The following is a 115343-nucleotide window of genomic DNA, read 5'->3' as shown; positions in this document are numbered from 1 at the left end:
CGGGACAGGACGTTTCGGAGATGGATTTCGAGGGCATCGCCGACTTACCCGGCGGCAGTGGCCATTCCTCGCGCTCGCTATCCGTCGGTCCCGATGGCAGGCTTTATGTCGCGCTCGGCCTTCAAGGCAACTGCTCGGCGCAACGCGTCAGCAAAGATCTCGCCTTCGAGGATCGGCGAGGCGGGGTAATGGCGCTCGATCCCTCGCGCGAGGCACCCGAATGGACGCCCTACGTCAGCGGGCTGCGCAACCCCATCGGCATGGCCTGGAGTCCACAGGGGGTTCTCTACCTCAACAACAACGGCCCCGATCATTGGGGTTACGAAGCACCGCCCGAACTGCTGGTGCGCGCCGAGGCCGAGCGCTTTTACGGCATGCCCTGGTATCAATGGAATGAAGGCGAATGGCAGCGCGATGAGTGCATCGACTCGGCACCGCCTGCCAAGCGTGACACGCTCGCACCGCCGGTGGCGACCTTTGCCGCGCGTAGCGCCCCCATCGGCCTGACCTTCCTGCCTGATGACAACCCCTGGCAAGTGGATATGGTCACCGCCATCCATGGCAGTTGGGCCACACAAGCATCCGGGGGCCGTGCTACACGCCGTCCTCCCAAGATCGTCGGCATTCGACTCGAAGATGATGGTCATCAGGGCCAGGTGGTCGATCTGGTCAGCGGCTTCCAGGCGGAAAATGGGGAGCGCTGGGCACGCCCCGCCGATATCGCCTACCGCGACGGCGCGCTTTATTTCACCGCCGACGATGGCGATACCGGATTGTATCGACTAATACCCTAGCGCTTGTCCAGATGCGCCTGGCGCGCGGCCACCTCGGCGAGCCCCGACCAGTCCTTTTCGCCATCGCCGTTGGCCAGGGCGTCGAGCAGACGATCGCGCACCGCGCTGCCCAAAGGCAAGGCAACGTTTTGCTCGTCCCCCGCACTCAGGGCTAGTCCGACATCCTTGTGGCCCAAGCGCATCGTGAATCCTGCGGGCTCGAAACGTGCCTCGGCGATCATCTTGCCGTAGCCCTTATAGGCCGGGGAGGCAAACAGCGTATTGGTGACAATATCGAGAAAATCGCTGGCCTCGATGCCGTACGCACGGGTCAGTGTCGAGGCCTCGGCCATCGACTCGATGGCACTGGCGAGCATGAAATTGGCGGCGATTTTCGCCACGCTGGCGCGTTCAGGCGATTCTCCCAAGGGCCAGACAGCCTGGCCCATGGCGTCGAGTACAGGCCTGACCCGTTCGATATGCGTCGGATCACCGGCGGCGATGATATTGAGCTTACCCGCCGCCGCCACATCCGGCCGCCCCAGCACCGGTGCGGCGATATAGCCCACGCCCAGGCGCTCGTGGAGTGCTGCCATGCCACGCGCGAAAGCCACCGACACCGTGGCCATGTTGACGTGAACACTGCCCTTCTTCATCGCCTCGATGGCCTTGCCCTCGACCAGCACCTGATGCGCTGCCTGGTCGTCCGCCAGCATGCTCACCAGTACTTCACACCGCGCCGCGTCGGCCGATGTCTTGGCGATCCTCGCACCCTGCTCGGCGAGTGTCTCGGCAGCTTCCGGGGAGCGATTCCATACCGTTACCTCATGCCCCGCCTCGAGCAACTGCTGCGCCATGCCATGTCCCATGGCCCCCAGGCCAATAAATCCAACCTTCATATTCAACTCTCCTTTGCTGGCTTCTCTCTGGACATTAGCACGCAAACGAGGATTTGACGTGCCCTGCCCCATGCATCGCACAGGGGATTTCATTCGGACGATATCTTGCTAGACTCTAGACGACAGCTTGACGGGGTGCCGGTGGAACCGGCTGAGATCGTCCTGCGCTCGCCAACAAGGCGTGTGCCACGGCGGATCCCGACGAACCTGACCCGGCTAGTACCGGCGTAGGGATCAAGCGGAGTCCGCAGCGTCGGGACATCATCCGTCGTTGCTTATTTCTCCCGCCTACGCTGTGCGCCGGCCTGACTTGCGTCATGACCTGGAGCACATATGACATCACCGCAATTCCTTTCCGACACCGCCCGCGTCGACGAAGCCGCCATTCAGGCGCTACCCGGCTCGCGCAAGATATATGTAGAAGGCGCACGCGCGGATATCCGCGTGCCTTTCCGCGAGATATCGCTATCACCGACCCGCACTTCCGGCCAGGATGAGGAGAACCCTCCGCTACTGGTCTACGACACCTCGGGCCCCTATACCGATCCCGGCGCGAAGATCGATCTGCGCAGGGGTCTGACAGAACTGAGACGCCAATGGATCGAGGCGCGCGACGACACTGAATTCCTCGACGGCCCCACGTCCGAATACGGCCAACGCCGTGCCAACGATCCCATGCTCGCTCAGTTGCGCTTCGAGCTGACCCGCACGCCCCGGCGCGGCAAGAAAGGCCATAGCGTCACCCAGTTGCATTACGCCCGCCAGGGCATCGTGACACCTGAAATGGAATTCATCGCAATCCGCGAAAATCAGCGCCGTCAGGCTCGTTCTGCCAAGTACTCGGGCACCGACGAGGTCGAGCGTATCCTCGATCAACAGCATCCAGGCCAAGGGTTAGGCGCACGTCTGCCGGAGGAGATCACGCCGGAGTTCGTGCGTTACGAGGTCGCCGCCGGCCGCGCCATCATCCCCTGCAACATCAACCATCCCGAAACCGAACCGATGATCATCGGCCGCAACTTCCTGGTGAAGATCAACGGCAATCTGGGCAACTCGGCAGTGAGTTCGGCCATCGAGGACGAGGTCGACAAGATGACCTGGGGCATCCGCTGGGGCGCGGACACCATCATGGATCTATCCACCGGCACCAACATCCACGAAACGCGTGAGTGGATCATCCGCAACGCGCCAGTACCCATCGGCACCGTGCCCATCTACCAGGCCCTGGAGAAGGTCGGGGGCGTCGCCGAGGATCTGACTTGGGATATTTTCCGCGACACCCTGATCGAGCAAGCCGAGCAAGGTGTGGATTACTTCACCATTCATGCTGGTGTCTTGCTGCGCTACGTGCCGCTCACCGTCGAGCGCGTCACCGGCATCGTCTCGCGCGGCGGCTCGATCATGGCCAAGTGGTGTCTCTATCACCATGAAGAGAGCTTCCTCTACACCCACTTCGAAGATATCTGCGAGATCTGCAAGCGCTACGACGTGGCATTCTCGCTGGGCGATGGCCTACGCCCCGGTTCAGTGGCCGACGCCAACGATGCCGCGCAGTTCGCCGAACTGGAAACCCTCGGCGAGCTGACCAAGATCGCCTGGCAGCATGACGTTCAAGTGATGATCGAAGGGCCCGGCCACGTGCCGATGCAATTGATCAAGGAGAACATGGACAAGCAGCTCGAATGCTGCGATGAAGCGCCCTTCTACACCCTGGGCCCGCTGACCACCGACATTGCGCCGGGCTATGACCACATCACCTCCGGTATCGGCGCAGCGATGATTGGCTGGTATGGCTGCGCCATGCTCTGCTACGTCACGCCCAAGGAGCATCTGGGCCTTCCCAACAAGGACGACGTCAAGACCGGCATCATTACCTACAAGATCGCCGCGCATGCCGCGGATCTCGCCAAGGGCCACCCGGCCGCGCAGCGCCGCGACAACGCGCTCTCGAAAGCGCGTTTCGAGTTCCGCTGGGAGGATCAGTTCAATCTAGGGCTCGACCCAGACACTGCGCGGACATATCACGACGAGACGCTGCCCAAGGACTCGGCCAAGGTGGCACACTTCTGCTCCATGTGCGGGCCCAAGTTCTGCTCGATGAAGATCAGCCATGAAGTGCGCGATCATGTATTCAAGGATCGGTGGCCCACAGGCAGGAGCAGCGAAGAAGATTCGCGCGAGACCGAAAGAACACGCCTCGACGGCATGCGCGATCAGGCCGGGAAATTCCGCGCGCAGGGGGGCAATTTATATAGCGAGGTGTAAACACGCGCTCGAGACGAAAAAAGCCACGCTGCATGGCGTGGCTTTTCATTTCGGGCAAGGGGCGTGAGATCAGCGTAGCGAAGTCATCAGTACTTCGGTATCCGTCACCTGAAAGTCGATCGACATCATGATGCTGAGCGCCGTGATGATGAAAATCGAGAAGATGAAGACCTTCTTGGCCCACACGCGGTCATCGCCGGTGCGGTAACCACGAAGCGCCATGAAAAGCCAATAGAGCCCCATTGCTGCTGCCACAGCGAAATACCCATACCCGGCATAGCCAGACAGCGTGAGCATCAAGGTCGCGCCCACGAACGCCAGGATATACCAGAAGATATGATGCTTCGCCGCCCTCACGCCACGCGTAACCGGCAGAACCGGGATCGACGCCGCGCGATAGTCCTGATAGCGAAAGATGGCAATAGCATACGAGTGCGGCATCTGCCATAGGCAGAAGATCAAAAGCAGCGTCAGCGCGCCAAGATCGAACTGGCCGCTGACCGCACAATAGCCCACCACCGGCGGCGCCGCCCCCGACAAGCTGCCCACCAGGGTGCCATAGACCGAGTGTCGTTTGAGATACAGGCTATAAAGCCCGACATAGACGAAGAACCCGAGCAAGGCGAACAGCGTCGCCAAAGCATTGGTGCCCAGTGCCAGGATCAAGAAACCTGCAATGCCCAACACACTGCCGTATGCCAGCGTGATACCGGGTGAAATCAGCCCCTGGACCGTGACACGCTCTTGGGTGCGCTCCATCAGACGATCGATATCGCGATCGATATAATTATTGAACACGCACCCGGACGCGATCACCAACGCAATCCCGATGACTGTGGCCAAAAAGAGCGCTCCATCCACGCTTCCCTGGGAAGCGAGGAAGAAGCCTCCAGCCACGGAGATCAGGTTGCCGAAGATGATGCCCGGCTTGGTAATGGAAACGTAGGGTTTGAGCATCACGCCGAGCGACTCACCCACCTAGCATCATGTTGACGTGCAGGTTCTGCATGATCCACAGCGACCCGCCCACCAGGATGACCAGGATCAACGCCGTGAAGATGAAGGACCCTGCGTTCCATCCCTCTTCGGTCTTGAAGTCCAAGTGCATGAACATGACCAACTGTATCAATACCTGAGCAATCGCCGTGATCGAGATCGTCACGGCAATAGCCAAGTTGCTGAAACCACCCGTCATGACCACCCCAAACGGGATGATCGTCAGCACGATAGACAAAATCAGACCAGTCACATAGGACTTGACGCTGCCGTGGTTGCCACCGTCGTGGGAAGCATGTGCATCGCTCATTACAAAACTCCCATCAAATAGACGAAGGTAAAGACACAAATCCACACGATATCCAGGAAGTGCCAGAACAGGCTCAGGCACATCACGCGCGGCCGCGTCTTGTCGTTAAGGCCCTTCGTGGACAGCTGGACGATCATTACCAGCATCCAGATCAGACCAAAGGTCACGTGGAGGCCATGCGTTCCGACCAGCGTAAAGAACGCTGACAAGAAAGCACTACGATCAGGCCCGAAACCTTCGACGATCAGATGATGAAACTCGTAGACCTCCATCCCTACGAAGCTCGCCCCGAGAATGAAGGTAACAATCAGCCAAGCACGGACCTGTGCAAGCTTGTCCTTGTGCATGGCCAGTACGGCCATGCCATAGGTGAAACTACTGAACAGCAGCAAGAAGGTTTCGACAAGAACAAAAGGGAGCTCGAAGATATCGGCCCCAGAGGGGCCACCCGCCGTGCCCTTCATGAGCACGGCATAAGCCGCGAAAAGACTCCCGAAGATGACCAGGTCACTCATCAGGTAGACCCAGAAGCCGAATACCTTCATGGCACCCGCATCGTGGTGCTCATGCTCGTCATGAGCATGAGCGTCATGTTGATTCAAGGTTTGCGTCGTCATAATTACGCCTGCATCTCCAGCCGTTTATGGTGCTCGCGTTCAATACGCTCGACTTCCGCCGCCGGGACGTAGTAGTCGATATCGTCATTGAAGACACGGAGCATGAAGGCAACGAACATGCCGATCGCGCCGATACCAGCCAGCCACCAGATATGCCAGACCAACGCGAACCCGAACACGGTGCTGATCAATCCCATGATCGGCCCCGCCGCGGTGTTCTTCGGCATGTGAATATCTTCGTACTGGGTCGGCTTGTCCGCTGCCATGCCCTTCTCTTTCTTCGCTTCCCAGAAGGCATCAACAGAGCCGACGCTGGGTAGATGCGCGAAGTTATAGAACGGTGCAGGAGAAGACGTCGACCACTCCAATGTACGCGCATCCCACGGATCGCCCGTGATGTCGGCGTTCTTCTCACGATCGCGAATACTCACGACGAACTGGATCACGGTGCAGGCGATACCACACAGGATGAGAACGGCACCCACCCACGCCACGATCATCAGCGGCTGCCAATCGGCGTTGGCGTAAGACTGCATGCGGCGTACCGCACCGTAGAAGCTCAGGATATAGAGCGGCATGAAGGCCAGATAGAAACCGGTAATCCAGAACCAGAAAGAACGCTTGCCCCACTTCTCGTCGAGCGTAAAGCCGAAAGCCTTCGGGAACCAGTAGGTCAGGCCTGCGAGCATGCCGAACACTACGCCGCCGATGATGACGTTGTGGAAGTGAGCGATGACGAACAGGCTGTTATGCAGTATGAAGTTCGCGCCGGGCACTGCCAGCATCACCCCGGTCATGCCACCGATGGTAAAGGTGATAATGAAGCCCAATGTCCAGAGTACCGGTGTGGTGAACTGCAGCCGACCGCGATACATGGTGAACAGCCAGTTGAAGATTTTCACCCCGGTCGGAATGGCGATGATCATCGTCGCGATACCGAAGAAGGCATTGACGTTCGCGCCTGCCCCCATGGTGAAGAAATGGTGCAGCCACACCACGAACGACAGAACGGTTATACAGGCCGTCGCCCAGACCATGGTGTTGTAACCGAACAAGCGTTTCTTGGCGAAGGTCGCGATGACTTCGGAGAACACCCCGAACGCCGGCAGGATGAGGATATATACCTCAGGATGGCCCCAGGCCCAGATGAGGTTGACATACATCATCATGTTGCCACCCATGTCGTTCGTGAAGAAGTGCATCCCCAGGTAACGATCGAGTGTCAGCAGCGCAATGGTCGCGGTCAGAATCGGGAAAGAGGCAATGATCAGGATGTTCGTGCACAGCGACGTCCAGGTGAAGATCGGCATGCGAAAAAGCGTCATGCCCTTGGTGCGCATCTTCAGAATGGTGACGAAGAAGTTGATACCGGTCAGGGTGGTGCCGATCCCCGATATCTGCAGTCCCCAGATCCAATAATCGACCCCTACGCCGGGACTGTACTGTATTCCCGATAATGGCGCGTAGGCCAACCAGCCGGTCTTGCCGTACTCACCAATGAGCAGCGATATCATGGTCAGGATGACACCCGCCATGAACAGCCAGAAGCTCAGGTTGTTCATGAATGGGAAGGCCACGTCACGCGCACCGATCTGCAACGGCACCACCAGGTTCATCAAACCGATGACCATGGGCATGGCGACGAAGAAGATCATGATCACACCATGCGCGGTGAATATCTGATCGTAATGCTCGGGCGGTAGATACCCTTCAGCGCCCCCGGCAGCCATGGCTTGCTGAGTGCGCATCATGATCGCGTCGGAGAAACCGCGCAGCAGCATGACCAACGCCACGAGGAAATACATGATCCCCAGCTTCTTGTGATCGATGGAGGTCAACCACTCCGTCCACAACCACTTCCACTTCTTGAAATACGTCAGCGCGCCGACGATGGCTAAGCCACCCAGCATCATGACAATAGCCGTCACGACCAGAATTGGCTCATGATAGGGAATATCGTCAAGTCCAAGTTTTCCGAACATAATGTTACTCCGCTGCCTCTGCGCTCATGGGCGTCTCGCCATGACCGCCATCGTGTCCACCTTCACCGTTACCGCCATGAAAGTTCTGGACGATGTCGCGGTACAGGTCTGACGTTACGTCGGAGAAATACTCCACAGGATGGTCCGTGGACGGCTCCGTCAGCTCTTGGTAAGTCGTCCCGTCGTACGAAAGCGTTTCGGACGACTGACCCACCTTGTCGACCCAGGAATCGAAATCATCCTGCGACATGGCATGCGCATCGAAGGTCATCTCCGAGAAACCCTTGCCACTATAATGGGAGGACTTGCCAACGTAGTCGCCTGCCTCATTGGCGACGAGATAGACATCATTATCCATACCCGCCATGGCGTAGATCTGGCTGCCCAGGGTTGGAATGAAGAACGAGTTCATCACCGACGCCGACGTCACGCTAAAGTGCACCGGCACATCAACGGGCATTGCCACTTCGTTGACCGTTGCGATGCCTTGCTCGGGATAGATGAACAGCCACTTCCAATCCAAGGCGACGACCTGTACTTCCATGGTTTCGGCGTCGGATTCGATCGGCTTGTGGGGATCCAGTGAGTGCGACGTTTTCCAGGTAATGATCCCCAGAAACAGGATGATTACGCAGGGAATGAGCCACACGACGGCTTCAATCTTGTTGGAGTGCGCCCAGTCCGGCATGTACTTGGCAGCATGATTGCTATGCCGATATTTCCAAGCAAAAACTACCGTCATGACGAGGACAGGGATCACCACGATCATCATCAGCCAGAACGCCGTGATAATCAGTGATTTCAGCTCTACCCCGATCTGACCCTTGGGATCCACGAGCGCCCCGTCGCAGCCACTAAGCAGCACTGCGATCAGGGGCAGGATACCGAGCCATCCCAGGTTCTTCTTCATTCTCATTGCATGGCCTCACTCAAGCATGGGAAGACGTTGCAGCGCTTGCTCATTGAATGCTTTCCTCCGCTAGCGACCCGTTAGGCACGGCCGTCAAAATACAATGGCACACTCGCCAACGGAACGTCAGCGACTTGGAGAGTGTCCAAATGGTCGGCTCATGTATTGCTGACCACTTGGAAACGCCCCATGGCATGCATACCGACCGGCCACCGGTTTTTCGGCTGCCAATGACACGAGTGTGTTGCGCTCTGAAGGTTGGGCGTACCGCGCATGTTGGATAATGGTGAATATGTCCGCCATAAACGAGCACGCATCGCTTACGCCATCTCGCCCCTAGCCTGCTTGCTAAAGGATCGCCATGCGGCCGAACGCGAGCAACAAGCAGGGAGCCGACGGGACGGCATTCTGAAGCAAAATCAGGCGGAATAGAAGCGACTAATTGCCGCAGCCATGTCGCACCCTAAGCCTCTTGGCTGAGCAGACGCTCATACGATTGTAGGAAGTGAGGCAAGACTCGGCAACGACATGCCCTCGGTGGGAATGATGCCCCAGACATAAGCCGCGACCGCCGCCGCGACACCCGCAGCCAGCATCAACCCAAGGCTCCAGCGCAGGATACACCGCACACGCTGCCAGTTATCATCGACACGTACGGCACGCTCCACTTTGGCCTTCAGTTCCGCATAGCGGGCGTACTCGCCATCAGCGCTGATCGAGAAGTCGTTGGCTACGTTGCCGTTCCAATACGGTGCATGACTCAACCCCATGCGCGCGCGCAACAGACCGATGCCTGTCAAGGTGCCATAGAGCTGATCGTATTCACGCTTGCGCGATGCGGTGCGCAAGACATCCTCGGCGTCCGTCTTGACGGCTTGATTTTCGCAGCGCGCAATGGCCCGTGCGATGTCCGCGTCGCTTGCCGACACGCGGATGTCCAGTCGTCGATAAAGATCACGCATGTTGGCGCATCAAATAATCATAGGCGTTCTTGATTCGCTGAAAGCGCAGCGAGGCTGTGACCATCGCCTCCTGACTCTGCGCATGATAGCGATCAGGGTGATATTTTTGAGCCAGACGCCGATAAGCGCGCTTGATGTCGCTCTTCTGGGCGTTTTCCATCAATCCCAGCACGGCCAATGCCCGCTGTGTCTTTTCATTGCCTGTGGCATGCCCCTTGGCGTGCGCACCTTCGCGGGAAAATCCCTCATGGGAAAACCCCTCGCGGCGCCGCTTGTCCTCGTGCGAATACTGACCACCATGCGCCTGCTCACGCTGCCCGGTATTCTCTCGCCGCCAACGCCAGCGACGCCGCCGGGTTTCTTCACGCTCGTCCTTGGCATACTCGCGCTGGCGATAGCGACGCTCATGCCGATGACGATTTCGCGAGCCTTGTGCGTTGCCCTCCTCCCCGTCCGTGCGCTCCCGAGAACTTTCGCCATACGCGCCGTCATGGCCTTGTCGGGAATAATGCCGATGTTCGGCACTCTCGTGTGACCGCCAATAATGTGCGGCACTCGGATCCTCGGGCACCGCCAGCGGATAGCCAGCGACATCCCGGAACAAGACCTCGAACGTCTGGGGCGCTACGCTTAGCAGATCAGCCAGAAAACGCAGCACATGGTGCTGGCCAGCCGCCAATGCCCCTTCATGGGTGGCTACATGAATCGCCTGGCGAAGGAAGGTTTCCCGGCGCGGCCCACGATAATAGCGCTGCAACACTTCTGCCGCGAGCTGCAAGGCTACAAAATCCGGCGCACTCGCCAGCTCGACGACCAACTGATAGCCATGGTCGTGGCGAAAGTCTCCGGTGAGCTCGTCGAGCAAGGCACGTTTGCGGTCGCTCAAGGTATCCTGGCCATCGCTCATCGCCAGCCACGCCAATAACAACAACGCAGCCGTATCGGCCTCGTTACGGCTGCTGAGCAATAAGCGCTCGAAAGGCGTAAAACGCGATGCTGCCATGCCAGCTCCTGGCTTTTGGATTGTTCGTTATCGGTAATCGCCGCGTGACGTGCGAGCATCCTATGGGCATCGGCCGCTTGCTGCATACCTTTAACGGCGACGCCATGACATTAGTCACCCCTTTTTCTAAATCGCCACCTCCGCAGTCGCGCTCAGCCCGTGTCAGATGGCGCATCGCTGACATGACCACTGGCTGTCGTAGCATGCTCGGTCGTCGTCGGCAGAGTCGCGGCCTCGCCAGAAGACGGCTCGAGACTCACACTCATGCGCGGCATGGCGAGCTCCATGCCCAGCTCATCGAAACGCCGCTTGAGTCGCAGGTTGAAAGCCCGCGCGACGTCCCACTGCATGACCGGCGCCGTGCGCATGCGCATACGTAGAATCGCCGCGCCGGCATCGAAACTTTCCACCCCCTGGAGTTCCAGCGACGACCAGATGTAATGCCGCATCATCGAATCGCGACGCAGTTCCTCGGCGACTTCACGCACGATGGCGATCGCCTCGTCGATCTTCATATGATGCGCCACACGGACCCGCATCAGGGCGATACCGAATTCCCGTGAAAAATTCTGGATTCCTTTGATCTGGCTGAAGGGAATCGTATGCACGATGCCATCCAGATCACGCAAGCGCACGGTGCGCAGACTCAATCCCTCGACTGTCCCCATGTGTCCGCTCAGGTCGACGAAATCGTCGATGGCCAGCGAATCCTCGATCAGGATGAAAAGCCCCGTGATCAAGTCCTGAACCAGTGTCTGAGCGCCGAAGCCCACCGCTAGACCGATCACCCCGGCACCGGCCAGCAGCGGCGTGACGTTGACCCCCAAGTTTGCCAGCGCCACGATGATCGCGATAATCACGATGGTGGCGAAGACCACATTGCGAATCAACGGTGTAATGGTTTGCGCCCGCGTGCTCTGCGCGCGTCCGCTGCGAGCGCGCTTGGAGGAGAGCAACGCCCGCTCGATCGCGGTATCGGCAAGAATCCAGACCAGCCACGCCAGCAGCAATGTCATGCCGATACTGATCAGCGATTGCCCGATGCGCTGGCTGATGCCCTCATCCCCACTAAAGGTCAGCAACGACAAACCCCAGACACGCATCGCCAACTCGGCGAAGATCAACCAACTGATCAAGTGCGCCAAGGTATAGCCGAAGCGCATCAAACGCCGACGATACTGTGACTGACGGCGCAGTTTGGAAGGCTGCTCGGCGTGGCGATGAATCAAGCCGTTGACGATCAGGGTCATCACCAATAACCCGGCCGTCACGATGGCCTTGGCGAAAGCACTGCGCGAGTCTCCCTCCGATGTCAGTATCGCCACCAGCGAGACCACCACCATGAGCAGAACCGGCACATGCCACAATGATCCGATCACCTGGATCAACTCACTGCTGGCACGCTTGTCGCGCCGGTAACGATAAGGACGATTGCGAATCAAGTGCTTGACCGGACGCTTGAAACGGATCGTAAATGCCCCCGTCAACAAGGCGGCCGTGACATTGGCCAGCATCGAGACCATTTCCGCCAGCGACGTCCCCAGAGCCAAGCGTAGTTCCGAGGCATTCGAGGCATCGCCCAAGGCGACCAGCACGCCGATGATGAACAGCCAGCGAGCAGCCCGGCGATGCAGAATACGCAAGGCGACGCGACGATGGCCGTTAGCAAACAGCGAGAAGACGACTTCACACACGGCGGTAAAAAGAATCCCGCACAGGGTGATGTAAGCGATTACCATCGCCAGCGTCATCCCCAGCGTGGATATCATGCCATGCACGACGCCCAAGGTAAGGCCAAAGGCGATCCCCCAGGGTAGCAAGCGCCGCAGCATATGGCGTATCAGCATCCAGGTGCTCGGCTCGGCGCTGAGCGTGAGTTGAATGTCCATGCGTTTGGCCAAGCTGCGCCCGCCGAACACCATCAGCGCTGCGCTCCCGCCCCATAATCCCAGCACCCAGACGAAATCGCCAACGAGATGCAGCAGCGACTCCAGCGACGCGACGCGCCGCGTCAGCGTGTCCCCCGCCCGCTCGCCCAGGCGCTGCCAATACTCAAACGGTGTCACGACCTCGCCGGAGTCGCTCAGCGAGGTCAACGAGTCCGCGATGGCCCCCAATAATCCGCGCGGCGACTCTGGCTCGGCGTCGGCATCGACGCCCTCCAGCGAGGCTCGCAACTCACGCAACTGCGTGAGCAATTCATCGCGGCGCTGCTGATCCTCAAGCATCGAGATGACGCTATCCAACGAGGCACGCGCCTGCTCGTTCGATGGCGCCTCATCTTGTGATGCCTGGCTGTTACTACTCCCGGAGAGTGCCGCCAGCGGGGATGCGCTCTGGCCCCACGCACTGCACGAAAACACTAGTAGCACACACAAGAGGACGATTCCTCGGTACCAATGCGTCGCTCCCTTGATCATGCTCACCTCACCTCGTCTTGCCATCATGACAGAGTGCCCTAGCCGGACGCCGCAACCAACCAGTATCCCTGCATAAGCGGCCGCGCACAAAAAAGCCAGGGCGCGAGGCCCTGGCCATAGTCGGTTCAATCAAAGATCAGTGGCTGTTTGCCGGCGGCCCGGACGTTTCCGACGCCTCGTCGTCCTCCTCGTGATGAGAGGATACGCCCCGTTTCTTCTGCAGCCATATCTGCACGTTGGCGATCATGGCGTAGAAGGCCGGCACGAAGAGGCTGGCCAAAACGGCCACCGAGGCCATACCCATCGCTACCGTGGTACCGATATGATGACTATTGGTGTCGTTGGCGCCAGTCGCGATGGCCAGCGGCAAGGTCCCGAAGATGAACGCCAGCGAGGTCATCACGATCGGCCGGAAACGCAGCTCAGAGGCAGTCAATGCGGCATCGCGGATCGACTTGCCGAATTCGCGTCGCTGCAACTCGGCGAACTCGACGATCAGGATGGCGTTCTTGGCCGCCAGCCCGACCACCACCAGCATGCCCACCTGGACATAGACACTGGTGTCCAACCCACGCAACACGATCCCGCCAATGGAGCCAATAAAGGCGAATGGCACCGCTGTGATAACCGCCAGCGGCAATGCCCAGCTCTCGTACTGCGCCGCCAGGATCAAGAAGACCATCAAGATACCGAAGGTAATGGCAATGATCGCAGCATTGCCGGCATTGGCCTCCTGAAAGGATGTGCCTGTCCAGCCCATGCCCCAATCATTGCCGAGCTGTTGCTGAACCACTTCTTGCATCGCGGCGATCGCCTGGCCCGAGCTATAGCCCGGCGCAGGGCCACCCTGGAACTGCGCCGACGGATAGACCCCGAAGCGCGATACCACCGATGCCGCCGACTGACGTTCTAGCGTCACGAACTCGGAAATCGGAATACGCTCACCATCGCCGCCACGCACGAATATCTTGTTCAGATCGTCGGGCGTCTTCCGGAACGTGTCCTCGTTCTGCATGTAAACCTGGAAATTGCGGTTCTGATATGTGAAATAGTTCACGAAACCGCTACCCAGCGTATTCGATAGCGTCGTATTGAGGTCATCGATGGAAACGCCATAACTCAGCGCTTTTTCCTGGTCGATATGCGCTCGATAGGTCGGTACCGAGGCGTCGAAGGTGGTAAATACCTGGGCAAGCTCCGGACGCTTGTTGGCGGCTTGCATGATTTTGCCGGAGGCTTTCATCAACTCCTGGGAGTCGGCCCCGCTATAGGACTGCAGATATCCGGTAAAGCCCCCCGTGGTGGAAAGACCAATGATCGGCGGCATGTTGAAGGCCCTCGCTGTACCACCTTCCAGGCCGGCCGCCGTCTGGTTGATTTCGGCAATAAGGTCCTCGACGGACTTATCGCGTTTCCCCCACGGCTTGAGGGTGACGAACATCACGCCCTTGGCCGTGTTGACCGCGCTGGATAACATGTCATAGCCGGCCACCGTGGTGGAGTACTCCACCGCCGGGTCCTGCTCGATCTTGTTGCTCAGCTTATCCATGTACTCGGTAGTTCGCGCCACGGACGCACCCTGCGGCAAGGTGACACTCGCGATCGCGATCCCCTGATCGGTCTCGGGAATTAGTGTCGACGGATTGGTCTGATACAACCAGTAGGAGAAGCCGATGATCAATGCCGCGAGCACCAGCGTCAGCACCCAGGCCTTGACCAGCAAGCGCACTATCGCCATGTAACCACGCGTCACCCAGTCGAAGAAGCGATCGAACAACCGGAATGGCGTCGAGGCGGCACGCGCGATCTTGGAATCGCCCAACTCTGACTTATGTTTGACGAAAAGCGCACTCATCGCGGGTGTGAAAGTCAACGCCACGATCGCCGAAATGGCCACGGAAATCGCGATGGTCAACGCGAACTGCTGGTAGATTTGGCCCGTGAAGCCCCCCAGGAAGGCCACCGGTATAAACACGGCCGCCATGATGAACGAGGTCGCGATAACAGGGCCGCTGACTTCCTTCATGGCGGTGATGGCCGCCTTGCGTATGGGTATTTCGGGATCTTCCTCCAGTAATCGCTCGACGTTTTCCACCACCAGTATCGCGTCATCGACCACGATGCCGATCGCCAGCACCATGGCAAACAGCGACAACAAGTTGATCGAGAAGCCGAACATGTACAGCCCGGCAAAGGTACCGACCACCGACACCGGCACCACCGACATGGCAATGATGGTAGTACGCCAGTTCTGCAGAAAGATGAACACGATAACCGCGACGATCAGCAGCGCCTCGATGAACGTATGGAACACCGATTCCACCGAGGCATCGATGAATAACGTGGTGTCGTAAGGCACTTCGTACTTGAGCCCCGGCGGGAAACGCTCGGAGAGCTCGTCCATCTTGCTCTTGACGGCCTCGGCGGTTTCCAGAGCATTGGCGCCCGGCTGCTGATTGATCATGATCGGCGTCATGGTGGCGCCGTTCATGTTGGCGTTGACCGAATAGGACGACGCCCCCAGCTCGACACGCGCCACATCACTCAAGCGCAACGCCGATCCATCGTTATTGGTGCGCAGGATGATATCGCGGAATTGGTCCGCATCGGCCAAACGCCCCGGCGCCGTAATGGTATACGTATACGCGCGCGCATCGTCTTGCGGCGCCTGGGCCAAGGCCCCCGCCGGAATTTCGGTGTTCTGCGAGCGAATGGCACTGGCCACCTCGGCCGACGTCATATCGTACTGCGCCAGCTTGTCCGGATTGAGCCAGATACGCATGGCGAACTCGCCGCCCCCCAGCACCTCGGCTGTCCCCACGCCGGGCACCTGACGAAGCTCATTGAGGATATTGAGCGTGGCGTAGTTCTGCATGTAGATGTTGTTGTATTCATCCGTCGGCGACGTCAACGCCACCAACATCAAGATACTGCTAGAACTCAGCTCGACCGTCACGCCTTGCGACTGCACCGACTCGGGCAACTGGGAAAGCGCCTGCTGGACACGGTTATTGACGTTGATCGTGTTGATATCCCCGTCAGTCCCGATGTCGAACGAGACGTTCATCCGCATCGATCCGTTGTCGGCGCTGGTCGAGGTCATGTAGATCATGTCCTCGACCCCGTTGATCGCCTCGGCGATCGGGGCCGCCACGGTCTTCGAGACCGTCTCGGCGTCGGCACCGGGATAGGTCGCTTCCACGGAAACCGTGGGCGGTACCACGCTGGGATATTGCTCGATGGGCAAGACACGCATCGCCATTATCCCGACCACCGTCACGATGATCGAAATAACGGTGGCGAAGACCGGCCGTTTTATGAAGAAGTTGGAAATATTCATCCGTCAGGCTCCACCTTCCTCGTTAGCTTGGCTATCGGCATCGGAGGAGCCTTTCTGCTGGGTCTGGTTTCCAGGTGCAGCCTCGCCTTCTTCGGCACTCGAGAGCGCTTCGACATCACCATCGAACGGCTGAGGATCGATGCTCGCACCGGCGCTGATGTTACCGGGATCGCTGACCACGACGCGGTCTCCCGCCTTGATTCCATCCGTAATGATCATCCACGGACCAGCAGTGTCGCCCAACTGAACGGTTTGTGTAGTCACTTTATTCTCGTCATTGAGCACATAGACCTGTGGGCCCATCAGCCCTTGTGTCACGGCGATTTCGGGCACGGCAAACACATCAAAACGCTTCACGCCATCCAGCTCGACACGCACGAACTGTCCCGGCATGAACATGCCATCGGGATTATCGAAGAAGGCATTCGCCTGCACGGTGCTGGTGCTTTCACTGACACGCGAGCCCAGGAATTCCACACGCCCTTTCAGGGTCTGCCCCGGCAACGCCGGGATCTTCAGCTCGGCGGTGATCGACTCATTGCCCTGTTGCTGGCGCTGACGCCGCAGTTCGAAGGCTTCTTCCTGAGGCAGTTGGAAACGCACTTCGAGAGGATTGAGCGGAGTAATCGTCGCCAGCTCAGTACCGTCGTTGACAAGATTGCCGAGGTTCACCTCGCTCAGGCTGATCATGCCCGATACCGGCGCCTCGACATCGGTGTATTCGAGATCGATACGAGCGCTATCCAATGCCGCCTGCGCCTGGGCGACGCTGGCACGCGCAACCTTGAGATCGGCCTGCGCCTGATCACGTTGCTGCACGCTGACAGAATTCTGCTTGAGCAGACGCTGATAGCGGTCGGCGTTGGTCTGGGCCAGTTCCGCATCGGCCTGCGCGCTTTGCAGATCCGCCTCGCGTTGACGTACTGTCGCTTGATAGGTTTCAGGCTCGATCGTATAGAGACTCTCGCCCTTCTCGACCTGCTGGCCGGGATCGAAATGTCGCTCTTCGAGGTTACCGCTGACGCGGGCCACGACAGTGACTTCATTATCGCTACGCAGCATGGCAGGATAAGATTTGTCGAGCGAAATGTCGCGCTTGGCCATTTCCATGACCTGAGCCTTTTTGGGCGGCGGAGAAGAAGCGTCACTTGACTGCTGCTGGGCATCATCATCGCCGCCGCAGCCCATCAGCAGTACGCCCGCCAGCGCCACGGCCCAAAGGCCCCGGCGCTCGTTCCCTGTCGTGGATACCATCGGTGTTTTACCTTGTTTGATCGAGATCAATGATGGCTAAGACTACACGCATACATACATGAATGTAAATGCCATTCACTTGGGGTATGATGGCTAAAAAGTCTCGCCTCTCGGTGCTCATTCCCCACCGTCTGGCCGGATTCATCAACGAGATCACGCCATGCCCCGCAGAACCAAAGCCGAAGCCGAGGCCACGCGAGAAGCCTTGCTCGATGCTGCCGAAGACGTCTTTCTCGAAAAGGGCGTCTCACGTACCTCGCTCGAACATATCGCGCGTCATGCCGGCATGACGCGAGGCGCCGTGTATTGGCACTTCAAGAACAAAGCCGACCTTTTCCATGCCATGCTCGACCGGGTCAAGATGCCGCTCCAGCAGATCATCGACGACATTACCGCCGAGCGCCAGGCCAAAGGCCCGCTGGATACGCTGCGCCTTGCCACGTTACACGCCTTCGAGATGCTCGAACGCCCACGTTCATGTCGCGTCCACACCATCTTGATGCATCGCTGCGAATTCATCAGCGACATCAACCCAGTGGAGCTGCAGAACCGCCTGGCCTCGGATTGTCGCGAGGTCGTGCGGCGCTGTTTTCAGCAAGCCCACGACGAGGGCCTGCTCATCGACGCAATCGCACCGGACGTCGCCACCCTGATGCTGCACTCAATGATCGGCGGCCTGGTACACGACTGGCTCCGAGCTCCCGATAGTTTCTCGCTGCGCGAAAGCGGCGGCGAGGCAATAGACGGTCTGTTCTACCTCATTACGCGTAGCACCCAACCCTAAGTTATCTGCAAGCGCGCGATGGCCCGCTCGACGCCCGTTCGGTAAGCACCACCGAACAGTAGCAGGTGATTAAGCAGCGGATATAATTGGAACAAGGTCTCGCGACGCTCCCAGTCATCAGGTCGAGCGCCGTCCCAGTAAGCCTCGGAAAACGCCTCGCCCGGGGCGCCGAACAGCGTCAGCATCGCCAGATCGACCTCGGGATAATGATAGTAGACAGCAGGGTCGATGATGGCCGGCCCCTCGGGCGTGGTGAGCACATTGCCGGACCACAGATCGCCATGCACGAGGCTTGGCGGCACGTCCGGCAACCACGTCTCGAGTCGGCCGGCGACATCACCCAGAGCATCCAGCGTCGTGGCGGACAGCAAACCGCGCTCATTACAGGCCTTGCCCAGCGGCATCAGCCGCTGCTCGCGTTGAAACACGCGACCATCATCACAGGGCGTGTTGCGCTGCGCTGTGGGTCCGCAGCGGTTGTCATTCAGCCATCCATGATGCTCGCCGTGAACGGCATGCAACTCGCGCAGACCTGCGCCTAACCCCGCTGCGTCACGCTTGCCACCCGCTGCCAACGCCTCCATGACCAGCCACTCTCCTTCCTGGGCGATCACCGCCGGCACTTTCAACTCCGTGTTCGCCCGGTGCAAGGCGCGCAGACCTTCGGCTTCGGCGGCCAGGGCCTCAGGGTCGTCGCGCTTGACCACCACCGCGCCCTGATCGGTTTCCAGCCAGGCGACCTCGGCGATATCGCCCCCCGCCAAGGCTCGGGGCTCGCCCCGAGCGACAAGATGTTGCGACGCCAGCACGGCCCGCAGCGCTTCCTGCATATCAACCTCCGTCAATCAATACCTCTGGTCTGAACCGAAGCCCTCTTGAACCCGCGGCAAGGCATACTCAACGTTCGTCCGACATGGATGTAGTTGCCGTGTCCGATGCCGTATCGGCTCCCGTTTCCTTGCCTCGGCGCTGCTTCAATTCCTGCTGAAAAAGCGCTTGGAATTCAACAATGGCTTCATGCTCGGTCTTCCTCAAAGTCTCCACATCATGGCGATGAGTATAGGAAGCTGCCAGCAACTGGTTATCGAAGTCGCGGAAGGTGCGCACGGCCTCCAGCGCATTGGAACCGGGATAGCCCAAGCCCTTGAGTACTTCCACGCTCATTTCCATGCTTGAAGCGAATGTCTCGCGCATGACGGTATCAACCCCGATCTCCATCAACTTCCAGGCATGATGACGATTGCGCGCGCGGGCGAAGATTTTGAGCTGCGGGTAGTGGTTGCGCACCATACGCGCGATGGTCAGTGCCGCCTCCTCATCGTCGACAGCGATCACCAGCACCTTGGCTTGCGCGAGACCCGCCGAGCGCAAGACATCGAGGCGCGCAGCATCGGCATAATAGATACGCGACCCGAAGCGGCGAATGAATTCCACTTGGGTAATGTTGGGGTCGAGTGCGGTGAAGTTGATGCCCTGCAACTTGAGCACACGCGCCACCATCTGCCCGAAGCGCCCCAGCCCCGCGATCAGGACCGGCGGCGTCTCATCGCCGAAGTCCTTGTCGTAAGGGCGATTTACTCCGATCCGGCCAGCGAGCCAGTTGCCGCCACGATAGAGGAACGGCGTCAATGCCATGCTCAGCGTTACCGCCGCAATACACAGGCTGGCGATGCGTTGATCGAAAACTCCCGCACTGACCGCTGCACTGAGCAATACGAAATCGAATTCACCGCCTTGAGCGATCACCGTCGCCAAACGCGGGATCTCCTGACGCGGCAATCGCGCCGCCATGCCCACCAGCATTATGACGACTAGCTTGGCCACCAGTAGCCCCAGGGTGATGCCCAGCACCCACCATACGTTGTCGAAGACGAGCGTCAGATTGACCGACATGCCCACGGCGATGAAAAACAGCCCCAGCAGGATGCCCTTGAAGGGCTCGATGTTGGCTTCCAGCTCGTGCCGATAAACCGTATCCGCCAGCATGACGCCCCCCAGGAAGGCCCCCAGCGCCATGGACAGGCCCGCCCATTCCATGACCAGGGCCATGGCCAGGACCAGAAACAGCGCCGCGGCGGTGAACACCTCATGTACACCGCTGCGCGCGATGAGTGCCAGTACGCGCGGAAAGACCAGGCGCCCAAAGACGATCGCGCCGAGCACCATGCCCACGGCCTTGCCGATATCGAGCCACAGCGTCGCTCCGGCGTTGGCGCCCAGATCACCCGCGAATAACGGGAGCAAGGCCAGCAACGGGATGACCGCCAAATCCTGGAAGAGCAGGATGGCAAACGCCGTCTGGCCATGGGGCGTCGCCAAGCGGTGCTGCTCGTTGAGAATCTGCAGAGCGAAGGCCGTGGAAGACAGCGCCAGAATCAACCCCAGCAGCACTGCGAGATCCCATGTCAGGCCCAATGCCAGACCGATGGGAGTCAGCAACACGCCACACCCCAGGAATTGCAAAAGCCCCAGCCCGAACAGCTGCTTGCGCATGCGCCATAGACGCGAGGGTTCCATCTCGAGACCAATGAGGAACAACAACATCACAACGCCAAACTCGGAGAAATGCAGCACCTCTTCAGGATCGGCGATGAAGCCGAGCACGGATGGCCCCAGCAGCAGCCCCACCGCGAGATAGCCCAGTATCGAGCCCAATCCCAAGCGTTGAAACAACGGCACGGCGATGATGGCAGCGCCTAGCAGTACCGCTGCCTCATAGAAAAAATTCATGCGCTAGTCTTCCTCATATGATCCCTCCATGACCACGCCACGGTACGCTCCCGGTGATGGATCCTGTTCATGGCACATGGCGAAACGGTAAGCGCTCGTGACATGCCATTCGATACGCCCCCATGGCCTGACGTTCCTCGACGCAGAACCGTGCGGCCGCCTCCCGAAATCCGGCATGCGGCAAGTAATGCAACGAAGTGCTCAGCTCGGGCGAGAAGCCGCGCAACAACTTGTGCTCACCCTGGGTACCGGGATCGAAGCATTGCAGCCCCTGTTCCAGGCAGTATTCGATGCCTTGGTAATAACATGCTTCGAAGTGTAGACAGTCGGCAACGACTTCACTCCCCCAGTAGCGCCCATACAACGTATCACCGCCTCGCAGATAGAGCGCCGCAGCGACCGGTGTATCACCCTGGCGTACCTGCACCAGCATGAGCGCCTCGCCCATCGTCACGCGCAGCCGGGTAAAGAACGCTTCGCTGAGATAGGGCATCTGCCCACGCTCGAGATAGGTGATGCGATAGCAGCGATAGAAGTGAGCCAACGCCGCAGTATCGATGTCGCTCCCGCTCAGTCGGTGCAGACTCAACCCCTGTTCGGCGACCTTGCGGCGTTCGCGGCGAATCTCCTTGCGCCGTTTCCCCAGCATCGACGCCAGGAAGCCCTCGAAATCGCCGTAACCGGCATCGCGCCATTCGAAACGCACTGCCTCACGTCTCAGCAAGACTGGCCACTGCGCTTGCCACTGCTCAATCTCTTGCTCATCGGCAAACAGCAAATGCCAACCCGACAAGTCGTCGCCCCACTCCTCGAAAAAAGCCGCCACCGTTTGTATGGCCTGGGCGGACGAGATGTCGGGTGCCACGGTCAGGCGCGGCCCGACGGCAGGCGTGAAGGGAATGGCACTCAATCGCTTGGGATAATACCGGCCACCGGCACGCTCCCAGGCGTCGGCCCAGCTCCAGTCGAAGACGTACTCGCCAAAGGAATGCATCTTGAGATAGTGCGGCAGCACGCCCACCAAGCGTTCATCCTGCCACAGCGAGAGGTGACGCGGCACCCAGCCACTCTCGGTATCCACACAGCCGGTGCTTTCCAGGGCATCCAGGAACTCGTGCCGCAAGAAAGGGTAGCGCTTACCCACCAACGCATTCCATGTTTCGAGCGGAACATCGGCAACGCGCGTCAGTTCCCGTACCGTCAAGCCCATCGCTACGCCTCCCGAAGCGGATTCCCGAATATCACGGCTCATGCTAGGGTGAAATCAACTCATTTCTGGAGCAAGCGATGCCCCGCGACACGTCCGTGCCATCCACGCCACCACAAACGCCACAGTTCAACACCATGGCTATCGTCGCCTTTGCGCTCAGTGTGCTGGGTATTTTCGTGCTGCCTAGCGTACTGGGTGGCGTCGTCTGCGGCCATCTGGCACGCCGACAGATCCGTCGAACGAATGAACAAGGCGACGCCTGGGCACTAGCGGCACTCATCCTCGGCTATCTGCTGATCCTGCTGTCGATCGCGGGCTTGTTATTGTTCGGCGGCTTCATGATCACCATGTTCGGTGTCATGGCCTTCATGTAAGGACTTCACCAGCCGACGCACAGCCCGGCGGCAGTGGTGCCCATCGTATAGCTGCGCTAAGCTGGCACCCCCGTTTCGGAACCTCGCCGTATAGGATGCACGATGCTGGATTCGCTCCTCGACAACGACTTTTACAAGTTCACCATGCAAAGCGCGGTCATCAAGCGCTTTCCTTATGCGCGAGCTCGCTATGCGTTCATCAACCGGGGAGACCACACCTTCCCTCCCGGCTTTGCCGAGCGACTACGCGAGGCAGTGGACGCCATGGCGAATCTGTCGCTGACCCTCGAGGAAAAGCGCTACCTGGAACGCACTTGCCCCTATCTCGACCCGACTTATCTCGACTTCCTCTCGGGGTTTCATTACAACCCCGAGGAAGTCGAAATCGTACAGCAGGGCGGACACTTCACGTTGCGCATCGAGGGACTCTGGTATCGCACCATTCTCTGGGAAGTCCCGCTGATGGCGCTGATCAGCGAGATCTGGTATCAAATGGGCGACGGTCAGCGCGACTCGGATGCGCTCATCGATACCCGCACCCGCGACAAGATCGAACACTACAAGCGTCTAGGTCTCAAGATCGCCGAATTCGGCACCCGTCGGCGCTATTCCTATAGCGTCCACGACCGTGTCGTGGCGTCACTATGCCACCACGGTGGCGATACCTTTTCCGGCTCGAGCAACGTGCACCTGGCCATGCGGCATGGCGTCAAACCAATCGGCACGCATGCCCACGAGTGGTTCATGTTTCACGGTGCGCGCTTCGGCTTCAAGATGGCCAACAGCCTGGCCCTGGAGCATTGGGTAGATGTCTATCGCGGCGATCTGGGCATCGCGCTGACCGACACTTTCACCTCGGCTACCTTCTTCGACAGCTTCGACAAGAAATTCGCCAAACTCTTCGATGGCGTGCGTCACGATAGCGGCGACCCACTCGAGTTCGCGGCCGCCACCATCGCGCATTACGAACGCATGGGCATCGACCCGCGCACCAAGACCATCATCTTTTCCGATGCCCTGACCCCCGAGCGCGTGGAGCGTATCGACAACTTCTGTCGTGGACGCATCACCACCGCGTTCGGCATCGGCACCAACTTCACCAATGATGTCGGTGTCACGCCAATGAACATGGTCATCAAGATGACCGAGGCACGCCCAGAGGGGCAACACTGGATCCCGGTGATCAAGCTCTCCGACGTTCCCGACAAAAATACCGGCGACGCCGACATGATCGAACTCGCCAAGCGCGTTCTGGCCCTCTCCCGGCGCGCCTGATTCGGCGGCAATCTGGAGGCGCGACAAGGCGCCGCCAGATTGCATGTCAGTCCTTGTTGAGAGCGCGGTCCAGCGCCACCAGGGCCGATTGCCAAGAGGCCGCATCGGCGGCGGCATCATAACCCAACGGTAGATCGAACTCGTCGGCCTGAGCATCGGACCCCGGATTGCTGAAACCATGCTTGGCGCCTGGGTACTGCACCACGCGCACCTCGGCGCCCTGATCGCTTAGGGTCTGTGCCATCGACTCCAGCGCATCCGCCTCGACCAGGCCGTCGGCCTCGCCATTGTGAATCTGCACGATGCCATCGAAGGGCTGCGGATCGGAGACCGCTTGAGTGGGACTGCCATGGAAACTGATCGCCGCCTCGATGGGCATGCCCGCCAGTGCCATGTTCATCACCACGCCACCACCAAAGCAATACCCCATCGCCGCCATGCGATCGCCACGCACATAGGACTGTTCCCGCAGCTTGGTCATGGCTGCCTCGAGGCTCGCACGCGCCGTGGGCCAATCGCTCATCACTCGCTGGGAAAATGCCTTGGCGTCCTGCGGATGCGCCGCTGTCTTGCCCTTGCCATACATATCAACCGCCAGGGCGACGAAGCCCAAGGCCGCCAACTGATCGGCGCGTGACTTGGCGTAATCGTTGAGGCCCCACCATTCGTGCACCAACAACACCGCTGGGCGCGGCTCCTCGTCATTGACGTTGCGTGCCAGATACCCTTGATACGTTTCTCCACCAGTGGAGTATTCGAACGTCTCGCCGACGACCTTCGGGCCTTCCACAGTCTCCGCCCAGGCACCGAGACTCAGCATGCTCAGCAAACAAGCCAGCAGAATTCGCATCATGTTCTTCTCCTTGATTCTTACGCCGTGTCCGGCTAACGCGCGGCGATGCGGCATACGAGGTAGGGTAATGGCATAACGTGTCATATGGGTTGCGGTGGCGCCTGATGCACGCGGTTACGGCCGTTGTGCTTGGCGGCATAGAGCCCCATGTCGGCACGGTGTAGCAGCGACTCCCCCCCCTCGCGGGATTGGCGCTCCGCCACGCCGAAACTTACCGAGAAGCTCAGCCATTCGCCATGAAATTCGACCCGCACGCTTTCGAATTTCTTGCGCAGTCGTTCAGCCAGCAACGCCGCGTCGTTCAGCGACTGACCGGCCAGCATCAACGAGAATTCTTCCCCGCCGATACGTCCGAACACATCGTGATCGCGCAACGCAGTGCGGCATATCTCGCCCACGCAGGCCAACACCAGATCGCCGGCCGCATGCCCCCAAGTGTCGTTGATCGTCTTGAAATGGTCGATATCGAAAATCACCAGGGACACACGCTGGGAAACATGATCGGCGGCTTCCAGGCCGCTACGCAAGCAATTCAAGTAGGCGTCACGATTGAGCGCCCCGGTGAGGCTATCTGTTGTCGAAAGCTCATGCAGACGATGTTCGCGATGCTTGCGATCGGTAATATCCCGAGCCACCGCGAGGATCCATTCGTAGCATTCACTGGCAGGATTCAAATAGGGCGAGCAGCAGGTCTCCAGCCACACATAATGGCCTAGCCGGTGACGCATGCGGAGCTCCATGCGCAACGGCTTACCATGACGCGAGGCATCGTGAATCAGACGCTGCACGCGCGGCGCATCGTCCGGCGGCAACAACTCCAGCAGTCCGCAATCGTGCAGGGATTCAGGGCGATGCCCGAGCAGACCGCGTACCGACGGCGACGCAAAGCGGCATTCCCCATCAGCATCCATCAACAAGATGGCATCGCTGACATGCTCGACGATAAAGCGATAACGGCGCTCGCTATCGGCCAGTTCCTCAAGACGGGTCAGCGCCACCTGCGTCTCGCTGATATCGGCCAAGGAACCGATCAACTCGATGACATCGCCCATGGCGTCACGCTGTACCGCGATATCGTCTTGCATGTAACGAACATGCCCCTCGGCACACGCAATGCGGTAATACAGCCGAATACGCGACTTACCCGCCGCCAGCCCCGCGAACAGACGTGCCTCGACTTCCTGGGCATCGCGCACATGCTCCAACCACAAAGCGGGGGTAGACTGGAGTTGAGCCCGCGTGGCGCCGATCAGCGTCGCGAGATTATAGCTGACGTAGTGCAGATCGTTGCGCCACCAGCCGGGGCCGGTCGCATATAGGATGGCGGGAGAGTCCTCCAGCAATGCATCGCAATCGCTGGGTAGCGTGGAGAAACCCTTCGCGGCCGATATATCCATAATGAGTCATCGCCCCACTTCACAGGCTTCGTGACGAATTCACACGACCGCTGACTCGGCGAAGACACAAGCGGACTACTGCACCCCGGTGCGCCGCTGTGGCGGCGAGACCGGTGAGGCCTCCGGTTCGGCTTGCTCAACGGGTCGGCGATCATGTGTCTCGAGATAGGCCGACACCAGGGTGCGCAGCTCTTCAATGCTCAGCGCCACACGCTCGCAACGGGGCTGTCCCGACCAAGCGACGTAGACGGCAGGCGTGTCGCGCGATTGATCGACACCGGTGATCTTTCCTTGGCGATTGCGGTGTCCATCGCGCAGCATGACACCGACCAGCCGATGAGCCTGTTGCACAAAATCGCGCATGATGCCCGTTCCGTTGATGAGAAATGATGCATGCCTTTCACAGTATATCACAGGAAGGGTATAAACCCGACCATAAGGTCATGATGGACCCATTATGGCACTTCGTCATTCTCTACAGGACAGGAGCTTAGGCATCGTCACGAAAGTTGCAATATGCCAATGGCAATGCGGTGCCGCCTTAGCTTGAATATCGGCCGAGGGGTGTCAAATCTTGAGCGTCCCGGCAGAAAAAAGGCGCCCTGAGGCGCCTGATTTCCCGAGTACCTGACGTACCCGATGAGAAGCGAGAGCGAACGGACAACGATCGAGCGGAGCCGTGAGTGCGCGAGACGTGTATCCGGACGCTCCCACACGGGGTGGTTACGTCACCGACGACAGCCTTACTTGGCCGCGTGCATTGCCAGTGCCGTATCCAGCATACGGTTGGAGAAACCCCATTCGTTGTCGTACCACGCCATTACCTTGACCAGGCGGCCGTTGACGCGGGTGTGGTTGGCGTCGAAGGTGGACGAGTTCGCATCGTGGTTGAAATCGATCGACACTAGCGGCTGGGCATTGGAGGCCAATACCGGAGAATCCTCGGCCGCCTTCTCGACGATGGCGTTGATTTCTTCCTGGGTGGTTTCACGGCCAGCAGTAAAGGTCAGATCGACCAGCGATACGTTGATGACCGGCACGCGTACTGCCAAGCCATCGAATTTTCCTTCAAGCTCGGGCAATACCCGACCCACAGCCGCTGCAGCGCCCGTCTTGGTAGGGATCATCGACTGGGTCGCGCTACGCGCCCGGTAGGGATCCTTATGATAAACGTCAGACAGATTCTGGTCGTTGGTATAGGCATGCACCGTCGTCATCAGGCCGCTTTCGATGCCCACCGCATCGTTGAGCGCCTTGGCGACCGGCGCCAGGCAGTTGGTGGTGCAAGAAGCGTTGGAGACCACACGATGCTCGCTGGTCAGCATGTGCTCGTTGACGCCGAACACCACCATGGCATCGGCATCGCCACTGGGCGCGGAGATCAGCACACGCTCAGCGCCGGCCTCGAGATGCTTGGCGGCGGCGTCACGCTTGGTAAAGAGCCCCGTGCACTCCATGACCAGATCGACATTCAGCGATGTCCAGGGCAAGGCGGCCGGATCACGCTCGGAAAGTATGCGGATGCGGTCGCCATCGACGTGCAGTGACTCTTCGTCGTGCCCCACCTCGAACGTGAAGTGCCCATGCACGCTATCATGCTTGAGTAGATGGGCGTTGAGCGACGGATCGCCCAGATCATTGATGGCGACGACCTCAACGCGGTCGCGATAACCATTTTCGTAGAGAGCCCGCAGTGCGTTACGCCCGATACGCCCAAACCCGTTGATTGCAATACGCAGCGTCATAATGGCTTCCTCTCTTTGATTGGCGTGGACCCAAGGATACGATAAGACCCTTTTGGAAGAATACTACAACTATCCCCATAATTTGGGCAAAAGACGCACGACCATCAAGGTATTTTTTGCTAAATTTACTTACATGATCATCCACCGCACTTGATGAGGTCCTGACATGCCACTGAATCAGACCGTTGCCGACGTTACTCGCCGCATCGAAGAACGCTCCAAGGAACGCCGGGCGCTCTACGAAAAGCGCATGCACGATCAGTACAAGCGCGGGGTCCACCGTAGCGATCTCAGCTGCGGCAACCTTGCTCATGGCGTCGCCTCCTGCGGTAGCCAGGACAAGAATCAGCTCAAGCTGATGAACTCCGCCAATCTGGGCATCATATCGGCCTACAACGACATGCTGTCGGCGCACCAGCCCCTCGAGACCTTCCCTGCTACCATCAAGGATGCCGCTCGCCAGATGGGCTCGACCGCCCAATTCGCCGGTGGCGTCCCCGCCATGTGCGACGGCGTTACCCAGGGCCAGCCCGGCATGGAGCTGTCTCTGTTCTCACGCGATGCCATCGCCATGGCCACGGCAGTGGGTCTGTCGCACAACATGTTCGACGGCGCCCTCTACCTCGGGGTGTGTGACAAGATCGTCCCGGGGCTGTTCATTGCAGCGGCGCGTTTCGGCCACCTGCCGGCCACTTTCGTGCCCGCCGGCCCGATGCCCAGTGGCCTGCCCAACAAGGAAAAGGCCCGGGTCCGCCAGCTGTTTGCCGAAGGCAAGGCCACACGTGAAGATCTGCTGGAAGCAGAGTCGCAGTCCTATCACAGCCCCGGCACCTGCACCTTTTACGGCACCGCCAACTCCAACCAGTTGATGATGGAGATGATGGGCTTGCATCTGCCCGGGACATCGTTCGTCAATCCTGGCACCGAAATGCGCGAGGCCCTGACTCAGTTCGCCACCCAGCAAACGATTCGCAACACCGAGCCGGGTGGCGATTACCGACCCTTCTACAAGCAGATCGACGCCCGTGCCATCGTCAACGCCATCGTCGGCCTGCTCGCCTCGGGCGGCTCCACCAACCATACCCTGCACCTGGTGGCCATGGCCGCTGCTGCGGGGCTGACCCTGACCTGGGATGACTTCACCGATCTTTCCGCGGTGACGCCGAGCCTGATGCACGTCTACCCCAACGGTCAGGCGGACATCAACCACTTCCAAGCCGCGGGTGGCATGAGCCTTCTGTTCCGTGAACTGATCAAGGCCGGGCTCATCCATAGCGACATCCCGACCGCGTTCGGTACCGACATGACGGCATACACCAAAGAGCCCTTCCTCGAAGACGGCGAACTGATCTGGCGCGAAGGTCCCGAGCAAAGCCTCGACGAAGACGTCCTGCGACCAGTATCGAACCCCTTCTCCCCGACCGGTGGGCTGACGGTACTCGACGGCAACCTGGGGCGCGGCGTGATCAAGATCTCCGCCGTGAAGCAAGAAAATCGCCTGGTTGAGGCACCCATTCGGATCTTCGAGGATCAGAACGACTTGCAGAGCGCCTTCGAAGCCGGCGAGCTGGACCGCGACGTCATCACCGTCGTCCGCTTTCAGGGACCCCAGGCTAACGGCATGCCCGAGCTGCACAAGCTCACGCCCTACCTCGGGGTCCTGCAGGATCGCGGCTACAAGGTCGCGCTGGTGACCGACGGCCGCATGTCCGGCGCCTCCGGCAAGGTCCCCGCGGCGATCCACATGACACCCGAGGCCCTCGACGGCGGTCCGTTGGGTAAGCTTCGCGATGGCGATGTCGTGTGCCTCGACGCCGACAACGGCCGCCTGGAAGTAAAACTCGACGCACACACCTGGGCGCAACGCGAGCAGGCTATCGGCGATCTCGACCACTACCATGTGGGTCTGGGGCGCGAACTCTTCGGCGGCTTCCGCCAGCTGGCCATGCGCGGCGAGGAAGGCTGCAGCGTGCTGGGCGGCTTCGAGGCCGACGACCTCGCTCGCCAAGGAGCGCACATTCAAGGCGAGGAGGCTTGAATGAGCCGACCTGCCTTGATTGGCGACATCGGCGGTACCAATGCTCGCTTCGCCTTGGTGACGCCGGGGGCTTTCGATCTTCATGCCATTCGAACGCTTCCTTGTGCGCATTACCCGACACTCTCCGAGGCGATTCGCGCCTACCTCGACGAGGTGGGCGCGGAAATCCCTAGCGAGGCCTGCCTCGCCTTCGCCTGCCCCGTACACAACGATGAAGTCCGCATGACCAACAACGCCTGGTGCTTCTCCAAGCACCAGGTCACCGAGGAGTTCGGTTTTGAGCTGTTCAAGGTCATCAACGACTTCACCGCACAAGCCCTCGGCGTCCCCCACGTGGATGCCAAGGACCTGGTACCGCTGGGGGAAGGCGAGGCCGCACCGGGCAGCGCAAGACTGATCTTCGGCCCCGGCACTGGCCTGGGTATGGCGGGCCTCTTTCCCGGTCAGCACGACTGGATACCACTGCCTACCGAGGGCGGGCACATCTCCTTCGCGCCCACCGACGCACATGAGCGCGAGCTGCTGGCATACTTTCACCAGCACTACGGGCGGGTCTCGGTGGAGCGTATTCTCTGTGGTCAAGGCTTGCTGGATCTTTATCGCGCGAATGCACATCTGGCTAAGCGGATTGCCCACTACAACACGCCCTCCGAGGTCACCGGCGCGGCACGCGCCGGTGACCCGCTCGCGCGTCAGTCTCTAGAGCGCTTCCTCAAGATTCTCGGCGATGTCAGCGGCGATGCAGCCCTGATGCTCGGTGCACGCGGCGGCGTCTATCTGTGTGGCGGCATCCTGCCACGCCTTCTCGACTGGCTACCCCACAGCCACTTCCGTGACGCTTTCGCCGACAAAGGGCGCATGCACGCGTACACTGCTCACATTCCCGTATGGGTAGTCACGGCACCCTGGAATGGGCTGCTAGGTGCCTGCGAAGCGTTACATAACGAGGAGGTAGCATGATTCCCGATTCCCTGCGTAAGTTGCTCGACGCGACTCAGGGGCAGCGCGAAGCCGAATGGCAGGAACGCCGCGTGCTGTTGTTCAATACCGACTGGGGCGAATTGGCAGTCTCTCTGCAAGGCGCCCAGGTGCTGCATTTCCAGCCCTCCGCCGAGCGCAGCGATGGCTGGTTGTGGTTAACCCCGACCCCGCAGGCCTTGCCAGGCACGATACGCGGCGGCATCCCTGTCTGCTGGCCATGGTTCGCCGACGAGGCGCCGGACGGTCGTGGCCCCATGCATGGCACTGCGCGTCAGGCCGAGTGGCGACTGGACGGTATCGACGAAGAAGACGAAGGCGTCGAAGTGCACCTGTCGCCGACAACGCGCCTCGACGAACAACTCACGCCCCGCGTGATGATCCACGCCAGCGCCCGGCGTCTGCATGTCGAGCTGATTACCGAACACCGCGGTGAAACGCCAGTGAAATTGACCGCTGCATTGCATAGCTACCTGAGTGTTGCGCATACGTACCAATGCCGTATCGAGGGTCTGGCCGGCGCGCGTTACCTGGACAAGCGCCGGGACTTTTCCGAGGCGCACCAACAAGGCGAGCTCGGCGTGCGCGGCCCATTGGATCGCATCTACGAATCCAATCGCCCACTCGTACTCGACGACGGCGCACGTCGCCTCCAGATCACCAAGCAAGGCAGCGATTCCACAGTGGTCTGGCATCCCGACACTGAATTGCCCGGCGATACACCCGCCGACATCGGCTCCCGTTTTCTGTGCGTCGAGGCCGCCTGTACCCGCGTCGACCCCGTATGGCTGGTGCCTGGCGCCCAGCACCTCCTGGCCACCACCCTGACCCGTGAGGACATGTTGCAATGAGCGATGAGCTGACGTTCGACGTTCCCTTCGTACTGGGTATGATGCGCCTCCACGAGCGTCCCGAGCTAGCCGACGCCACGCGCTTGGCCGACTGGATCGAAGCACGTCTCGATGAAGGGCTAGATTGGTTCGATCACGCCGATATCTACGGCAATCGCGAGTGTGAACGACTGTTCGGCGAGGCCCTGGCACGGCGTCCATCGCTCAAGGCCCGCGTCAAGGTGATCACCAAGACCGATATCGTGCTGCCCGCACGCGACACGTCGCGTTTCGGCGTCAAGCATTACGATACCTCCCCCGATTACCTGAATACGCGGATCGACGCGTCGCTGGAACAACTGGGCATCGAGCGTCTCGAGCATTTCCTGTTGCACCGCCCTGACCCGCTACTCGATGCCCATGCCACCGGCGCCGCACTGGATGCCGCGATCGACGCCGGCAAGATCGGCGCAGTAGGGGTTTCCAACTTCTTGCCCGAACAGTGGCGACGCCTGCAGGCCGCCATGCGCCACCCACTCGGCGCGCATCAGTTCGAGTTGTCACTGGCACGTCCGGAAGTACTTTTCGATGGGTTCTACGATGCCGTGATCGCCGACGACCTGGCGCCCATGGCCTGGTCGCCACTAGGCGGTGGGCTGGTCTTCGAGGATGTCCTGGGCAGCACGCTGGAGCACTTCGCCGAAGAGTTCGAGTCGAGCACTGCCGGATTGGCATTGGCCTGGCTACGACGTCTGCCGGGGCATCCCGCGCCAGTCATCGGTACCCTCAAGGACAGCCGTATTCAAGCACTGCACCGCGACAGTAACCTGATGTTAGACCGTGCCGCCTGGTTCGCATTGCTCGAAGAGGCACGCAGTCACCGTGTGGCCTAAACGGTGACTCGCATGCAGCTTTCGTCGAAGGCCCATTGTGGAACCAGTGACAGGCTGACACGATTCATCGATCAGGCCCGCGTGGTCATGTTGCTCGATTCATGAAGAAGGATGACGCCATGTTCCAACTCACGCGCAGCGTCACCTGGCGCGCTCTCGAACGTCTCAATCGCGAGACCGCCAATGATCGCATCAGCGATTACTTCGCCACCGATCCCAAGCGCTTCGATAAGATGAGCCTGCGTGTCGGCGGCCTGTTCCTGGATTACTCCAAGCATCACATCTCCGATGCCGTACTCGCCAAGTTGATCGAGCTCGCCGACCACTCGGCACTGGTGCAGCGACGCGCGCAGATGTTCTCCGGCGACATCATCAATGTCACCGAAGACCGCCCGGTCCTGCACACCGCCTTGCGTCACCTCGGCGACGAGCCGGTCTATGCCGACGGCAAGGACGTGATGCCCGAGATCCAAAGCACGCGCGAACAGATCAAGCGCTTCTCGGAAGAGATACGTAGCGGCGAATGGAAGGGCTACAGCGGTCAACGCATCAAGGACGTGGTCAACATCGGCATTGGCGGCTCGGACCTGGGGCCCAACATGGCCTGCCGTGCATTGCTCAAGTACCGCCACGACGGGCTCAATTTCCACTTCGTTTCCAACGTCGACGGCGCTCATATTCAGAAAGTGCTGAGAACGCTCGACCCGGCAACCACACTGTTCATCGTCTCGACCAAGACCTTTTCGACTCAGGAAACGCTGCTCAACGCCAAGACCGCGCGACGCTGGTTCCTCGACCATGCTGGCGAAGATGCCGATGTCGGCGCGCATTTCATCGCGGCCTCGACCAATCGCAAGGCCGCTATGGAATTCGGCATCCGCGAGGAAAATGTCTTCGAATTCTGGGCTTGGGTCGGCGGTCGATACTCGATGTGGTCATCGATCGGGCTGCCCATCGCGCTATCCATCGGCTTCGATGGATTCATGGAACTCCTCGAAGGTGCCCACGAGATGGACCAGCACTTCATCAAGGCGCCGTTCGAGCAGAACATGCCGGTGCTCATGGCGTTGATCGGCATCTGGAACATCAACTTCATCGGCGCCGAGACGCATGCCATCGTGCCCTACGATCAGGCCCTGCATCAGCTACCGGCGTTTCTCCAACAGCTCGACATGGAGTCCAATGGCAAGTCGGTGGATATCTTCGGCCAGCCGGTGAATTACAAGACTGGCCCCATTGTATGGGGACAAACCGGATCCAACGGCCAGCACGCGTTCTTCCAATTGCTGCACCAGGGCACCCGCTACGTGCCCATCGACTTCATCGCCTCGCTCAAACCCGAGCCGGGCTTCGAGGATCATCACTTCGCCCTGCTCACCAACATGCTGGCGCAGGCCAATGCCTTCATGGAGGGCAGCCAGGACGGTAGCCAGCTCGACCCCTACAGCTGCCCCGGCAACCGCCCATCAAGCACCCTGCTTCTCGACGATCTGACGCCCCGTAATCTGGGTGCGTTAATCGCCCTGTACGAACACAAGGTGTTCGTACAGGGGGTGATCTGGAACATCAACTCCTTCGACCAATGGGGAGTGCAGCTCGGCAAACGCATCGCCGGGGAAATCAGCGAGCGCATCGACACCAATGTCGGGGACTTCGATGCCTCGACCCAGGGCCTACTGTCGCTGGTCCGCGAGTCCTTTCCTGCCTCGGCGCCAAATGACAAGGCATCAGGCAACGACAAGAAAACACGAGGAAAGACGTCATGACACCGCTCATTGCCTTCGGCGAGGCGCTCGTCGACATGCTGTCCAATTGCCTGGATGGCGCGGCCGACGACCTCCCAGAGACCTTCACGCCTTATGCGGGTGGCGCGCCGGCCAATGTCGCTGTGGCCTGCGCGCGTCTGGGGCTGGCGAGTCGCTTCTTGGGCATGGTCGGCGACGACCGCTTCGGCGACTTTCTCGTCGAGGAACTTGCGCGTCATGGTGTGTCGGTCGAGGATATTCGCCGCACGCGTGAGGCGCGCACGGCTCTGGCATTCGTCTCGCGCGATGCCCAGGGCGAGCGGCGTTTCGACTTCTACCGTCCACCTGCGGCGGATCTGCTTTACCGTCTCGAACATCTTCCCGCGGGCATCTTCGCCGAGCCGGCGATCCTGCATCTATGCAGCAACGGCCTCACCGATGAAACGATCGCCGAGACCACGTTGAGCATCGCCGACATCGCGCGGCGCGGCGAAGCCTTGATCAGCGTCGATGCCAACCTGCGCCACAACCTGTGGCCCGATAATCGCGTCGATATCGGCCGTGTCACCGCTCTGCTCGACCACGCGCACCTGCTCAAGTTGTCCCGCGAGGAGCTTGACCTACTGCGCGGCGATCACGACGCCGATACCTGGCTGCAATGGCGCCTGGCCGCTGGCGTGCGCCTGATCGTGATCACCGACGGGCCAGCCCCGGTCGCCGTGCATCGGCTTGGCAAGGTCATTCACGTCACGCCGCCCGACGTGACGGCCGTGGACACCACCGCCGGCGGCGACGCCTTCGTAGGCGGCCTGCTGGCGCAACTGGCCGAGGCCGATGTCACCGCCGCCACACTCGGCGAATGGTGCCAGGACGAAACCCGCTTGCGAGACGCCACCCAGCGTGCCTGTCGCTGCGGGGCCTTCGCCGTGACACGCCCCGGCGCCTACACGGCCCTACCCACCCGCGACGACCTCGACGCCATGCGATGATCCTCCGAGCGCTGGGCTCGGACACTCACAACAAGGCGTCGAACTGCTTCAGCCATTCGGGATGCGCGGGCCAGGCAGGGGCCGAGACCAACCGACCACAAGTCACCGCTTGATCTGCCGCGAGATCGACGAATTCGCCGCCCGCCAAGCGCACCTCCGGCGCACAGGCGGGGTAGGCCGAGACACGCCGCCCGGCCAACGAAGTCGCTGCAACAAGCAGTTGTGCCCCATGGCAGATCGAGGCGACGGGCTTGTCGGCCTCCAGAAAGTGACGCACGATGGCCAGAACGCGCTCATCGAGGCGCAGATACTCCGGGGCGCGTCCTCCCGGTATCACCAGCGCATCGTAGCTTGATGCCTCGATCTCGGCGAAGCTGGCATTCACGATGAAGTGGTGGCCAGGCTTTTCGGAATAGGTCTGATCGCCCTCGAAATCGTGAATGGCCGTCTTGACGCTATCGCCCTTTTTCTTGTCCGGACAGACTGCGTCAACGCCATGCCCCATCGCCTGCAGTGCCTGGAAGGGCACCATGATCTCGTAGTCCTCAACGAAATCACCGACAATCACGAGTATTCTGGCCATGCGTCGGACTCCTGCGGGAAGGTGGAAAACGGATTGGCTTTTACTCTTTTAGCGTAGTGCCTGGTACGCCACGCTGCACATGGAAACGGCGCCCCGCGCCGGCACTTTATGGAGCCCAAGATGCACGGATTGCACCGCTTCGCCGCCCTGGCACTCGTCGCCTGCTGGACCAGTCTCGGCGTGATTTCCTGTGCGCATGCCGCCCCCCAGCCCTTCGCCGCGACCTACCACCTTCGCCTCGACGGCTGGCCGGATGCCGACGTCCATCATCGTCTCAGCCATCTTTCGGGGAACGACTGGCAAAGCGAGATGCGCGCCAGCATCCTCACCGCCGAGGGCTACGAGCGCGGCAAGTTCCGCCTCGACGGCGGCGACCTGACTGCCTGGCATTACGCCAGTGGCTATTCGCTGTTCGGCCTCGGGGAGCGTTACCATCTATCGGCACGCGACCTCGCCGCTCTGCCCGACCGCCAGAGCGCCTTGTTCCAGTTATCCCGCAAGCTGGACGACGCCCCCTGTCAGGGTGACGAATCCACGCCATGCGAACTGGCGTATGCCGACCACAAGGGACGTACCGAGCATTTCGCTTATCGCGTCGCGGCACCGAAAACGCTCGAGGTTCCGGCCGGCGAGTTCGAAGCACGCTGGGTGGAGGGATGGAATCCGGAAAAGCCAGATCGCCGCCTTCGCCTGGCCTTTTCCTCGACCACACCCGGGCTGCTGATCAGCGTGGAATACTACCGGGACGACGAATTGACGAGCCACATGGCGTTGACCGAACTGAAGTAATGAAAGCTGCTAACCGCCCATAAGCAAAAGCTTTTGCGTGCTCCGCCCAGCTCACATAGAGTGACCGCTTCCGAGACGACGTACACTACCAGGAGCGGGCATGCTGGCCGGACTTTTATTGATACTGCTTCCCTTGATCGTGGGCTATCTGGTGCCGGTACGTCATCGCGGCGTGCTTGCCACGATCAACCGCGGCGTCAATGGTTCGGTCTACGTCATCCTGTTCCTGATGGGCATCAGCCTGGCGGGGCTCGAGGACTTGCTCGGCCAGCTCTCGCGGATGAGCGGCCAGGCCGCAACGTTATTCGCGATCATCACCCCGCTCAACCTGCTGGCGCTGATCTGGCTGTCACGTCGAAGCCGCCTGAGCACCGGACAGTCACCCCGCCTTCCCGATGCGCCAACCAGCACCGGCGCGGCTCTGCTCGGGTCGCTGTCGCTTGCCGGCGTAGTGGTCCTGGGGACGCTATTCGGCGTGGCGGCCGGCCATTGGGGCGTCGGGATCGTGCATGCCTGGGCAGAGCCACTCGCCGAATGGGCGCTCTATCTGCTACTGACATTGATCGGCTGTCAATTGCGCAACTCGGGCATGCCGCTCAAGCAGATCCTGCTCAATCGCCATGGCCTGGTCATCGCGATCAGCGTGGCACTCAGCTCACTGCTAGGAGGCCTGCTGGCCGCCCCACTGCTCGATCTACGCTGGAACGAAGGCCTCGCCATGGCCGCCGGTTTCGGCTGGTATTCACTCTCCGGGATTCTCATCGGCGACCAGCTCGGGCCCGTGCTCGGCGGCGTGGCCTTCTTCAACGACCTGGCACGCGAATTGTTCGCCTTCCTGCTCATCCCCTTGGTCATCCATCGCGCCACGCCACTAGCCATCGGCTATGGCGGCGCCACGTCCATGGACTTCACCCTACCCGTCATTCAGCAGCACGGTGGCGTGGCCTGCGTGCCCATCGCCATCGTCAACGGCTTCTTGCTATCGCTACTCTCGCCACCGCTGATCCTGCTCTTGCTATCGTTCTGACGCCGCTTGCGACCATGGCCCAACAGTCATGTCCAGACGAGGATGCTAATCTCCGAAAACGTTACCGCTAACATTGCGGCATAATATAACAAGGAGATGGGGACACACATGCCGCGTCGTTCATCGGGTCGCGTCACGCTTCAGGATATCGCCGAACGCGTCGGCGTCAGCAAAGTCACGGTCTCGCGTTGCCTGCGCGAGCCACAGCGCGTCTCCGAAACGGTGAGACTACGCATCGACGAGGCCGTCGAAGCTCTGGATTACATCCCCAATCGCCAAGCCGGGGCGCTTTCCAGCGGACGCAGCCTGAGCGTGGCGTTGCTGGTGCCGTCGATTTCCAATTCGGTGTTCTCCGAGGTCCAGCGAGGCGTCGATGAAGGGCTGCGCGAGGCCGGCTATCAGGTGCTCATGGGCCACACCGGGTATTCGGTTCTCGAGGAAGAACGGCTGATCGATACTTTCCTCGCCTACGGGGTCGACGGCTTCGTGCTCTCCAGCACCCGACACACCGACTACGCTCAGCGCCTTCTGAATCGTGCACGCCTGCCGGTAGTGGAAACCATGGAGCTTACCGATAACCCACTCGATATCAACGTCGGCCTCGATCAACGCGTGGCCGGACGTGCCATCGGAGAGGCCTTGATCGCTGCCGGCTATCGGCGCATCGGATTCTGCGGCGCACGGCTCGATTACCGAGTGCAGCAGCGTCTGGCCGGATGGGAAGATGCATTGAAAGCAGCGGGGCTGTCGACGCAGCGCTGCCAAACGACGCCGCGCCCCTCATCCTATCGCCTTGGCGGGGAACTGCTTTCAGCCATGCTCGAACGCTGGCCGGATATGGATGCCGTGTTCTGCTGTAACGATGACCTGGCGGCGGGTGCCTTGTTCGAATGCCAGCGACGGCGTCTCGATGTGCCCGGGCAGTTGGCCCTGGCGGGCTTCAACGGCCTCGACATCACCGATGCGACCTGGCCAACGCTCACTACCGTGATCACACCGCGTCGCGCCATTGGTGAACAGGCTTCGCGCCTGATCGTCGAACGCTTGCAGGGGACGCCGCGCGACCCCTCTCGCCATGACATGGGCTTCGAGATCGACCTACGTCAAAGCACCTGACGATACGCCCCGCTCACGCGATATATTCAGCACCGCGACGCGATATACCCTGCACGCTGAGCGCGACGACATCGTCCAGCGAAGCATCGATGTCAACGGTAACCGCCTCGTTTTCTCCCGGCGCCTCGAGTGTGGCCAACTGACTATCGAGCATGGCCTCACCCTTGAAGAAGTGATCCTGCCGCGCCTTCAAGCGCTCAAGCAGCACCTCTCGCGTGCCATCCAAGTGCACGAAACACAGCGCGTCATCACCGCCGCGCAGCACGTCGCGATACTCGCGCTTGAGTGCCGAACAGCCGATCACCACGGTCTCTCGATTATCGCGCCCTTCCCGCACCAGTTCGGATAAACGCGTCAACCAGCCGGCACGATCATCGTCATTGAGCGGTTCCCCACGCGACATCTTGGCCACGCTGGTCGCCGAATGATAAGCGTCACCATCGATGAAACGCCCGTCGATTGCCTCGGCCAAGCGTTCACCGACCGACGTTTTACCACAGCCCGACACGCCCATGACGATGATCCGCTGCGGATTGCTCGTCGACTCGTTCATATCCACTTTTCCTCGTTTCTCTATTCGCCTTTCGGAGCATTGTTGTCCATGGAATGTTACCGGTAACATTCATTTTCCTAAATTCGACGCCAAGGCACAACGCGACCATCGCCGCATCCCCGTTGCCGGTCGCGCCTCCAATAGAGGTTTCGCACACATGGATCACGCCACCACCCTGCTCCTTTCCGCACTGGGCGGCATCATATTGCTGTTGTACCTGGTCATGCGCCTTCGCCTGCATGCCTTCGTCGCCTTGCTGACAGTCAGCCTGATCGTAGGCCTCACTACGGGCATGGACCTCGAGGCCATTCTGCAGTCCGTGGAAGACGGCATGGGCGGCACACTCGGTTTCGTTGCTACCGTCGTCGGCCTGGGCGCGATGTTCGGCAAGATGCTGGAAGTCTCCGGCGGGGTCGATCGCCTGGCCAGCACGTTGCTCAATCGTTTCGGAGAAAACCGCTCGCAATGGGCCATGGGCGTCACCGGTTTTCTGGTGGCGATCCCTGTTTTCCTGGATGTCGCCTTCATCATTCTGGTGCCGCTGATCTACGCCCTGACCCGCCGGACCGGGCATTCGCTACTCTACTATGGTGTCCCGCTCCTTGCCGGGCTTGCAGTCACTCATTCGTTTATTCCCCCGACGCCGGGACCGATCGCCGTCGCGGATCTGATCGGTGCTGATCTAGGCTATGTCATCCTTTTCGGGGCCATGGCGGGGCTGCCGGCCATGATCATCGCAGGCCCCCTCTTCGGGCGCTATATTGCCAAGCATATCGACGTGGGCATTCCAGACTACATGGAGCTGCCTAAAGACGAGATCGACAGCACCGGGCTGCCGAGCTTCAAGCTGATCCTCGCCATCATTCTGCTGCCGCTGGTCCTGATCGTGCTCAACACCGTCTCCGGTGCGGTGCTGGCAGACGATAATCCAATCGTTACCACCCTGGCGTTCGTGGGTCATCCCTTCGTGGCGCTGACGCTGGCGACACTACTGTCGTTCGTGTTCTTGGGGACGCGGCGTGGCATGAGCCGTGAGAATGTCATGGAAGTCGCCACCAAGGCACTCGAACCAGCCGGTATCATCATCCTCGTCACCGGTGCCGGCGGCGTATTCAAGCAGATGCTTATAGACTCCGGTGTCGGCGATGTCATGGGGCAGATGATGGCCGATAGCGCCCTGCCGCCGATTCTGCTCGCCTTCTTGATCTCCACCGCTGTGCGCGTGGTACAGGGCTCCGCCACCGTGGCGATGATTACTGCCGCCGGCCTGATGGCGCCCTTGATCTCGACCCTGGGCCTGGAAGGACCGGTGCTTGGCTTGATCGTGATCGCCATCGCTTCCGGCGCCACGGTGCTCAGTCACGTCAACGATTCCGGGTTCTGGCTGGTCAACCGTTACTTCGGCCTGACCGAGACGCAGACCCTGAAAAGCTGGACGGTGATGGAGACATTGATCGGGCTGGTGGGGCTGGTGGTCGCACTGATTATCGGTCTATTCGTGTAATGCCACGCCACACACGCAACGCATAAAAACGCAGAGGGGGCCATCACGGCCCCCTCTGCGTCTTGATACTACTGTTTTTTATATCTTCCCGTCGCGTTCATCTCGATCACGGCCACGCCTTATAGCTTATACAGCTTGACCGCATCCTCGATGGCTTCCAGTCGACGCTGAGCCAGTGCATTCCCCAACTCCTTGCCGCAATAGCCTTCGTCGAGCAACATGCGCGGTTCGATCTCGATCGCTTTTTGCCAGGCAAGCGCAACATACTCGGCCAGCGTCGGTGCCTCCAGTGCCAGATAACGCTGCAACGGCTCGACACGTTCGGACCGCCGCCAGGCATCGATAGCATCGAACCAGGCCAGCACGTCGGCGCCCTCCAGTCCACGGGCTTCATCGGTATGCCGCAGTGCTCGGGTACGCGCTACCTGGCGAGACAGATCGCGCCACGCATTGGGCACGCGCAGACGCTCGCACAACGCCTCGCGCGCCTCGTCAGTCAGTGCTTCGAGCAAGCGCGCCCAACGCCACCGTGCCGGTTCGGCATCGGCGGGCAGTCTCGCCATGGCCGCTTCGCCACGCGCGAGCATGCTTGGGGCATTCAGTTCCGGCATCCACACGGCCAGGGCCCCGCACTCTTGCAGCGCCGTGAAATAGGCAATGGGGCATGGCTCAGCCAGCGCCTTGACGGTCTCCTGCCAGACGCGCTCGGCGACCAAGTGACCGATTTCACCACTGTCGCATAGCCGACGCATCAGGCGCTTCGTGTCGTCGGCGATGACGAAGCCCAGGCCCCGGTAACGCGCCCAGAAGCGTGCCGTGCGCAGCACCCGCAAGGGGTCTTCGACGAACGCCTCGGAGACATGACGCAGCACGCGCGCGTCGAGATCCTCCGCCCCCTGAAAAGGATCGACCAGATGCCCCTCAGTGTCTTCCGCCATGGCATTGATGGTCAGGTCCCGGCGTGCCAGGTCTTCCTCGAGGGTCACCTCAGGGCTGGCGTGAATCACGAACCCGGTATAGCCGTGGCCCTGCTTGCGTTCGGTACGCGCCAAGGCGTATTCCTCGTGAGTCACCGGGTGCAGGAAGACCGGAAAATCGCGCCCCACCGGAATGAATCCCCGCGCAGTGAGCGCTTCCGGCATAGCGCCAACCACCACCCAGTCTTCATCGGTGACTGGCCAGCCAAGACGCGCATCGCGCACCGCTCCGCCGACCCGGTAGACGGCGAAACCTTCGAGCACATCGCGAGGCGCGTTCATGAGCTCAGCTCTCAACCCGCTCGGGATGACGCGCGGCCCAATCGGTGAAGCCACCATCCAGGCTATAGACATCGCTAAAGCCCTGAGCCGCTAGCCAGGTGGCCGCCTGCTGGCTGGAATGGCCGTGATAGCAGACAACCACCATGGGGCGTTCACGCGGCGCCCGCTCGAACAATTCCGCCACGCTGGCGTTGTCGAGGTGGTGGCTGCCGGGAATATGTCCCTGTGAATAACTCAACGGGTCGCGGATATCGACCAGCGTCAGCTCACGGGCGCTTTCGAGCCACTCGGCCAACGTAGTCGGGGCAAGGTGGGTAAAACTCGTCTCGTGGGACATGAGAATGCTCCTTGGCAGATCAGTATCAATGCCGCAGATGGGCCGGTTCGACGTAGCGTTCACCGCTTTCCAGATCGACCGCGGTCAGCTCACTGCCCCACACACAGCCGGTATCCAGCGCCAGGGCACGCACACAGGCGTCGGGAGTCTTGCCCTGAAGCGCCGCCCAGTGGCCGAAGACGATACGCGGATCATCCTTGCGCGGGTAAGTGAACCAGGGTGCGAAGTCGGCGGGCGCGCTGTCCAACCCTTCCTTGGCATCGAAGTCGAGCGTCCCGTCGGCGGCGATGAAACGCATGCGCGTGAAGGTATTGACGATAACCCGCAAACGCTCGATGCCACGCAGGTCCTCCGACCAACGCGCCGGCGAATTGCCGTACATCGACGCCAGGAAATCGCCCACCGCATCGCCACGCAGCACCGCCTCGACCTCGGCAGCGTAGTCGCTCGCCTGTTTCAGCGACCAATGCGGCGGCAGTCCCGCATGCACCATGACAGCATCGAGCGCAGCGTCATGCACCAGCAGCGGCTGGCGACGCAGCCAATCTAGCAGCTCGTCGCGGTCATCGGCTTCGAGAATCGGTTGCAGCGTGTCAAAACGCTTGAGCGGCGCGTCGGCCCAGGCCGCCGCCAGCAAATGAAAATCGTGGTTGCCCAGTACCACCCGGGCACTGTCGCCCAGCGCCTTTACGGCGCGTAGACAGTCAAGTGACCCCGGGCCGCGGTTGACCAGGTCGCCCACCAGCCACAGGCGGTCGCGCTGCGGATCGAAAGCGATCCGCTCGAGCAGCGCCGCGAACTCTGCATGGCAGCCCTGCAAGTCGCCGATGGCATATGTCGACATATTCTCTCCCGGCCGGTGACGATAGTCAGTGTATCTGGTTAGGCCCCGCAAGACGGAAGGCCGCGATGGGGACCTCGAAGGCGCGCTGCTCGTTCGTGTCGAGGCAGGTGTAGCTACCTTCTATGACGCCCACCGGGCCATCGAGCACCGCGCGGCTGGTATAACGAAAGCGCTGACCGGGGCCGATCAACGGCTGCTGCCCTACGACCCCCTTGCCACGCACTTCCTGCACCTTGCCGCTGCTCTGGGTGATCTGCCAGTGGCGCGCCAGCAGCTGGATCGTACGCATCGAACGGTTATGCACGGTAATCGTATAGCTGAAGACATAACGCTGTTCGGCAGGCGCGGATTCACCTGCCTGGTAGGCGGGCTCGACCTCTACCTGGACATCGGCAGTCACTTCACTCATGGCGTCGCTCCCACGACATGATTGGCAATACGCACCAACTCTGCGACGCTCAGCGTCTGCGGACGGCGTCCCGCATCGATTTCCAATGTATCCCAGGCTGCGTCATCGAGACGCCCCTTGAAGTTGTTGCGCAGCGTCTTGCGGCGCTGGCCGAAGGCCTCGCGCACGATCTCGCCAAACAGCGCTTCGTCATGCGCGACATGCGGTGGCTCAGCGTGTGGTACCAGACGCACGATCGCCGATTCCACCTTGGGTCTCGGCGCAAAGGCCTCCGGCGGAACCACGAACAAATTGTCTACCCGGCAATAATACTGTGCCATGACCGATAGGCGCCCCCATGCCGAGCTACCCGGTGTCGCCGCCAGACGCTCGACGACCTCCCTTTGCAGCATGAAATGCATGTCGGCGATGGCGCCACGCGTCGCCAACAGATGGAAGATCAGCGGCGTGGAGATGTTGTAAGGCAGGTTGCCAATGACACGTAGCGGCTTGCCAGGCGTCTCCCCTTCCGCCACGAGAGCGGAAAAGTCGAACTTGAGCGCGTCGCCTTCGTGGATGACGAACGCCGGATAATTGAAGAACTGCACACGCAGCCCCGGAATCAGGTCACGATCCAGCTCGATGACTTCCAGCGCGCCGGTGGCATCCAGCAACGGTTCCGTCAACGCCCCTTGCCCGGGGCCGATCTCGATCAAGCGCTGATCGGAGCGCGGCGCGATAGCATCCACGATGCGTTGGATGGCGCCAGGATCGCGTAAGAAGTTCTGGCCGAAGCGTTTACGAGCCTGGTGGACCGGAGGGCGATGGGACATGGACGTGGCGTATTCCTTGGGGCAATCGGGCATTCATTCAGAGCGACATGGCCGGCCGCTACGGGCCATCCTGGCGGCGACGTCGAGCGCCACCCGCAAGCTACCGGCGTCGGCCTGGCCACTCGCGGACAAGTCGAGCGCCGTACCATGATCGACTGAGGTGCGAATCAGCGGCAGCCCCAGCGTCACGTTGGCGGCTTCGCCGAAACCGGCGTATTTCAGTACCGGCAAGCCTTGGTCGTGATACATGGCAAGCACGGCATCGGCATGCTTCAAATGATGCGGCGTAAACAACGTATCGGCGGGCAAGGGACCGGTGAGATCCAGCCCCTCGCGGCGTAGCTCGGCCAGCGCCGGCGCGATGATATCACGCTCTTCGACACCCAAGTGGCCGTCCTCGCCGGCATGCGGATTGAGACCGCAAACCAGAATACGCGGCCGCGCAATGCCGAAGTGGCGGCGTAGATCCGCATCCAGAATCGTTGTCACGCGACGTAAACTCTCGGCATCGATGGCATCGGCCACCGCGCGCAGAGGGAGATGCGTCGTCGCCAGCGCCACGCGCAAGGGCGGCTCGGTGCGTTCGGTGGCCAGCATCATCACCACCTCCTCGACACCACAGCCATCGCGAAGATATTCGGTGTGACCGGTAAAGCCGGGATAGCCGCCCTCGATGATCGCGCCCTTGTGCAAGGGGGCGGTGACCATGGCATCGGCATGGCCATCACGACAAGCCGCGATAGCGACATCCAGCGTTTCAAGCACATAGACGGCGTTGGCGGGGTCGAGCCGACCGGCCTCGGTGGAAGCTCGTAGTCGCACCGGCCATACCGGCAAGACACCGTCACGCGGCGCAGGTACCGGCATACCATCAGCCAACGGGACGATACGCACCGCCAGCGCCAGCCGCGCGGCGCGCTCGGCCAGCAATTCGGGATCGCCGATGGCGACGAGGCGCGTCTCGTGATCCTGCCAGGCCGCCGCCAGCGTCAGCGTCAAGTCCGGGCCGATCCCCGCCGGCTCGCCGGTGGTCAATGCCAGCACCGGAGAAGACGTCATCACTGCTGACCGTCTTCCAAGCGGTTATCGATATACGCGCCGGAGCGGATTTCTTGCGTCCAGGCCTCGAGTTCGTCGTTAACCTTACGCTGGAACAGGGTCTGACGGACCTGTTCGCGCTGAGCATCACGGGTCACGTCCTTCTGACGACGATCTTCGAGCTCGATCACATGGTAACCGAAGCGCGAACGCACCGGCTGAGACAACTCGCCGACGTCCATGCCGTTCACGGCATCCTCGAACGCCGGCACCATCTGGCCGGGACGCACCCAGCCCAATTCGCCGCCATCGAGGGCGCTGCCGTCATCATCGCTATACTGCTGCGCCAGCTCGGCAAAGCTCTCGCCCCCCGCGATCCGTTGACGAATGTCCTTGGCCAATGCCTCGGCCTGCTCGTCGTTACGATTCGGGTTGGTACCGATCAGGATATGACGCACCTGGTTCTCGGTGACCACCATCTGTTGTTCGCCCTGGCTGCCCTGGCCAGCCTGCTGTTCGAGCTGGCGATCCACTTCGCGATCGGTAATGTTGACGCGACTGGCCACCTGGCTCTGTTGTACTTGGCGCAGCAGCATTTCGCGGCGTACTTGTTCGCGTACCGCCGCCAACGACATGCCGTCTTGCTCGAGCGATTTGGCGAACTCCTCCAGCGTCATGTCATTTTTCTTGGCGATATCGCGCACGGCAGCATTGAGCTGCGTATCGTCGATGCTCACATTGGCGCGGTCGGCCATCTGCAGCTGGATCTGCTCGACGATCATGCGGTCGAGCACCTGGCGACGCAGGTCTTCCTTGTCCGGTACGGGCACATTGCGACTGGCCATCTGCTTGCTCACCTGGGTGACACGATCCTCGAGCTGGCTCTGCATGATCGCATCCTTGTTGACGACCGCCACGATGCGGTCCAGCGGCTGGGGCTGTGCCAGCGCCACCAGTGGCGTCAACGCCATCAGCAGCATGAAGCCCAGGGAGGCGAACGATCTCAAGCGCATGGAGTCCTCTCTACGTTACTGTCTTGTCGCCGGCGCGTGCCTCAACCGGCGGTGAATAGATGCCAATGTGGTTTAGAAGCTCGTCGCCCGATAACCGGGGATGGCTTCTTCGAAGTAACTATCGGCTTCTTGGCCAACGCCACCCAAGCCCTTGAACACGAAGCGCAGGAACAGTCCGCGATCCGTGTAGTCGTCCTCGATGGTATTGGCAGTGTCATTGTCTTCGACCCACTCGCGCCAGACGAGTTGTACGGCGGAGCAACAATCGTTGAACTGGACGCCCGCCAATTGCTCCAGGGCGCGATCGTTGGTGTTGTCATACAAGAAACGACCGATCAGATCCAGACTCGAGGTCGCCTTGTAAGCGAACGAGACATCGTAATCCTCGCGATTGTAGCCCAGACGATCTTCTTCATCGTCCTGCGGCTGGAACCCTTCGAGTTGCCAGTTGTAGCCAAGATTCAATACGTGGCCGGCAGGATCCTGATACTGCAGATACGCCGAGGCCTTCTCGGTCATGCTGCGATCGGGGTCATAGAACCAGGAATAGCGGCTACGCCAGCGCTCGGTCATCTGCCACTCCAACTCAGTGATCACCGGCGAGCGATCCCGCGTGGCGTTGTACCAGTCCTGATAATTGCTCTCACGATCCGGCAAGGTATCGGGGTCGCCGTTCATGTCGATGTTGCGATTGGAGAAATAGCTGCTCTGCCCCACCGACAGCGACAAACGCTCGCGCCCAGTCGCGTCTTCCAAAAAGCGAGTAGAGAAACCGTAGGACAATTTGTTGACGTCCCCCAGGCGGTCAGCGCCGGAAAAACGGTAAGGCGACCACAGTTGTCCCCAGGAAACAGCTCGCTCGCTGGTGTCGAAGTCAGGGAAGTCGCTCTGATCACGCTCCGGCACATAGGCGTAGTAGAGCCGGGGCTCCAAAGTCTGGCGCCAATCGGTGCCGAACAACGTGGTGTCGCGCTCAAAGATCAGCCCTGAATCCATCGACAGCACCGGCGCCACCAGGGAAGGATCTTCGTCACGGTCGGTCTGCCGGTTGCCGTAATCGAGTTGGTAGCTCGACTGCCAGAGCTGCGCACGCGGCTCGAGAAAGCCCCAACTGGGTTCGGCACGCCATCCCAGCGCCGGCGTCAGGTGCACGCGCGAGCCATTGGCGGCTTCGCGCTCTTTAATTTTGTGCCGATTGCCGGTTTCCTCATCCGTCCAGCGCCCTTGACTATCGACACCGTGGAGGTTGCGCCAGAAGTAGGTCGCGTTGGAATTCCACTCCTGATAGAAGCCGTTGTCCTGGCTCCAGCGGGCATCGGCGCTCAGGCTGGGCAGCCGATAGAACGGCTTGTCGTCCTCATCGAGCGGGTAGTCGAGCTTTTGATACCCTTGAGCACGCGCATCGAGGTGCCAGGTATCGCCGCGATAGGTCATGCGCGCCAAACGATCCAAGTGATCGGTGTCCTGCTCGGCGAAATTACGCCCGAAATCATCGAAGTAACGCCCGTCGCTTGCCGCACCATACGCCAGTTGATAGTCCAGCTGCGACGAGAAGCGTCCCGCATGCTGATAATCGATGTACCAACGCGCTTCGTCTTCGAAGGCGTCATCGGGATCGTTAGGATTGTCGCTTGCGCCACCCCGATCGCTGGCCAGGTAGGCGCCTTCGACCGTTCCCTGACCGCTACCGAACAAGTAACGGAACTCACCGCCCAGCATGGCGCCATGCTCGCTCATCCAGCGCGGTGACAAGGTGGCATCGTAATTGGGCGCCAAGTTGAGGTAGTAGGGCTGGGTATAGTCGAGCCCATCGCTCGAAAAACCGAGCGTCGGCCATAGAAAGCCGCTCTGCCGACGGTCATCGATGGGAAAGCGCACCCATGGCCAGTAGAATACCGGCACGTTGCCCATCTCCAGGCGTGCATTGGTCGCGGTACCGAAGCCCTCTTCACGATCCAGAGTCACGTCGCTACCCACCATGCGCCACAGGCGGCTGCCTGGCTCACAGGTGGTGAAGCTGGCATCGTCGAGACGATAACGACCATCGGCCAGGCGTTGCAGCTCGACGGCGTCGCCACGCAAGCGCTGATCGTGGACGACATAGTGCGCATCGTCGATTTGTGCGGCGTCACTATCCAGCGCCATGCTGGCATCGCCGCCGCGCACCAGCAGTCCTGGATTGCGAACTGCCGTCGGCCCCTCGGCGAAGGCACGATCGCGCTCGGCGTTGACACGCACGCGCGGCGCTTCGAGCTGAGTATCGCCACGCCGCAGCGCCACCTCGCCGGACAGCATGGTGCCGCCATCGTCGCCATAGGCCGCGTCAGCGGAATCGGTACGGATCTGCCGCGGTGTCTCGCCGGCAGGCAGCTGATAGCCCGGCTCGACGTAACGTCCGCTACACAACGCGCCTTGCGGCGCGCTATCGCCCCAAGGCTGCCAGTCCAGCTGCTGCGCAGGCAGGGGAGCAGGAGGCGCTGCGTGGGCAGCAGCGGTCATCAAGCCTGAGAGGGCAGTCCAGAAGAATCGCTTGCCCATGGTCCTCTGTGTCCTTGCCGAGTGGAATCGGTATTATACAGCCCCTGTCGCGTGCGTCTGCCTCGCGAAGACACACCAAGCGCAGCCACGCAGACATATCACGCGGCGCCATGAGCGTCGGCGATGCGCGACGAATGAAGGACGCGCCAGGGAATCGACGCCCAGCATGCGGCGGCGAACCAGGCCCGTCAACACGCAACCCACGAGGAGCCCGCATGAACGAGCGCGCGGAGACCCTTCAACGCTGGATCGCCCGGCAACACGATCTGCCCTTCGACGCCTGCCCGCTGGAGGACGTCGCCGGTGATGCCAGCTTCCGCCATTATTACCGTTTCCGCCTGCCCGATGGGACCCAGCGCGTAATGATGGATGCCCCGCCCGAGCACGAGAACAGCCAAACGTTCGTGGATATCGCCCGTGCCTGGCGCGCGGCCCGGCTACCGGTGCCTGCCCTGTATGGCGTCGACCTCGAGGCCGGCTTCGTCGAGCTCGAGGATCTGGGCGACGACGTCATGCATCACCACTTGGGAAACGATGCCGATGCCCATGCTTGGTTCGAACGTGCCCTGCATCTGCTGGAATGCCTGCAGCGCCAGGCGCCCTGCGACGACCTGCCCGAGTACGACCGCACCCTGCTGGCGCGTGAACTGAACCTGTTCCCCGACTGGTGTCTCACGGAGCTGCTCGATCTTCCCGTACCGCCCAGTTGGCCCGCCCTGCACGAGTCACTCATCGACAACGCCCTCGCTCAGCCCCGGGTCGCCGTCCACCGCGACTTCGATGCCATGAACCTGATGTTTCACGAAGACGCACTGTGGCTCATCGACTTCCAGGACGCCGTCAAGGGACCGATCAGCTACGACCTGGTATCGCTACTACGCGGGCGCTATCGCCTATGGCCACAGGCGCGCATGGCCGACTTCATCGAGAGCTTCCACCAGCGGGCGCTGGAGGATGGACGCCTGCCACCCATCGACGCCGACATCTTTCATCGCCAGGTCGAGGCCATGGGCGTGCAGCGTTCACTCAAGGTGCTGGGGATTTTCTGTCGCCTGACGCTTCGTGATGCCAAACCGCACTATCTGGAACGCCTGCCGCACTTCCTGGCGCATTTGCGACAAGGGCTTAAGGCGCTCCCCGCACACGCTGAATTCCTCAGCTGGGTGGATACCACCTTCACCCCTGCGCTGTGCCGCGAACTCGACCGCCGGGGCATCGCTCACTCCCTGGAGGAGTGCATTTCATGAAGGCCATGATCCTCGCTGCCGGCCTGGGGACACGGATGCGTCCCCTCACCGATCGTTGCCCCAAGCCACTGCTGCCAGTCGCCGGAAAACCGTTGATCGTGCACCACCTGGAGCGTCTAGCGGCGACGGGCATCACCGATATCGTGATCAATGTCAGCTACCGCGCCGAGCAGATCGTCGAGGCACTCGGCGACGGCCGACGCTTCGGCGTATCGCTCACCTTCAGTCACGAGACGACGCCCCTCGAGACGGCAGGCGGCATTCGCCACGCACTGCCCTTGCTGGAAGACGCGCCCTTTCTACTCATCAACGGCGACGTCTGGAGCGATGTCGCGCTGGAGGCGTTGCCCGAACTGAGGGACGACCTTGCCCATCTAGTGGTGGTCGACAACCCCGACCACCACACCCAAGGTGACTTCGCCCTCGACGACACGGGACGCGTACGGCTCGAAGGCACGCCCCGACTGACCTACGCGGGACTGGCGATACTCGCCCCCTCGCTCGTCGCCTCACTGCCTGACGATGCGCCCGCCAAGCTGGCGCCCCTGCTCCGTGAGGCGATCACAACGGGACGTGTCGGCGGTACTCATCATCGCGGCAGCTGGGTGGATATTGGCACTCCCGAGCGCCTCGAGGCGCTGGACGCCTACCTGCGCGACATTTGAGATCGGCCACGGACATCCCCATATTGAAAGAACGCCCTGTACGGCGACAGGCGACACGGATACGCCTCTCCCGTTACCATGCAACATTTCCAAGCCGCGCCCCAGGCGCGCGGCACACGCAGACAGATAAGGAACTCCAGCCCATGAAAGCCAGCATCAAGTGGACCGACGGTCGCCAGTTCATCGCCGAGGCCGGCAGCGGCCATAGCGTGGTGCTCGATGGCAATCCCGAGCACGGCGGCCGCAACACCGGTGCACGCCCCATGGAAATGATGCTCATGGGCCTGGGCGGCTGCACCTCATTCGATGTCATGCAGATTCTCGACAAGTCCCGCGCGCCGGTGACCGACTGCGTGGCAAGCGTCGAGGCCGAACGCGCCGAGGGCACCCCGGCGGTATTCACCAAGATTCACGTGCATTTCACGGTGACCGGCCACGGCCTCAAGGATGCTCAGGTCAAGCGCGCGGTGGAGCTCTCCGCCGACAAGTACTGCAGCGCGTCCATCATGCTCGCGCGCGGCGGCGTCGAGATGACGCACTCCTACGAGATCGCCGACGTTGAGGCATGAAGCGCCCTGTGCAGCTCGTGCATGGCGAAGTGGTGAGCATGGCGGCGTGGAAGATTTTGCAATCGACAGATGCGCCGGTCACGGTGGATGTGCATAATACGCGCCTTCCTGTATACGCATCTGCTCGGGTTCCGGCGCCTGTTCGTCGGGTTCAGTACCAACCTGCCAATTGGGAGGCTCGGACGTGACCGATAATCTCCGACTCCACGGGTTCAACAACCTGACCAGCTCGCTGAGTTTCAATATCTATGACATCTGCTATGCCAAGACGGAAGACCAGCGCAAGGCTTACATCGATTACATCGACGAGCTTTACAACGCCGAACGCCTGACGCAGATCCTCAAGGATGTCACCAATATCATCGGTGCTAGCGTGCTCAATATCTCGCGCCAGGATTACGAGCCGCACGGTGCCAGCGTGACCATCCTCATCGCCGAACATGAACTCGATGAGCACGATCCCGAGCATATCGAGCCGGGCCCGGGGCCGTTGCCCGAAACTGTACTCGGGCACCTCGACAAGAGCCATGTCACGGTGCATACCTATCCGGAATCGCATCCAGACAACGGCATCAGCACCTTTCGCCTGGACATCGACGTCTCCACCTGCGGCATGATCAGTCCCCTCAAGGCGCTGAACTACCTCATCCACAGTTTCGATTCAGACATCGTGACCACGGATTATCGAGTGCGCGGTTTCACGCGCGACGTCGACGGCCGCAAGTTGTTCATCGACCACGACATCACCTCCATTCAGGACTACCTGGCGGAAGACACCAAGCGCGCTTATCAGATGGTCGACGTCAACGTCTATCAGGAAAACATGTTCCACACCAAGATGTTGCTGAAGGACTTCGAGCTCGACAATTATCTGTTCGGCAGCACGCGTCGCGACCTGACCTTCGAGGAAGCCCGCGATATCGAGGACCGGCTACGCAAGGAGATGCTGGAAATCTTCTACTCCCGCAACCTCGACTGATCCGCTGCGGGACGGTGGAGCCGTAAGCTCGAAGCTTGAAGAAAAAGCGACCCCCACTTCGGCTAGATCGAGGTGGGGGTTCTGCTTTTGGAGTTACTTTCAGCTTCCGGCTTCCAGCTCGTCTCGCAGGGACGCTTACAGCGTATAGACGGACTTGGTCATCATCTGCGACATCACCCTCATGCCCAGCTTGAGAGGAGCGGGGAAACGTGAGCCGCCCGCCTCCAGCGCCCAACGTTCGTGATGCGCTTCGTCGGTGCGCATCTGCTCGAGCACTGCCCGCGAGCGCCTATCGCCATACGGCAGCTTGTGCATATGATCGTCGAGGTGCCGGCCGACCTGTTCTTCGGTGGCGGCGACGAAGCCCAAGCTAATGTTATCGCCCAGCTTGCCGGCCAACGCGCCCATACCGAAAGACGCCGCATAGAACGCCGGATTGAGATAGCTTGTCCGGCCATCGAGCTCGCACAAGCGTTCATCACACCAGGCAAGGTGATCGATTTCCTCGGCCGCCGCCTGCTCCATTTGATCACGTGTCTCGTGCAGCTTGGCGGTTGCCCCCTGCCCCTGATAGAGCGCCTGGGCGCACACCTCGCCGGTATGATTGATACGCATCAGCCCCGCAGCATGGCGACGCTCGGCGTCGGTCATTTCGGCGTCCTGCGTGCCCACGGCGGGGTTGGCGCGTGAGGCACCGGCGGCGTGCGGCACTAGCGTGCGCAGGATGGTATCGAACTGCTGGATCAAGTTATCGGTGCGGGAAAGCTGGCGGGACATGTAGGAGTCTCCATGCAACGAAGCGGAGTATAAAAAGCGCGACCATCGTGAAACCGGGCCACTCGAGGAGCGAGTGGCCCGGCAGCATCAATGCGTCCATCGCTGGGAGAAACGCGCAATATGCTGGCGCGTTACGGTCAGCCCGCTGGCCAAGTGAAGCGACGACCGCCCATCAAATGCATATGCACATGATAGACCGACTGGCCGCCATGGTCATTGCAATTCATCACTACGCGATAACCGTCCTCGGCAAAACCGAGATCCTGCGCCAGACGTGCGGCGGTATGCTGTAGCCGCCCGATCAACGCCAGATCGCTCTCTTCGATGTCGTTGAGCGTAGCGATGTGCTTCTTGGGGATGATCAACACATGCGTGGGCGCCTGGGGATTGATGTCGTTGAACGCCACCACATGATCGTCCTCGTAGACGATATCGGGCTCGATATCGCGATTCACCATCTTGCAGAACAGACAATCCATGACCCTTCCTCTTCGCGTCGATGTAAAAATAGCCGTCCGGGCCTCGCTTGCAAAATACTCAACGAAAGCGGCGCTGATCCAATAACTGCGTCACCAACGGCGCCAGGATCAAATCCATGGCTAGCGACATGCGCGCGCCCGGCACGACCAGAGTATGCGGACGTGTCATGAAAGAGTCGCGAATCATGGTCAGTAGATACGGAAAATCCACCGAATGCGGGTCGCGAAAGCGAATCACCACCATGGACTCGGCATCGGTGGGAATATCCTGCACCTCGAAGGGGTTGGACGTATCCACCGTCGGCACACGCTGAAAGTTGATGTGACTACGCGAGAACTGCGGCTGAATATAACGCACATAATCGTGCATGCGTCCCAGAATGGTATCGATCACCGACTCTTGGGAATGGCCACGCAGATTGGTGTCGCGATGAATCTTCTGGATCCACTCGAGATTCATCGTCGGCGCGACCCCGACCAGCAGATCGACATGCTTGGCGATATCGTATTCATGCGTCACCAGCCCACCATGCAGGCCTTCGTAGAATAAGAGATCAGTGCCACCAGGCACTGGCTCCCACTCGGTGAACGTGCCCACCTGATATCCAGCCTCGATATACTGCTTGTCTTCGGCATGGATGTAATGACGATGCATGCCCATGCCCAAATCGCCGTATTCCTGAAACAGGCCCTCGAGGCGATCGAGCAGATTGGCATCCACCGCAAAATGCGAAAGTTCGGATTTGCGGCTGGGCTCCTCCTCGAAGATGCGCGCCAGCTCATCGCGCGTGTAGCGATGAAAGGCATCGCCGTCGACAAACGCCGCGTGAATGTCCTCACGCGCGAACATGCGCTCGAACGTCCGCTTGACGGTCGTGGTGCCGGCCCCTGAGGAACCGGTCACCGCAATGATCGGATATTCACGCGACATGACGCATCTCTCTGGCTCGCGTAATTCTCGACACACGGCACATACTCACCGCGCGCTCGACACTGCTCGATCGTACAGCTTCCATGTCGCGTTACCCTGCTCGTCGCTTATCGTTGGTAGAGCGGCATGCCGAACGTCTCATGCGCCGGCGTCGCGCTCCCGGGCCACCGCACGATGGGCGATGTCACGGCGGTACAACGCCTCTTGCCAGTCGATCGACGCCACGCCTTCGTAAGCATGCTCGCGCGCCACCGTGACGCGTGCCCCCAAGGCCGTCACACATAGCACGCGGCCACCGCTGGTCACGACCCGACCATCGTCGCGCAAGGCGGTGCCGGCGTGAAACACCTTGCAGCCCACGGCCTCGGCGCCGTCCAGCCCTTCAATGACATCGCCCTTGCGGTAGGCGTCGGGATAACCGCCGGCCGCCATGACCACACCCACCGCCGCGCGCGTGTCCCAATCGCATTGCTGAGCCACGAGCTGCCCTTGTGTCGCCGCCAGGCACAGCGCCACTAGATCCGACTTCAAGCGCAGCAGAATGGGTTGGGTTTCCGGGTCGCCGAAGCGGCAGTTGTATTCGATCACCTTGGGCGCACCTTGCGGCGAGATCATCAACCCAGCGTACAGGAAGCCGGTATAGGGGCGCCCTTCGGCTGCCATGCCGCGCACGGTGGGTAGAACGATCTCATCCATGATGCGCTGCTCGACCGCCGGAGTCACCACAGGCGCCGGCGAATAGGCGCCCATGCCTCCCGTGTTGGGGCCAGTATCGCCATCGCCGGCACGCTTATGGTCCTGGCTGGTGGCCATGGGCAACACGTGCTCACCATCCACCATGACGATGAAGCTGGCTTCCTCGCCTTGTAGAAACTCTTCGACCACCACCCGAGCACCGGCATCGCCGAAGGCATTGCCAGCGAGAATGTCGCGCACCGCCGTGTCCGCCTCCTCCAGCGTCATGGCTACGATCACCCCTTTGCCGGCGGCGAGACCATCGGCTTTGATGACGATCGGCGCCCCCTGTTCGCGGACGTAGGACAGTGCCGGTTCGATATCGGTGAAGGTGGCATAGGCGGCAGTGGGAATCGCATGTCGGGCCAGAAAGTCCTTGGCGAACGCCTTGGAGCCCTCCAACTGAGCAGCAGCCTGAGTGGGGCCGAAGACAGCCAACCCCGCCGCTTGAAAACGGTCAACGACACCTTCGACCAGCGGCGCTTCTGGACCAACGATGGTCAGCTCCACGCCATTGTCGCGGGCGAAATTCTCCAGCCCCGGCAGGTCGGTGGCGGCGATATCCACGTTGGTGAGTTTCGACTCGCGCGCCGTGCCGGCGTTACCCGGCGCCACGAAGACGGCATCGACCCGTGGGGATTGGGCCGCCTTCCAGGCGAGTGCGTGCTCGCGGCCACCGCCGCCGATGATCAAAACCTTCATCTGGATAAGACCTTATGGAGCTATGACGAAAAAGATCGAACTATTATGGCAGAAAGCGTGCGCCACGACAGAGCAAGGTGTCAGCGTTCCGGCATATCGCTGTTCCGCATCTGACTTTCGCGTATCACACCGTCTTCAATGAGACTTTCAAGTCATTGTGCACCGACATTGAAGCAGCGCAAGCCACCCACGACAGCAAGCGAGCATGGTAGTAGACTAAGCGCGCCATTCGCGGAGCTTCCATGAACCTCATCCTCTTCGACGACAACGACCGCCTCGATGCCCAACGCATGCACCTGAGCGATCCCGTACGCCTACGCCACCTGCGCGACATACATCGCGCCGTGCCCGGCGACGAGCTGAGTGTGGGTCTGGTGGGCGGCGCGCTGGGGCATGGGCGGCTACAATCGCTGGATGACACGGGCGCCACCTTCACGGTGACCCTGGATCGCGAGCCCCCTGCGCCGCTGCCGGTTCACCTGCTGCTGGCGCTGCCGCGTCCACGCATGCTGGCCCGCACGCTCGAGCATGTCACCACGCTCGGGGTGAAACAGCTTACCCTGCTGCATACTCGACGCGTCGAAAAAAGCTACTGGCAGTCGCCGGAACTGACCCCCGAGAAGATCCGCCATCATCTCATCCTCGGACTCGAGCAAGCACGCGACACGCATCTGCCATGTGTGACATTCGAGCCACGTTTCAAACCCTTCGTCGAGGATCGACTGCCCACGCAGTTGAGTGGGCATCGCGCGTTGATCGCGCATCCCGGTATGACCACTATCTGCCCGCGCAGCCTCGATGAACCCGTCACATTGGCCATCGGCCCCGAAGGCGGCTTCGTGCCTTACGAAGTCGAGCGGTTCGAGGCCCTCGGCTTCGAAGGCGTGCACCTAGGGGAGCGCATCCTACGCGTCGAAACCGCCGTGACCGCACTGCTCGCGCGGCTTTTCTAACGCCGCTCTGCCCAACACGCCAGTACGACACCCTCGCGCCACTCTTCCTAGTGGCCAACGCGACAAGCCACGGCGCGTTCACCGCTTTTCGGTGTCGCGCAGCTTGTCGAGCAAGGCATGCGTAGGGAAGCCATCCGGCGTCATGCCGTGGCTACGCTGGAATTCGCGTAAACCGCCCCGCGTATTGGGGCCCACAATGCCATCCGGCGCTCCGCCGGTGGAAAAGCCCAGCGCGTTGAGTCGACGCTGCATTTCCTTGATCTGAGTGCGCGACAGCGGTTCGAGATCGCGCGGCCAGTCGCCCTGAATACCATCACCACCTGCAATACGTTCTGCCAGCATCGCGACAGCCAAGGCGTAACTGGTAGAGGCGTTATAGCGCATGATGACTCGAAAGTTGAAGCCCACCATAAACGCTGGGCCGCGTGCGCCCGCCGGGGCAATCACCGAGGCTTCGTCGAACGACGGCCACGCATCACCGCGTGCACGCACGCCTTGCGAGCGCCATTCATCGCTGGAGTGACGCACCGAGAGCTCGCTCTGAGCGTAATCGAAGTCATCGGGCAGCGTGACTTCCACCCCCCAAGGTTGCCCGGCTCGCCAACCGGCTTGCTCGAGGTAATAGGCGGTCGAGGCCATAACGTCGTCCACGCTACCCCAAATATCACGCCGGTCATCCCCATCGGCGTCAACGGCATAAGAGAGGAAACTCGACGGCAAGAATTGCGTGTGCCCCATGGCACCCGCCCACGAGCCACGCATGTGCTCGCGGTCGATATCGCCGTTTTGCAGAATCTTCAAGGCCGCAAGCAATTCGCGACGGGCGAAGTCCTGGCGCCGTCCTTCGAACCCCAGCGTGGCCAGCGCATCGATGGTCGAAAAGTGGCCAAAGTAGCTGCCATAGTTGCTTTCCACGCCCCAAATCGCCGTCAATATCTCGGCCGGCACCGCGTAGCGATTCTCCGCATGCATCGCGGCATCGCGGTGGTTGTCGAGTTTCGCACGCCCCTGGCGGACGCGCTGATCGGAGACCGCCGTGTCCAGATACGCCCATACAGGCCGGGAGAACTCCGGTTGCGAACGGTCGAGCTCAACGATGCGCGGCTGAAAGCGGACATCGTCGAAGGCCGCCGCCAGCGTCACGGCGTCAATCCCCTGCTTCGCCGCATACGCTCGATAGTCCTCCACCCAGGCAGTGAAATCCCGGGGCGACGCTTTTTCGTCGCCCGAGGCCTTAGCTACGCCGGCACTGGGAACCTTCTTCGGCGCGCTATCGACCCGGGCCGAAGAGGCCGTCGTATCGCTGGTCGCCGTACCTTGGCATCCCGCCAGGAAAAGCCCCAATACGAGACTGCAAATGGGTCGTTTCATATATCGATCCTTGTCAATGACGACGCTGAGGCCAAACGCGGGCCGAACCCGGCCGACAGGCACGTCTGTCGGAGACGATCATGCTACCTAGGCGACGCCGCCGCCACCAGAGTCCCTATGCTCTGAAAAACATGCACCGCTGCATCTTTCGCCGTCCAGGCTATGGCGAGGCCAGGAAGGGACATGGTACATTCGATCAACCATCCCGTTTTGGCGCCCGACGCAGCAAATCATCAATCAATAAAAGCCGCTGTCCACACAGCTTCGCGCCGAAGCGTTCCGAAGGAGGAGAGACACCATGACAGGACACTCCCTGCCCGGCTGCCTGCCGCTGCGCATGCCCTGCCATTACGGTGCCCATCGTCTGTCACTCATGCCAACCGGCGATGCAACCGACCGCACCCCTGCCTGGATGCTGGCACCCCGAGGTATTAGACGCCCTTATCTGACGGACCCTCCCGTCGTGCGCGACTGACGTTCGCGCTGCCGCCGTCTATACGCGTATCCGAACCTCCGCCCGGAAGGTCGCGGGTACCCTCAAACGTTAAACGACAAGAGCAAGTTGCATGTCATTGCTACTGATCGTGCTGTTGCCGCTGCTCGGCAGTCTTCTGCCATTGCTGAGTTCGAACCAGCGACGCCATCGATGCGCCTTGTTGACCGCCGCGATGCCATTCATTGCACTGCTGGTCACATTACGCGAGACGCCCGACGTGCTCGTCGGCGAGGTTCCACGCATGGCCTTCTCATGGGTGCCAGCCTTGGGCCTGGATCTCGCCTTACGCCTCGATGGCCTCTCACTATTGTTCGTGCTGCTGATCCTGGGAATCGGACTGCTGATCATCCTCTATGCGCGTCACTATTTGTCCGCAGCGGACAACATGCCGCGCTTCTATGCGTATTTGATGCTCTTCATGACCTCGATGCTGGGCATCGTGATGGCCGACAACCTTATCCTGCTATGGATGTTCTGGGAGTTGACCAGTCTGTCGTCATTCTTGCTGATCGGCTTCTGGAGCCATCAGTCAGCCGCACGCAAGGGCGCTCGCATGGCGCTGGCCGTCACCGGCATGGGAGGGCTGGCACTGCTTGCTGGCTTTATTCTGATCGGCCAGATCGTCGGCAGCTTCGACATGCAGACGGTGCTCGACAGCCGCGATGTCATCCTCGCGGATCCACGTTATCTGCCAGCGCTGCTGTTGGTTCTGCTTGGCGCGTTCACCAAGTCGGCGCAGTTTCCGTTCCAGTTCTGGCTTCCCCAGGCCATGGCCGCGCCGACGCCGGTGTCGGCCTTCCTGCACTCGGCGACCATGGTCAAGGCCGGGGTATTCCTGCTGGCCCGCATGCATCCGGCGCTGGCCGGATCGCAAGAGTGGCTGTACCTGGTCAGTCTGACCGGGTTGGTGACCATGCTGTTCGGCGCCTATTTCGCGCTGATCAAGCTCGACCTCAAGACGATTCTGGCATATTCGACGGTCAGCCATCTGGGGCTGATTACCATGCTGTTCGGCCTCAACAGCCAGATGGCAGTGGTCGCCGGCCTTTTCCATATTCTCAATCACGCGACTTTCAAAGCGGCACTGTTCATGACCGCTGGCATCGTCGACCATGAGTGCGGCACGCGGGATATTCGCAAGCTCAAGGGCTTGTGGCGCTATATGCCGATGACCACGGCGCTGGCCACCATCACCGCGGCCTCTATGGCCGGTTTTCCCTTGCTCAATGGCTTTCTCTCCAAGGAGATGATGCTTGCCGAGACGCTTGAGACGCCGCTTCTCGGCGGCCTGGCGTGGCTGATCCCCGCTTTGGCCACTATCGGGAGCATCCTGGCCGCCGCCTATTCGCTACGCTACGTGCGCAATACTTTCTTCGGCGGTAATAGGCCGCGCGAGCTGGAAAAGACGCCACACGAAGCACCGTTTCCCTTGCGCCTGCCCGTTCTGATACTGGCGATCATGTGCATCATCATCGGGCTTTTCCCCGCCTTCACCGCCACGGGGCTATTGACGGCCGCCGCCGATGCGTCCTTGACGATACCCGCCCCCGAGCTTCACCTCAGCATCTGGCACGGTTTCAATCTGCCCTTGCTGATGAGCGCGATCGCCCTGACCGGCGGTCTCATAGTGTATGTGCTGCGCCAGCATCTGTTCACCTTCCACCGCCAATTCCCGGCGCGCGACTCGCTGGCAATCTTCGAGGGCGCCGTTCAGCGCTTGGTGGGCTTCACTCAGTGGGCCATCGATACCCTCGAAAACGGTTCGCTGCAGCGCTACATGCTGTGGGTGGTGATCAGCGCCCTGGTCGTGTCTGGCATGAGCTTGATGGGAATCGAGGCCTTGAAAGGCGAGTTGGGCGTTCAGGAGGCCGATCCCTTACTCATCGTCGGTGCCGTAATCACCTGCTTCGCCGGACTGGCGACGGCTTTCCTGCATCGCCGCCGCCTGATTTCACTGATCATGCTCTCGGTGGTCGGGTTGATGGCATCGCTGATCTTCGCGCGCTTCTCGGCCCCCGACCTGGCATTGACTCAGTTGGCTGTTGAGGTGGTTACGGTGATCCTCTTGATGCTGGCGCTATTCTTCCTGCCGCAGAAAACGCCCAAAGAGTCGAGTGCATCGCGTATCGTACGCGATGTCCTGCTGGCAGCGGGCTTCGGCGGCGTGGTGGCGAGCCTCAACTATGCCCTGCTGACACGCCCCTTGAACTCGATTTCCGACTATTTCCTCGAGCACAGCGTGTCCGGCGGCGGCGGGCATAACGTGGTCAATGTGATTCTGGTCGACTTCCGTGGGTTCGATACTCTGGGCGAAATCACAGTGCTATGCATCGCAGGGATCGGCATTTACAAGCTACTCAATCGCTTGCGCCTGTTCATGCCCTCCAGCGATAGCGAAGGACGCCCTTGGTCACCAGATCGCTATCCGATGATCCTGGCCTCGGTTTCCCAGTCGCTGCTGCCCATGGCCTTTCTGGTCTCGGTCTTCATCTTCCTGCGCGGCCACAACGCGCCGGGCGGTGGCTTCATCGCGGGGCTGGTGACGGCAGTGGCGCTGATCTTGATGTATATCGCCCATGGGGTCGAATGGGCCCAGCAACGCTTGTCGTTCCAGTATCAGCCGATCGCCGTCGCCGGTGTCGCCATCGCCGCGCTGACCGGGGTCGGCAGCTGGATCTTCGGGTATCCGTTCTTGACCTCGGCCTTCGGCCACTTCCACATCCCGCTGATCGGTGACGTGGAACTGGCCACGGCCATGCTGTTCGATCTCGGTGTCTACCTTACCGTGGTCGGTGCCACGCTGATGATCCTTGCCAATCTGGGCAAGGTGACCACATCGCACCGCCCCTCCAAGCAGAAGGAGAAAGCGTGATGGAAGCGCTATTCGCGACCACCACGGGGATCCTGGCCGCCAGCGGTTTGTACCTGGCGCTACGCGGGCGCACCTTTCCCGTGGTCGTCGGCCTGACGTTATTGTCCTATGCCGTCAACCTGTTCTTGTTCTCCACCGGAGGACTGACCACCGACGGTGCGGCCGTGATCAGCGATGGCGCCGGTCATTATGCCGATCCGCTACCGCAGGCATTGGTGCTTACCGCCATTGTCATCGGCTTCGCCATGACCGCCTTCTCGGTGATCCTCGCCATGCGCGTGCGTGGTGACGTGGGCAGCGATCACGTCAACGGCAACCGTGTCGACGAGCCGCGGGAGGACAAATCCTGATGCAGCACTTGATCATTCTGCCGGTTTTGTTGCCGCTGCTCACTGGAGTGGCATTGCTGATCCATCGCGGCGGCGCGCTAACCTTACGCCGCACGGCCAACGTGATCTCCACGATCGCGCTGGTGGTGGTGGGGATCTTGCTGGTCATCGAAAGCACCGATGACACCATCCGCTATTACGCCCTGGGCGACTGGCAACCGCCATTCGGTATCATTCTAGTACTCGACCGTCTGTCCGCCCTGATGGTGATGCTTACGTCGCTACTGGCGCTGGGCAGCTTGCTCTATGCCTGCGCCGGTGATGACGAGCAAGGCTCGAACTTTCACGGATTGTTCCAGCTGCAACTTATGGGTATCAACGGCGCCTTCCTGACTGGCGACCTTTTCAACCTGTTCGTCTTCTTCGAAGTACTGCTCATCGCTTCCTATGCGCTGTTGATGCACGGCGGCGGCAAGGCACGCACACATGCAGGCTTTCATTATGTGGCGCTCAACTTGCTAGGGTCGATGCTGTTTCTAATCGCGCTGGGCATCCTCTATGGCACCATGGGCACGCTCAATATGGCCGACATGTCAGCGGTCGTGACGACGCTGGATACCGCCGACCTGGGGCTGGTCAAGGCCGGCGCTCTGTTGCTGCTGATCGTGTTCGGGCTCAAGGCAGCCATGTTGCCGCTATACTTCTGGTTGCCGCGCGCGTATGCCGCTGCGCCGGCACCAATAGCGGCCCTTTTCGCAATCATGACCAAGGTCGGGATCTATTCGATCATCCGTGTGTATACGCTGATCTTCGGTGAGCAGGCCGGCCCTCTGGCAAACCTCGCCCAGCCGTGGATATGGTGGCTAGGCTTGGCCACGCTCACGCTGGGTGCCGTAGGCGTGCTATCCGCACGTGACATGCGTACCCAGGTGGCGTACCTGATTCTGGTCTCGGCGGGCACACTGCTGGCGGGCATCGGCATGCACAGCGAAGCCGCGCTAGGCGCACTGCTTTATTACTTGACCCACACCACCTTGGTCAGTGGCGGCATGTTCCTGTTGGTCGATGCCATCGCGCAGCAACGTGGCAAAGCCGGGGCGCGCATCGTACAGTCCCGCACGCTGACGCAGCCCGCCACATTGGGTCTACTTTTCTTCGCCGGCACCATCGCCATGGCCGGCTTGCCGCCTCTTTCCGGTGCTTTCGGCAAGGCCCTGCTGCTTCAAGCCGCCACGACGGCACAGCAGCATTGGTTATGGCCGATTCTGCTGGGTAGCGGGCTAGCGTCTTTGATAGCGCTATCTCGCACCGGCTCGACCATCTTCTGGCGGGCGTCAGGCGAGAAGACCGGTATCACGCTCGGCCCACTGCGCATCACCGGCACGCTCATTCTGATCGGCTGTGCGCCGCTCATGGTGGCCTTCGCCGGCCCCATTACGGCGTTCACCCAGGCGACCGCCGCCCAATTGCTCGACCGCGATGCGTATGTCGAGTCAATCATCGCTCGCGGCGACACTGGAGATGATGCATGATTCGTCCTCGCAAGTGGCTACCGATGCCGCTGCTGTCCGTCTTGCTACTGATCGTGTGGCTACTGTTGATGAATGGCGTCGCCTTCGGACACTGGCTGCTCGGCAGCTTTCTGGCCATCGTCATCCCGCTGATTACCAAGCCCTTCTGGGAGGCACAGCCCAGGATCAAGAAGCCTTGGCTCATGCTGCGCTATTTCTGCCGAGTGCTGCTCGATATCGTGGTCGCCAACCTGGAGGCCTCCAAAGTCATACTCGACCCGCGAGGACGGGCGCGCCCCGCTTTCATCGAGTATCCGCTCGAACTTCAGGAGAATTTCGCGATCACCATGCTGGCCAGCACCATCACTCTGACGCCGGGAACGGTCTCGGCGCATCTGCGCATGGATGGCAAGACCCTGTTGATCCATGCTCTGGATGTAGGCGATATCGACGATATGAAGCGTCATATCCATGAGCGCTATGAGCGTACGCTCAAGGAGATCTTCGAATGCTAGATTTTGCCCTCAAGATCAGCGTGGCACTGTTCGCGGTCGCAGTCGTGCTCAATTTGTACCGGGTCGCGGTCGGCCCCAGCCTTCCTGACCGCATTCTGGCACTGGACACCATGTACGTGAATTCCATCGCCTTGATCGTGCTGTTCGGTATCTGGCTGGGGCATCGTACCTATTTCGAGGCAGCGCTGCTCATCGCCATGCTCGGTTTCGTGAGCACCGTGGCGGTTTGCAAGTACTTGCTACGTGGCGACATCATCGAATAGCGGAGGAACCATGATTGCCTTATATACTTTGATGGAAGGTGTCATCGCCTTCTTCTTGATCGCCGGTAGCATCTTCGCCTTGATCGGCTCGCTGGGACTGGCACGCATGAAGGATTTCTACATGCGCCTGCATGGTCCCTCGAAGATCTCTACGCTGGGCGTTGGCTGTGTACTGCTGGCCTCGATCGCCTATTTCAGCCTGCTCGCAAGCGGGCCCAGCCTGCAGGAACTGCTGATCACCATCTTCTTGTTCATCACCGCCCCAGTCTCCGCGCATCTGCTGAGCAAGAGCGCATTGCATCAGAAGCTCGCTTACGACTCCCGTACTCGTGGCAACCCCGAGGAGCTCCAGGACGATGATGATGAGCGCACCCTCGAGGAAGCATCCCAAGGCAGTTCCAAACTGCCCTGAACTGCGTCTGATGCCCAACTCGACGCCCGATGGCTCGCCATCGGGCGTCTTGCATATAGGCCTTGTCGAAACGCTCAGCGGCGCTACCAGCCTTGGGTATGTTGCTCGACGAGCGAGGCCAGCAGGTCGATATGATCCTGGCGATCATTGAGCGCGGGAATATACTGGTAGTCACCGCCGCCCGCCTCCTCGAAATAGCCGCGATTTTCGACCTCGAGCTCTTCCAGCGTTTCCAGACAATCGGCAGCGAAGGCGGGGCTGATCACGTTAACGCCCTCGAGACCCTCGGCGCCCCATGCCTTCAAGGTTTCGTCTGTATATGGCTTGAGCCATTCTTCGCGTCCGAAACGCGACTGGTAAGTCTGGCGCCATTCATCTGCATTGAGCCCCAACGCCTCGGCCACCAGACGGCTGGTCTCTTCGCAATGTCGTGGATAAGGATCACCGGCATCGGCGTAACGCTTGGGAATGCCATGATAGGAAAGCAGCAGTCGCGACTGCCGGCCATGCGCCGCCCAATGCTCGCGAACGCTTTCTGCCAGCGCCTCGATATAGGCCGGATGATCATGGTAGTCGCGCACGAAACGCAACTCCGGCAAATGCGGACACGGCGCCAGGGCACGCGCCAGGCGGTCGAATACCGCCCCCGTCGTGGTGGCGGAAAACTGCGGATACAGGGGCAGCACCAGAATGCGTTCGACACCGGCATCGCGCAACGCCAGGCCGGCTTCCTCCATATTGGGCTTGCCATAAGTCATCGCCAGTTCGACGGGAATGTCGGTGCCCATACGCATCGCCAGTCGTTCCTTCAACGCACGTTGCTGGCGGCGCCCGATGGCGAGCAGCGGCGATCCATCCTCTCCCCACACGGAGGCATAGGCCTTGGCGACACGCGGTGGCCGAATGCGCAGGATGATGCCATGCAGAATCGGTAGCCATTTGGCACGCGGCAGGTCGATCACACGCCGGTCGCCGAGGAATTCCGCCAGATAGCGACGCACCGCTGACGCCGTCGGCGCCTCAGGCGTTCCAAGGTTGACGAGCATGACACCGAAGGGAGCTGACCCCATTGAAACCTCTCCTGTAAAAGACCGTGGTCAATCAGTGTAACAAGCACGGGCACATTGAGCTTATCGCGTTATACTATGAAGGCTATTTGTACAATATTTGGATAACTTATGCCCAAGTCATTACGACTCGTGCTCGGCGACCAGCTCAGCCTGACGCTGCCCATACTGCAGGATGCGCCGCCAGGAGCGACGGTCGCACTCTGCGAAGTCGATGAAGAAGGACGCTACGTTCCCCACCATCCGCAAAAGATCGCCATGATGCTCGCTGCGATGCGACATTTCGCCGCCGATCTGCGCCAGCGGGGCTATCGCGTGCATTATTCGGCTCTCGACGATCCCGACAACCGACACTCGTTGATCGCAGAGGCTGAACGCCTGGCGAAACGCTACGACTGCGATGAGATCCACGTGACCCGGCCAGGAGAGTGGCGCCTGCTGGAGGCCATGGAGGCACGGCAGGCGCAGGCCCGAACACCGCGCTGGCATATCGTTGAAGATACCCGTTTCTTTTGTTCTCACCGCGATTTCGATGCCTGGATGGAAGGCCGCAAGCGGCCACGCATGGAAGACTTCTATCGCATGCTTCGTCGACGCACCGGGCTACTGATGGACGGCAACGCACCGATCGGCGGGCAGTGGAACTTCGACCGCGACAATCGTGCGCCCATCGATGACGCACCGTCGCCACCCTCACCGCCTCGCCATCGTCAGGACGCCATCACTCGAGAAGTACTGGCTCTCGTCGAGACACGGTTTGCCGATCACGTCGGACGCCTGGAAGGCTTCAACTGGTCCGTCACCCGACGCCAGGCGCTTGCCGATCTGCGCCACTTCGTCGCCCAAGCCTTGCCCGCGTTCGGTACCTACCAGGATGCCATCAGCGATACGGCGCCCTACCTCTTCCACTCCAGGCTCTCCGCTGCACTCAATATCGGTCTGCTATCCCCCGGGGAGGTATGCGAGGCGGCGCAAGACGCTTGGCAACGTGGTGCGGCGCCACTCAATGCCGTCGAGGGTTTCATTCGCCAGATACTGGGATGGCGAGAGTACGTTCGCGGTATCTACTGGCACCGTATGCCCGCTTACAAGCGCGAGAACAAGCTCGGTACCAGCAGCGGACTTCCTCAGTGCTACTGGGACGGCGATACCGATCTGCGCTGCCTCAAGCGTGCCATCGAAATGACGCACGACAATGCCTATGCGCATCACATCCAGCGCTTGATGGTCACGGGCAATTTCGCCCTGCTCTGCGATGTGCGTCCTGCGGCCTTGTGCGATTGGTATCTCGCGGTTTACGCCGACGCCTGCGAATGGGTCGAACTACCCAACACGCTGGGTATGGTGCTGCATGCCGACGGCGGTTACCTGGGCTCCAAGCCCTATTGTGCCTCGGGCAAGTACATTGATCGCATGTCGGATCACTGCTCCCAGTGTCGCTATGATCCAAAACAAAGCGTAGGCGACGATGCCTGCCCGCTCAACGCCTTGTACTGGCGCTTTCTGGAACGCCATGCCGACCAGCTTGCTGATAATCCTCGCATGCGCGTCATCTACGGCACGCTCAACAAAATGCCGGCTGAGAAGCGTCGGGCATTGCGCGAACGGGCGGAGACTTTTCTCGATACGCTGACGTGGACGTCACCCTATGGGCAAGGGCAGCATGCAAAAGACTATGGGGAGTGAGGCTTCAAGCGAGGGAAATGCCCGGTGCCTTCGCACCCAGGCCCCGGCTTCTCGCCGGGCTATAAATTCAGCATTGCGGTGGGTGAATGGAGCGCTGGACGCACGTTGGATGAATCATGCGTGGGACGTCAAAATACCAACGGCACGCGCGAAGTCAGCGGAGACTGATAATGAGTGTCACGACCGATCACCTCGTCATGGGCCACCCACTGTACGAGATAGGCGCGATGGATTCCTGCCTGATTGAGCTCGGCATAGACATCGTCCAGGGCACGAAACAGCATCGGTTTGCCACGCCGCATCAGCGGGTAGCACTGGCCTTCGATGTCCTCCATCTCGACGCGGTACAGACGACTGCCTGCGTGGCTTATGACGCGAATCTCGAAGTTATGCTCCGCATCCATGAAGTGTTTGAGCTCTTTGATTTCCATAACGTTCTCCCTGAGAAAATAAAACTCGAAAAGGCATACGCCACTTAGCGCAGCGCACGTCCATCTTGCCTTGTTCAGATGACAGAAATGTTGCAATAAGTATGACGAAGACAGTGATCAACGTCTCGTCGAAGAGCGTGCCATCCGTCTAAACCTTGACTGAAAAGAGGAAAAATACACTCATTGAGACGCATCGCCGCGCAAGAAGTTCCACCACTGGCGCACTTGGCGAGGGAAATACATAAAGGAAGGAAAGGATATGAAACGCTCAAACAATGAGACGGGGTCCGACCCGACAACCCCGCTCGCCAGGAGCCGGCATACCGGCCCCTGCGTTCACTCAACGTGATGTATCAAGAATCACGCTGGTACGTGGATGGATCGATAGCCACCCCGAGCGAGTTACGATCGACCCAGTTGCCCGCACGGGTTTCCTTGTAGCGAAACACCACTAGATCACCGATCGCGACAGGCAGTTCGGCATCCTCAGTCTGATAGCTGTATGTTTCACCATCGACGACCAGAGAATAACGGTAGAGATCGGGCATCCCCAACCATTCCTTGAACGGCCCTTCACGCTCGACGCTTTCCAGTTTACCGCGCCCCTCGAGCTTAGGGGTACGTTTCTTGCCACGTTGAAATCCGCTCGCCATCTCCCCTCCTGTTCACTTGCGAGCCGGCATTATAAGGCAACACCGGCATGTTTGCCTGGCCATCATCACTCGTCCATATGCTGACCGTAGCTGTCGGGAGCGAGATCCTCAAAACGTGTGTACTTGCCGATGAAGGCCATGTGCACGGTCCCGATCGGGCCGTTACGTTGCTTGCCGATAATCAGTTCAGCCAGGCCGTGATTGTCGGGGTTGTCAGGATTATAGACTTCATCACGATAGACGAAGGCGATGACGTCGGCATCCTGCTCGATAGCCCCCGACTCGCGAAGATCCGACATCACCGGCCGCTTGTTGGGCCGCTGCTCGAGCGAGCGGTTGAGCTGCGACAACGCGACGACCGGGCAGTTGAACTCCTTGGCCAAGGCCTTGAGCGAGCGCGAGATTTCGGAAATCTCGCCGGTACGGTTCTCGGAAAAACCGGGGATCTGCATGAGCTGCAAATAGTCGATCATGATCATGCCGATGTTACCGTGCTCGCGCGCCAGACGCCGAGTGCGTGAGCGCATCTCATTAGGTGAAAGTCCTGCCGTATCGTCAATGAAGAGTTGCTTGTCCTTGAGCAAGTTGACCGCCGAGGTCAGGCGCGGCCAGTCTTCGTCTTCCAGTTGCCCGGTGCGCACACGCGTCTGATCGATACGCCCCAACGAGGACAGCATGCGCAGCATCAAGGCATCGGCGGGCATTTCCATGGAAAACACCATGATAGGCTTGTCACTGGAGATGACCGCATGCTCGACCACATTCATGGCGAATGTCGTCTTACCCATGGAAGGGCGTCCGGCGATGATAATAAGATCCGACGGTTGCAGCCCCGACGTCATCTCGTCCAGATCCCGGAAGCCGGAGGAAAGCCCCGTCATCTCGCCCTGCATGTTGAAAAGCTCGTCGATACGATCGACGGCCTTGCTGAGCAGGTCGCTCATACCGATCGCCCCACCGGTCTTGGGACGGTCCTCACTGATCTGAAATACCAGGCGCTCGGCTTCATTGACCAGCTCGTCAGAGGGCCGGCCCTGCGGAGCAAAGGCGCCTTCAGCGATCTGATTGGCTGCCTGGATCAACTTGCGCAAGGTGGCACGCTCGCGCACGATATCGGTGTACGCACGAATGTTACTCGCCGATGGCGTGTTGCGCGCCAACTCGGCCAAGTAAGCCAGTCCGCCCACGCCTTCCAACTGATCGCGGTTTTCCAGCGCCTCCGAGAGCGTGACCACATCGAGCGGATGCCCTGCTTCGGCGAGCTGCGCCATCGCATTGAAGGTCAGACGATGTTCGTAGCGATAGAAATCGTCAGCGGTCAGACGCTCGGAAACCGTATCCCAGGCGCTATTGTCCAGCATCAGCCCGCCGAGCACTGATTGCTCAGCTTCCAGCGAGTGTGGCGGCACCTTGAGAGCCGCAGTTTCCTGGTCGTGCTCGACGTATTCGCTCATGCTCGTTTCCTGACCGGTCGATATCGAAGGTCGGTGAAGTGCAGACGGTCACCGTTTCGGCCACCCCCATGATGCCGTGATGGCTATACCTTTGCACCTCATGGCCCCTGTCTCACGTACCCCAAGCCCGTGGGTCATGGCACAAAAAGGGCGCGAAGGTTAACCTTCGCGCCCCATACCGGCATGTCACTTGGCGGTAATCGCTTACTCGGCCACGATCACGATGCGCACGCTGGTAGCGACTTCCGAGTGCAGTTGCAGCGTAATGTCGTACTCACCAGTCCGGCGAATCGGGCCTTCTGGCATACGCACTTCGCGCTTGACCACATCAAGGCCTGCCTGCGTCAGTGCGTCAGCCAGATCACGCGGGCCGATAGAGCCGAAAAGCTTGCCTTCATCACCCGCCTTGGCGACCAACGACAGCTCGATTTCAGCCAGCTGTTCAGCGCGTGCTTCGGCTTCGGACTTACGCTCTGCGGCTTGCGCTTCGAGCTCGGCACGTTGCGCTTCAAAAGCGGCAACGTTTTCTTTGGTGGCCGGCACGGCCAAACCGTAAGGCACCAAGTAGTTGCGACCATAACCGGCCTTGACGGCGACTTGGTCACCCAAGTTACCCAGCTTGCCAATCTTATCGAGCAGAATGATATCCATCTCGTTAACCTCTCATCAGTGGTTGCCGGCCAAACGTGCGCGGAAATCCGCGAAAGTATCGACAACGGCCAGCAACAGCACAACCAGAATCGTGGGCCAAGTCGTCAGCAGCAATGCATAAAAGCCGACCAACCAGAACCCGCTCATCCCCTTCAATCCAATCCAACCATGCACCAGCGCAATGCCTGCCACGAGCAAGGGTATCCACGCCAGCATCGTCGCCATCGGCATGGATACCAGCACGCCCAATACACCAACGCCTACCAGCAGCAAAAGCTCCTTGGTGTTCAAGCGCAGCGCATGGAACTCGTTGCGAAAGCCGCCGGGGTTATACAACCCGGCTTGCCAGCTACGCGCTAGTGCCAAACAAGCGACTGCCGCAAGCAGTACCACTAGCCCTGTCACGCCGCCAATCAACATGCCCGCCAACTGTTCGCTGGGCACACCCTGGGCACTCATCTCGGTGAGCATGGCATCGACGTCCGCCGAATTCTGGCGCACCTGTTCGAGCAGCGGTCCCGCCCCACCCGGAGGAAGGAAAATGCCGGACTGGACCAGCACCACACAGACCAGCATGCCGGCAATCAGGGTCTCCCCCCAACGCATCCGAGCGCGTAGTATGGTCGCCATCAGCGTCACCAGCAAAACGCTGGCAAGCGGAACGGCATCCCCCTGCACCCACCACCAGCCGGCTGGCAGCGCGGCGGTAATCAAGACGGGCAGGCCAGGGCCCAGACCGCGACGTAACGTTACCAGCGCGGCGACGGCGGCACTCAGCCAGAACAACCAGGGAATCAACGCCGCAATCAACGTGACCATCGCCGCCTGCGGAGTACCACGCATTACCCAACGGGCCAGTGCCTGCATCGCGCCAGTCGCCTTGTTTTACTGGTGACTGTCGGTATAAGGCAGCAGCGCCAGATAACGAGCGCGCTTGATGGCCGTGGACAGCTGACGCTGATAACGAGCCTTGGTGCCGGTAATGCGGCTGGGGACAATCTTACCGGTTTCAGTGATATAGGACTTGAGGGTATCAAGATCCTTGTAATCGATGTACTTCACGCCTTCGGCGGTGAAGCGGCAAAACTTACGGCGACGGAAAAAGCGTGCCATGGTTTATCCTCCAGAGGTACGAATCAGTTGGCTTCAGCTTCGGCGTCGGCATCAGCGTTCGTTTCGGAACGCTCAACGTTCGGACGCTCGTTTTTCTCTTCACGACGACGCGTCTTTTCTTCAGCCGGCTTCATCATCGGAGACGCTTCGGTGACCGCCTCTTTGCAACGCACCACCAGGCTACGGATGATGGCATCGTTGAAGCGGAAGATATTCTCGATTTCGTCGAGAGTTTCGCCGCTGCACTCGATGTTCATCAGTACATAGTGGGCCTTGTGGATCTTGTTGATCGGGTAGGCCAGATGACGACGCCCCCAATCTTCCAGACGATGCACAGTGCCGCCGTTTTCGGTAACGAGCCCGGTATAGCGCTCGACCATGGCCGGCACCTGCTCGCTCTGATCCGGGTGGACCATGAACACGATTTCGTAATGACGCATGATAGCTCCTTACGGTTTGACAGCTTCCACGAGGCCCGTCATGCACAAGTACCTATACAAGGCTGCAGGACCGCGAGAAGCAAGGAGAGAAAATCTCTATGTTTCCAGACACGCAAAACGATGCCCGGAAAGCCGACCAATTGTAGTGATCACCCCGCGTGCATGCAACTTGTCTCGCCCAACCAGGCATCAAGCGTCATGGCGTTGGCGCACGGCTTCGAACAGACACACGCCTGTGGCAACCGAGACATTGAGACTGGAAACACTACCCGCCATGGGCAGTTTGGCGAGCAGATCGCAGCCCTCGCGCGTCAGCCGGCGCATGCCTTTGCTTTCGGCGCCCATGACAATGGCCACCGGCCCTACCAAGTCGATCTCGTAAAGGTCCTGCGCCGACTCGCCCGCCGTACCGACGATCCATACCCCGTGCGTCTTGAGGCGCGCCATCGCCCGCGACAAGTTGGTGACCTGATAGACAGGCGTGACATCGGCAGCGCCGCAGGCCACCTTGCGCACCGTGGTGTTGAGGGGCGCGGCCTTGTCCTTGGGTACGATGACACCGTGCGCACCTGCCGCGTCGGCGCTGCGCAGGCAGGCACCGAAGTTATGTGGATCGGTCACCCCATCGAGGATCAACAATAACGGCAGAGACGGCTGCTGCCAGGCACCGAGGCGAAACCAAAGCGCTTCCTCGCTCTCGGCCTGCAGCGGTGGCGCGAAGGCGATCACTCCTTGATGCACGGCACCCTTGGCCACTCCATCGAGCGTTTCGCGGGCGACGCCGACGCACTTGATGCCAGCCTGACGGGCGCTCTCCAGAAGGCTTTCAAGGCGTGCCTCGGCACGCCCTTCCTGCAACCAGAGCTCTCGTGGCGGCTGGCCTCGCTCGAACAATGCCCGCACGGCGTGCACACCATACACGGCGTCCAAGCCTTCGGGTGTCGCGACACGCGCCCGGGAAGGTTTAGCTTTCATGATGCTCTACTACCCGCTCTATGGCGCCTATTCAACGCTTGTCACCTTTGCCGCCGCCCTTGCCGCCTCGCGAACGCCGACGCGGCTTATTGCCGTCACGCTCCTTCTTCGTCGCGTTGCCGGCTTGCCCTTCGCCCTGCTTGCCGCGTGCCGATGCACCATCGCTAGGGGATTTCTTGCGCCGAGCGGGGTTCTGCGGACGCGGTTTCTCGTCGGCCAGTTCGAAGTCGATCTTGCGATCGTCCAGGTCGACGCGCGCCACCTGCACGGTGACCCCATCGCCCAGTCGGTAGGACATGCCGCTACGCTCACCCTTGAGACGGTGTTTCTCGGCCTCGTAATGATAATAATCGGACGGCAGCGAGGTCACGTGGACCAGACCCTCGACATAGACGTCGTCGAGACGCACGAAAACGCCGAACTGCGTTACCGAGGCGATGGTGCCCTCGAAAACCTCACCCAGCTTGTCCGACATGAACTCGCACTTCAGCCAGTCCTCCACGTCACGCGTGGCATCGTCGGCACGACGCTCGGTCATCGAGCAATGCTCACCGAGCTCGAGCATTTGCTCGAAACTATACGGTGCCCATTGGCTGGGCGGCTCTACCGGCGCGCCTTCAGCACGCAGCACCGTATTGGTCTGCCGCGGACCGCGAATCACCGAGCGAATAGCGCGATGCACGAGCAGATCCGGGTAGCGACGAATCGGCGAAGTGAAGTGCGCATAGGCAGGATACGCCAGACCGAAGTGGCCATCGTTCTGTGGCGAATAAACCGCACGACTCATCGAACGCAGCATCACCGTCTGGATGACGTCGGCGTCGGGACGACCCTTGATCGCCTCGGCAAGGTCACGGTAGTCCTGCGGCGTGGGATCGTCACCCCCGCCCAGAGACAGCCCCAACTCGTTGAGGAACAGACGCAACTTGTCCAGGCGTTCCGGCGAGGGCTTCTCGTGAATGCGATACAGCGCCGGCAGATCATGCTTGTCGAGAAAGCGCGCCGTCGCCACATTAGCGGCCAGCATGCACTCTTCGATGATCTTGTGCGCATCGTTGCGCGAGCGCGGCACGATTTTCTCGATCTTGCGCTGATCGTTGAAGACGATGGCCGTCTCGGTCGTCTCGAAATCGATGGCGCCGCGTTCCTCGCGGGCTTGCCTCAGGATCGTGTAGAGACTCTTGAGATTCTTGAGCGATGGCACGAGATCGCGATACTGCTCGCGCAGAGCATCCCCTTCGGGGCCTTCGTCATCGAGAATCGAGGAGACTTTGTTGTAGGTCAGGCGCGCATGGGATTGGAAGACCGCTTCGTAGAAACGGTAACGGCTGATCGCACCGTTCGGTGAAATGTTCATCTCGCAGACCAGCGCCAGACGGTCGACCTCGGGATTGAGCGAGCACAGCCCGTTCGAGAGCAACTCCGGCAGCATCGGCACGACCTGGCCGGGGAAGTAGACCGAGGTGCCGCGCGTCAACGCCTCCTGATCCAGCGCGCTCCCCGGACGCACGTAGTGCGACACGTCGGCGATGGCCACCAAGAGTTTCCAACCCCCGGACTTGGTCTTCCAGGCACAGACGGCATCGTCGAAGTCCTTGGCGGACTCGTCGTCGATGGTCACCAGCGGCACATCGCGCAAGTCGATGCGGTGCTGCTTGTCGGCCTCGTCCACGGACGTGGACATGTCGGCGATCTCGGCATGCACTTCGGGCGGAAATTCGGCAGGAATCTCGTAACTGCGGATGGCGATGTCGATTTCCATCCCGGGATCCATGCGTTCGCCGAGCACTTCCGTGACTTCGCCCACCGGCTGCACGCGGGTCGCCGGCTGCTGGGTGATACGAGCCGAGACGATCTGTCCGTCACGCGCGCCGCCGCTGACACTATGCGGGATGATGACTTCCTGAGCGATGCGCGATTTCTCGGGAATCAGCACGCCGAATTCGGCGGTATTCTGACGATAGATGCCCACCAGCGACTGCGTGTTGCGGGCGATGACTTCAACGATGGTCGCTTCGTCACGCCCGCGCCGATCACGACCGCTGACACGCACCAACACCTGATCGCCGTCGAAGACACGCCGCATTTGACGTGGCGGCATCACCAGGTCGGGCTTCTTGCCATCTTCTCGGATCAAGAAGCCCATGCCATCACGGTGGCCCTGGACCTTCCCCTTGATGAGGTCGAGCTTGTCGATCAACGCGTAGGCGCCACGTCGATTGCGTAGTATCTGGCCTTCACGCTCCATCGCAGCAAGCCGACGACGCACGCCTTCCAGGCGCTCTTCATCATCCACCGCCAGCATACTACTGAGGTCTTCGGGTGTGATGGGCTTACCGTATTCTTCCAGGCGGGCGAACAAGTATTCGCGGCTGGGGACCGGATTATCGTATTTACTCGCTTCACGTTCCGCATGCGGATCGTCACTGAGCTTCCAATGATTCATGGTAATGACTTCCTTACAGGCGAAGTGGCAAGTAAACGTGGTGCGCCAATGGCGTTGTTATAAAATTCAATCATGCCGCCAGTATAGCGGGCACAGCCAGTCGACCCAACCATGACGACTACCTGCCTGCCAAGAAACAAGGCATGATGCATGGCGAAGTGGCTTGCATTCGCACTCAAAATGGGTATTATACATCGCGCCTTGCCCAGGTGGCGGAATTGGTAGACGCGCTAGCTTCAGGTGCTAGTGTCCGTATGGACGTGGAGGTTCAAGTCCTCTCCTGGGCACCATCGATCTTTCACGAGATCGACGCAAGGCAACGCCCGGATGGCGGAATTGGTAGACGCGCTAGCTTCAGGTGCTAGTGTCCGTATGGACGTGGAGGTTCAAGTCCTCTTCCGGGCACCATCAGAAACATCAGTAAAGTGCATGACGCGCCCAGGTGGCGGAATTGGTAGACGCGCTAGCTTCAGGTGCTAGTGTCCGTATGGACGTGGAGGTTCAAGTCCTCTCCTGGGCACCACCGTGCATGCTGATTTATAACGTTTCAAAGTCCCGTTCTCTAGAACCCCCTTTCTGTAACTCCCTATTCTCCTATTGGTAACGCCCGGGTCGCCGCGCGACACGCTGCAATCCCCACCCGTCTGTCTCGATATTCGCTTCCAAGGACGTTTCGACACCTTCCGGCAAGCGTGGGAAAAAATCGAGCCGCGTTCTCGCTTCGAGCTCATCGATACTGACCAGAAAACGGTCGAGCGGCTCGTCGCCACGCACCGTCTGCGGAATCAGGAACGCCAGCGCCCGCGGATGCTCACCAGGCACCACGATGATCTTGTAAAACGCCGACGGCACTTGGGTGAAGCCCACCCGATGCATGAAGCGCTCATCGAAGACCGGACCGGTGACCACTCGGAGTTGCTCGAAGCGCGGTAGGAAATCGTCCATCACGACCTCTTCGAGACGTTGCCACACACGCCGGTTCAAATCGGGGCGCTGCGGCGTGATATTGGTCATCTGGAAGGTATCGAGCTGGGCCTCACGCCCGTATACGCGGGCAATGGCGTAGTTGGGAGCCAGGTGGCCGCGGTCGTAGCCGCTGTGCGTGTACTGATCCGAAGTGACCGGCCACAACGAGCGCCAGTCCTGCGCAAAGCCATGCGGGCGATCACCGATCGGCGCATCAGGCGTTTCATGAAGCGAATAACTGACCCATAGGGGGCTGACCCGAATATCCGACCACCCCACCAGAAAGGCGTCACTACGCAGTACCCGGTTAAATCCTTGCCAACTGGTGGTCTGCCACGCGGGCACACCCATCCAGCTAAGCTGGTCGCGGACCTCGCGCTCCTGCCAATACCACAGGCCGGACCCCACCACGGCAAAAACCAGAGAAATGCCCGCGCCACGCACCAAGCGCCGAAACTGATAGAAAATAACGGCGATCATGCCGGCGACGTGTCCTTGTCCTGCGAAAACGAAAACGTGAAGTGAGCGATTACCCTAGACGATGAGGACGCCGCTACCAACCTAACGAGAACATGGTCTCGAGATCGTGACGCGAATGCACCTGCATGGCGTTGAGTGTCTCCGTTTCACGAATGCCCTCGACCTCCATCAGGCGCTCGGTCACGAGCTGCGCCAGCGACTCGAAGTCGCGCGTACGGGCAATGGACACCAGGTCATAACGGCCACAGGTGGAAAACACCTCGCTGATCCCCTCCAGCTCGGCCAACCGCTGGGCGACCGCATTGATCTGGCCCTTTTCCACATCGATCAAAATCACCGCACTTTGCATGACACTCTCCTACACTGCCTACTGCACTCGGGGCGTCGCACCCGCCTAGGCCGGCACGCTCAAGACGCACCGGCACGACACTTCGCCGACGGCGCGAAGGCCAGTATATCAGCCCTGCGCACCGCGGCTAGCGACGCGTTTCAGTCACCGCCTGGCGCATCACCGGGGAGCGGCCACTGATAGCGGCGATATCCGCGTTCATCGTGAATGGCACTGATGGTAAGCATCTCATCACGATCGCCCTCGACGAATTCCTGGTTGCCGGAACTGACGATGGTCCGTGAGCCACCAGGGCCATGCTGAAACACCGGCTCGGAAATGTCCTTGGTGAGGTTCGAAACCTTCTCGCCATGCTCCATGTCGGTGATCGAGCGCCGGTTGACTGCTTCCTCCACCGAGCGCTTGATATGACTGCGATAGCGCTGCAGGAAACGCTGCCGGTTCACAGTGCTCTTGTTCTTGGCATTGGCGCGTCGATCAATGAAATAGCGCATGTCGCTCACCTCGTCACCAATATTTGTCGATAGATTCGGCGCCCCTCGTAGCCCGTAGTATTTCCTTTCAACGAAGCGCCACGACCCTGGACATGAGAGCCCATAAACGGCCATTGGTTCGTTGAAATCCAAAAAAGGCGGGCAAGGCGAGAGTACATCGATACCCTCGCCCTGGCGTCTCGATCAGGCAGCCGACAAGACGTCGCGCGCATCGTCGAGCAAGCGATCGAGCAGTGCTTGGGTGGTGTTCCAGGCACAGACGAAGCGCGCACCGCCCGCGCCGATGAAGGTGTAAAACGTCCAGCCGCGCTGGCGCAGGGTCTCTAGTACCGCGACGGGCAACGTCACGAAAACACTGTTGGCCTGGGCGGGAAACATCAACTCAGCTCCCGGCAAGGCAGCGAAGCCTTCCGCAAGATAACGTGCCATGCCATTGGCATGCTCGGCGTTACGCAACCAGGCGCCGCTTTCCAGTAATCCCAGCCAAGGTGCCGTGATGAAGCGCATTTTGGAGGACAGTTGCCCCGCTTGCTTGCAGCGGTAACCGAAATCCTCCGCCAGGGCGTGATTGAAGAAGACCACCGCCTCGCCCATCGGCAAGCCATTCTTGGTCCCCGAAAAGCACAACGCATCGACACCGGCCTGCCAGGTGAGCTCCGCCGGCGTGGCCTCGAGCGACGCACAGGCATTGGCGAAGCGCGCCCCATCCATGTGCACGTGAAGACCATGTTTATCCGCCATGGCACGAATCGCCATCAGCTCATCGCGGGTATACACGGTGCCCACCTCGGTGGCCTGGGTCAGCGAAATCGTGCGCGGCTTGGGGTAGTGGATGTCACTACGCTGCGTTACCAGCGACTCGATCCCCTCGGGCGTCAACTTCCCATCCGCACCCGAGCATGTCAGCAGTTTGGCGCCGTTGGAGAAAAACTCCGGGCCGCCGCATTCGTCGGTTTCGATATGCGCCAGTTCGTGGCAAATGACGCTATGAAAGCTCTGTCCCATCGAGGCGAGTGTCAGCGAGTTGGCAGCGGTACCGTTGAAGACGAAAAACACGTCGCAGTCATAGTCGAAGAAACGACGAAAGCGGTCGGCGGCTTTCTGAGTCCAGGCATCGTTGCCATAGGCGAGATCATCGCTTTCGTTGGCGCGCAACATATAGTCGAGCGCCTCGGGGCAGATGCCGGAGGTATTGTCGCTGGCCAGAAAACGCGGCGTACAGTCGGATTCCATGCCTTGTTGTCCTCATAGGTGGCGAGAAGGAAGGACGCTTGAAACGCAACGCCAGGCGTCGGGTGCCAACGTCTGCCGTTAACCTGCAAAAAATTGCGTCTCGATCCAGTCTACTCATCGCCGCCTCTCATCGGAAGCCCGCCAGCATGCGCCTTCTTATACACGCGCTTTTTTAGAGGGGGAGTTACAAAACGGGCGAGCGAAGTCAAGACAAGGCAAAATCGGGCGAAAAAACGGAGTTTACACGGGGTAAATGAGTATTTTGACCGGGCTCGCGTACGAGGCCGATTTTAACGCCGGATTGTCGAGCGCAGTCCTTTTGAAAACACCCTCTTATAAACGTGCCGCCAGACGAGTGCCCTGATCGATGGCCCGCTTGGCATCGAGCTCCGCCGCCGCCTGCGCCCCGCCGATGACGTGCACTTCACAGCCGGCCGCCGTCAGCGGCGCTTCGAGATCCGTCACCGATACCTGGCCGGCACACACCACGACCGTCTCCACCTCGAGGCATTCCCGGTGACCATCACGCACGATATGCAGCCCCGCAGCGTCGATGCCGAGATACTCGCAGCCGCTGAGCATGCGCACCCTACGCTGGCGCAGGGCGGCACGATGCACCCAGCCGGTGGTCGTGCCCAGCTCCTTGCCGGGCTTGCTGGTCTTGCGCTGGAGCAGCGTCACCTCGCGGGGCACCCTCGGCGCTTGCGGTGTCACGAGACCACCCCGTGCCGCCAACGACAAGTCGACGCCCCACTCGGCACACCACGCCTCGCGATCCAACGCGGGATGCTCGGCATGGGTCAAGAGTTCCGCAACATCGAAGCCGATCCCGCCGGCGCCGATGATCGCCACGCGCTCGCCGACACACTCGGGGTGCATGATCGCCGTGGGATAGTCCACCACGCGCGGATCCTCGCTACCAGGCAGCGACAACGCCCGCGGCGCGACGCCCGAAGCCAGCACCACGACATCGAAGGCCCGCAAGCGTTGTGCCTCGGCCGATGTATTCAGGCACACCGTCACATCCAGCGCCTCGAGCATGCTGCGGTAATAGCGCAGCGTCTCGCGAAATTCTTCCTTGCCAGGGATACGCTGCGCGTAGCGAAATTGACCGCCGATCTCGGCCTCGCGTTCGAAAAGCGTGACGCGATGACCGCACTGCGCCGCCGACACGGCAGCCGCCAGCCCCGCCGGCCCGGCCCCGACCACCGCGATGTCACGCAGCGTCGCTGCGGGTGCGAGCGTCAATTCGGTCTCGTGACAGGCGCGTGGATTGACCAGGCACGAGGTCAACTTACCCTGGAAGGTGTGGTCCAGACAGGCCTGGTTGCAGGCAATGCAGGTATTGATGAACGCCTCACGCCCCTCGCACGCTTTGGCCACCCACTCGGGGTCGGCAAGAAAGGCGCGCGCCATCGAGACCATGTCGGCGTGCCCTTCGGCCAGTACACGCTCGGCCACCTCGGGCATATTGATGCGATTAGTGGCAATCAACGGCACCTTGAGCACCTCCCGCAGGCGCCGCGTGACCTCGGTAAAGGCCGCTCGCGGCACGCTGGTGACGATGGTCGGCACTCGCGCCTCGTGCCAGCCGATCCCGGTATTGATCAGGTTGGCGCCCGCCGCCTCGATCGCGCGCCCCAGGACTACGACTTCGTCATGGCTGCTGCCGTCCTCGACCAGGTCGATCATCGACAGGCGAAAGATGATCAAAAAATCATCGCCCAGTGCCCGACGAATGCGCTGCACGATCTCCACCGCGAAGCGCATGCGCTTCTCGAATTCGCCGCCCCACTCGTCGTCGCGGTGGTTGGTACGCCGACACAGGAACTGATTGATCAGGTAGCCTTCCGACCCCATGACCTCGACGCCGTCGTAGCCCGCCTCGCAAGCCATTTGAGCGCAATTGACATAGGCCTCGATCTGCTCCGTCACCTCATCGCCGCTCAACGCCCGGGGCGTGTAAGGGTTGATCGGTGCCTTGAGCGCCGAGGGCGCTACCAGGGCAGGCGAATAGGCATAACGTCCGGCGTGCAGGATCTGCATGCAGATATGGCTGCCTTCGGCATGTACTGCCTGGGTCACCTGCCGGTGCGCCTCGACCTCGTCCGGCTCGGTCAATTTGGCGGCGCCTTCGAACACAGCACCCTCGGGAATCGGAGCGATGCCGCCGGTGACAATCAACGAGATACCCGCGCGTGCCCGTTCGGCATAGAACGCCGCCAGACGCGCGAAGCCTTCGGGGGCTTCTTCCAGATTGGTGTGCATCGAGCCCATCAGAATGCGGTTATCGAGCGTCACGGGCCCCACGGTCAGCGGGCGAAAGAGATGCGGATACTGAGTCACGGCGCGTCCTCGCTTGCACACGGTGTGAAACCACCATACATTTTCAAACAACTGTATGAACAGTGTAGCGAAGGCGTTCCGGGAGGCAATCCCGACCAAGGGCGCAGGCATGACTGCCTTCTCACGCTAGACAAGCGAGGCCCGAATGAACTATCAGACCTCTCAACATCGCATTCCCATCGCCACCGGCGGAGAGCTGAACCTCACCCACTTCCAGCCGGAACGCATCGACGGCCTGCCCATCCTGTGCTGGCATGGCGCCATCGAGTCGGGGCGCATTTTTCACAGCCGTAGCGGCAAGGGGCTCGCGCCCTGGCTCGCCCGACAGGGCCACGAGGTCATGGTGATCGATCAACGCGGTCGCGGCAGCGCCTCGCCGCGTCCGGCACGCGGTGTATCGTTCTCGCAGCGCGAGGTCATCATCGATGAAGTCGCCGCCGCACTGGCCACCTGCCTGAATCTGAGCGGGCAATCGCGCTGCCATATCATGGCGCATTCCTGGGGCGGCGTCTTGATCGCCGCGCACCTAGCGCGCGTCCCCGGCAGTCGCGAGCGTATCGCCAGCCAGATCTATTTCGGAACCAAGCGTCGAGTCCGGGTCCAGAATCCCAGCAAGAGGCTCTATATCGACCTGATCTGGAAAGGGCTCGCACCGCTGGCACGTCGTGCGTGCGGTTATCTGCCGGCTCGCGCGTTACGCTGGGGCAGTGACGACGAATACGCCGCCAGCCACGCCGACAGCGTCGCCTGGGTGCGCGAGACAGCGTGGCGGGACCCCGAGGATGGCTTCGATTACGCCGCCGCCCTGGCACAGGCAGGATTGCCCCCCACACTGCATCTGGCCGGACAGCGCGACCAGGCACTGGGACACCCCCGAGATGTCGCACGCTTCGTCGAGGAATGCGGCCCGCATCGGCATGCATTACGCGTACTGGGACGCCAGAACGGTCAGAAGAGAGATTACGGTCATCTGGACATGCTGACGCACCCCAACGCCGTAGACGACATCTACCCGCAGGCACTCGCCTGGTGCCAGGCCTATCAGGACGACGCGATCTCAGTCGAGGAAGACGTTGAGGAAGCAGCGCGACAGGCGCATCTGCGCATTAAAAAGGAAGGCCCAAACGACAAAACCCCAAGTCAATGACTCAGGGTTGGCCGATGGCGATCGTGGCGGACCGGACGGGACTCGAACCCGCGACCTCCGGCGTGACAGGCCGGCATTCTAACCAACTGAACTACCGGTCCGCATTGTCCGATTTGACTCGGATTGGTGGGTGATACAGGACTCGAACCTGTGACCCCCAGCATGTGAGGCTGGTGCTCTAACCAGCTGAGCTAACCACCCGGATCGCATACTACTTGATACTGCGTGTTACTACTTCATGCCTCATCGTCAATGACGCGTCGGCGAGGAAATCGTGGCGGACCGGACGGGACTCGAACCCGCGACCTCCGGCGTGACAGGCCGGCATTCTAACCAACTGAACTACCGGTCCGCTGAATACAACGCTAACCACACATTGTCGAATTTCCGATGAAGAATTGGCGGACCGGACGGGACTCGAACCCGCGACCTCCGGCGTGACAGGCCGGCATTCTAACCAACTGAACTACCGGTCCGCTGCATTCCTCTTTTCACGTGCTCCCCATCACTCGAAATGCATTTCGCGTAATGGTGGGTGGTACTGGGCTCGAACCAGTGACCCCCAGCTTGTAAGGCTGGTGCTCTTCCAACTGAGCTAACCACCCCTGGTCACGTGGCGCTGCATTCTACAGAGAGACTGTGGAAAGTCAACCGATTACATTCATCTGGTTCATTCACTTGCCTGCATGGCAGCGGCCACGACACGTGCCGCCTCCTCGATCAACGCTGCCTGATCATGCCCGGCTCGCCGTCGCGGTTGCCAATCATGATCGCCATCGTCGAGAAAATGCACGTGCGCCACCTCGGGCAAAGCATATTCGCGAACTTCACGGTCACCCCCGAACGGGTCTCGCGTACCCTGCAACACCCAGGTGGGACAGGTCAGATCCGGCCAATGCGCCAGTCGCGTGCGCTCGGGCTTGCCGGGTGGATGAAACGGATAGCCGAACAGTGCCAGGCCCGCCGCTTGATCGTGCGCCGCCAGCAGACTCGCCACGCGTCCGCCCATCGACTTGCCGCCCAGCCACAGCGACGATGGTGTATCGTCGGCGAGCGATTTCAACGTGTCGCGCCATACGGCCAGCTCATCGACCAGGCTCTCGACACGCGGCGGCGGGCGCCGACGATTTTCATGCCATACCCGCTGCATGTAGGCGAAATCGAAGGCCCAGACCTGTACGCCATGCAGCGCCAGTGACTCGCGCAGGCGCTGCATGAAGGACGAGGTCTGCCCTGCCCCGGCGCCGTGGGTCAGCAACAAGCGCCCCACACGCGGCATGCCACGCACTTCCAGCGGGCCAAGGTCGTCCAGATAAAAATACTGCGCCGCGACGCCGGGCGAGACGCCGCTGTCGTGCAGTGACGTCAGTGAGCGTGGCGTCGAGGCATAGGCATGCTCGAAGCCCATATCAGCCGTGCCTCATTGGGAGGCGGAGTGCGTCACGCCTCACGGCTCAGCACGTCGAGTGTCTCGATACGTTTGCTCTGGAACTCGCGTTGCTTGTCTTCCAGCCCTTCGAAATCGAAGAGGTTTCGGTCGGCCAACTGCGACGGCGCCACATTGGTGATCGACTTGAACATCGTCTCCAGGCGCCCGGGGTGTTTCTCTTCCCACTCAGTGAGCATTTCCTTGACCACCTGGCGCTGGAGATTGGGCTGCGAGCCGCACAGATCGCAGGGAATGATCGGAAACTCGCGCCACTCGGCGTACTCGGCGATATCGGCCTCACGGCAATACGCCAAGGGCCGGATGACGACATTCTTATTATCGTCGGAGAGTAGCTTGGGGGGCATGGACTTGAGCGTGCCACCGAAGAACATGTTGAGGAACAACGTCTCCAGCATATCCTCGCGGTGATGGCCAAGCGCGACCTTGTTGGCACCGATTTCCTCGGCGAACCCATAGAGGGTGCCACGCCGCAGCCGCGAACAGAGCGCGCAGGTGGTCTTGCCTTCCGGGGTTTTCTCTTTGACTATTGAATAGGTATCACGCTCGACGATGTGGTAAGGAACACCCAAGTCATCCAGGTATTTGGGCAAAACGTGCTCGGGAAATCCCGGTTGTTTCTGGTCGAGGTTGACGGCCACCAGCTCGAACGAAACCGGCGCGTTACGCTGCAGGTTCATGAGGATATCCAGCATGGTGTAGGAATCCTTGCCACCGGAGAGGCATACCATGACCTTGTCGCCGTCACGGATCATGCCGTAATCGACGATAGCGTTTCCCACCTGGCGCCGCAGGCGTTTTTGCAACTTATTGAATGCCAGTTTGTCTTGGCCGGTGAGTGCTTGCATGACGATAGCGCTTTGACCTGCCGTGGTAAGTGAATCCTTCCATGTTATCACCGCAGTCCATCACGACGAAGTCTCGAACCTGGCCGCTCAGGCACTGATCGCACGTCCATGACACAACCGCAGATACATCAGCGCCGTGGTCACGGCATCCCCCAACGCCGTATGGCGCCCCATGACCGGCACGCCCAAGGCCTCGCTCATGGCTTCGAAACGCACATCCGGCTCGATATCCGGCTGCACGCGACGGCGTTCACGCGCATACAATCGGCACACATCCAGCGTTCGATTGGGGAGGTCGAACCCCGTACGCGGGCGCAAGTGGCGATTGATGACCGCCACGTCGTAGTCGATACACCAGCCAACCAACGGGCGATTGCCGATGAAGTCGAGCAGACGGTCGAGTGCATCGCCCAATGCCTCGCCGCCCCACAAGTCGACACCGCGCAAACCATGAATGCGGATGGAGTCGCCCGACAAGCTCTCCGGCCGCTGTAGGCGCAGGTCCAACGACTCGCTGGTCAGGACACGTCCATCGCGCACTTTAACCGCCGCCAGCGCCACTAACTCCGCGCGCCGCGGATCAAGATCGGTCGTCTCGCAGTCCAGGGCAATGACCTCGCTGCCGCAATACGGCTCGAAGCGCCAGGCGTGATGCCCGCCCAGTTGGCGTCGTCGATCACCGGCACGGCGTAATGCTTTTATCATCGCAACCTCCGTATGCCTCTGACGATAGTCCGAGTGGCTTGACTCAGCCATTCGTGGCGCTTGCCTGACGAGCACCTCAATACTCGAGATGAAAACGCTGCGACAAGCGTTGCTTGAACTCCTTGACCGTGCGCAACGCCTCGCGCAGCAAGTCACGCTCGAAGCCACTGAGACGCTGAACGACGACGCGATTGGGCTCCTGCGACGTGTCGTTCCCCTCCAGATTTTCCAACTGCTGACGCAGGCGCAGCTCGGAAAACAGTGCCATGGCTTCGCCCAGGTCGTCGGCGAAAGGCCGGTCGAGGCGACCGTCGTCGACCAAGGCATCGAGACGCGCAAACGTCGAAGTGGCCGCGACACGCCGCTCTAGTGCCAGAGTGCGCACACCATGCACGATGGGAAAAAGCCCACCTTTCTTGATCTCGATGCCATGCTCCGGACGCTTGAGCGTGCCGAACAGGGTCAGCGGCGTGGAGTAACGCAACACCCCCCGAGCGAAGTACGACAGTAACAACTCATCGTGGGAACCGCGCGCGAACAGGTGCTCACGCAAGCCCTCGAGCAAGCTCGCGTTGCCGGCGATGGCATGGGCGTCAAGCATGACGGCGAGATTCATCAACGCATTCGGATCGCGGCTCGAGGTCCAACGGGCAATTTTGCCGCGCCATGCCGACTCGCTCGCCACCCACTGCGGATTGGAAACCATGATGTTGCCCGGACAAGGCGGATAGCCAAGCCTGCCCAGCGTGTCGGTCAAGCTGCCCATGGCCGCTTCGATACCCGGCCAATCGCTGCCATCGGCCAGAATCAGCGCATTGTCCTGATCGGTCTTGAGGATCTGCTCGCCGCGTCCTTCGCTACCCATGACCAGTAGGCACGATTGCTCCCGTTGCGTTTCAGGCATCAGGAAACGAAATACCTTGTGGATGATACGCCCGTTGAGCGCCGCCAGAAGCTCCATGGCGAAACGCAGCTTCACCCCTTGCGCCATCAGCGCCTGGATCAGTTGTGGCAGTCGTGCGCTGGCACGCGCCAAGGTATCGATATCCTCGGCTTGCTCGATTTGCAGACTGACGACATGGGCACGGCTCGAAAAATAGCCCAGCACATCGGTCAACTCGACGACACCCACCGCCTGCGCGCCCTCCATGACCACGACACGCGCCACTTCGTGACGCGTCATGCTGACCAGTGCGGTAAAGAGATAGTCGTCGGCATGCGAGGTGATCAGCGTAAAATGCGCGATGCCACCCACCTCGGAGGAATGTGGCAAGCCTTGCTGAACCAGCGCATCGAGAAGGTCGGTCTTGGTCACCATACCGCAACGCCCGGCATGACTGACCAACAAGCTGTCGGCATGACGCTCGCGCAGATGCGTGACGGCCTCGGCAATCGTGGTATGCCCTTCGACCATGACGGGTTCGCGCATGCATTCCGCCACCCGTGCCAGCATGAAGCGTGCCATGCTCATGCCACCCTCCGCCCGCCGCTGAAGCACATGGCGCGCCTTTTCGGCCAGGTGCTGGCGGAAGTACTTATCGAAGGCAGGATAGGCAGCGCAAATGTCTTCGAAAAGCCGGCGGGGCAGCAAGTAACACAGACTTTCTTGCTCAGCCTGAAACCTATAACGACTCGTACCGTTGAGGATGCTGATCGCCCCGAACAGATCACTCGCCGTGTAGTGGCCGATACGCCGCTCCCCCTCGCTCGCGTTGAGGTCGAGCTCCGCCACTTCGCCCTTGTGAATCAGGAATACATGCTCACCAGGTTGTCCGGCATCGAGTATAATCTCGCTCTCATTGAAATAGGCGAGATCGACTCCGTCCCGAACGCGTTGACGCCCTGTTTCATCGAGCAAGCTGAAAGGTGGTTGCGAGAGGTTGATATCGACCATGGTAGTACCCTCGTCCTGTGCCGACCCTGGCGCGACTTGGTGTCATCATTACCGCTTCATGTTCCTTATACTTTTCGGTAACACGGCCGAAAGATGCTTACTATATTACGTAATCAAGAGTAGCAAAGCTGAATTTTATTACGACACATAGACTATCGTTCTACGCTGAAACCGCATCCCCAAAAAGCCATTGACTTACGCCCCACAAGACTCGCTTACGCCTTTTTTATAAGCCTGCTAAAAAGTCTTGTCCCCTTCACAACACCATGAAAAAAATGATGATTCAAAAAATGACTCTTTAAACTAAGGGCTCGATACCAAAGTATGGGGTTCTTTTTTCCACGTCATTGGCCACTATCATCAGCATGACTATTCAAGGCAATCGCAGATAATTAACACAACGACGGACAGCACCGCCATGGTCGATAAAAGTCTAGCGCCACTATCGTATCAATGACGCCACTCTACAGAGTGTTCTATACCTTAGACTGCTTTGAAGCGTCTCAAAAACTTTCATCACAACGCCCACATATCCCTACCAGTGGAGAGCGATACCATGGCAGATGACAAATCCAATGCCGAAGCTTACTGGAAAGCCAACGTGCGACTAATCACCGGCTGCCTGATCGTCTGGGCATTCGTTTCTTACGGCTGCGCGATCCTCTTCCGGCCGTTGCTGGCCAGCATTCCCATCGGCGGGACCGACCTGGGATTCTGGTTCGCCCAGCAAGGCTCCATCCTGACCTTCGTCGCCCTGATCTTTTTCTACGGCTGGCGAATGAACAAGATCGACAAAAAATTTGGCCTGGAGGAGTAAGCCATCATGAGCCAATTCGTCATCAATTTGCTGTTCGTTGGCGCATCCTTTGCGCTCTATATCGGTATCGCAATCTGGTCGCGAGCCGGTTCGACCAAGGACTTCTATGTCGCTGGCGGGGGCGTGCATCCGGTCCCCAACGGCATGGCAACCGCCGCCGACTGGATGTCCGCCGCCTCGTTCATTTCCATGGCCGGACTGATTTCCTCAGGCGGCTATGCCAACTCTACCTTTCTCATGGGCTGGACCGGCGGCTTCGTCATCCTGGCCATGCTCTTGGCGCCGTACCTGCGCAAGTTCGGGAAATTCACGGTACCTGACTTTATCGGCGACCGTTTCTATAGCCGCACTGCGCGCGTCATCGCGGTAGTCTGTCTGATCGTCGCCTCGGTGACATACGTCATCGGTCAGATGACCGGGGCTGGGGTAGCATTCTCACGCTTTCTCGAGGTCAGCAGCACTGCCGGCATCTGGATCGCGGCGGCCATCGTCTTCCTGTACGCGGTCTTCGGAGGCATGAAGGGCATCACCTACACCCAGGTGGCGCAATACATCGTGCTCATTGTCGCCTACACGATTCCGGCAGTGTTCATCGCCATGCAGCTAACCGGCAACCCGATACCGATGTTCGGCCTGTTCAGTACGCACAGTGAATCCGGGGTGCCACTGCTCGAAAAGCTCGATGAGGTCATCAACGCACTGGGCTTCCAGGACTACACCGCCGACGTCGACAACAAGCTCAACATGGTGCTGTTCACCCTATCGCTGATGATCGGCACTGCAGGCCTACCGCACGTCATTATCCGTTTCTTCACGGTGCCCAAGGTCGCCGATGCTCGCTGGTCCGCTGGCTGGGCGCTAGTGTTCATCGCACTGCTTTACCTCACGGCCCCCGCCGTGGCATCCATGGCGCGCCTCAACCTGATGACCACCGTCTACCCTGAGATGGCCGGCCAGGTCGAGAACTACGACGCCGCCGCCGACAACGCACTGCAATACGAGGACCGTCCCGGTTGGTTCCGCACCTGGGAGGAAACCGGCCTCATCAATTTCGAGGACAAGAACGACGACGGCCGTATTCAATCCTACAACGATAGCAATGAAGACTTCGCCGATACGGCACAGGAACGTGGCTGGGAAGGCAATGAGCTGACGGTCAACAACGATATCCTGGTACTGGCCAACCCGGAGATCGCCAACCTGCCACCTTGGGTCATCGGCTTGATTGCTGCCGGGGGTATCGCCGCCGCGCTCTCCACGGCAGCCGGGCTGTTGCTGGCGATTTCATCGGCCATCAGTCATGACCTGATCAAGAACACGATCAACCCCCGCATCAGCGAGAAAGGCGAAATGCTCGCGGCCCGCATCTCGATGGCCGGTGCCATCCTGGTGGCGACCTACCTGGGCCTCAATCCTCCGGGCTTCGCCGCACAGACCGTGGCCCTGGCCTTCGGCATTGCCGGCGCCTCGCTGTTCCCGGTGTTGATGATGGGCATCTTCTCTACCCGAATGAACAGCGCCGGGGCTGTCTGCGGCATGCTGGCAGGCCTCCTCAGCACGCTGCTGTACATCTTCACTTACTTGGGCTGGCTGTTCATTCCTGGTACCAACATGCTGGCCAATACGCCGGAGAACTGGATGCTCGGTATCTCACCGCTCTCATTCGGAGCTGTGGGGGCGATCATCAACTTCGTAGTAGCCTTCGCTGTCTCCCGGGTCACCAAGGCACCGCCGCAGGAGATCCAGGACTTGGTACAGAGCGTTCGTTATCCGAAAGGCGCTGGCGCCGCGCTCGACCACTAAGCCATAATAACGCGGCCTGGCACGCTAGGCCGCAGCCAACCCTCTCACTCGGGCTTCCTCAGGGAAGCCCGAACGCTTTCAGGAAAGACGCCCATGATATGGCACTTGATAGCAGCGCTTTTCGCCGGACTCGGCACCGCCGGTATCGGCCTGGTGCTGCGTTTCATCAGCGCTAAGCGTCTGCCGCGGTGGATCGTTCCGGCACTGGGTGGCCTCGGCATGCTTGGCTACCAAATGTATTACGAGTACAGCTGGCTGTCGTTCAAGCAGCAGCAACTACCCGACTCGGCTGAAGTCGTCGATGCCGAGTACGGCGCGATGCTATGGCGTCCCTGGACCTATTTGTACCCCATGCCCGTTGCCTTCGAAGTCATCGACCGCGACCATCTGCGCGTCGTCGAGGCCGACGGGGAGCGCATGGTCGAGTTCTTTCTCTACCGTTTCGAAAAACAGGTCGCGGATCGCGTGACCCATCAAGCCTACCTGATGAACTGCGGCGAACGGGAATGGGCACCGCTGGTCGGCGATGAGCGCCAACCGGACGCCTCCGCGCTGCACGACATTGGCGCCGACACCCCGCTTTATCAGGCCCTGTGTGAAACATCCTGAGCATATGGACGACTGACGCGCGCCAGCGGATTACCCTAGAATGGCGGCAGACATAGGAGAGAGAGCATGTTTGCTGGCTGGCTACTGATCGTCGTATCGCTGATCTACATTGCCGTATTGTTTGCCATCGCTTGGCGTGGCGATAGCCAGGCCAAGCGCCATGGACCGGGCAAACGGCGTCCCATCGTCTACAGTCTCGCGCTGGCGGTCTACTGTACGTCGTGGACATTCTATGGCGCCGTCGGTGAGGCCGCTACGTCGGGCTGGTCGTTCGCCAGCATCTTTGTCGGCCCGATTCTGACCTTCCTGCTGTTCTGGCCCGTGTTGGCCAAGATGATCCGTGTCGCCAAGCGCCAGAACGTGACCTCGATCGCCGACTTCATCGCCTCGCGCTATGGCAAGACCCAGTCACTGGCGGCGTTCGCCAGCCTGGTGGCCTTGATCGGCACGCTACCCTACATCGCCTTGCAGCTGAAGGCCGTGGCCTCGGCGTTCACCGTATTGACCGACAGCGCCGACCTGACTCGTGCCCCTGTATTCGGCGATACAGCCTTCTATATCGCGGCTTTCATGGCGCTGTTCGCCATCCTCTTCGGAACGCGACATACCGATGCCACCGAGCATCACGAGGGGCTGATTCACGCCATCGCCTTCGAATCGGTGGTCAAACTGCTGGCGTTTCTGGTCCTCGGCGCCTACGTCACCTGGGGCATGTTCAACGGCCTCGGCGACCTGTTCGGCCGTGCCGATACCTATCTAGAATTGCAGCGCCAGTTGACCGAGCAGGATTTCGGCCACGGCTTCTGGGCACAGACGCTGCTGGCAATGCTGGCCATCTTCTGCCTGCCGCGCCAGTTCCACCTCGCCGTGGTGGAAAACACTCATGCGGACGATGCCAAGCGTGCCCGCTGGCTGTTCCCGCTATATCTAGCCGCCATCGGACTCTTCGTTCTACCTATCGCAGCGGCGGGCTTGACGATATTTCCCGATGGCGACGTCAACCCCGACACCTTCATGCTTGCGCTGCCCATGGCCGGCGGCAGCGAATGGCTAGGTCTACTCACCTTCATCGGCGGGCTCTCAGCAGCCACCGGCATGGTCATCATGGCCGCCATGACGGTGTCGATCATGATCTCCAACGAGATCATCATCCCGCTGCTGTTCCGCCTACGCTGGTTCGTCACCGAAGGCGACTACGCCAAGCTGGTGCTACGTGCGCGACGCGCGACCATCGTCGTCATTCTGCTGCTGGCCTATATCTTTTATCGCCTGATCGCCGAATACAGCACCCTGGCTTCGACAGGCATGTTGTCGTTCGCCGCAGCCGCCCAGTTCGCGCCTGCCTTGCTGGGTGGGCTTTACTGGAAGCGTGGCAACCGCCTCGGTGTCATTGCCGGCATGAACGTCGGTTTCGCGGTGTGGGCCTACACGCTGTTGCTACCATCGCTGGTGCAGGCCGAATTACTGCCGATGACCTGGCTGACCAGCGGCCCCTTGGGGCTCGACTGGCTGGCACCGACGCACCTGTTCGGTCTCAACGTCGGTGACAGCTTCACCCACGGCGTCATGTTGTCCTTGGGACTCAACCTGTTCTGCTACATCTTTGTCTCGCAGATCACCCCGCAGCGCGTCGTCGAGCGCATCCAGGCATCATTATTCGTCGATAGCGTCGAAACTCGCCAGACCTCGGTCAACCGTCCGTGGACCGGTGCCACTACGGTGGGCGATCTCAAGGTTCTCTGCGAGCGCTTCCTGGGCACCAGCCAGGTACAGCGCGCCTTCGAGGACTATTCACGCCGTGGTGGCCAGTCCGTGGACGACAATACCCGCGCCTCGATCGACGTCATCCAGTTCACCGAACGGCTATTGTCGTCGGTACTCGGGGCGTCCTCGGCACGCATCGTGGTCAATTCGGCGTTGCAGGGACGCGGTATCGGTATTTCCGATGTCATCTCGATCGTCGACGAAGCCTCGCAGGTACTGGAGTTCAACCGCGCCCTGCTGCAAGCGACCATCGAGAACATCAACCAGGGCATCAGCGTGATCGATCAGAACGCGCGCCTGGTGGTATGGAACCAACGTTATCTGGAACTGTTTCGCTTCCCTGACAGTTTGATCCGAGTCAACGCGCCGTTCGACAAGATCCTGCGCTACAACGCGCATAACGGTGAATACGGCCCCGGCGACCCCGAGGAGCACGTCGAGCTCTTGATGGACAACATCCGCCAGGGACAACCGCACCGCTACGTGCGTTACCGCCAGGATGGCACTGTGCTCGAGGTCCAGGGCAACCCCATGCCAGGCGGTGGATTCGTCTACACCTATCAGGACATTACCCAGCAAAAGCGCACCGAAGAGGCGCTGATCCGCTCCGAAAACAACATTCGCATCTACACCGACAATGTGCCGGCGCTGATCGCCTATTTCGACAAGGAATGCCGCTACCTCTTTACCAACCGCGCCTATGAAGCGGCGATGGGCATTGACCGCAACGAAGCGATCGGCGAACGCTTCGACCACGTCATGCCCGCTCAGGTCATCCGCGAGCGTTCGCCGTGGATGCATCGTGTTCTGGCCGGCGAGCGGGTGAGCTTCGAAATCTCACAGGACGACGGCGACGGCGGCGTGCGTTACATGCTGGTGACCTACACGCCGCACTTTGGCGAAGGCGAGAATGTACTCGGGTTCTTCGCCCTCTATCAGGACATCACCGAGCGCCGTCTGGCCGAAATCGCTCTGCGCGAGACCAACGAAAATCTCGAGGAACGCGTCCGCGAGCGGACCCAGGCACTGTCCGAGGCCAATGCGGCCCTGCGTCAGGAAAACCACGTGCGCGCCGAGGCCGAGTCGGCGCTGCGCCAAGCCAAGCAGGTCGCTGAGGAGGCCAACGCCTCGAAAACACGTTTTCTGGCTGCCGCCAGCCATGATCTGCTCCAACCGCTCAACGCCGCGCGTCTATTCACCTCGGCACTGGGGCAGCAGGTCGAAACCGACGAGCTCCGCCATACCATTGATCATATCGACAATTCGCTACAGGCCGCCGAGGAGCTTTTGAGCACGTTGCTCGACATCTCCAAGCTTGATGCCGGCGCCCTGACACCCCGCCGCACACAGTTCCCATTGACCGACATCCTGCGCCCGCTGCGCGCCGAGTTCGAAGTCATGGCGACGGATCGTGGGCTCGATCTGGATGTCGTCGCCACCGGGACCTGGGTGGACAGCGACGCCCAGATGTTGCGACGCATCGTGCAGAATTTCCTCTCCAACGCGCTGCGCTATACACAGCAAGGGCGTGTGCTGCTGGGTTGCCGGCGCAAGGGCGAAAAACTGAGCATCGAGGTCTGGGATACCGGTCCGGGAATTCCCGAGGCCAAGCAGGCGGAAATCTTCCAGGAATTTCGTCGCCTCGATCAGGCCTCGCGTCACAAGGAGGGCGAGAAAGGCCTGGGACTCGGGCTGTCCATCGCCGACCGCATGAGCCGAGTGCTTGAGCATCCCATCAAGATTCGCTCGTGGGAAAATGTCGGCACCGTGTTCTCGGTGTCGGTGCCACGGGTCGAGGAACGCCAGCAGGAAAAAAGCGCCGAGGATACGCCCACGCGGCGTCCCGGCAACAAACTCGCAGGCGCCAGAATCCTGTGTATCGACAACGAGACACTGATCCTCGAGGGCATGAAGGCGATGCTCGATGGCTGGGAGTGCGAAGTCTTCACCGCCACGTCCATCGGCGGCGCCAAGTCGGTGTTACGCCATCTGGACAGCGATCCCGAGGCCATTCTCGCCGACTACCATCTAGATAACGAGGTCACCGGATTGATGACTCTGGAAGCCCTCGAGAAACTCTGCGATGGGCCCGTCCCGGGTATCGTGATCACCGCCGACCAGACCGACGAGGTCGCCGAGGAGATTCGTCGCAATGGCTATCAGTTACTGCTCAAGCCGGTGCGCCCGGCCGCCTTGCGGGCGCTTTTGACACGCACCCTGCAAGCCAACCGCGCCGCTCGCCAGGACCGCTAGCGTGGGAGACAGACGACACTCGGAAGCAATTAATAGTCAACATCAATCGCTTCTCGGGACAACGACTATTGGTCAAGCCAAGGCCTCTAAGTTAACCTTTAGACATTCGATTAACCATGGTTAAATTAGGGTCGCTACCATGCTGAGTACAATTTCCGACAGTGCGATCCGCGAGCAAGCGGCCTCGACGCTCAATGGCAAGGCCCGACGCTGGGGATGGACAGCCTTTTTCGGCCCTGCGCTGATCGCCGCGGTGGCCTATATCGACCCCGGCAACTTCGCCACCAACATCGAAGCGGGGTCGCGCTACGGCTATACCCTACTGTGGGGGGTACTCGTCGCCAATCTGATGGCCATGCTGATCCAGACCCTCTCGGCACGCCTGGGGCTCGCCACCGGGCGCAACTTGCCCCAGGTGATTCGCGCACGCTATCCACGCCCCGTGGTCTGGTGCTATTGGATACAAGCAGAGGTCGTGGCCATCGCCACCGATCTCGCCGAATTTCTCGGCGCGGCATTAGCCTTCAATCTGTTGTTCGGGCTATCGCTGATGGAAGGCGCGTTGCTCACCGGAGCGATCACCTACCTGGCACTGCATCTCTACCGCTACGGTTTCCGCCTCATGGAGATCGTCATCGGCGCCATGATCCTGGCCGTGGCGGGCGGCTTCATCCTCGAGCTGGTGCTCAGCCGACCGGAAACGACACCGCTACTCGAAGGTTTGCTGATTCCCGGCTTTCCAGATAGCTATTCGCTCTACCTGGCGGCGGGTATACTCGGCGCCACGGTCATGCCGCATGTCATCTATCTGCATTCGGCCCTGTCGCAGCAACGCATCCAAGTGAAGGACGATGCCCACCGCTTACGCTTGATGCGTTACTATCGCCTCGATGTCATCATCGGCATGGCTATCGCCGGTGTGATCAACCTCAGCATGCTGGCCATGGCAGCGGCAGTCTTTCATGCCAACGGCCGGTTGGATGTCGCCACCATCAGTGATAGCTATCAATTGCTGGCACCGATGCTGGGGCAGGTCACTGCGAGTCATGTCTTCGGTGCCGCCTTGTTGCTCGCCGGGCTGTCGTCGTCCATCGTCGGCACGCTGTCTGGGCAAGTCATCATGCAGGGCTTCGTGAACTTCACGATCCCTCTTTGGCTGCGCCGCCTGGTGACCATGTTGCCGGCGCTGGTGATCATCATGCTCGGCGTGTCCGAGCAGAAGGCCTTGGTCGCCAGTCAGGTGATTCTCAGCTTCGGGATTCCGTTTGCACTCATCCCACTGCTTTTCTTCACCGCCAATCGCCGTATCATGGGCAACCTGGTCAATCACAAATCGGTAACCGTGGTGGGCGGTATCGTGTGCACGTTAATCGTCGCCCTTAATGCGTACGTGCTATTTTCTACGTTCACGGGACACTGAAAGCAGGGGTTGCATGAAGTCTCAGCCCAAGCACGAATATTTCAAACGCGTTCGGCAGGATCATCAGACCGAGCTGGTCGAGGATTATGTCGAGGAAATCGCGCACCTGCATACGCAGCTGGGCGAAGCTCGTGCCAGCGATCTGGCCGAGTGCTTCGGCGTCAGTGCGGCGGCAGTGTCGAAAGTCATCGCACGTTTGAAACGCGACGGCCTTGCCGTCGCGCGCCCCTACCGCGGGATCTTCCTGACCGACGAGGGGGATGCCCTCGCCAAGCGCGTCATGGCACGCCACCGGGTAGTACTCGATGCCTTGCGGGCGCTCGGTGTGCCCGAGGAAGTCGCACGTGCCGACTCCGAGGGCATCGAGCATCACTGCAGTGAAGAAACCGTCAACGCCATGCGCGATTTCCTGGACCGCCAGTCGCCTTCATGAGCCGCCTAACACGGCCCTGGGAGTGCGTACTGATACGCAGATAGCCCCCCGTACGAAGAAGCCGCTCCCATGCTACTGGGAACGGCTTCTTGTCTCTCACATGGCCTCGTCTCGTATGCTGTCGCCAAGGGCAGCCTAGGACTCGACCTTGGGCGGCTCGACCTCGAGTTTCTGTGCAGCGATGACCGCCTGCGTGCGCGAATGCACCCCCAGTTTACGGAGTATCGCCGTGACGTGCGCCTTGATGGTCGCCTCCGACACGTTGAGCTCATAGGCGATCTGCTTGTTGAGCAGGCCTTCGTTCAACATGTTGAGTACCCGGAACTGCTGGGGCGTCAGTGAGGCGATGGCTTCGGCGAAACGTGCTTCCTCTTCGTTCGATTCGCCGAGAATTTCAGCCATCTCTTCTGGCAACCAGACCTCTCCCTCGAGCACCTGGCGGATCGCCTCGGCGATAACATCCAGCGACGAGGACTTGGGAATGAAACCCGATGCGCCATAGTCGATGGCACGACGCACGACGGGCGGCTCCTCGCTACCCGAAATGACGACCACGGGCACCTCGGGCGACTGACCGCGCAGTTGGATCAGTCCCGAAAAGCCATGTGCGCCCGGCATGTGCAAGTCAAGCAAGATAAGATCGGCATCGGGATGGCGCATTACCATGTCGGAAGTCGCCTCCATGGTATCGGCTTCGACGATCTCCGCCTGTGGCGCTACTTGGCGCAACGCCTGGTTGAGCGCGGCACGAAATAGCGGGTGGTCATCGGCGACGATGAATTTCTGGGCAAAAGCCATTGTGTCTCCTCCGGATCCCCCATGGAGCGAACGGTCGTGCCGCGATTGTCTTCGGCAAGCATCAGGTTCACGTCTTGTTTTCAACATGTTACCCCATGCTGTAGACAATACCCAAGCCTTGCGTCGACGCACCCCCGAACGTTCCTGGTGGCACGAAAAAGCCGGCCATCGGCCGGCGAAAGTCGGGCGGGCACCCGAGGCGAGCTGGCGTGCCGCCCCATGTCGAACGAACCGACGCCGGATACCCACCCCAACACGTGTCAACGATTGGCGCGATGCTCGATCAACTCATCGACCACGCTCGGGTCAGCCAACGTACTGGTGTCGCCCAAGCCCTCGCACTCGTTGGCGGCGATCTTACGCAAGATACGCCGCATGATCTTGCCGGAACGGGTCTTCGGCAGCCCCGGCGCCCACTGAATGACATCCGGCGTCGCTATAGGCCCGATATCCTTGCGCACCCATTGCGTCAATTCCTTGCGTAGCTCCTCACTGGGTTCAACGTCGTCACCCAGGGTCACGTAAATGTAGATGCCCTGTCCCTTGATGTCGTGGGGATACCCAACCACAGCGGCTTCGGCAACAGCGCTATGTGCCACCAGCGAGGATTCGATCTCGGCGGTGCCCATGCGATGTCCGGAGACGTTGAGCACGTCGTCGATGCGGCCAGTGATCCAGTAGTAGCCATCTTCGTCACGGCGGCAGCCATCGCCGGTGAAGTAGACGCCTTCGTAAGGAGAGAAGTACGTCTGCACGAAGCGTTCGTGATCGTTCCAGATGGTACGTGCCTGACCAGGCCAGGAATCGAGGAGCACTAGATTGCCCGAAGTGGCGCCTTCGAGCACGTTGCCATCATTGTCGAGCAACGCCGGGCGCACGCCGAAAAACGGCCGCGTGGCGGAGCCCGGTTTGAGATCAGTCGCCCCTGGCAACGGTGTGATCATGATGCCACCGGTCTCGGTCTGCCACCAGGTGTCGACGATCGGGCAGCGCGAATTGCCGATCACACTGTGAAACCAGCTCCAGGCCTGGGGATTGATCGGCTCGCCCACCGACCCCAGTACACGCAGACTGTCACGCCGGCTAGAGTCCATGATGTTCTCGCCATGCGCCATCAACGCGCGGATGGCAGTCGGCGAAGTGTAGAGGATCGATACCTGGTGCTTGTCGATGATCTCGCCGAGACGCCCATGCGAAGGATAGCTTGGCACGCCTTCGAACATCAGCGTGGTCGCGCCGTTGGCCAGCGGACCATAGACGATGTAGCTATGTCCGGTGACCCAGCCCACATCGGCGCTGCACCAGTACACCTCACCCTCATGGTAGTCGAATACGTAGCGATGCGTCAGCGCCGCATAGAGCAGATAGCCACCGGTGGTGTGCTTGAGCCCCTTGGGACGTCCGGTAGAGCCGGAAGTATAGAGAATGAACAGCGCATCCTCGGCGTTCATGTTCTCCGCCGGGCATTCGCTGGACTGGCGCTCGACCCACTCGTGGTACCAGACGTCACGGTCGTCATGCCATTCGATCTCCCCGCCGGTGCGGCGCACGACCAGCACCTTGTCGACGATATCGGTACCGTCGCGAGTCATCGCGGCGTCGACGTTATCCTTGAGCGGCACATGCTTGCCACCACGTACCGACTCGTCGGCGGTGATGACCACCCGCGACTGGGCATCGACCACGCGCTGAGCCAGAGCATCCGGCGAGAAACCGCCGAATACGACCGAGTGGATAGCCCCGATACGCGCACACGCCAGCATGGCCACCGACGCCTCGGGGATCATCGGCATGTAGAGCGTGACGGTGTCACCCTTGGTGACTCCCATCTCCTTGAGGGCGTTGCTCAAGCGGCACACCTCGGCATGCAGCTCGCGGTAGGTAATGGTCTTGTCCTGCCCCGGGTCGTCGCCTTCCCAGATGATCGCTGGTTGATCGCCACGGGTCTCAAGATGGCGATCGAGACAATTGTAGGCAGCGTTGAGCTCGCCATCCTCGAACCAGCGAATATCCACGTTGGAAGAAGCGAATGAAGTATTCTTGATCTTGGTCGGCGCCTTGAACCAATCCAGAGACTCGGCCTGTTCCGCCCAGAAGCCTTCGGGATCGTCGACGGAGCGCTGATAAAGGCTCAGATACGTCTCGTTATCCGCCCAGGCATTGGCGGCGAAATCCTCCGCCACCGGGTAGACTTTCTGCTGTTCGGTCATGGCTTCCTCGCAAAGGTCGAGAAATGGATAATCGGTCACACGCTTGCCAATGTGACCGTCCAAGAATGTGTTACCAGCATATACCCCTAGCCCCCCTGGCTCCCTATTAGACCTTGGTATTACCATTTTTTCTTTTTAATTCATTGAGTTACATCATTTTTTAGCAACGAAGTGCAAGCGCTGTCGACAATGTCGGCAATGATAGTTCGTGCCTCGCTGTGCCAGCGAATGACGCCGTGCGGAAAAATGATGCTCAGTGACACAACCACAACGGTAGCAATACGGCGCGGGACTGGCACGCGTGACATCGAAGCGATGCGTGGTACGTGGTGGCAAACCGTAGAGCTTGCGCATGACGGTACGCCATTCGTGACCGTGCGGACGCGCTGGCGGCCCCTCGAGATGGAAGACCAGCCAATGCGCCATCTCATGCGGCACCACATCCACCATGAACGCCTGGCGGTTCTCGCGCAGCAGGACCGGATTGAAACGTAGACCACCGCGCGAGAAGTGCGCCTGACCGGCGCCCTTGCCACGCAGATCCAACCACACGCCGGGGCGCGGCAGAGAAGGATGAACATCGAGGGCAACGCGCCAAGCCGCCTCGACACGCGCATATAGCGCCTCGTGCAGGGCCGGCTCGTCGAGCGACACTAACCAATCGTTATCGGGAGAGGGCAAGGTGACAGACATCATGGGATGCTAGAATGCCGCGCAACGCGACAGGCGTCCACCACTCACCGACAGCTCCCTGCAAGAGGCCCATCATGTCCGAGACGTCGCCCCCCATGCCACTGCTCGACGACGCAGCGCTCGAGACCCTCGACGATTTCCTGGCATCCGACCAGGTCGATCCCGAAGCGCTCGACTTGATCGGCACGCACGGCTTCCTCATCGCTCTCGCGATCGCGCCGATCGAGACACCGGCCACGACCTGGGTCGCCGAGCTTTACCATGGCGAACCGCAGTTCACCGACGCCGCGCAACGCGAGCAGATTCTCGGCCTCTGCGAGACACTCAAGCAAAACGCTATCGAAGCCCTCGAGCACGGCCATCTACCCGAACTGCCGTTCGATCTCGAGCTCGGCGACATCGCCCCGGAGGAAACGCCCATCGGCGATTGGTGCGCGGGCTTCATGGAAGGCGTATTCCTTAATGAAGTCGCCTGGTTTGAACACGACGAAACTCGGGTCGCCGAACTGCTGCTGCCCTTCATGGCGTTGTCGGGATTGTTCGATGACGAACCCGACATGCACGAGCTGATCGCTGACAGCACTCGCGCCGAGGCACTCGTCAAGCAGCTACCCGAGCTGATTCTGGATCTCTATCTGCACTACCGCGTCCCCGAGGAAAAACCCAAGCCCACGCCGCGCAAGAAGAAACCCGCCGGACGGCCAGGCAGCAAGGGACGCGGCTAAGCACACGTTCAGCGCAATCGCGTCATCCATCCGTTGAGGGTGCCGAAAATCCATTCACGACCGCGCTGAGTCCATGGACGCTGACGCCACTGATCCCAATGGTTTTCCTCGCTGGCAGCGAAGTTGCGCTCGAACAGGGCCGCCACGTCGCGGGCGAAACCGGCGTCCTCGACTTCCTGGTTGGCCTCCAGATTCCACTGCAGACTCCAGTGGTCGAAATTGCACGAGCCGATCGATGCCCAATCGTCGACCAGCACGAACTTGGCGTGAATGAAGGTCGGCTGAAACTCGTAGATGCGCACCCCGGCCCGCAACAGTCGCGCGTAGAAACGCTGCCCAGCATAGCGAATACCCGGATGGTCATGGCGCGATCCCGGAAGCAACAGGCGCACGTCGAGCCCCAGGCGCGCGGCACGGATCAGGCGTCGGCGCAGACTGAAGGTCGGCACGAAGTAGGGTGTGCACAGCCACAACCGCCGCTCGGCAGTGGCAATACGCTGATGCAGCGAATGCCGGATCGCCTGGTAACGATGCCCACGCCCACTGATCATTCGCCCGCGCATGTCCTCCGTGAGTGGTGCGATGTGGCGCGGGGACGGCCAGTACCGCAGCGCTGCCTTGCGGCGTGTCAAGGGCGACTCCCAGAGCTGCGCGAACAGTCTGGTCCAATCCGCGACGACCGGTCCCTCGATACGTACGGCGACTTCATACCATGCCTCGATGAAGGAATCGACGGCGCCGAAACCACCAGTAAAAGCCAGTTGCTCGTCGACGATCAGCAGCTTGCGATGATCGCGCGACAGATTTTTGCCCAGTTGATGCCAGGCCAGCGGATTGAAGAAGCGCAACGTCACGCCTGCTTCGCGCAAGCGCTCGCGGTCCGCATGCGCGAGCTTCATCGAACCGTAGCCATCGAGCAGTACCAGCACCGTGATACCCCGCCCAGCCGCCGTGCACAAGGCATCGATCACCCGCGTGGCGAGCGTGCCCGATTCCATCAGATAGAGTTCGAGATAAAGCGTAGTGCGCGCTTCATCGATGGCTGAGAACAAGGCGGGAAGAAAACGCTTGCCTTCCGGCAATAAGGTGAAACGGTTGCCTACCTGCCAACGTCCGCGCATGGTGTCTCCTTGATTCGCCGCCTGCGCAGCGGCTTGGTCATGCGTATTGACGCACGTTTGCAACGTCGCTTAAAAGCGCCAGCCTTGGGCCTACCCCGCCTGGACCTGGCTAGCTATACTGCTTTATCGCGTTCCTTCAAGGCTAATGGATGGCTGTTCTACGCACGCTCCTCGCTCCCTTGCACGCCCTGTGCCGCACCCTGCTCGACCACTGGCTCGACTACCGTCATGTCGAAGCGCAGCAGCTCGCGCTCGATGCCACGCGGCCAACGATCTACGTGCTCCCGCACCCCGCCTTTTCGGACAGACTGGCACTCGAACTGATAACACACCGCGAGGGCCTGCCCAGTGCCCGAGGCAGTGTCGCGCTCGGCGAGACGTACCTTCACGCTTGTATCGCCCTGCCCCGGCTCAGTCGCGGGCTGACGCAGATACACGGACGACGCTCTCTGCATCTCGACACCTTGCTGGCAGAGCTAGCCGACGCACCCGATCGAGATATCCAGCTCGTGCCGGTAAGCATGTTCTGGGGGCGTGCCCCAGGCAAGGACTTCGGCTTCTGGAAATTGCTCGCAGCGGATAGCTGGCAGTGGAGCGGACGCCTGCGCCGACTCTTGTCGATGGCGATCAATGGCAAGCATGTGCAGGTACATATCGGCGCACCGTTGCAACTACGCACGTTGGTCGAGACACGTTCGCTACCGGTCGCCCAGCGCAAGACGGCACGCGTACTACGCGTTCACTTTCGTCGTGTACGCGCTCGCGTGCTGGGTCCCGATCTTTCGCATCGCAATACGCTGATCCGCGGCGTGGTCGACAGTCCACAAGTGCGCCAGGCGATCGCCGATGCGGCCACCGCCCGCGGCACAAGCCCCGCGCGTGAAACCCGCCGCGCGTTGCGCTATGGCCGCGAGATTGCTTCCAACACCTCGTACCCCGTGCTGCGTTTCCTCTACCAGCTGCTACGCCGGCTCTGGAATCGCCTCTACAACGGCGTCACCGTGAACGGACTCGATGACGTCAAGGCACTGGCCGGCGATCATGAATTGATCTATGTGCCCTGTCATCGCAGCCATATCGACTACCTGCTGTTGTCCTACGTACTATTTCGCGAAGGATTGATGCCGCCGCACATCGCGGCGGGCCGCAACCTCGACATGCCGGTGATCGGCGCTTTGCTACGTCGTGGCGGGGCTTTCTTCCTGCGCCGCAGCTTTCGTGACAACCGCCTCTACGCGGCGGTGTTCAACGAATACGTGCATCGCCTGATCTCGCGTGGGCACCCACTGGAGTACTTCATCGAAGGCGGACGCTCGCGCACCGGGCGCATGCTGGCACCGCGCCCAGGCATGCTGGCCATGACCCTACGCTCCTTCGCCCGCGACCCCCGCCGCGAGGTCGCCTTCGTGCCGGTCTATGTCGGCTACGAGAAAGTGCTGGAAAGCGGCAGCTACCTCAAGGAATTGCGCGGCGGGCACAAGAGGAAGGAATCGCCCTTCGATCTGTTGCGCATCGTGCGTCGTCTACGCCAGTCGTACGGGCATGTCACGGTCAATGTCGGCGAACCGCTCATGCTCAGCGGCTTTCTCGACCGCCAGGTCCCCGATTGGCGGGACAACCGCCGTCAAACGCGCCCCGACTGGATTAATCAGGCCGTGCCCGCGCTGGGGTCTATCCTGGCCCAACGCGTCAACGCCGCAGCGGCTATCACGCCGGTCTCGCTGGTCGCTCTGGGACTGCTGGCCAATTCGCACCACGCCATCGAGGCCGACCTGCTCGAGCGTCATATGCGCTTGCTGGTGGACCTGAGACGGCATCTCCCGGGCGGTGAACGTATCACCCTGCCCGCGGGCGAACCTCGGGACTGGATTTCCCACACCGCTCAATTGGCATTCATCGAGTGCCGCCAACAGGCACTCGGCGAACTCGTACTCGCCACGCCGGAGCAAGCCACTTTATTGACCTGGTATCGCAATAACGTCTTGCATCTATTCATCGACATGGCGCTGGTCGCCTTCGCGTATCGGCATAACACCCGTTTTAATACGCAAGAGTTGCTCACGCTGCTGGGCCCCGCCTGGCCGGTGCTCGCACATGAATTCCACCTGCCCTTTGAAGCCTTCGCGCCACGCCTGGAACGCGCTCTGGCAGCGCTGGCATCGGAGGATCTGCTGATCGAGACCGATCACGCCTGGGAGCGCCCGGCGGGGCATCTGGCCAGCAGCGAACACCTGCGCCTGCTGGGGCGGCTGGTACAACCGACCCTGGAGCGCGGTTATCTGCTGCTGGCCGTACTGCTGCGCGAGGGAAGCGGCACCCTGACCCGCGAGGCATTGGAGGAACAAAGCCGTCAGTTGGCTGAACGTCTCACCCTGCTCTCCGGGCTCAACGCGCCGGAGTTCTTCGACAAACGTCTCTTCAGCGGCTTGCTCGACACCCTCGAGGCACAGGGCTGGTTATGGCAGGAAAACGACACGCTGTGCTATGACAGCTCGCTCGAAAGCGCTCAGCGTCGCGGGCAGGCGCTCTTTGATCCCAGCCTGCGCCACCGCCTGACCCAACTGGTACATCGCCAGCCATCGTAGTATCGGGCGTTAGATGATGACGGTCACGCGGGTTTCAGGCTGCGATGCACATAGAGATCATAGCGGCTGGTCTTGCCCTCGAGAACGTGATCGGGCGCGGGGCCCTCAAGTGGCGGCGCGCGGCGTGGGCGCTTGACCACCACCCGGTGCGTAGCGACCTGCAGAGCGGCTTCCAGCAGACGTGGCGCGTCATCATCGCCACCGGCCAGTTCGCGGAAAACGCGCATCTCCTTCTTGACCAGCGCACTCTTGTCGCGGTGTGGAAACATAGGGTCGAGATGTACCACCTGCGGCGCGACGTCGTGATGCGCCACCAGGGGCGCCAGCTCACGCGCAGCATCGCCATTCGCCACTCGCATGCGCGCCACGATCTCGGCGGCCTCATCATCCGCTTGGGCACGCCGCACGCCATCTTCGAGCAGGGCGTAAATCGCTGCCACGCGCTCGATCAGCAACACCTGGGCGCCGAGGCTCGCCAGCACGAAGGCATCACGCCCCAGCCCCGCCGTGGCATCGACGATGCTCGGTGTCACGCCGTGCGCCAGTCCGCATGCCTTGGCGATCAGTTGCCCACGCCCGCCGCCAAAGCGGCGTCGGTGCGCGACTTTGCCAGCGGCGAAATCGACTCGAATCGGCGCGCCATAGCGACGCGTGTCGCCCGACAGCGCTAGGCCCTCATCGCTCATGACCAAGTACAAGGCAGTGTCGGCATCTGCCTCGGGCTGCCAGGGCAGCCCGAGCCGCGCAGCCAGCGCACGTACCGGCTCACCGATGGCCGTGACCCGTTCACTCATGCCACCCACACCAGCAGCACGACGCCCAGAATCAGGCGGTAGATGACGAACGGCAGCATGCCGATGCGATCCAACGCGGCCAGGAACAACTTGATACACAGCCACGCCGCGACGAACGACATCAGCGTCCCCGCGATGATCGTGCCCCAGGCCACACCCTCGCCCGCTTCGACAAGCTCGATGCCCTTGAGCGAACCGGCGGCGAGAATCAACGGGATCGACAGCAAGAACGAGAAACGCGCGGCGGCCTGGCGGGTGAAGCCCAGCAGTAAGGCCGCCGTGATCGTGATGCCCGAGCGCGACGTCCCGGGAATCAATGCCAAGGCCTGGGCGAGCCCGATGATCAGCGCATTGCGCAGCGACATCGCGGTCAACGCATGCTGGCGACTACCGCGTACATCCGCCCACCACAGCAGCAGCCCGAAAACCAGGGTGGTGATGGCGATCACCAGCGAGGCGCGAAGATATGACGCGATGACACTTTCCAGCAGAAAACCGATGATGACGGCCGGCAGGGTGCCGATAATCACCGCCCAGCCCAGGCGGCTTTCCGGCGTCGCTGGTGCACCGCGACACTGCGCCACCCAATCACGCACGATTCGAGTCACTTCACGATGAAAGACCAGCACCACCGCGGCTAACGAGCCGACATGTACAGCAACATCGAAGGCCAATCCCTGATCGGGCCAACCCAGCAACTGCGACGGGAGAATCAGGTGAGCGGATGACGAAATGGGCAGGAATTCGGTAAGGCCTTGAATGATGGCCAGCGCAACGACGTGCAACCAATCCATGAAGTGTCCTTGAAGCAACGAAAAACATGACGCTGCGTACGAGCGTGCGAGCACGCCATTATTATTCTCGAGAGCTTAAGAAACGCTTAGCCGCGCTGCCATGCCACCTCATTGCGCAGATACACCGGAACCGCCACGTCGGGCGACGGGAGTTCGCCCGACTGCCAAGCCCGCACGGCCAGATGGATCATATCCTCGGCAGCTGGCTGCGGTTCACTCAGGCACTGGCCAAGCGCCGACTGCACTTCCACGGGCATACGCTCGCGTAAGGTCCAGCCCGAGCCGATGCCGACCCAATCGACATCGTGGGAAGCGACAGGCAGGCGCACCCGCTCCGGTGCCAACACGGCTTCCTCCATAAGCGGCTCGAGTACGCCATCGTGACAGCGATAGGCCGCGGCATAGATCTCATCCATGCGGGCGTCCATTGCCGCCACCACATAGCGCGCATAGAGACGCCGATGGGCAGCAAGCGCCAAGGCTTCCAAGGTGGAGACGCCGATCAAGGGGCACTCGAGCGCGAAAGCCAGCCCCTGCGCCGTCCCGGCAGCGATGCGCAAACCGGTAAACGAGCCCGGCCCACGACCGTATGCCAACGCATCAAGATCGGAGAGCCCTACGCCCGCCTCAGCCAGCACGTCATCGACCATCGGCATCAGGAGTTGGGTGTGCTGACGCGGGGCATCACGATAACGGGAGATGACATGGCCATCGCGCCACAGGGCGCAGGAACAGGCGCTAGTAGAGGCATCCAAGGCCAACAGAGTGGGCATCAGCGATCATCGAGCAACGGGTGAGCCCGCACTATAAACGTGCCATCGGTCATTGGCAAAACGCCCGGCACACTACTCGACGCAATGTTTGACGCAGGTCGTCATTGCGCGGCGCCAGGGACGCCGCGCGGCAGGAACGGAGGCTTATCCCTCGAGCGCCGTCAGCACCTGCTGGCGGATCGACGCGACGCTGCCAGTACCTTCCACACGGTGGTAGGATGGCGCGCTTTGCGGGTCTTGCTGGGCCCATTCGCGGTAATACTTCACCAGCGGCTCGGTCTGTTCATGGTAAACGGACAAGCGGTTGCGCACGGTCGATTCCTGATCGTCTTCGCGCAGCACGATCGCTTCACCCGTCACGTCATCCTTGCCCTCTTCCTTGGGCGGTTGATACTCGACGTGATAGACACGCCCAGAGCCCGGATGCACCCGGCGACCCGCAAGGCGCTTGACGATTTCTTCGTCATCCACGGCGACTTCCAGCACATGGTCGAGCTTGACGTTAGCATCTTTCATGGCATCGGCTTGGGGAATCGTGCGTGGGAAACCATCGAACAGGAAGCCGTTGGCGCAATCAGGCTGGGCGATACGCTCCTTGACCAGCGAGATGATGATGTCGTCAGACACCAGACCGCCGCTGTTCATGATCTCCTTGACCCTGAGCCCCAGTTCACTTTCCTCCTTGACCGCCGTACGCAACATGTCGCCGGTGGAGATCTGCGGAATGTCAAAATATTCGCAGATGAATTGGGCCTGGGTGCCCTTGCCTGCGCCCGGGGCGCCCAACAAGATCAAACGCATCGATAGTGCTCCTTGAACGAGTCATCACATGTTCGTTATTAGCCATGGCATGCTCCATGAAGCACACACCATCGCCTTGGGAATGGCCCATGACGATACCTGCACGGCTCAAGCGGCACAAGCACGCCCGCCCCGGGCTCGGCCTGCTCCAATCGCCATAATTCGTCTTTTTTCATAGAGTTGCCTGAAGCGTTGCACTTTCGTAGCGCGCCTGACAGCGGCTTTATTTGTCGCGACATAAAAAAGCGGCCCCCTTAGGAGGCCGCTTCTATCACGTCACCTATGTGCCTGGATCACATCAACAGGCGACGAATATCGCTCAGCGCCTGGGCCAGGAAGGCCGTGAAGCGAGCCGCGTCGGCACCGTTGACCGCCCGGTGGTCGTAGGACAGCGACAGCGGCATCATCAGCCGCGGCGCGAACTCGGCGCCGTCCCATACGGGTTTCGTCTGTGCCTTGGAAATGCCGAGGATGGCGACTTCCGGTGCATTGACGATGGGCGTGAAGGCGGTACCGCCGATGGAGCCCAAGCTGGAGATGGTGAAGCAGCCACCGGTCATCTCTTCGCGCTTGAGCTTCTTCGACTGTGCCTTGCCGGCCAGTTCGACCGATTCCTTGGCAAGATCGATCAGCGATTTCTGGTCGGCGTTGCGGATCACCGGGACCATCAGGCCGTCCGGCGTGTCCACGGCAATGCCGATGTGCACGTAGTGCTTCTGTACCAGCGTTTCGCCGTCGCTCTTCAGGCTGACGTTGAACTGCGGGAATTTCTGCAAGGCGTAGGCACAGGCCTTGATCATGAACGGCAGCGGCGTGAGCTTGGCGTCCTGCTTGGCAGCCTCGTCCTTCATCGACTTGCGGAAGGCTTCAAGCTCGGTGATGTCCGCCTCGTCGAACTGCGTGACGTGCGGCACGTTGAGCCAACTGCGGTGCAGGTTGGCCGCGCCGGCTTTCATCAGGCGGCCCATGGGCTTTTCCTCGACCTCACCGAACTGGCTGAAGTCGATATCCGGCACCGCTGGGATGCCCGCACCGCCACTCGGCGCAGCAGTGCTTCCGGCCCTGCTGGAACGCTGCTGAAGGGCGGTCTTGACATAGCCTTGCACGTCTTCCTTCAGCACGCGACGCTTGGGCCCGGTGGGCGTCACCTGAGCCAGATCGACGCCCAGTTCGCGGGCCAGCATGCGCACCGCCGGACCGGCATGCACATGCGCGCCGGCGGTCTTTTCCTCGCCTTGCTTGTGACGCGCCTCGGGGCTCGGTTCACCCGTGGGCTGCTTGGTAGACGGCGTCGACTTGGAAGCACTAGCTTTTTGCTGACCGGAGTCGGCCTTCTGATCCGCCTTGCCAGCGTCGGACTTCTTGCCGGCATCGGCTTTCTTGGCCGGCTTCTTGGCGCCGGCCACGTCGATATAGCCGATCAAGTCGCCCTCGGAGACGCTATCGCCTTCCTTGACCGAGACCTCGACCACCTTGCCCTTGTAGGGGCTGGGCACGTCCATGGAGGCCTTGTCGGATTCCAGCGTGATCAGTGTGTCTTCCTCGCTGATCTCATCACCTTCGCTGATCGCCAGCTCGATGACCGGCACGTTTTCGCTGCCGCCGATATCGGGGACGCGGAGTTCCTTGCGGCCACCCTCGTCACCATTTTCTTGTGTCTCGTCGTCGGCGTCTTGATCCTCGGCACCCGCGTCTGACTCGGCACTGCCGGAATCGTCTTCCGCCGGCGCTTCGTCAGTAGCGGCGTCGTCACCTTCATCGACGATCTCCATGCTGCCGATCAGGTCACCCTCGGAGACGCTGTCGCCCTCCTTGACCGCCAGCGAGACGAGCTTGCCGCTGTAGGGGCTCGGCACGTCCATGGAGGCCTTGTCGGATTCCAGCGTAATCAGCGAGTCTTCAGCGTTGACGTCGTCGCCTTCGCTGACCGGCACCTCGATGATCTCGACACCTTCGCCACCGCCGATGTCCGGTACCTTCACTTCAACGGTGCGCTTGCCGCCACCGGAAGATTGCTTCTTCGGCGCCGCCTTCTCAGGCTCGGCTTCGTCCTGAGACTTGGCATCGTCCTGAGAGGACTCGTCGGCATCGCTATCGCTCTGCCCGTCGCCACCACCTTCGGCTTCGAGCTCGAGGATATCGTCACCTTCGGAGACGCTATCGCCTTCCTTGACCAACATCTTGACGACCTTGCCGCCCTTGGGCGCCGGGACGTCCATGCTGGCCTTGTCGGACTCCAGCGTGATCATGGCGTCCTCGGCGACGATGACATCGCCTTCGGACACCGCCACCTCGATGATCTCGACGCCGTCACTACCGCCGATATCGGGAACTTTGATGATTTCGCTACTCAAGGTCGCGCTCCTTTCCAATCTGGCAGTCTGGTCGTCCCGGCAACACATCGCACCCGGGCAATACGACCAGACCAGGCAATCTGGCCATGGCCGCCACCACATCTAACCGGTGGCGGCACCTTGATGGGACACTTCAGCCCATGACATCAACGGGGTTCAAGACACCAGCGGGCTGGGCTTGGTGGGGTCGATGTCGTATTTCTTCATGGCATCATTGACGACCTTGGCGTCGATCTCACCGCGGTTGGCCAGCGCACGCAGCGCCTGAATGGTCACGTAGTAGCGGTCGACCTCGAAGAAACGACGCAGCGCGTCACGCGTGTCGGAACGCCCGAAACCATCGGTGCCCAGCACATGGAAGTCGCTCGGCACCCAGGCACGAATCTGATCGGCGTAGAGCTTCATGTAGTCGGTCGAGGCGATAACCGGCCCCTCGACATCTTTCAGCTGCTGTGACACCCACGGCTTCTCACGCTTCTCATCGTAGTCGAGGAACTGCAACCGGTCGTATTCGAGCGCTTCACGACGCAGCTCGTTGAAGCTGGTCACACTCCACACATCGGCGACGACGTCGTGCTCGTTCGCCAGCATCTCGGCGGCGGCTTCGACCTCGCGCAGAATCGTCCCGCTGCCCATGAGCTGAGCGCGTGGCTGCTTCTTGCGGCCGTCCTTCTTGCCTTCCTGAAGCAGATACATGCCGCGAACGATGCCCTCTTCGCTGCCCTTCGGCATTTCCGGATGCGGGTAGTTCTCGTTCATCACGGTCAGATAGTAGAAGCAGTTTTCCTTGTCCTGGAACATGCGCTTCAGACCATCCTGCATGATCACCGCGACCTCGTGGCCATAGCACGGGTCATAGGCACGGCACGACGGCACGGCCGACATCAGGATGTGGCTGTGGCCGTCCTGATGCTGCAGGCCCTCGCCGTTGATAGTCGTGCGTCCGGCAGTACCGCCAATCATGAAGCCGCGCGCCTGCAGATCACCGGCGGCCCAGATCAGGTCACCGACACGCTGATAACCGAACATCGAGTAATAGACGTAGAACGGAATCAACGGCAGGTGGTGGTTGGAATAAGCCGTCGCTGCTGCAATCCAGGCGGAAATGGAACCGGCTTCGGTGATGCCTTCCTCGAGGATCTGACCCTTCTGGTCCTCGCGGTAGTACATGATCTGGCCGGCATCCGTGGGCTCATACTTCTGTCCTTCGGCGGCGTAGATACCCAACTGGCGGAACATGCCTTCCATCCCGAAGGTACGCGCTTCGTCGGGAATGATCGGTACCACGCGCGAGCCCAGTTGCTTGTTCTTGACCAGGCCGTTGAGCACACGCACGAAGGACATGGTGCTGGACACTTCGCGGTCGCCAGAGCCCTTGAGCTGGCTGGCGAACATCTTGTCGTCGAGCCCGGGAATCTCGAGTGCCTCGAAGTCGTTCTTGCGCGCCGGCAAGAAGCCGCCGAGCTTCTCGCGCTGGAGATGCAGATACTTCATCTCCGGGCTATCGTCGTCAGGCTTATAGTAAGGGATGTCACCGCTTTCGATCTGCTCGTCAGAAATCGGCACGCCGAAACGATCGCGAAACGCCTTGAGGGCTTCGTTATCCATCGACTTGATCTGGTGCGCTTCCATGTCAGCTTCGCCGCTGCCGCCGCCCATGCCATAGCCCTTGACGGTGTGCGCCAGGATCACGGTAGGACGATTGCCGGCATTGTTGACCGCTTCATGGTAGGCCGCGTAGATCTTCTGCGGATCGTGACCGCCACGATTGAGACGGAAGATCTGCTCGTCGGAGTAGTCCTTGACCATCTCCGCCGTTTCATCGTATTTACCGAAGAACTGATCGCGAGTGTACTTGCCACCCTGAGCCTTGTAGTTCTGGTACTCGCCGTCGACCGCCTCGTCCATGCGCTTTTGCAGCATGCCCTTGGTGTCCTGTTCGAACAGCGGGTCCCACTGACCACCCCAGACGACCTTGATCACGTTCCAACCGGCACCGCGGAAGACCCCTTCGAGCTCGTCGATGACGCGCGAATTGCCGCGTACCGGCCCATCGAGACGCTGCAGGTTGCAGTTGATGACGAAGATCAGATTATTGAGCTTCTCGCGGCTGGCCAGATGCAGCGCGCCCAGCGATTCCGGCTCGTCGCACTCGCCGTCGCCGAGGAAGGCCCAGACCTTGCGGTCCTGCATGTCCTCGAGCTCACGCGAATGCAGGTACTGCATCACGTGGGCCTGGTAGATCGCCTGGATCGGCCCCAGTCCCATGGAGACCGTGGGGAACTGCCAGTAATCCGGCATCAGATACGGGTGCGGGTAGGACGGCAGGGCCTCGCCGTCGACTTCCTGACGGAAGTTATCCATCTGCTCCTGCGTCAGACGGCCTTCCAGGAACGAGCGAGCATAGATACCCGGCGTGACGTGCCCCTGGATATACAGCAGGTCGCCCTTGTGGTCACCGTTATCGGCACGGAAGAAGTGGTTGAAACCGACTTCATAAAGCGTGGCACTGGACTGATAACTGGCGATATGACCGCCCAGGCCCTTGTGCTTCTTGTTGGCACGCAACACCTGCACCATCGCGTTCCAACGAATCGCCGAACGAATCTTGCGCTCGATGAACATATCGCCGGGCATCTTGGCTTCACGATGCACCGGGATGGTATTGCGATGCGGCGTGGTCCCGGAAAAGGGGGGTGAAGAGCCATCGCGACGCAGACGATCCGCCAAGCGGCTCATGATGTAACGAGCGCGCTCTTCGCCCTCATGCTCGATGACCGAGGCCAAGGAATCCAGCCATTCCGTGGTTTCGATCGGATCGAGATCGTTTTTTGCCTCCAGACTCATAGACGTCTCTCCGAATGAAGATTGTATGTCGGTCATGGCCCGTCGCGATGGGGCCTGTGGCGCTCTTCAGTGCGGGCGCGACCTTCTTTGGGTCGTGTCTCCGAGAAAACTTTCTGTAATTTCCTTACAGCGGGGCGTGCAAGACGCACGAATTCAGGTCACGACGATACCGCAAACGCTGTCTGCTGCCAATTCGATAGGCCGCAAGCGGCCTACAAAAGACATATTGCCCATGCCCGCTAAAGACTTATTGCCCATGTCCGCTTAGGCCATCCCGCAGGAATTCGACAAAGGTTTACACGAGGTAGTGAATTTACACGCATGCGGTACTTCAGGACGCCGTGCCCACTACCTCCTCGAGACAACGGTAAAAATAGACCCAGTCAAAGGCCGGGCCAGGATCGGTCTTGCGCAACGGCGCGATACGCGCATGGCTGGTGATCCGCTCGCCACTCAAGGCAGGATATTGCGCTCGCAAGGCACTGAACACACGCACCAGGCAGCGATACTGCGCGTCACGATAAGCATGAATGTCATCGCCCTCCAACTCGATACCGATACTGAAGTCGTTGAGTTCACGACGTTCACGCTGGCCATCCCACCAGCGCGAGCGACCGGCATGCCAGGCGCACCGGTCGAACCCCACGAACTGCACCGCCTCGCCGTCGCGACGAATCAGCACATGCGCCGAGACCCGCAAGGTGTGAATCGTACCAAAGTAAGGATGCGCGGCGGGATCGAGACGATTGGTAAACAAACGCTCGATGGCATCGCCACCGAAGTGTCCCGGCGGCAGGCTGATGGCATGCAGCACCAATGCCGACACCTCCCCTTCGGGGCGCACGTTCTGATTGGGCGAGACAACATGTCGCGCCGTCGTGAGCCAGTGATTGTCGACCCGCATGCCTGCTCCTATCTTGTCGGGGCGTATTTCCCTAAAAGTACGCCTCGAAACGTACTTCTCGGGACGTACTTGTCGGAATCCGCCCGGATGGCCAGCATACCCCTGACCGAATCGCCGTGATCCCGATATAATGTTCCTATTGTCGCACATCAAAGAAAGGCGCCTGACATGCAATATCGCGAAGCTCTCGCGGAGGATATCCGCACCAGTGCTGCCCGCCTGCTGGCCGAGGACGTCGGCCCCGGCGACATCACTGCACAGCTGATTCCCGCCAAGCAATGGGCCTGGGCACGCGTCGCGGCCCGCGAGGACGCGGTGCTATGCGGGATGGCCTGGGTCGACGAGCTTTATCGGCGTCTCGACCCAAGCGTCAAGCTACATTGGCATGCCGCCGATGGCGATGCCCTGGCGCCCGAGGAGACATTTCTCGAACTGGAAGGCCCTGCGCGCAGCCTGCTGACCGGAGAGCGAGCAGCCCTCAACCTGCTGCAGACACTCTCAGGTACGGCGACGCGCACACGCGATTACAGGGCGTGGGTCGCCGACACCGGTGTGGCACTGCTGGATACGCGCAAGACCCTGCCCGGCCTGCGCCTGGCGCAGAAATACGCCGTCACCTGCGGTGGCGGCCATAACCACCGCCTCGGGCTACACGACGCCTTTTTGATCAAGGAAAACCATATCGCCGCCTGTGGCGATATTGCCAAAGCCGTCACCACCGCGCGCCGCATCGCCAGCGACCTGCCGGTGGAAGTAGAAGTAGAAACGCTCGACGAGCTCGACGCCGCACTCTCCGCCGGCGCAGACACCATCATGCTCG

General features: G+C 60.6%; 100 protein-coding genes, 8 tRNA genes, 1 pseudogene and 1 riboswitch (2 of these 110 cut by a window edge). Of the genes and pseudogenes, 41 read left to right on the top strand and 68 right to left on the bottom strand.

The window, feature by feature from the left end; genetic code table 11:
* Positions 1-794, top strand: partial view of a PQQ-dependent sugar dehydrogenase gene (locus tag OP496_RS08420; RefSeq protein WP_280563126.1) — the 3' portion only. It extends 385 nt beyond the left edge of the window; 794 of the gene's 1179 nt are visible here — the last part of the coding sequence; its start codon lies off the left edge, out of view; the stop codon is at positions 792-794.
* Here OP496_RS08420 and OP496_RS08415 read toward each other — a convergent pair.
* Positions 791-1672: an NAD(P)-dependent oxidoreductase gene (locus tag OP496_RS08415; RefSeq protein ID WP_280563124.1), complete on the bottom strand. Its 882-nt coding sequence runs from the start codon at positions 1670-1672 to the stop codon at positions 791-793. The two genes, OP496_RS08420 and OP496_RS08415, sit on opposite strands and share 4 nt — an antisense overlap.
* A 121-nt stretch (positions 1673-1793) precedes the next feature.
* A riboswitch (TPP riboswitch) is annotated at positions 1794-1923 on the top strand.
* 82 nt (positions 1924-2005) lie between these two features.
* On the opposite strand from OP496_RS08415, the gene thiC reads away from it, so the two are divergent.
* A complete protein-coding gene (thiC, locus tag OP496_RS08410) occupies positions 2006-3937 on the top strand; it encodes a phosphomethylpyrimidine synthase ThiC (RefSeq protein ID WP_280563123.1) in 1932 nt (643 codons plus the stop codon).
* 69 nt (positions 3938-4006) lie between these two features.
* Here thiC and cyoE read toward each other — a convergent pair whose 3' ends face one another.
* The 10 genes from cyoE to OP496_RS08360 form a co-directional block, all read right to left on the bottom strand.
* Positions 4007-4894, bottom strand: coding sequence for a heme o synthase (gene cyoE, locus OP496_RS08405; protein WP_280563138.1), 888 nt, complete (start codon positions 4892-4894; stop codon positions 4007-4009).
* Between the two features lie 13 nt (positions 4895-4907).
* Entirely contained in the window at positions 4908-5243 is a 336-nt protein-coding gene (gene cyoD / locus OP496_RS08400) for a cytochrome o ubiquinol oxidase subunit IV (RefSeq protein WP_280563122.1), read from the bottom strand.
* The gene (locus OP496_RS08395) at positions 5243-5860 is read right to left on the bottom strand and encodes a cytochrome o ubiquinol oxidase subunit III (protein ID WP_280563120.1); all 618 of its coding nucleotides are present in this window, start codon (positions 5858-5860) and stop codon (positions 5243-5245) included. The genes cyoD and OP496_RS08395 overlap by 1 nt, the downstream gene beginning before the upstream one ends.
* A gap of 2 nt (positions 5861-5862) precedes the next feature.
* Positions 5863-7842: a cytochrome o ubiquinol oxidase subunit I gene (cyoB, locus tag OP496_RS08390; protein ID WP_280563119.1), complete on the bottom strand. Its 1980-nt coding sequence runs from the start codon at positions 7840-7842 to the stop codon at positions 5863-5865.
* Between the two features lie 4 nt (positions 7843-7846).
* Positions 7847-8758, bottom strand: coding sequence for a ubiquinol oxidase subunit II (gene cyoA / locus OP496_RS08385; protein WP_280563117.1), 912 nt, complete (start codon positions 8756-8758; stop codon positions 7847-7849).
* Between the two features lie 482 nt (positions 8759-9240).
* The gene (locus tag OP496_RS08380) at positions 9241-9714 is read right to left on the bottom strand and encodes a hypothetical protein (protein WP_280563116.1); all 474 of its coding nucleotides are present in this window, start codon (positions 9712-9714) and stop codon (positions 9241-9243) included.
* Positions 9707-10717: a J domain-containing protein gene (locus OP496_RS08375; RefSeq protein ID WP_280563115.1), complete on the bottom strand. Its 1011-nt coding sequence runs from the start codon at positions 10715-10717 to the stop codon at positions 9707-9709. The genes OP496_RS08380 and OP496_RS08375 overlap by 8 nt, the downstream gene beginning before the upstream one ends.
* 152 nt (positions 10718-10869) lie before the next feature.
* Entirely contained in the window at positions 10870-13164 is a 2295-nt protein-coding gene (locus tag OP496_RS08370) for a mechanosensitive ion channel family protein (protein WP_280563114.1), read from the bottom strand.
* A gap of 109 nt (positions 13165-13273) precedes the next feature.
* Complete coding sequence (locus OP496_RS08365) at positions 13274-16477, bottom strand: multidrug efflux RND transporter permease subunit (protein WP_280563113.1); 3204 nt, start codon at positions 16475-16477, stop codon at positions 13274-13276.
* A 3-nt stretch (positions 16478-16480) separates the two neighbouring features.
* On the bottom strand, positions 16481-17731 hold the full coding sequence (locus OP496_RS08360; protein ID WP_280563111.1) for an efflux RND transporter periplasmic adaptor subunit: 1251 nt from the start codon (positions 17729-17731) through the stop codon (positions 16481-16483).
* Between the two features lie 160 nt (positions 17732-17891).
* On the opposite strand from OP496_RS08360, the gene OP496_RS08355 reads away from it, so the two are divergent.
* Positions 17892-18515, top strand: coding sequence for a TetR family transcriptional regulator (locus OP496_RS08355; RefSeq protein ID WP_280563109.1), 624 nt, complete (start codon positions 17892-17894; stop codon positions 18513-18515).
* Here the strand turns inward: OP496_RS08355 and OP496_RS08350 are convergent.
* The 3 genes from OP496_RS08350 to OP496_RS08340 all read right to left on the bottom strand — a co-directional run bounded on the left by OP496_RS08350 (position 18512) and on the right by OP496_RS08340 (position 22455).
* Positions 18512-19345, bottom strand: coding sequence for a fructosamine kinase family protein (locus OP496_RS08350; protein ID WP_280563108.1), 834 nt, complete (start codon positions 19343-19345; stop codon positions 18512-18514). The two genes, OP496_RS08355 and OP496_RS08350, sit on opposite strands and share 4 nt — an antisense overlap.
* Before the next feature lie 67 nt (positions 19346-19412).
* Positions 19413-21245, bottom strand: coding sequence for a monovalent cation:proton antiporter-2 (CPA2) family protein (locus OP496_RS08345; protein WP_280563107.1), 1833 nt, complete (start codon positions 21243-21245; stop codon positions 19413-19415).
* Positions 21246-21312: 67 nt separating this feature from the next.
* Positions 21313-22455: a GNAT family N-acetyltransferase gene (locus tag OP496_RS08340; RefSeq protein ID WP_280563137.1), complete on the bottom strand. Its 1143-nt coding sequence runs from the start codon at positions 22453-22455 to the stop codon at positions 21313-21315.
* A gap of 77 nt (positions 22456-22532) precedes the next feature.
* Here OP496_RS08340 and OP496_RS08335 point away from each other — a divergent pair, with 77 nt between their 5' ends.
* The gene (locus OP496_RS08335) at positions 22533-22829 is read left to right on the top strand and encodes a DUF4190 domain-containing protein (RefSeq protein WP_280563105.1); all 297 of its coding nucleotides are present in this window, start codon (positions 22533-22535) and stop codon (positions 22827-22829) included.
* Positions 22830-22931: 102 nt separating this feature from the next.
* Positions 22932-24104, top strand: coding sequence for a nicotinate phosphoribosyltransferase (pncB, locus tag OP496_RS08330; protein WP_280563104.1), 1173 nt, complete (start codon positions 22932-22934; stop codon positions 24102-24104).
* 46 nt (positions 24105-24150) lie between these two features.
* Here the strand turns inward: pncB and OP496_RS08325 are convergent, their stop codons facing one another.
* The 4 genes from OP496_RS08325 to gap form a co-directional block, all read right to left on the bottom strand.
* Positions 24151-24957, bottom strand: a complete 807-nt coding sequence (locus tag OP496_RS08325; protein WP_280563103.1) for a dienelactone hydrolase family protein — start codon at positions 24955-24957, stop codon at positions 24151-24153.
* 80 nt (positions 24958-25037) lie between these two features.
* Positions 25038-26354: a sensor domain-containing diguanylate cyclase gene (locus tag OP496_RS08320; RefSeq protein WP_280563101.1), complete on the bottom strand. Its 1317-nt coding sequence runs from the start codon at positions 26352-26354 to the stop codon at positions 25038-25040.
* Between the two features lie 75 nt (positions 26355-26429).
* Complete coding sequence (locus OP496_RS08315; protein WP_280563100.1) at positions 26430-26717, bottom strand: hypothetical protein; 288 nt, start codon at positions 26715-26717, stop codon at positions 26430-26432.
* Between the two features lie 380 nt (positions 26718-27097).
* Complete coding sequence (gene gap, locus OP496_RS08310; protein ID WP_280563099.1) at positions 27098-28099, bottom strand: type I glyceraldehyde-3-phosphate dehydrogenase; 1002 nt, start codon at positions 28097-28099, stop codon at positions 27098-27100.
* A gap of 166 nt (positions 28100-28265) precedes the next feature.
* Between gap and edd the strand changes: the two genes are divergently transcribed.
* The 6 genes from edd to OP496_RS08280 all read left to right on the top strand — a co-directional run bounded on the left by edd (position 28266) and on the right by OP496_RS08280 (position 35572).
* On the top strand, positions 28266-30137 hold the full coding sequence (gene edd / locus OP496_RS08305; protein ID WP_280563098.1) for a phosphogluconate dehydratase: 1872 nt from the start codon (positions 28266-28268) through the stop codon (positions 30135-30137).
* Positions 30138-31097, top strand: coding sequence for a glucokinase (gene glk / locus OP496_RS08300; RefSeq protein WP_280563096.1), 960 nt, complete (start codon positions 30138-30140; stop codon positions 31095-31097).
* Positions 31094-31966, top strand: a complete 873-nt coding sequence (locus OP496_RS08295) for a D-hexose-6-phosphate mutarotase (RefSeq protein WP_280563094.1) — start codon at positions 31094-31096, stop codon at positions 31964-31966. Before glk ends, OP496_RS08295 begins: the two co-directional genes overlap by 4 nt.
* Positions 31963-32838, top strand: a complete 876-nt coding sequence (locus tag OP496_RS08290) for an aldo/keto reductase (RefSeq protein WP_280563093.1) — start codon at positions 31963-31965, stop codon at positions 32836-32838. Before OP496_RS08295 ends, OP496_RS08290 begins: the two co-directional genes overlap by 4 nt.
* Positions 32839-32957: 119 nt before the next feature.
* Positions 32958-34604 carry a glucose-6-phosphate isomerase gene (gene pgi / locus OP496_RS08285; RefSeq protein ID WP_280563091.1) on the top strand — a complete coding sequence of 549 codons (1647 nt, stop codon included), beginning with the start codon at positions 32958-32960 and terminating at the stop codon, positions 34602-34604.
* The gene (locus tag OP496_RS08280) at positions 34601-35572 is read left to right on the top strand and encodes a carbohydrate kinase (RefSeq protein ID WP_280563090.1); all 972 of its coding nucleotides are present in this window, start codon (positions 34601-34603) and stop codon (positions 35570-35572) included. The genes pgi and OP496_RS08280 overlap by 4 nt, the downstream gene beginning before the upstream one ends.
* A 25-nt stretch (positions 35573-35597) precedes the next feature.
* Here OP496_RS08280 and OP496_RS08275 read toward each other — a convergent pair whose 3' ends face one another.
* Positions 35598-36155, bottom strand: a complete 558-nt coding sequence (locus OP496_RS08275) for a DJ-1/PfpI family protein (protein ID WP_280563089.1) — start codon at positions 36153-36155, stop codon at positions 35598-35600.
* Positions 36156-36275: 120 nt separating this feature from the next.
* On the opposite strand from OP496_RS08275, the gene OP496_RS08270 reads away from it, so the two are divergent.
* From OP496_RS08270 to OP496_RS08260, 3 genes are all read left to right on the top strand, one after another.
* On the top strand, positions 36276-36944 hold the full coding sequence (locus OP496_RS08270) for a hypothetical protein (protein WP_280563088.1): 669 nt from the start codon (positions 36276-36278) through the stop codon (positions 36942-36944).
* A 100-nt stretch (positions 36945-37044) separates the two neighbouring features.
* Positions 37045-37971 carry a lysine exporter LysO family protein gene (locus tag OP496_RS08265; RefSeq protein WP_280563087.1) on the top strand — a complete coding sequence of 309 codons (927 nt, stop codon included), beginning with the start codon at positions 37045-37047 and terminating at the stop codon, positions 37969-37971.
* Positions 37972-38079: 108 nt separating this feature from the next.
* Positions 38080-39087, top strand: coding sequence for a LacI family DNA-binding transcriptional regulator (locus tag OP496_RS08260; protein WP_280563086.1), 1008 nt, complete (start codon positions 38080-38082; stop codon positions 39085-39087).
* Positions 39088-39100: 13 nt separating this feature from the next.
* Here the strand turns inward: OP496_RS08260 and OP496_RS08255 are convergent, their stop codons facing one another.
* Positions 39101-39640, bottom strand: coding sequence for a gluconokinase (locus OP496_RS08255; protein WP_280563085.1), 540 nt, complete (start codon positions 39638-39640; stop codon positions 39101-39103).
* A gap of 157 nt (positions 39641-39797) precedes the next feature.
* Between OP496_RS08255 and OP496_RS08250 the strand changes: the two genes are divergently transcribed.
* Positions 39798-41144, top strand: coding sequence for a gluconate:H+ symporter (locus OP496_RS08250; protein WP_280563084.1), 1347 nt, complete (start codon positions 39798-39800; stop codon positions 41142-41144).
* A gap of 119 nt (positions 41145-41263) precedes the next feature.
* Here the strand turns inward: OP496_RS08250 and OP496_RS08245 are convergent, their stop codons facing one another.
* From OP496_RS08245 to OP496_RS08210, 8 genes are all read right to left on the bottom strand, one after another.
* On the bottom strand, positions 41264-42403 hold the full coding sequence (locus OP496_RS08245) for a polynucleotide adenylyltransferase (protein WP_280563083.1): 1140 nt from the start codon (positions 42401-42403) through the stop codon (positions 41264-41266).
* Positions 42404-42407: 4 nt separating this feature from the next.
* Positions 42408-42740, bottom strand: coding sequence for a thiosulfate sulfurtransferase GlpE (glpE, locus tag OP496_RS08240; protein ID WP_280563082.1), 333 nt, complete (start codon positions 42738-42740; stop codon positions 42408-42410).
* A 25-nt stretch (positions 42741-42765) separates the two neighbouring features.
* On the bottom strand, positions 42766-43584 hold the full coding sequence (locus OP496_RS08235; RefSeq protein WP_280563081.1) for a symmetrical bis(5'-nucleosyl)-tetraphosphatase: 819 nt from the start codon (positions 43582-43584) through the stop codon (positions 42766-42768).
* Between the two features lie 25 nt (positions 43585-43609).
* Positions 43610-43993, bottom strand: coding sequence for a Co2+/Mg2+ efflux protein ApaG (apaG, locus tag OP496_RS08230; RefSeq protein ID WP_280563080.1), 384 nt, complete (start codon positions 43991-43993; stop codon positions 43610-43612).
* On the bottom strand, positions 43990-44805 hold the full coding sequence (gene rsmA, locus OP496_RS08225; RefSeq protein WP_280563079.1) for a 16S rRNA (adenine(1518)-N(6)/adenine(1519)-N(6))-dimethyltransferase RsmA: 816 nt from the start codon (positions 44803-44805) through the stop codon (positions 43990-43992). Before rsmA ends, apaG begins: the two co-directional genes overlap by 4 nt.
* A gap of 33 nt (positions 44806-44838) precedes the next feature.
* Positions 44839-45864: a 4-hydroxythreonine-4-phosphate dehydrogenase PdxA gene (pdxA, locus tag OP496_RS08220; protein ID WP_280563136.1), complete on the bottom strand. Its 1026-nt coding sequence runs from the start codon at positions 45862-45864 to the stop codon at positions 44839-44841.
* On the bottom strand, positions 45864-46856 hold the full coding sequence (locus OP496_RS08215) for a peptidylprolyl isomerase (RefSeq protein WP_280563077.1): 993 nt from the start codon (positions 46854-46856) through the stop codon (positions 45864-45866). Before OP496_RS08215 ends, pdxA begins: the two co-directional genes overlap by 1 nt.
* A gap of 72 nt (positions 46857-46928) precedes the next feature.
* Complete coding sequence (locus tag OP496_RS08210) at positions 46929-49394, bottom strand: LPS-assembly protein LptD (protein ID WP_280563076.1); 2466 nt, start codon at positions 49392-49394, stop codon at positions 46929-46931.
* A gap of 215 nt (positions 49395-49609) precedes the next feature.
* Between OP496_RS08210 and OP496_RS08205 the strand changes: the two genes are divergently transcribed.
* From OP496_RS08205 to speD, 4 genes are all read left to right on the top strand, one after another.
* Positions 49610-50641 (top strand): phosphotransferase, encoded by a 1032-nt coding sequence (locus OP496_RS08205; RefSeq protein ID WP_280563074.1) that lies wholly within the window; start codon positions 49610-49612, stop codon positions 50639-50641.
* The gene (gene murU / locus OP496_RS08200) at positions 50638-51306 is read left to right on the top strand and encodes an N-acetylmuramate alpha-1-phosphate uridylyltransferase MurU (protein WP_280563072.1); all 669 of its coding nucleotides are present in this window, start codon (positions 50638-50640) and stop codon (positions 51304-51306) included. Before OP496_RS08205 ends, murU begins: the two co-directional genes overlap by 4 nt.
* Before the next feature lie 143 nt (positions 51307-51449).
* Positions 51450-51875, top strand: coding sequence for an OsmC family protein (locus OP496_RS08195; protein ID WP_280563071.1), 426 nt, complete (start codon positions 51450-51452; stop codon positions 51873-51875).
* Positions 51876-52059: 184 nt separating this feature from the next.
* Positions 52060-52854: an adenosylmethionine decarboxylase gene (gene speD / locus OP496_RS08190; protein ID WP_280563069.1), complete on the top strand. Its 795-nt coding sequence runs from the start codon at positions 52060-52062 to the stop codon at positions 52852-52854.
* Positions 52855-52989: 135 nt separating this feature from the next.
* Here the strand turns inward: speD and coq7 are convergent, their stop codons facing one another.
* The 4 genes from coq7 to purD all read right to left on the bottom strand — a co-directional run bounded on the left by coq7 (position 52990) and on the right by purD (position 56478).
* Positions 52990-53631: a 2-polyprenyl-3-methyl-6-methoxy-1,4-benzoquinone monooxygenase gene (gene coq7 / locus OP496_RS08185; RefSeq protein WP_280563068.1), complete on the bottom strand. Its 642-nt coding sequence runs from the start codon at positions 53629-53631 to the stop codon at positions 52990-52992.
* 137 nt (positions 53632-53768) lie between these two features.
* Positions 53769-54110 (bottom strand): histidine triad nucleotide-binding protein, encoded by a 342-nt coding sequence (locus OP496_RS08180; protein ID WP_280563066.1) that lies wholly within the window; start codon positions 54108-54110, stop codon positions 53769-53771.
* A 58-nt stretch (positions 54111-54168) separates the two neighbouring features.
* Positions 54169-55041 carry a phosphoribulokinase gene (locus OP496_RS08175; RefSeq protein ID WP_280563064.1) on the bottom strand — a complete coding sequence of 291 codons (873 nt, stop codon included), beginning with the start codon at positions 55039-55041 and terminating at the stop codon, positions 54169-54171.
* Between the two features lie 138 nt (positions 55042-55179).
* The gene (gene purD, locus OP496_RS08170; RefSeq protein WP_280563063.1) at positions 55180-56478 is read right to left on the bottom strand and encodes a phosphoribosylamine--glycine ligase; all 1299 of its coding nucleotides are present in this window, start codon (positions 56476-56478) and stop codon (positions 55180-55182) included.
* A 242-nt stretch (positions 56479-56720) separates the two neighbouring features.
* On the opposite strand from purD, the gene OP496_RS08165 reads away from it, so the two are divergent.
* Positions 56721-57431, top strand: a complete 711-nt coding sequence (locus OP496_RS08165; RefSeq protein ID WP_280563062.1) for a 16S rRNA (uracil(1498)-N(3))-methyltransferase — start codon at positions 56721-56723, stop codon at positions 57429-57431.
* Positions 57432-57509: 78 nt separating this feature from the next.
* On the opposite strand, the gene OP496_RS08160 is transcribed toward OP496_RS08165, so the two are convergent.
* Positions 57510-58802, bottom strand: coding sequence for a lytic murein transglycosylase (locus OP496_RS08160; protein ID WP_280563060.1), 1293 nt, complete (start codon positions 58800-58802; stop codon positions 57510-57512).
* Positions 58803-59100: 298 nt separating this feature from the next.
* Between OP496_RS08160 and OP496_RS08155 the strand changes: the two genes are divergently transcribed.
* The 7 genes from OP496_RS08155 (at position 59101) to OP496_RS08125 (ending at position 65200) form a co-directional block, all read left to right on the top strand.
* The gene (locus tag OP496_RS08155) at positions 59101-59277 is read left to right on the top strand and encodes a hypothetical protein (RefSeq protein ID WP_280563059.1); all 177 of its coding nucleotides are present in this window, start codon (positions 59101-59103) and stop codon (positions 59275-59277) included.
* 91 nt (positions 59278-59368) lie between these two features.
* Positions 59369-62170 (top strand): monovalent cation/H+ antiporter subunit A, encoded by a 2802-nt coding sequence (locus OP496_RS08150; RefSeq protein ID WP_280563057.1) that lies wholly within the window; start codon positions 59369-59371, stop codon positions 62168-62170.
* Positions 62170-62520, top strand: a complete 351-nt coding sequence (locus OP496_RS08145; RefSeq protein ID WP_280563056.1) for a Na+/H+ antiporter subunit C — start codon at positions 62170-62172, stop codon at positions 62518-62520. Before OP496_RS08150 ends, OP496_RS08145 begins: the two co-directional genes overlap by 1 nt.
* A complete protein-coding gene (locus tag OP496_RS08140; RefSeq protein WP_280563135.1) occupies positions 62517-64031 on the top strand; it encodes a monovalent cation/H+ antiporter subunit D in 1515 nt (504 codons plus the stop codon). Before OP496_RS08145 ends, OP496_RS08140 begins: the two co-directional genes overlap by 4 nt.
* Positions 64028-64525 carry a Na+/H+ antiporter subunit E gene (locus OP496_RS08135; RefSeq protein WP_280563054.1) on the top strand — a complete coding sequence of 166 codons (498 nt, stop codon included), beginning with the start codon at positions 64028-64030 and terminating at the stop codon, positions 64523-64525. The genes OP496_RS08140 and OP496_RS08135 overlap by 4 nt, the downstream gene beginning before the upstream one ends.
* Positions 64519-64788, top strand: a complete 270-nt coding sequence (locus OP496_RS08130; protein ID WP_280563053.1) for a K+/H+ antiporter subunit F — start codon at positions 64519-64521, stop codon at positions 64786-64788. The genes OP496_RS08135 and OP496_RS08130 overlap by 7 nt, the downstream gene beginning before the upstream one ends.
* A gap of 10 nt (positions 64789-64798) precedes the next feature.
* Complete coding sequence (locus OP496_RS08125; protein WP_280563052.1) at positions 64799-65200, top strand: Na+/H+ antiporter subunit G; 402 nt, start codon at positions 64799-64801, stop codon at positions 65198-65200.
* Between the two features lie 83 nt (positions 65201-65283).
* On the opposite strand, the gene hemH is transcribed toward OP496_RS08125, so the two are convergent.
* A complete protein-coding gene (gene hemH, locus OP496_RS08120) occupies positions 65284-66270 on the bottom strand; it encodes a ferrochelatase (RefSeq protein ID WP_280563051.1) in 987 nt (328 codons plus the stop codon).
* Positions 66271-66378: 108 nt separating this feature from the next.
* Here hemH and OP496_RS08115 point away from each other — a divergent pair, with 108 nt between their 5' ends.
* Entirely contained in the window at positions 66379-67953 is a 1575-nt protein-coding gene (locus tag OP496_RS08115; protein ID WP_280563049.1) for a cryptochrome/photolyase family protein, read from the top strand.
* A 128-nt stretch (positions 67954-68081) separates the two neighbouring features.
* On the opposite strand, the gene OP496_RS08110 is transcribed toward OP496_RS08115, so the two are convergent.
* From OP496_RS08110 to rnr, 9 genes are all read right to left on the bottom strand, one after another.
* Complete coding sequence (locus OP496_RS08110; RefSeq protein WP_280563048.1) at positions 68082-68384, bottom strand: DUF6482 family protein; 303 nt, start codon at positions 68382-68384, stop codon at positions 68082-68084.
* 353 nt (positions 68385-68737) lie between these two features.
* Positions 68738-69037: a hypothetical protein gene (locus tag OP496_RS08105; RefSeq protein ID WP_280563047.1), complete on the bottom strand. Its 300-nt coding sequence runs from the start codon at positions 69035-69037 to the stop codon at positions 68738-68740.
* 65 nt (positions 69038-69102) lie between these two features.
* A complete protein-coding gene (dnaB, locus tag OP496_RS08100) occupies positions 69103-70491 on the bottom strand; it encodes a replicative DNA helicase (RefSeq protein ID WP_280563045.1) in 1389 nt (462 codons plus the stop codon).
* 204 nt (positions 70492-70695) lie between these two features.
* Positions 70696-71142: a 50S ribosomal protein L9 gene (gene rplI / locus OP496_RS08095; protein WP_280563043.1), complete on the bottom strand. Its 447-nt coding sequence runs from the start codon at positions 71140-71142 to the stop codon at positions 70696-70698.
* A gap of 15 nt (positions 71143-71157) precedes the next feature.
* A complete protein-coding gene (locus OP496_RS08090) occupies positions 71158-72009 on the bottom strand; it encodes a hypothetical protein (RefSeq protein WP_280563041.1) in 852 nt (283 codons plus the stop codon).
* 18 nt (positions 72010-72027) lie between these two features.
* Positions 72028-72255 carry a 30S ribosomal protein S18 gene (gene rpsR / locus OP496_RS08085; protein ID WP_040244525.1) on the bottom strand — a complete coding sequence of 76 codons (228 nt, stop codon included), beginning with the start codon at positions 72253-72255 and terminating at the stop codon, positions 72028-72030.
* Between the two features lie 23 nt (positions 72256-72278).
* Entirely contained in the window at positions 72279-72695 is a 417-nt protein-coding gene (gene rpsF, locus OP496_RS08080; protein WP_280563040.1) for a 30S ribosomal protein S6, read from the bottom strand.
* Between the two features lie 189 nt (positions 72696-72884).
* Positions 72885-73670: a 23S rRNA (guanosine(2251)-2'-O)-methyltransferase RlmB gene (gene rlmB / locus OP496_RS08075; RefSeq protein WP_280563039.1), complete on the bottom strand. Its 786-nt coding sequence runs from the start codon at positions 73668-73670 to the stop codon at positions 72885-72887.
* 31 nt (positions 73671-73701) lie between these two features.
* A complete protein-coding gene (rnr, locus tag OP496_RS08070) occupies positions 73702-76116 on the bottom strand; it encodes a ribonuclease R (RefSeq protein ID WP_280563036.1) in 2415 nt (804 codons plus the stop codon).
* A gap of 203 nt (positions 76117-76319) precedes the next feature.
* Here rnr and OP496_RS08065 point away from each other — a divergent pair.
* From OP496_RS08065 to OP496_RS08055, 3 genes are all read left to right on the top strand, one after another.
* Positions 76320-76406: transfer RNA gene (locus OP496_RS08065), tRNA-Leu, on the top strand.
* Between the two features lie 31 nt (positions 76407-76437).
* Positions 76438-76524 (top strand) — tRNA-Leu (locus OP496_RS08060).
* 28 nt (positions 76525-76552) lie between these two features.
* A tRNA-Leu gene (locus tag OP496_RS08055) sits at positions 76553-76639 on the top strand.
* Between the two features lie 71 nt (positions 76640-76710).
* Here OP496_RS08055 and OP496_RS08050 read toward each other — a convergent pair.
* The 5 genes and pseudogenes from OP496_RS08050 to OP496_RS08030 all read right to left on the bottom strand — a co-directional run bounded on the left by OP496_RS08050 (position 76711) and on the right by OP496_RS08030 (position 81984).
* The gene (locus OP496_RS08050) at positions 76711-77562 is read right to left on the bottom strand and encodes a DNA/RNA non-specific endonuclease (RefSeq protein ID WP_280563035.1); all 852 of its coding nucleotides are present in this window, start codon (positions 77560-77562) and stop codon (positions 76711-76713) included.
* 73 nt (positions 77563-77635) lie between these two features.
* On the bottom strand, positions 77636-77911 hold the full coding sequence (locus OP496_RS08045) for an Lrp/AsnC ligand binding domain-containing protein (protein WP_280563034.1): 276 nt from the start codon (positions 77909-77911) through the stop codon (positions 77636-77638).
* Positions 77912-78144: 233 nt separating this feature from the next.
* Positions 78145-78405, bottom strand: a pseudogene (locus OP496_RS08040) (DUF444 family protein); the annotation flags it as partial.
* A gap of 183 nt (positions 78406-78588) precedes the next feature.
* The gene (locus tag OP496_RS08035) at positions 78589-79638 is read right to left on the bottom strand and encodes a low specificity L-threonine aldolase (protein WP_280563033.1); all 1050 of its coding nucleotides are present in this window, start codon (positions 79636-79638) and stop codon (positions 78589-78591) included.
* A gap of 333 nt (positions 79639-79971) precedes the next feature.
* A complete protein-coding gene (locus OP496_RS08030) occupies positions 79972-81984 on the bottom strand; it encodes an NADPH-dependent 2,4-dienoyl-CoA reductase (protein ID WP_280563032.1) in 2013 nt (670 codons plus the stop codon).
* Between the two features lie 145 nt (positions 81985-82129).
* Here OP496_RS08030 and OP496_RS08025 point away from each other — a divergent pair, with 145 nt between their 5' ends.
* Complete coding sequence (locus OP496_RS08025; RefSeq protein ID WP_280563031.1) at positions 82130-83131, top strand: alpha/beta fold hydrolase; 1002 nt, start codon at positions 82130-82132, stop codon at positions 83129-83131.
* Positions 83132-83155: 24 nt separating this feature from the next.
* Here OP496_RS08025 and OP496_RS08020 read toward each other — a convergent pair.
* From OP496_RS08020 to OP496_RS07980, 9 genes are all read right to left on the bottom strand, one after another.
* A tRNA-Asp gene (locus tag OP496_RS08020) sits at positions 83156-83232 on the bottom strand.
* Between the two features lie 23 nt (positions 83233-83255).
* A tRNA-Val gene (locus OP496_RS08015) sits at positions 83256-83332 on the bottom strand.
* A 74-nt stretch (positions 83333-83406) separates the two neighbouring features.
* Positions 83407-83483, bottom strand: a tRNA-Asp gene (locus OP496_RS08010).
* A 47-nt stretch (positions 83484-83530) separates the two neighbouring features.
* A tRNA-Asp gene (locus OP496_RS08005) sits at positions 83531-83607 on the bottom strand.
* A gap of 53 nt (positions 83608-83660) precedes the next feature.
* Positions 83661-83736 (bottom strand) — tRNA-Val (locus tag OP496_RS08000).
* Positions 83737-83801: 65 nt separating this feature from the next.
* The gene (locus OP496_RS07995; protein ID WP_280563029.1) at positions 83802-84539 is read right to left on the bottom strand and encodes an alpha/beta family hydrolase; all 738 of its coding nucleotides are present in this window, start codon (positions 84537-84539) and stop codon (positions 83802-83804) included.
* 32 nt (positions 84540-84571) lie between these two features.
* The gene (ttcA, locus tag OP496_RS07990) at positions 84572-85426 is read right to left on the bottom strand and encodes a tRNA 2-thiocytidine(32) synthetase TtcA (RefSeq protein ID WP_280563026.1); all 855 of its coding nucleotides are present in this window, start codon (positions 85424-85426) and stop codon (positions 84572-84574) included.
* Between the two features lie 87 nt (positions 85427-85513).
* Complete coding sequence (locus OP496_RS07985; protein WP_280563025.1) at positions 85514-86131, bottom strand: 3'-5' exonuclease; 618 nt, start codon at positions 86129-86131, stop codon at positions 85514-85516.
* Between the two features lie 76 nt (positions 86132-86207).
* Complete coding sequence (locus tag OP496_RS07980; protein WP_280563024.1) at positions 86208-88025, bottom strand: DUF294 nucleotidyltransferase-like domain-containing protein; 1818 nt, start codon at positions 88023-88025, stop codon at positions 86208-86210.
* A 556-nt stretch (positions 88026-88581) separates the two neighbouring features.
* Between OP496_RS07980 and OP496_RS07975 the strand changes: the two genes are divergently transcribed.
* The 6 genes from OP496_RS07975 to mntR all read left to right on the top strand — a co-directional run bounded on the left by OP496_RS07975 (position 88582) and on the right by mntR (position 97124).
* Positions 88582-88842: a DUF4212 domain-containing protein gene (locus tag OP496_RS07975; RefSeq protein WP_280563023.1), complete on the top strand. Its 261-nt coding sequence runs from the start codon at positions 88582-88584 to the stop codon at positions 88840-88842.
* Between the two features lie 6 nt (positions 88843-88848).
* Entirely contained in the window at positions 88849-90645 is a 1797-nt protein-coding gene (locus OP496_RS07970) for a sodium:solute symporter family protein (RefSeq protein ID WP_280563022.1), read from the top strand.
* 93 nt (positions 90646-90738) lie between these two features.
* Positions 90739-91254, top strand: coding sequence for a hypothetical protein (locus OP496_RS07965; protein WP_280563021.1), 516 nt, complete (start codon positions 90739-90741; stop codon positions 91252-91254).
* Between the two features lie 66 nt (positions 91255-91320).
* Positions 91321-95271 (top strand): NahK/ErcS family hybrid sensor histidine kinase/response regulator, encoded by a 3951-nt coding sequence (locus tag OP496_RS07960; RefSeq protein ID WP_280563020.1) that lies wholly within the window; start codon positions 91321-91323, stop codon positions 95269-95271.
* 139 nt (positions 95272-95410) lie between these two features.
* On the top strand, positions 95411-96691 hold the full coding sequence (locus tag OP496_RS07955; RefSeq protein ID WP_280563019.1) for an Nramp family divalent metal transporter: 1281 nt from the start codon (positions 95411-95413) through the stop codon (positions 96689-96691).
* The gene (gene mntR, locus OP496_RS07950; RefSeq protein ID WP_280563018.1) at positions 96654-97124 is read left to right on the top strand and encodes a manganese-binding transcriptional regulator MntR; all 471 of its coding nucleotides are present in this window, start codon (positions 96654-96656) and stop codon (positions 97122-97124) included. The genes OP496_RS07955 and mntR overlap by 38 nt, the downstream gene beginning before the upstream one ends.
* A 135-nt stretch (positions 97125-97259) precedes the next feature.
* On the opposite strand, the gene OP496_RS07945 is transcribed toward mntR, so the two are convergent.
* From OP496_RS07945 to OP496_RS07935, 3 genes are all read right to left on the bottom strand, one after another.
* A complete protein-coding gene (locus tag OP496_RS07945) occupies positions 97260-97922 on the bottom strand; it encodes a response regulator transcription factor (RefSeq protein WP_280563015.1) in 663 nt (220 codons plus the stop codon).
* A gap of 260 nt (positions 97923-98182) precedes the next feature.
* Positions 98183-100132 (bottom strand): acetate--CoA ligase, encoded by a 1950-nt coding sequence (gene acs, locus OP496_RS07940; protein ID WP_280563134.1) that lies wholly within the window; start codon positions 100130-100132, stop codon positions 98183-98185.
* A 153-nt stretch (positions 100133-100285) separates the two neighbouring features.
* On the bottom strand, positions 100286-100828 hold the full coding sequence (locus OP496_RS07935) for a SprT-like domain-containing protein (RefSeq protein WP_280563014.1): 543 nt from the start codon (positions 100826-100828) through the stop codon (positions 100286-100288).
* Between the two features lie 71 nt (positions 100829-100899).
* Between OP496_RS07935 and OP496_RS07930 the strand changes: the two genes are divergently transcribed.
* Positions 100900-101550: a UPF0149 family protein gene (locus tag OP496_RS07930; RefSeq protein ID WP_280563013.1), complete on the top strand. Its 651-nt coding sequence runs from the start codon at positions 100900-100902 to the stop codon at positions 101548-101550.
* An 8-nt stretch (positions 101551-101558) separates the two neighbouring features.
* Here the strand turns inward: OP496_RS07930 and OP496_RS07925 are convergent, their stop codons facing one another.
* The gene (locus tag OP496_RS07925) at positions 101559-102671 is read right to left on the bottom strand and encodes a phospholipase D-like domain-containing protein (RefSeq protein ID WP_280563012.1); all 1113 of its coding nucleotides are present in this window, start codon (positions 102669-102671) and stop codon (positions 101559-101561) included.
* Between the two features lie 149 nt (positions 102672-102820).
* Here OP496_RS07925 and plsB point away from each other — a divergent pair, with 149 nt between their 5' ends.
* A complete protein-coding gene (plsB, locus tag OP496_RS07920) occupies positions 102821-105256 on the top strand; it encodes a glycerol-3-phosphate 1-O-acyltransferase PlsB (RefSeq protein ID WP_280563011.1) in 2436 nt (811 codons plus the stop codon).
* A 23-nt stretch (positions 105257-105279) separates the two neighbouring features.
* Here the strand turns inward: plsB and OP496_RS07915 are convergent, their stop codons facing one another.
* From OP496_RS07915 to ampD, 7 genes are all read right to left on the bottom strand, one after another.
* Complete coding sequence (locus OP496_RS07915; protein ID WP_280563009.1) at positions 105280-106050, bottom strand: class I SAM-dependent methyltransferase; 771 nt, start codon at positions 106048-106050, stop codon at positions 105280-105282.
* Complete coding sequence (locus tag OP496_RS07910) at positions 106047-106844, bottom strand: undecaprenyl-diphosphate phosphatase (RefSeq protein WP_280563007.1); 798 nt, start codon at positions 106842-106844, stop codon at positions 106047-106049. The genes OP496_RS07915 and OP496_RS07910 overlap by 4 nt, the downstream gene beginning before the upstream one ends.
* Positions 106845-106930: 86 nt before the next feature.
* The gene (gene tsaB, locus OP496_RS07905; RefSeq protein WP_280563006.1) at positions 106931-107617 is read right to left on the bottom strand and encodes a tRNA (adenosine(37)-N6)-threonylcarbamoyltransferase complex dimerization subunit type 1 TsaB; all 687 of its coding nucleotides are present in this window, start codon (positions 107615-107617) and stop codon (positions 106931-106933) included.
* Between the two features lie 144 nt (positions 107618-107761).
* Entirely contained in the window at positions 107762-108418 is a 657-nt protein-coding gene (adk, locus tag OP496_RS07900) for an adenylate kinase (protein WP_280563005.1), read from the bottom strand.
* 293 nt (positions 108419-108711) lie between these two features.
* The gene (gene aceF / locus OP496_RS07895; RefSeq protein WP_280563004.1) at positions 108712-110772 is read right to left on the bottom strand and encodes a pyruvate dehydrogenase complex dihydrolipoyllysine-residue acetyltransferase; all 2061 of its coding nucleotides are present in this window, start codon (positions 110770-110772) and stop codon (positions 108712-108714) included.
* A 156-nt stretch (positions 110773-110928) separates the two neighbouring features.
* Positions 110929-113619, bottom strand: coding sequence for a pyruvate dehydrogenase (acetyl-transferring), homodimeric type (aceE, locus tag OP496_RS07890; RefSeq protein WP_280563003.1), 2691 nt, complete (start codon positions 113617-113619; stop codon positions 110929-110931).
* A gap of 331 nt (positions 113620-113950) precedes the next feature.
* Complete coding sequence (gene ampD, locus OP496_RS07885) at positions 113951-114523, bottom strand: 1,6-anhydro-N-acetylmuramyl-L-alanine amidase AmpD (RefSeq protein ID WP_280563002.1); 573 nt, start codon at positions 114521-114523, stop codon at positions 113951-113953.
* Positions 114524-114691: 168 nt separating this feature from the next.
* Between ampD and nadC the strand changes: the two genes are divergently transcribed.
* Positions 114692-115343: the 5' portion of a carboxylating nicotinate-nucleotide diphosphorylase gene (gene nadC, locus OP496_RS07880; protein ID WP_280563001.1), read on the top strand. It continues 203 nt past the right edge of the window; the window shows 652 of its 855 coding nt (coding positions 1-652); its start codon is at positions 114692-114694; the stop codon falls past the right edge of the window.

Source organism: Chromohalobacter sp. 48-RD10, assembly GCF_029889785.1.
Classification (GTDB): domain Bacteria; phylum Pseudomonadota; class Gammaproteobacteria; order Pseudomonadales; family Halomonadaceae; genus Chromohalobacter.
This window is presented reverse-complemented; position numbering and strand designations above follow the sequence as displayed.

What these genes read in the sequence shown, in the direction of transcription:
- OP496_RS08415 (WP_280563124.1), bottom strand. Translation starts at nt 1,672, where the DNA reads ATGAAGGTTGGATTTATTGGCCTGGGGGCCATGGGACATGGCATGGCG.
- thiC (WP_280563123.1), top strand. Translation starts at nt 2,006, where the DNA reads ATGACATCACCGCAATTCCTTTCCGACACCGCCCGCGTCGACGAAGCC.
- cyoE (WP_280563138.1), bottom strand. Translation starts at nt 4,894, where the DNA reads ATGCTCAAACCCTACGTTTCCATTACCAAGCCGGGCATCATCTTCGGC.
- cyoD (WP_280563122.1), bottom strand. Translation starts at nt 5,243, where the DNA reads ATGAGCGATGCACATGCTTCCCACGACGGTGGCAACCACGGCAGCGTC.
- OP496_RS08395 (WP_280563120.1), bottom strand. Translation starts at nt 5,860, where the DNA reads ATGACGACGCAAACCTTGAATCAACATGACGCTCATGCTCATGACGAG.
- cyoB (WP_280563119.1), bottom strand. Translation starts at nt 7,842, where the DNA reads ATGTTCGGAAAACTTGGACTTGACGATATTCCCTATCATGAGCCAATT.
- cyoA (WP_280563117.1), bottom strand. Translation starts at nt 8,758, where the DNA reads ATGAGAATGAAGAAGAACCTGGGATGGCTCGGTATCCTGCCCCTGATC.
- OP496_RS08380 (WP_280563116.1), bottom strand. Translation starts at nt 9,714, where the DNA reads ATGCGTGATCTTTATCGACGACTGGACATCCGCGTGTCGGCAAGCGAC.
- OP496_RS08375 (WP_280563115.1), bottom strand. Translation starts at nt 10,717, where the DNA reads ATGGCAGCATCGCGTTTTACGCCTTTCGAGCGCTTATTGCTCAGCAGC.
- OP496_RS08370 (WP_280563114.1), bottom strand. Translation starts at nt 13,164, where the DNA reads ATGATGGCAAGACGAGGTGAGGTGAGCATGATCAAGGGAGCGACGCAT.
- OP496_RS08365 (WP_280563113.1), bottom strand. Translation starts at nt 16,477, where the DNA reads ATGAATATTTCCAACTTCTTCATAAAACGGCCGGTCTTCGCCACCGTT.
- OP496_RS08360 (WP_280563111.1), bottom strand. Translation starts at nt 17,731, where the DNA reads ATGGTATCCACGACAGGGAACGAGCGCCGGGGCCTTTGGGCCGTGGCG.
- OP496_RS08355 (WP_280563109.1), top strand. Translation starts at nt 17,892, where the DNA reads ATGCCCCGCAGAACCAAAGCCGAAGCCGAGGCCACGCGAGAAGCCTTG.
- OP496_RS08350 (WP_280563108.1), bottom strand. Translation starts at nt 19,345, where the DNA reads ATGCAGGAAGCGCTGCGGGCCGTGCTGGCGTCGCAACATCTTGTCGCT.
- OP496_RS08345 (WP_280563107.1), bottom strand. Translation starts at nt 21,245, where the DNA reads ATGAATTTTTTCTATGAGGCAGCGGTACTGCTAGGCGCTGCCATCATC.
- OP496_RS08340 (WP_280563137.1), bottom strand. Translation starts at nt 22,455, where the DNA reads ATGGGCTTGACGGTACGGGAACTGACGCGCGTTGCCGATGTTCCGCTC.
- OP496_RS08335 (WP_280563105.1), top strand. Translation starts at nt 22,533, where the DNA reads ATGCCCCGCGACACGTCCGTGCCATCCACGCCACCACAAACGCCACAG.
- pncB (WP_280563104.1), top strand. Translation starts at nt 22,932, where the DNA reads ATGCTGGATTCGCTCCTCGACAACGACTTTTACAAGTTCACCATGCAA.
- OP496_RS08325 (WP_280563103.1), bottom strand. Translation starts at nt 24,957, where the DNA reads ATGATGCGAATTCTGCTGGCTTGTTTGCTGAGCATGCTGAGTCTCGGT.
- OP496_RS08320 (WP_280563101.1), bottom strand. Translation starts at nt 26,354, where the DNA reads ATGGATATATCGGCCGCGAAGGGTTTCTCCACGCTACCCAGCGATTGC.
- OP496_RS08315 (WP_280563100.1), bottom strand. Translation starts at nt 26,717, where the DNA reads ATGCGCGATTTTGTGCAACAGGCTCATCGGCTGGTCGGTGTCATGCTG.
- gap (WP_280563099.1), bottom strand. Translation starts at nt 28,099, where the DNA reads ATGACGCTGCGTATTGCAATCAACGGGTTTGGGCGTATCGGGCGTAAC.
- edd (WP_280563098.1), top strand. Translation starts at nt 28,266, where the DNA reads ATGCCACTGAATCAGACCGTTGCCGACGTTACTCGCCGCATCGAAGAA.
- glk (WP_280563096.1), top strand. Translation starts at nt 30,138, where the DNA reads ATGAGCCGACCTGCCTTGATTGGCGACATCGGCGGTACCAATGCTCGC.
- OP496_RS08295 (WP_280563094.1), top strand. Translation starts at nt 31,094, where the DNA reads ATGATTCCCGATTCCCTGCGTAAGTTGCTCGACGCGACTCAGGGGCAG.
- OP496_RS08290 (WP_280563093.1), top strand. Translation starts at nt 31,963, where the DNA reads ATGAGCGATGAGCTGACGTTCGACGTTCCCTTCGTACTGGGTATGATG.
- pgi (WP_280563091.1), top strand. Translation starts at nt 32,958, where the DNA reads ATGTTCCAACTCACGCGCAGCGTCACCTGGCGCGCTCTCGAACGTCTC.
- OP496_RS08280 (WP_280563090.1), top strand. Translation starts at nt 34,601, where the DNA reads ATGACACCGCTCATTGCCTTCGGCGAGGCGCTCGTCGACATGCTGTCC.
- OP496_RS08275 (WP_280563089.1), bottom strand. Translation starts at nt 36,155, where the DNA reads ATGGCCAGAATACTCGTGATTGTCGGTGATTTCGTTGAGGACTACGAG.
- OP496_RS08270 (WP_280563088.1), top strand. Translation starts at nt 36,276, where the DNA reads ATGCACGGATTGCACCGCTTCGCCGCCCTGGCACTCGTCGCCTGCTGG.
- OP496_RS08265 (WP_280563087.1), top strand. Translation starts at nt 37,045, where the DNA reads ATGCTGGCCGGACTTTTATTGATACTGCTTCCCTTGATCGTGGGCTAT.
- OP496_RS08260 (WP_280563086.1), top strand. Translation starts at nt 38,080, where the DNA reads ATGCCGCGTCGTTCATCGGGTCGCGTCACGCTTCAGGATATCGCCGAA.
- OP496_RS08255 (WP_280563085.1), bottom strand. Translation starts at nt 39,640, where the DNA reads ATGAACGAGTCGACGAGCAATCCGCAGCGGATCATCGTCATGGGCGTG.
- OP496_RS08250 (WP_280563084.1), top strand. Translation starts at nt 39,798, where the DNA reads ATGGATCACGCCACCACCCTGCTCCTTTCCGCACTGGGCGGCATCATA.
- OP496_RS08245 (WP_280563083.1), bottom strand. Translation starts at nt 42,403, where the DNA reads ATGAACGCGCCTCGCGATGTGCTCGAAGGTTTCGCCGTCTACCGGGTC.
- glpE (WP_280563082.1), bottom strand. Translation starts at nt 42,740, where the DNA reads ATGTCCCACGAGACGAGTTTTACCCACCTTGCCCCGACTACGTTGGCC.
- OP496_RS08235 (WP_280563081.1), bottom strand. Translation starts at nt 43,584, where the DNA reads ATGTCGACATATGCCATCGGCGACTTGCAGGGCTGCCATGCAGAGTTC.
- apaG (WP_280563080.1), bottom strand. Translation starts at nt 43,993, where the DNA reads ATGAGTGAAGTGACTGCCGATGTCCAGGTAGAGGTCGAGCCCGCCTAC.
- rsmA (WP_280563079.1), bottom strand. Translation starts at nt 44,805, where the DNA reads ATGTCCCATCGCCCTCCGGTCCACCAGGCTCGTAAACGCTTCGGCCAG.
- pdxA (WP_280563136.1), bottom strand. Translation starts at nt 45,864, where the DNA reads ATGACGTCTTCTCCGGTGCTGGCATTGACCACCGGCGAGCCGGCGGGG.
- OP496_RS08215 (WP_280563077.1), bottom strand. Translation starts at nt 46,856, where the DNA reads ATGCGCTTGAGATCGTTCGCCTCCCTGGGCTTCATGCTGCTGATGGCG.
- OP496_RS08210 (WP_280563076.1), bottom strand. Translation starts at nt 49,394, where the DNA reads ATGGGCAAGCGATTCTTCTGGACTGCCCTCTCAGGCTTGATGACCGCT.
- OP496_RS08205 (WP_280563074.1), top strand. Translation starts at nt 49,610, where the DNA reads ATGAACGAGCGCGCGGAGACCCTTCAACGCTGGATCGCCCGGCAACAC.
- murU (WP_280563072.1), top strand. Translation starts at nt 50,638, where the DNA reads ATGAAGGCCATGATCCTCGCTGCCGGCCTGGGGACACGGATGCGTCCC.
- OP496_RS08195 (WP_280563071.1), top strand. Translation starts at nt 51,450, where the DNA reads ATGAAAGCCAGCATCAAGTGGACCGACGGTCGCCAGTTCATCGCCGAG.
- coq7 (WP_280563068.1), bottom strand. Translation starts at nt 53,631, where the DNA reads ATGTCCCGCCAGCTTTCCCGCACCGATAACTTGATCCAGCAGTTCGAT.
- OP496_RS08180 (WP_280563066.1), bottom strand. Translation starts at nt 54,110, where the DNA reads ATGGATTGTCTGTTCTGCAAGATGGTGAATCGCGATATCGAGCCCGAT.
- OP496_RS08175 (WP_280563064.1), bottom strand. Translation starts at nt 55,041, where the DNA reads ATGTCGCGTGAATATCCGATCATTGCGGTGACCGGTTCCTCAGGGGCC.
- purD (WP_280563063.1), bottom strand. Translation starts at nt 56,478, where the DNA reads ATGAAGGTTTTGATCATCGGCGGCGGTGGCCGCGAGCACGCACTCGCC.
- OP496_RS08165 (WP_280563062.1), top strand. Translation starts at nt 56,721, where the DNA reads ATGAACCTCATCCTCTTCGACGACAACGACCGCCTCGATGCCCAACGC.
- OP496_RS08160 (WP_280563060.1), bottom strand. Translation starts at nt 58,802, where the DNA reads ATGAAACGACCCATTTGCAGTCTCGTATTGGGGCTTTTCCTGGCGGGA.
- OP496_RS08155 (WP_280563059.1), top strand. Translation starts at nt 59,101, where the DNA reads ATGACAGGACACTCCCTGCCCGGCTGCCTGCCGCTGCGCATGCCCTGC.
- OP496_RS08150 (WP_280563057.1), top strand. Translation starts at nt 59,369, where the DNA reads ATGTCATTGCTACTGATCGTGCTGTTGCCGCTGCTCGGCAGTCTTCTG.
- OP496_RS08145 (WP_280563056.1), top strand. Translation starts at nt 62,170, where the DNA reads ATGGAAGCGCTATTCGCGACCACCACGGGGATCCTGGCCGCCAGCGGT.
- OP496_RS08135 (WP_280563054.1), top strand. Translation starts at nt 64,028, where the DNA reads ATGATTCGTCCTCGCAAGTGGCTACCGATGCCGCTGCTGTCCGTCTTG.
- OP496_RS08130 (WP_280563053.1), top strand. Translation starts at nt 64,519, where the DNA reads ATGCTAGATTTTGCCCTCAAGATCAGCGTGGCACTGTTCGCGGTCGCA.
- OP496_RS08125 (WP_280563052.1), top strand. Translation starts at nt 64,799, where the DNA reads ATGATTGCCTTATATACTTTGATGGAAGGTGTCATCGCCTTCTTCTTG.
- hemH (WP_280563051.1), bottom strand. Translation starts at nt 66,270, where the DNA reads ATGGGGTCAGCTCCCTTCGGTGTCATGCTCGTCAACCTTGGAACGCCT.
- OP496_RS08115 (WP_280563049.1), top strand. Translation starts at nt 66,379, where the DNA reads ATGCCCAAGTCATTACGACTCGTGCTCGGCGACCAGCTCAGCCTGACG.
- OP496_RS08110 (WP_280563048.1), bottom strand. Translation starts at nt 68,384, where the DNA reads ATGGAAATCAAAGAGCTCAAACACTTCATGGATGCGGAGCATAACTTC.
- OP496_RS08105 (WP_280563047.1), bottom strand. Translation starts at nt 69,037, where the DNA reads ATGGCGAGCGGATTTCAACGTGGCAAGAAACGTACCCCTAAGCTCGAG.
- dnaB (WP_280563045.1), bottom strand. Translation starts at nt 70,491, where the DNA reads ATGAGCGAATACGTCGAGCACGACCAGGAAACTGCGGCTCTCAAGGTG.
- rplI (WP_280563043.1), bottom strand. Translation starts at nt 71,142, where the DNA reads ATGGATATCATTCTGCTCGATAAGATTGGCAAGCTGGGTAACTTGGGT.
- OP496_RS08090 (WP_280563041.1), bottom strand. Translation starts at nt 72,009, where the DNA reads ATGCAGGCACTGGCCCGTTGGGTAATGCGTGGTACTCCGCAGGCGGCG.
- rpsR (WP_040244525.1), bottom strand. Translation starts at nt 72,255, where the DNA reads ATGGCACGCTTTTTCCGTCGCCGTAAGTTTTGCCGCTTCACCGCCGAA.
- rpsF (WP_280563040.1), bottom strand. Translation starts at nt 72,695, where the DNA reads ATGCGTCATTACGAAATCGTGTTCATGGTCCACCCGGATCAGAGCGAG.
- rlmB (WP_280563039.1), bottom strand. Translation starts at nt 73,670, where the DNA reads ATGAAAGCTAAACCTTCCCGGGCGCGTGTCGCGACACCCGAAGGCTTG.
- rnr (WP_280563036.1), bottom strand. Translation starts at nt 76,116, where the DNA reads ATGAATCATTGGAAGCTCAGTGACGATCCGCATGCGGAACGTGAAGCG.
- OP496_RS08050 (WP_280563035.1), bottom strand. Translation starts at nt 77,562, where the DNA reads ATGATCGCCGTTATTTTCTATCAGTTTCGGCGCTTGGTGCGTGGCGCG.
- OP496_RS08045 (WP_280563034.1), bottom strand. Translation starts at nt 77,911, where the DNA reads ATGCAAAGTGCGGTGATTTTGATCGATGTGGAAAAGGGCCAGATCAAT.
- OP496_RS08035 (WP_280563033.1), bottom strand. Translation starts at nt 79,638, where the DNA reads ATGGAATCCGACTGTACGCCGCGTTTTCTGGCCAGCGACAATACCTCC.
- OP496_RS08025 (WP_280563031.1), top strand. Translation starts at nt 82,130, where the DNA reads ATGAACTATCAGACCTCTCAACATCGCATTCCCATCGCCACCGGCGGA.
- OP496_RS07995 (WP_280563029.1), bottom strand. Translation starts at nt 84,539, where the DNA reads ATGGGCTTCGAGCATGCCTATGCCTCGACGCCACGCTCACTGACGTCA.
- ttcA (WP_280563026.1), bottom strand. Translation starts at nt 85,426, where the DNA reads ATGCAAGCACTCACCGGCCAAGACAAACTGGCATTCAATAAGTTGCAA.
- OP496_RS07985 (WP_280563025.1), bottom strand. Translation starts at nt 86,131, where the DNA reads ATGATAAAAGCATTACGCCGTGCCGGTGATCGACGACGCCAACTGGGC.
- OP496_RS07980 (WP_280563024.1), bottom strand. Translation starts at nt 88,025, where the DNA reads ATGGTCGATATCAACCTCTCGCAACCACCTTTCAGCTTGCTCGATGAA.
- OP496_RS07975 (WP_280563023.1), top strand. Translation starts at nt 88,582, where the DNA reads ATGGCAGATGACAAATCCAATGCCGAAGCTTACTGGAAAGCCAACGTG.
- OP496_RS07970 (WP_280563022.1), top strand. Translation starts at nt 88,849, where the DNA reads ATGAGCCAATTCGTCATCAATTTGCTGTTCGTTGGCGCATCCTTTGCG.
- OP496_RS07965 (WP_280563021.1), top strand. Translation starts at nt 90,739, where the DNA reads ATGATATGGCACTTGATAGCAGCGCTTTTCGCCGGACTCGGCACCGCC.
- OP496_RS07960 (WP_280563020.1), top strand. Translation starts at nt 91,321, where the DNA reads ATGTTTGCTGGCTGGCTACTGATCGTCGTATCGCTGATCTACATTGCC.
- OP496_RS07955 (WP_280563019.1), top strand. Translation starts at nt 95,411, where the DNA reads ATGCTGAGTACAATTTCCGACAGTGCGATCCGCGAGCAAGCGGCCTCG.
- mntR (WP_280563018.1), top strand. Translation starts at nt 96,654, where the DNA reads ATGCGTACGTGCTATTTTCTACGTTCACGGGACACTGAAAGCAGGGGT.
- OP496_RS07945 (WP_280563015.1), bottom strand. Translation starts at nt 97,922, where the DNA reads ATGGCTTTTGCCCAGAAATTCATCGTCGCCGATGACCACCCGCTATTT.
- acs (WP_280563134.1), bottom strand. Translation starts at nt 100,132, where the DNA reads ATGACCGAACAGCAGAAAGTCTACCCGGTGGCGGAGGATTTCGCCGCC.
- OP496_RS07935 (WP_280563014.1), bottom strand. Translation starts at nt 100,828, where the DNA reads ATGATGTCTGTCACCTTGCCCTCTCCCGATAACGATTGGTTAGTGTCG.
- OP496_RS07930 (WP_280563013.1), top strand. Translation starts at nt 100,900, where the DNA reads ATGTCCGAGACGTCGCCCCCCATGCCACTGCTCGACGACGCAGCGCTC.
- OP496_RS07925 (WP_280563012.1), bottom strand. Translation starts at nt 102,671, where the DNA reads ATGCGCGGACGTTGGCAGGTAGGCAACCGTTTCACCTTATTGCCGGAA.
- plsB (WP_280563011.1), top strand. Translation starts at nt 102,821, where the DNA reads ATGGCTGTTCTACGCACGCTCCTCGCTCCCTTGCACGCCCTGTGCCGC.
- OP496_RS07915 (WP_280563009.1), bottom strand. Translation starts at nt 106,050, where the DNA reads ATGAGTGAACGGGTCACGGCCATCGGTGAGCCGGTACGTGCGCTGGCT.
- OP496_RS07910 (WP_280563007.1), bottom strand. Translation starts at nt 106,844, where the DNA reads ATGGATTGGTTGCACGTCGTTGCGCTGGCCATCATTCAAGGCCTTACC.
- tsaB (WP_280563006.1), bottom strand. Translation starts at nt 107,617, where the DNA reads ATGCCCACTCTGTTGGCCTTGGATGCCTCTACTAGCGCCTGTTCCTGC.
- adk (WP_280563005.1), bottom strand. Translation starts at nt 108,418, where the DNA reads ATGCGTTTGATCTTGTTGGGCGCCCCGGGCGCAGGCAAGGGCACCCAG.
- aceE (WP_280563003.1), bottom strand. Translation starts at nt 113,619, where the DNA reads ATGAGTCTGGAGGCAAAAAACGATCTCGATCCGATCGAAACCACGGAA.
- ampD (WP_280563002.1), bottom strand. Translation starts at nt 114,523, where the DNA reads ATGCGGGTCGACAATCACTGGCTCACGACGGCGCGACATGTTGTCTCG.